This is a genomic window from Kribbella albertanoniae (assembly GCF_004348455.1).
Taxonomy (GTDB): domain Bacteria; phylum Actinomycetota; class Actinomycetes; order Propionibacteriales; family Kribbellaceae; genus Kribbella; species Kribbella albertanoniae.
Genome location: NZ_SMKA01000003.1, coordinates 1 through 115,343, shown reverse-complemented (window position 1 = coordinate 115,343; position 115,343 = coordinate 1). Strand labels below are relative to the sequence as shown.

The 115,343-nt window shown below is 67.7% G+C and carries 104 protein-coding genes and 1 tRNA gene (1 of these 105 running past the window's edge); 42 read left to right on the top strand and 63 right to left on the bottom strand.

All coding sequences use genetic code 11. The features are described from left to right. Positions 1-516, top strand: the 3' portion of a protein-coding gene (locus E1261_RS01965) for a phytanoyl-CoA dioxygenase family protein (protein ID WP_132400787.1). 267 nt of this gene lie to the left of the window's left edge; only the last 516 of its 783 coding nucleotides appear in the window; the start codon falls outside the window, past its left edge; it ends in the stop codon at positions 514-516. Here the strand turns inward: E1261_RS01965 and E1261_RS01960 are convergent. Together E1261_RS01960 and E1261_RS01955 are read right to left on the bottom strand one after the other, a co-directional pair. Continuing rightward, positions 504-1,055, bottom strand: coding sequence for a hypothetical protein (locus E1261_RS01960; protein WP_132400784.1), 552 nt, complete (start codon positions 1,053-1,055; stop codon positions 504-506). The two genes, E1261_RS01965 and E1261_RS01960, sit on opposite strands and share 13 nt — an antisense overlap. A 429-nt stretch (positions 1,056-1,484) precedes the next feature. Further along, entirely contained in the window at positions 1,485-4,277 is a 2,793-nt protein-coding gene (locus tag E1261_RS01955) for a helix-turn-helix transcriptional regulator (RefSeq protein ID WP_132400781.1), read from the bottom strand. Between the two features lie 72 nt (positions 4,278-4,349). On the opposite strand from E1261_RS01955, the gene E1261_RS01950 reads away from it, so the two are divergent. Continuing rightward, entirely contained in the window at positions 4,350-4,892 is a 543-nt protein-coding gene (locus E1261_RS01950) for a dihydrofolate reductase family protein (protein ID WP_132400778.1), read from the top strand. On the opposite strand, the gene E1261_RS01945 is transcribed toward E1261_RS01950, so the two are convergent. The 5 genes from E1261_RS01945 to E1261_RS01930 all read right to left on the bottom strand — a co-directional run bounded on the left by E1261_RS01945 (position 4,889) and on the right by E1261_RS01930 (position 9,395). Beyond that, positions 4,889-5,764 (bottom strand): hypothetical protein, encoded by an 876-nt coding sequence (locus E1261_RS01945; RefSeq protein WP_132400775.1) that lies wholly within the window; start codon positions 5,762-5,764, stop codon positions 4,889-4,891. The two genes, E1261_RS01950 and E1261_RS01945, sit on opposite strands and share 4 nt — an antisense overlap. Before the next feature lie 119 nt (positions 5,765-5,883). Next, positions 5,884-6,027 (bottom strand): hypothetical protein, encoded by a 144-nt coding sequence (locus E1261_RS45045; RefSeq protein ID WP_165952315.1) that lies wholly within the window; start codon positions 6,025-6,027, stop codon positions 5,884-5,886. 86 nt (positions 6,028-6,113) lie between these two features. Continuing rightward, the gene (locus E1261_RS01940; RefSeq protein ID WP_132400772.1) at positions 6,114-7,889 is read right to left on the bottom strand and encodes a 3-hydroxyacyl-CoA dehydrogenase family protein; all 1,776 of its coding nucleotides are present in this window, start codon (positions 7,887-7,889) and stop codon (positions 6,114-6,116) included. 62 nt (positions 7,890-7,951) lie between these two features. After that, entirely contained in the window at positions 7,952-8,413 is a 462-nt protein-coding gene (locus E1261_RS01935) for an NUDIX domain-containing protein (protein ID WP_165952314.1), read from the bottom strand. A gap of 70 nt (positions 8,414-8,483) precedes the next feature. After that, positions 8,484-9,395: a class I SAM-dependent methyltransferase gene (locus E1261_RS01930; protein ID WP_132400766.1), complete on the bottom strand. Its 912-nt coding sequence runs from the start codon at positions 9,393-9,395 to the stop codon at positions 8,484-8,486. A gap of 36 nt (positions 9,396-9,431) precedes the next feature. On the opposite strand from E1261_RS01930, the gene nucS reads away from it, so the two are divergent. From nucS to E1261_RS01895, 7 genes are all read left to right on the top strand, one after another. Next, positions 9,432-10,112: an endonuclease NucS gene (gene nucS, locus E1261_RS01925; protein ID WP_272948541.1), complete on the top strand. Its 681-nt coding sequence runs from the start codon at positions 9,432-9,434 to the stop codon at positions 10,110-10,112. A 13-nt stretch (positions 10,113-10,125) separates the two neighbouring features. Beyond that, on the top strand, positions 10,126-10,317 hold the full coding sequence (locus E1261_RS01920; RefSeq protein ID WP_132400760.1) for a hypothetical protein: 192 nt from the start codon (positions 10,126-10,128) through the stop codon (positions 10,315-10,317). A gap of 77 nt (positions 10,318-10,394) precedes the next feature. After that, positions 10,395-10,676, top strand: a complete 282-nt coding sequence (locus E1261_RS01915) for a hypothetical protein (RefSeq protein ID WP_238175947.1) — start codon at positions 10,395-10,397, stop codon at positions 10,674-10,676. 36 nt (positions 10,677-10,712) lie between these two features. Next, entirely contained in the window at positions 10,713-12,533 is a 1,821-nt protein-coding gene (gene glmS / locus E1261_RS01910) for a glutamine--fructose-6-phosphate transaminase (isomerizing) (protein ID WP_132400757.1), read from the top strand. 68 nt (positions 12,534-12,601) lie between these two features. Beyond that, a complete protein-coding gene (locus tag E1261_RS01905; protein ID WP_132400754.1) occupies positions 12,602-14,482 on the top strand; it encodes a hypothetical protein in 1,881 nt (626 codons plus the stop codon). A gap of 39 nt (positions 14,483-14,521) precedes the next feature. Then, on the top strand, positions 14,522-15,646 hold the full coding sequence (locus E1261_RS01900; protein ID WP_202874246.1) for an L-talarate/galactarate dehydratase: 1,125 nt from the start codon (positions 14,522-14,524) through the stop codon (positions 15,644-15,646). Then, positions 15,643-16,335 carry a FadR/GntR family transcriptional regulator gene (locus E1261_RS01895; protein WP_132400752.1) on the top strand — a complete coding sequence of 231 codons (693 nt, stop codon included), beginning with the start codon at positions 15,643-15,645 and terminating at the stop codon, positions 16,333-16,335. The genes E1261_RS01900 and E1261_RS01895 overlap by 4 nt, the downstream gene beginning before the upstream one ends. On the opposite strand, the gene E1261_RS01890 is transcribed toward E1261_RS01895, so the two are convergent. From E1261_RS01890 to E1261_RS01875, 4 genes are read right to left on the bottom strand one after another with little or no spacing between them, the layout of a single operon-like run. Continuing rightward, a complete protein-coding gene (locus E1261_RS01890; protein WP_132400749.1) occupies positions 16,310-17,560 on the bottom strand; it encodes a glucarate dehydratase family protein in 1,251 nt (416 codons plus the stop codon). The two genes, E1261_RS01895 and E1261_RS01890, sit on opposite strands and share 26 nt — an antisense overlap. Next, positions 17,557-19,068 (bottom strand): tripartite tricarboxylate transporter permease, encoded by a 1,512-nt coding sequence (locus E1261_RS01885; RefSeq protein ID WP_132400746.1) that lies wholly within the window; start codon positions 19,066-19,068, stop codon positions 17,557-17,559. Before E1261_RS01885 ends, E1261_RS01890 begins: the two co-directional genes overlap by 4 nt. Continuing rightward, entirely contained in the window at positions 19,068-19,553 is a 486-nt protein-coding gene (locus E1261_RS01880) for a tripartite tricarboxylate transporter TctB family protein (protein WP_132400743.1), read from the bottom strand. Before E1261_RS01880 ends, E1261_RS01885 begins: the two co-directional genes overlap by 1 nt. Further along, complete coding sequence (locus E1261_RS01875; RefSeq protein WP_132400740.1) at positions 19,550-20,533, bottom strand: tripartite tricarboxylate transporter substrate binding protein; 984 nt, start codon at positions 20,531-20,533, stop codon at positions 19,550-19,552. The genes E1261_RS01880 and E1261_RS01875 overlap by 4 nt, the downstream gene beginning before the upstream one ends. A gap of 102 nt (positions 20,534-20,635) precedes the next feature. Between E1261_RS01875 and E1261_RS01870 the strand changes: the two genes are divergently transcribed. Genes E1261_RS01870 through E1261_RS01860 form a run of 3 tightly spaced genes read left to right on the top strand, consistent with a single transcriptional unit; the run spans position 20,636 to position 23,788 of the window. Further along, a complete protein-coding gene (locus E1261_RS01870) occupies positions 20,636-21,514 on the top strand; it encodes a LysR substrate-binding domain-containing protein (RefSeq protein WP_132400737.1) in 879 nt (292 codons plus the stop codon). Between the two features lie 52 nt (positions 21,515-21,566). Further along, positions 21,567-22,472 (top strand): 5-dehydro-4-deoxyglucarate dehydratase, encoded by a 906-nt coding sequence (gene kdgD / locus E1261_RS01865; RefSeq protein ID WP_238175946.1) that lies wholly within the window; start codon positions 21,567-21,569, stop codon positions 22,470-22,472. Then, positions 22,469-23,788, top strand: a complete 1,320-nt coding sequence (locus tag E1261_RS01860) for an enolase C-terminal domain-like protein (protein WP_238175945.1) — start codon at positions 22,469-22,471, stop codon at positions 23,786-23,788. Before kdgD ends, E1261_RS01860 begins: the two co-directional genes overlap by 4 nt. Before the next feature lie 3 nt (positions 23,789-23,791). On the opposite strand, the gene E1261_RS01855 is transcribed toward E1261_RS01860, so the two are convergent. After that, positions 23,792-25,027 (bottom strand): DegT/DnrJ/EryC1/StrS family aminotransferase, encoded by a 1,236-nt coding sequence (locus E1261_RS01855; protein ID WP_165952313.1) that lies wholly within the window; start codon positions 25,025-25,027, stop codon positions 23,792-23,794. Between the two features lie 185 nt (positions 25,028-25,212). On the opposite strand from E1261_RS01855, the gene E1261_RS01850 reads away from it, so the two are divergent. The 8 genes from E1261_RS01850 to E1261_RS01815 are packed head-to-tail and all read left to right on the top strand — an operon-like array spanning position 25,213 to position 33,310. Further along, positions 25,213-25,932: a hypothetical protein gene (locus E1261_RS01850; protein WP_165952312.1), complete on the top strand. Its 720-nt coding sequence runs from the start codon at positions 25,213-25,215 to the stop codon at positions 25,930-25,932. Then, positions 25,929-27,083 carry a phosphotransferase gene (locus E1261_RS01845; RefSeq protein ID WP_132400728.1) on the top strand — a complete coding sequence of 385 codons (1,155 nt, stop codon included), beginning with the start codon at positions 25,929-25,931 and terminating at the stop codon, positions 27,081-27,083. The genes E1261_RS01850 and E1261_RS01845 overlap by 4 nt, the downstream gene beginning before the upstream one ends. A 22-nt stretch (positions 27,084-27,105) precedes the next feature. Beyond that, complete coding sequence (locus tag E1261_RS01840; RefSeq protein WP_132400725.1) at positions 27,106-27,804, top strand: NTP transferase domain-containing protein; 699 nt, start codon at positions 27,106-27,108, stop codon at positions 27,802-27,804. Continuing rightward, on the top strand, positions 27,801-28,040 hold the full coding sequence (locus E1261_RS01835) for a phosphopantetheine-binding protein (protein WP_132400722.1): 240 nt from the start codon (positions 27,801-27,803) through the stop codon (positions 28,038-28,040). The genes E1261_RS01840 and E1261_RS01835 overlap by 4 nt, the downstream gene beginning before the upstream one ends. Next, entirely contained in the window at positions 28,037-29,497 is a 1,461-nt protein-coding gene (locus E1261_RS01830; protein ID WP_132400719.1) for an AMP-binding protein, read from the top strand. Before E1261_RS01835 ends, E1261_RS01830 begins: the two co-directional genes overlap by 4 nt. Continuing rightward, complete coding sequence (locus E1261_RS01825) at positions 29,494-30,501, top strand: hypothetical protein (RefSeq protein WP_132400716.1); 1,008 nt, start codon at positions 29,494-29,496, stop codon at positions 30,499-30,501. Before E1261_RS01830 ends, E1261_RS01825 begins: the two co-directional genes overlap by 4 nt. A gap of 26 nt (positions 30,502-30,527) precedes the next feature. Continuing rightward, positions 30,528-32,039 carry an AMP-binding protein gene (locus E1261_RS01820; RefSeq protein ID WP_165952311.1) on the top strand — a complete coding sequence of 504 codons (1,512 nt, stop codon included), beginning with the start codon at positions 30,528-30,530 and terminating at the stop codon, positions 32,037-32,039. Beyond that, positions 32,036-33,310, top strand: a complete 1,275-nt coding sequence (locus E1261_RS01815) for an MFS transporter (RefSeq protein ID WP_132400710.1) — start codon at positions 32,036-32,038, stop codon at positions 33,308-33,310. The genes E1261_RS01820 and E1261_RS01815 overlap by 4 nt, the downstream gene beginning before the upstream one ends. On the opposite strand, the gene E1261_RS01810 is transcribed toward E1261_RS01815, so the two are convergent. Genes E1261_RS01810 through E1261_RS01795 form a run of 4 tightly spaced genes read right to left on the bottom strand, consistent with a single transcriptional unit; the run spans position 33,291 to position 36,370 of the window. Next, positions 33,291-34,250 carry a phosphotransferase gene (locus E1261_RS01810; RefSeq protein WP_132400707.1) on the bottom strand — a complete coding sequence of 320 codons (960 nt, stop codon included), beginning with the start codon at positions 34,248-34,250 and terminating at the stop codon, positions 33,291-33,293. The genes E1261_RS01815 and E1261_RS01810 overlap by 20 nt on opposite strands. Then, a complete protein-coding gene (locus E1261_RS01805) occupies positions 34,247-34,942 on the bottom strand; it encodes a StsF protein (protein ID WP_132400704.1) in 696 nt (231 codons plus the stop codon). Before E1261_RS01805 ends, E1261_RS01810 begins: the two co-directional genes overlap by 4 nt. A 2-nt stretch (positions 34,943-34,944) precedes the next feature. Then, entirely contained in the window at positions 34,945-35,505 is a 561-nt protein-coding gene (locus tag E1261_RS01800; RefSeq protein ID WP_132400701.1) for a P-loop nucleotide/nucleoside kinase family protein, read from the bottom strand. Then, a complete protein-coding gene (locus tag E1261_RS01795) occupies positions 35,498-36,370 on the bottom strand; it encodes a class I SAM-dependent methyltransferase (protein WP_165952310.1) in 873 nt (290 codons plus the stop codon). The genes E1261_RS01800 and E1261_RS01795 overlap by 8 nt, the downstream gene beginning before the upstream one ends. An 87-nt stretch (positions 36,371-36,457) precedes the next feature. On the opposite strand from E1261_RS01795, the gene E1261_RS01790 reads away from it, so the two are divergent. The 5 genes from E1261_RS01790 to mmuM all read left to right on the top strand — a co-directional run bounded on the left by E1261_RS01790 (position 36,458) and on the right by mmuM (position 40,507). Then, positions 36,458-36,976 (top strand): GNAT family N-acetyltransferase, encoded by a 519-nt coding sequence (locus E1261_RS01790; protein ID WP_132400695.1) that lies wholly within the window; start codon positions 36,458-36,460, stop codon positions 36,974-36,976. Further along, positions 36,973-38,199, top strand: a complete 1,227-nt coding sequence (locus E1261_RS01785; RefSeq protein ID WP_165952309.1) for a condensation domain-containing protein — start codon at positions 36,973-36,975, stop codon at positions 38,197-38,199. Before E1261_RS01790 ends, E1261_RS01785 begins: the two co-directional genes overlap by 4 nt. 108 nt (positions 38,200-38,307) lie before the next feature. Further along, positions 38,308-38,700, top strand: coding sequence for a hypothetical protein (locus E1261_RS01780; RefSeq protein ID WP_132400689.1), 393 nt, complete (start codon positions 38,308-38,310; stop codon positions 38,698-38,700). A 48-nt stretch (positions 38,701-38,748) separates the two neighbouring features. Next, positions 38,749-39,657, top strand: coding sequence for an FAD-dependent oxidoreductase (locus E1261_RS01775; protein ID WP_132400686.1), 909 nt, complete (start codon positions 38,749-38,751; stop codon positions 39,655-39,657). Next, entirely contained in the window at positions 39,647-40,507 is an 861-nt protein-coding gene (gene mmuM, locus E1261_RS01770) for a homocysteine S-methyltransferase (RefSeq protein ID WP_202874245.1), read from the top strand. Before E1261_RS01775 ends, mmuM begins: the two co-directional genes overlap by 11 nt. Here the strand turns inward: mmuM and pdxR are convergent. Further along, positions 40,496-41,878 carry a MocR-like pyridoxine biosynthesis transcription factor PdxR gene (gene pdxR / locus E1261_RS01765; RefSeq protein WP_132400683.1) on the bottom strand — a complete coding sequence of 461 codons (1,383 nt, stop codon included), beginning with the start codon at positions 41,876-41,878 and terminating at the stop codon, positions 40,496-40,498. The two genes, mmuM and pdxR, sit on opposite strands and share 12 nt — an antisense overlap. 46 nt (positions 41,879-41,924) lie before the next feature. Here pdxR and E1261_RS01760 point away from each other — a divergent pair, with 46 nt between their 5' ends. Together E1261_RS01760 and E1261_RS01755 are read left to right on the top strand one after the other, a co-directional pair. Next, positions 41,925-42,386 (top strand): carboxymuconolactone decarboxylase family protein, encoded by a 462-nt coding sequence (locus tag E1261_RS01760; RefSeq protein ID WP_132400680.1) that lies wholly within the window; start codon positions 41,925-41,927, stop codon positions 42,384-42,386. Beyond that, entirely contained in the window at positions 42,383-43,084 is a 702-nt protein-coding gene (locus tag E1261_RS01755; protein WP_132400678.1) for an isocitrate lyase/PEP mutase family protein, read from the top strand. The genes E1261_RS01760 and E1261_RS01755 overlap by 4 nt, the downstream gene beginning before the upstream one ends. A 10-nt stretch (positions 43,085-43,094) precedes the next feature. Here the strand turns inward: E1261_RS01755 and E1261_RS01750 are convergent, their stop codons facing one another. From E1261_RS01750 to E1261_RS01735, 4 genes are all read right to left on the bottom strand, one after another. After that, positions 43,095-44,801, bottom strand: coding sequence for a DNRLRE domain-containing protein (locus E1261_RS01750; protein WP_165952308.1), 1,707 nt, complete (start codon positions 44,799-44,801; stop codon positions 43,095-43,097). 75 nt (positions 44,802-44,876) lie between these two features. Further along, positions 44,877-50,990, bottom strand: coding sequence for a DNRLRE domain-containing protein (locus E1261_RS01745; protein ID WP_132400673.1), 6,114 nt, complete (start codon positions 50,988-50,990; stop codon positions 44,877-44,879). 98 nt (positions 50,991-51,088) lie between these two features. Further along, entirely contained in the window at positions 51,089-52,072 is a 984-nt protein-coding gene (locus tag E1261_RS01740; protein WP_132400670.1) for a helix-turn-helix transcriptional regulator, read from the bottom strand. Between the two features lie 134 nt (positions 52,073-52,206). Continuing rightward, the gene (locus E1261_RS01735; RefSeq protein ID WP_238175944.1) at positions 52,207-54,063 is read right to left on the bottom strand and encodes a hypothetical protein; all 1,857 of its coding nucleotides are present in this window, start codon (positions 54,061-54,063) and stop codon (positions 52,207-52,209) included. Positions 54,064-54,149: 86 nt separating this feature from the next. Between E1261_RS01735 and E1261_RS01730 the strand changes: the two genes are divergently transcribed. Further along, the gene (locus E1261_RS01730) at positions 54,150-54,650 is read left to right on the top strand and encodes a pyridoxamine 5'-phosphate oxidase family protein (RefSeq protein WP_132400664.1); all 501 of its coding nucleotides are present in this window, start codon (positions 54,150-54,152) and stop codon (positions 54,648-54,650) included. On the opposite strand, the gene E1261_RS01725 is transcribed toward E1261_RS01730, so the two are convergent. The 3 genes from E1261_RS01725 to E1261_RS01715 form a co-directional block, all read right to left on the bottom strand. Beyond that, the gene (locus E1261_RS01725) at positions 54,643-56,700 is read right to left on the bottom strand and encodes a sialate O-acetylesterase (RefSeq protein WP_132400661.1); all 2,058 of its coding nucleotides are present in this window, start codon (positions 56,698-56,700) and stop codon (positions 54,643-54,645) included. The genes E1261_RS01730 and E1261_RS01725 overlap by 8 nt on opposite strands. Before the next feature lie 117 nt (positions 56,701-56,817). Continuing rightward, positions 56,818-58,803, bottom strand: coding sequence for a protein meaA (locus tag E1261_RS01720; RefSeq protein WP_132400658.1), 1,986 nt, complete (start codon positions 58,801-58,803; stop codon positions 56,818-56,820). Between the two features lie 242 nt (positions 58,804-59,045). Then, positions 59,046-59,381 carry an STAS domain-containing protein gene (locus tag E1261_RS01715; RefSeq protein WP_132400655.1) on the bottom strand — a complete coding sequence of 112 codons (336 nt, stop codon included), beginning with the start codon at positions 59,379-59,381 and terminating at the stop codon, positions 59,046-59,048. A gap of 135 nt (positions 59,382-59,516) precedes the next feature. Between E1261_RS01715 and E1261_RS01710 the strand changes: the two genes are divergently transcribed. Both E1261_RS01710 and E1261_RS01705 read left to right on the top strand, forming a co-directional pair. Then, positions 59,517-59,840: a hypothetical protein gene (locus E1261_RS01710; protein WP_420813932.1), complete on the top strand. Its 324-nt coding sequence runs from the start codon at positions 59,517-59,519 to the stop codon at positions 59,838-59,840. 166 nt (positions 59,841-60,006) lie between these two features. After that, positions 60,007-61,020 carry a TRM11 family SAM-dependent methyltransferase gene (locus tag E1261_RS01705; RefSeq protein WP_132400650.1) on the top strand — a complete coding sequence of 338 codons (1,014 nt, stop codon included), beginning with the start codon at positions 60,007-60,009 and terminating at the stop codon, positions 61,018-61,020. On the opposite strand, the gene E1261_RS01700 is transcribed toward E1261_RS01705, so the two are convergent. Continuing rightward, positions 60,962-61,861, bottom strand: coding sequence for a hypothetical protein (locus E1261_RS01700; RefSeq protein WP_132400647.1), 900 nt, complete (start codon positions 61,859-61,861; stop codon positions 60,962-60,964). The genes E1261_RS01705 and E1261_RS01700 overlap by 59 nt on opposite strands. A gap of 76 nt (positions 61,862-61,937) precedes the next feature. Between E1261_RS01700 and E1261_RS01695 the strand changes: the two genes are divergently transcribed. From E1261_RS01695 to E1261_RS01680, 4 genes are read left to right on the top strand one after another with little or no spacing between them, the layout of a single operon-like run. Continuing rightward, positions 61,938-64,445 (top strand): DEAD/DEAH box helicase, encoded by a 2,508-nt coding sequence (locus tag E1261_RS01695; protein ID WP_420813931.1) that lies wholly within the window; start codon positions 61,938-61,940, stop codon positions 64,443-64,445. Positions 64,446-64,481: 36 nt separating this feature from the next. Beyond that, positions 64,482-65,063 carry an O-methyltransferase gene (locus E1261_RS01690; protein ID WP_165952307.1) on the top strand — a complete coding sequence of 194 codons (582 nt, stop codon included), beginning with the start codon at positions 64,482-64,484 and terminating at the stop codon, positions 65,061-65,063. Continuing rightward, positions 65,060-66,355, top strand: a complete 1,296-nt coding sequence (locus E1261_RS01685) for an ATP-grasp domain-containing protein (RefSeq protein WP_238175943.1) — start codon at positions 65,060-65,062, stop codon at positions 66,353-66,355. Before E1261_RS01690 ends, E1261_RS01685 begins: the two co-directional genes overlap by 4 nt. Further along, complete coding sequence (locus tag E1261_RS01680; RefSeq protein WP_132400635.1) at positions 66,355-67,131, top strand: class I SAM-dependent methyltransferase; 777 nt, start codon at positions 66,355-66,357, stop codon at positions 67,129-67,131. The genes E1261_RS01685 and E1261_RS01680 overlap by 1 nt, the downstream gene beginning before the upstream one ends. Here the strand turns inward: E1261_RS01680 and E1261_RS01675 are convergent. Together E1261_RS01675 and E1261_RS01670 are read right to left on the bottom strand one after the other, a co-directional pair. Continuing rightward, positions 67,114-67,905: a hypothetical protein gene (locus E1261_RS01675; protein ID WP_132400632.1), complete on the bottom strand. Its 792-nt coding sequence runs from the start codon at positions 67,903-67,905 to the stop codon at positions 67,114-67,116. The two genes, E1261_RS01680 and E1261_RS01675, sit on opposite strands and share 18 nt — an antisense overlap. Beyond that, complete coding sequence (locus tag E1261_RS01670; RefSeq protein ID WP_272948540.1) at positions 67,902-69,317, bottom strand: FAD/NAD(P)-binding protein; 1,416 nt, start codon at positions 69,315-69,317, stop codon at positions 67,902-67,904. Before E1261_RS01670 ends, E1261_RS01675 begins: the two co-directional genes overlap by 4 nt. Positions 69,318-69,447: 130 nt before the next feature. Between E1261_RS01670 and E1261_RS01665 the strand changes: the two genes are divergently transcribed. Then, positions 69,448-70,050 carry an NADAR family protein gene (locus E1261_RS01665; RefSeq protein ID WP_132400626.1) on the top strand — a complete coding sequence of 201 codons (603 nt, stop codon included), beginning with the start codon at positions 69,448-69,450 and terminating at the stop codon, positions 70,048-70,050. On the opposite strand, the gene fabV is transcribed toward E1261_RS01665, so the two are convergent. Together fabV and murA are read right to left on the bottom strand one after the other, a co-directional pair. After that, the gene (fabV, locus tag E1261_RS01660) at positions 70,005-71,180 is read right to left on the bottom strand and encodes an enoyl-[acyl-carrier-protein] reductase FabV (RefSeq protein WP_132400623.1); all 1,176 of its coding nucleotides are present in this window, start codon (positions 71,178-71,180) and stop codon (positions 70,005-70,007) included. The genes E1261_RS01665 and fabV overlap by 46 nt on opposite strands. Positions 71,181-71,250: 70 nt before the next feature. Further along, positions 71,251-72,537, bottom strand: coding sequence for a UDP-N-acetylglucosamine 1-carboxyvinyltransferase (gene murA, locus E1261_RS01655; RefSeq protein ID WP_132400620.1), 1,287 nt, complete (start codon positions 72,535-72,537; stop codon positions 71,251-71,253). Positions 72,538-72,587: 50 nt separating this feature from the next. Between murA and E1261_RS01650 the strand changes: the two genes are divergently transcribed. Next, a complete protein-coding gene (locus E1261_RS01650) occupies positions 72,588-73,172 on the top strand; it encodes a cob(I)yrinic acid a,c-diamide adenosyltransferase (protein ID WP_132400617.1) in 585 nt (194 codons plus the stop codon). A gap of 9 nt (positions 73,173-73,181) precedes the next feature. Here E1261_RS01650 and sppA read toward each other — a convergent pair whose 3' ends face one another. The 4 genes from sppA to E1261_RS01630 all read right to left on the bottom strand — a co-directional run bounded on the left by sppA (position 73,182) and on the right by E1261_RS01630 (position 80,151). Next, a complete protein-coding gene (gene sppA, locus E1261_RS01645; RefSeq protein WP_132400614.1) occupies positions 73,182-74,834 on the bottom strand; it encodes a signal peptide peptidase SppA in 1,653 nt (550 codons plus the stop codon). An 80-nt stretch (positions 74,835-74,914) separates the two neighbouring features. Beyond that, complete coding sequence (locus E1261_RS01640) at positions 74,915-78,328, bottom strand: S8 family serine peptidase (protein WP_132400611.1); 3,414 nt, start codon at positions 78,326-78,328, stop codon at positions 74,915-74,917. A gap of 78 nt (positions 78,329-78,406) precedes the next feature. Then, complete coding sequence (locus E1261_RS01635) at positions 78,407-79,525, bottom strand: CU044_5270 family protein (RefSeq protein ID WP_132400608.1); 1,119 nt, start codon at positions 79,523-79,525, stop codon at positions 78,407-78,409. Beyond that, a complete protein-coding gene (locus E1261_RS01630) occupies positions 79,525-80,151 on the bottom strand; it encodes an RNA polymerase sigma factor (protein WP_132400605.1) in 627 nt (208 codons plus the stop codon). The genes E1261_RS01635 and E1261_RS01630 overlap by 1 nt, the downstream gene beginning before the upstream one ends. A gap of 336 nt (positions 80,152-80,487) precedes the next feature. On the opposite strand from E1261_RS01630, the gene E1261_RS01625 reads away from it, so the two are divergent. Then, positions 80,488-82,035, top strand: a complete 1,548-nt coding sequence (locus E1261_RS01625; protein ID WP_132400603.1) for an HNH endonuclease signature motif containing protein — start codon at positions 80,488-80,490, stop codon at positions 82,033-82,035. A 114-nt stretch (positions 82,036-82,149) separates the two neighbouring features. On the opposite strand, the gene E1261_RS01620 is transcribed toward E1261_RS01625, so the two are convergent. Then, a complete protein-coding gene (locus E1261_RS01620) occupies positions 82,150-82,965 on the bottom strand; it encodes an ATP-grasp domain-containing protein (RefSeq protein ID WP_132400600.1) in 816 nt (271 codons plus the stop codon). Positions 82,966-83,037: 72 nt separating this feature from the next. On the opposite strand from E1261_RS01620, the gene E1261_RS01615 reads away from it, so the two are divergent. Beyond that, positions 83,038-83,388, top strand: coding sequence for a TraR/DksA family transcriptional regulator (locus tag E1261_RS01615; RefSeq protein ID WP_132400597.1), 351 nt, complete (start codon positions 83,038-83,040; stop codon positions 83,386-83,388). A gap of 14 nt (positions 83,389-83,402) precedes the next feature. Then, entirely contained in the window at positions 83,403-84,665 is a 1,263-nt protein-coding gene (locus E1261_RS01610) for a replication-associated recombination protein A (protein WP_238175942.1), read from the top strand. Here the strand turns inward: E1261_RS01610 and E1261_RS01605 are convergent. The 13 genes from E1261_RS01605 to E1261_RS01545 all read right to left on the bottom strand — a co-directional run bounded on the left by E1261_RS01605 (position 84,656) and on the right by E1261_RS01545 (position 94,259). Continuing rightward, positions 84,656-85,087, bottom strand: a complete 432-nt coding sequence (locus E1261_RS01605; protein WP_132400594.1) for a DUF2550 domain-containing protein — start codon at positions 85,085-85,087, stop codon at positions 84,656-84,658. The genes E1261_RS01610 and E1261_RS01605 overlap by 10 nt on opposite strands. A gap of 138 nt (positions 85,088-85,225) precedes the next feature. Further along, positions 85,226-85,630 (bottom strand): F0F1 ATP synthase subunit epsilon, encoded by a 405-nt coding sequence (locus E1261_RS01600; protein WP_132400591.1) that lies wholly within the window; start codon positions 85,628-85,630, stop codon positions 85,226-85,228. Further along, positions 85,630-87,084, bottom strand: coding sequence for a F0F1 ATP synthase subunit beta (gene atpD / locus E1261_RS01595; protein WP_132400588.1), 1,455 nt, complete (start codon positions 87,082-87,084; stop codon positions 85,630-85,632). The genes E1261_RS01600 and atpD overlap by 1 nt, the downstream gene beginning before the upstream one ends. Positions 87,085-87,089: 5 nt before the next feature. Beyond that, on the bottom strand, positions 87,090-88,001 hold the full coding sequence (locus tag E1261_RS01590) for a F0F1 ATP synthase subunit gamma (protein ID WP_132400585.1): 912 nt from the start codon (positions 87,999-88,001) through the stop codon (positions 87,090-87,092). A 6-nt stretch (positions 88,002-88,007) separates the two neighbouring features. Next, entirely contained in the window at positions 88,008-89,645 is a 1,638-nt protein-coding gene (gene atpA, locus E1261_RS01585) for a F0F1 ATP synthase subunit alpha (protein ID WP_132400582.1), read from the bottom strand. Positions 89,646-89,739: 94 nt separating this feature from the next. Continuing rightward, entirely contained in the window at positions 89,740-90,537 is a 798-nt protein-coding gene (locus E1261_RS01580; RefSeq protein ID WP_132400579.1) for a F0F1 ATP synthase subunit delta, read from the bottom strand. Then, the gene (locus E1261_RS01575; RefSeq protein WP_132400576.1) at positions 90,537-91,109 is read right to left on the bottom strand and encodes a F0F1 ATP synthase subunit B; all 573 of its coding nucleotides are present in this window, start codon (positions 91,107-91,109) and stop codon (positions 90,537-90,539) included. The genes E1261_RS01580 and E1261_RS01575 overlap by 1 nt, the downstream gene beginning before the upstream one ends. Before the next feature lie 30 nt (positions 91,110-91,139). Continuing rightward, complete coding sequence (atpE, locus tag E1261_RS01570) at positions 91,140-91,382, bottom strand: ATP synthase F0 subunit C (RefSeq protein ID WP_132400573.1); 243 nt, start codon at positions 91,380-91,382, stop codon at positions 91,140-91,142. A gap of 77 nt (positions 91,383-91,459) precedes the next feature. Further along, positions 91,460-92,242 (bottom strand): F0F1 ATP synthase subunit A, encoded by a 783-nt coding sequence (gene atpB, locus E1261_RS01565; RefSeq protein WP_132400570.1) that lies wholly within the window; start codon positions 92,240-92,242, stop codon positions 91,460-91,462. Positions 92,243-92,360: 118 nt separating this feature from the next. Then, a complete protein-coding gene (locus E1261_RS01560; RefSeq protein ID WP_132400567.1) occupies positions 92,361-92,576 on the bottom strand; it encodes an AtpZ/AtpI family protein in 216 nt (71 codons plus the stop codon). 90 nt (positions 92,577-92,666) lie between these two features. Further along, positions 92,667-93,131 (bottom strand): Cg1360 family ATP-synthase-associated protein, encoded by a 465-nt coding sequence (locus E1261_RS01555; RefSeq protein ID WP_132400564.1) that lies wholly within the window; start codon positions 93,129-93,131, stop codon positions 92,667-92,669. A 199-nt stretch (positions 93,132-93,330) separates the two neighbouring features. Beyond that, the gene (locus E1261_RS01550) at positions 93,331-93,591 is read right to left on the bottom strand and encodes a hypothetical protein (protein ID WP_132400561.1); all 261 of its coding nucleotides are present in this window, start codon (positions 93,589-93,591) and stop codon (positions 93,331-93,333) included. A 287-nt stretch (positions 93,592-93,878) separates the two neighbouring features. Continuing rightward, on the bottom strand, positions 93,879-94,259 hold the full coding sequence (locus tag E1261_RS01545; protein ID WP_132400558.1) for a hypothetical protein: 381 nt from the start codon (positions 94,257-94,259) through the stop codon (positions 93,879-93,881). Between the two features lie 636 nt (positions 94,260-94,895). On the opposite strand from E1261_RS01545, the gene E1261_RS01540 reads away from it, so the two are divergent. Then, complete coding sequence (locus E1261_RS01540; RefSeq protein WP_132400555.1) at positions 94,896-95,282, top strand: hypothetical protein; 387 nt, start codon at positions 94,896-94,898, stop codon at positions 95,280-95,282. Between the two features lie 328 nt (positions 95,283-95,610). Here E1261_RS01540 and E1261_RS01535 read toward each other — a convergent pair whose 3' ends face one another. The 3 genes from E1261_RS01535 to E1261_RS01525 all read right to left on the bottom strand — a co-directional run bounded on the left by E1261_RS01535 (position 95,611) and on the right by E1261_RS01525 (position 98,856). Then, entirely contained in the window at positions 95,611-96,279 is a 669-nt protein-coding gene (locus E1261_RS01535) for a hypothetical protein (RefSeq protein WP_132400552.1), read from the bottom strand. Between the two features lie 625 nt (positions 96,280-96,904). Continuing rightward, the gene (locus tag E1261_RS01530) at positions 96,905-98,029 is read right to left on the bottom strand and encodes a glycosyltransferase family 4 protein (RefSeq protein WP_132400549.1); all 1,125 of its coding nucleotides are present in this window, start codon (positions 98,027-98,029) and stop codon (positions 96,905-96,907) included. Beyond that, the gene (locus E1261_RS01525; protein ID WP_238175941.1) at positions 98,029-98,856 is read right to left on the bottom strand and encodes an L-threonylcarbamoyladenylate synthase; all 828 of its coding nucleotides are present in this window, start codon (positions 98,854-98,856) and stop codon (positions 98,029-98,031) included. The genes E1261_RS01530 and E1261_RS01525 overlap by 1 nt, the downstream gene beginning before the upstream one ends. A 120-nt stretch (positions 98,857-98,976) precedes the next feature. On the opposite strand from E1261_RS01525, the gene E1261_RS01520 reads away from it, so the two are divergent. Then, positions 98,977-99,996, top strand: coding sequence for an adenosine deaminase (locus E1261_RS01520; protein WP_202874244.1), 1,020 nt, complete (start codon positions 98,977-98,979; stop codon positions 99,994-99,996). 7 nt (positions 99,997-100,003) lie between these two features. Here the strand turns inward: E1261_RS01520 and E1261_RS01515 are convergent, their stop codons facing one another. The 13 genes from E1261_RS01515 to E1261_RS01455 form a co-directional block, all read right to left on the bottom strand. Then, positions 100,004-101,830, bottom strand: a complete 1,827-nt coding sequence (locus E1261_RS01515) for an RICIN domain-containing protein (protein WP_132400543.1) — start codon at positions 101,828-101,830, stop codon at positions 100,004-100,006. A 173-nt stretch (positions 101,831-102,003) separates the two neighbouring features. Next, positions 102,004-102,825 carry a peptide chain release factor N(5)-glutamine methyltransferase gene (gene prmC, locus E1261_RS01510; RefSeq protein ID WP_132400540.1) on the bottom strand — a complete coding sequence of 274 codons (822 nt, stop codon included), beginning with the start codon at positions 102,823-102,825 and terminating at the stop codon, positions 102,004-102,006. Further along, positions 102,822-103,898 carry a peptide chain release factor 1 gene (gene prfA, locus E1261_RS01505; RefSeq protein ID WP_132400537.1) on the bottom strand — a complete coding sequence of 359 codons (1,077 nt, stop codon included), beginning with the start codon at positions 103,896-103,898 and terminating at the stop codon, positions 102,822-102,824. The genes prmC and prfA overlap by 4 nt, the downstream gene beginning before the upstream one ends. A gap of 152 nt (positions 103,899-104,050) precedes the next feature. Next, positions 104,051-104,260: a 50S ribosomal protein L31 gene (rpmE, locus tag E1261_RS01500; RefSeq protein ID WP_132400534.1), complete on the bottom strand. Its 210-nt coding sequence runs from the start codon at positions 104,258-104,260 to the stop codon at positions 104,051-104,053. A gap of 110 nt (positions 104,261-104,370) precedes the next feature. Beyond that, positions 104,371-106,455: a transcription termination factor Rho gene (rho, locus tag E1261_RS01495; protein ID WP_132400531.1), complete on the bottom strand. Its 2,085-nt coding sequence runs from the start codon at positions 106,453-106,455 to the stop codon at positions 104,371-104,373. A gap of 323 nt (positions 106,456-106,778) precedes the next feature. After that, on the bottom strand, positions 106,779-107,681 hold the full coding sequence (thrB, locus tag E1261_RS01490; protein WP_132400804.1) for a homoserine kinase: 903 nt from the start codon (positions 107,679-107,681) through the stop codon (positions 106,779-106,781). 1 nt (position 107,682) lies between these two features. After that, a complete protein-coding gene (gene thrC, locus E1261_RS01485; protein WP_132400528.1) occupies positions 107,683-108,747 on the bottom strand; it encodes a threonine synthase in 1,065 nt (354 codons plus the stop codon). Positions 108,748-108,750: 3 nt separating this feature from the next. Then, positions 108,751-110,043, bottom strand: a complete 1,293-nt coding sequence (locus E1261_RS01480; protein ID WP_132400525.1) for a homoserine dehydrogenase — start codon at positions 110,041-110,043, stop codon at positions 108,751-108,753. Then, positions 110,040-111,446, bottom strand: a complete 1,407-nt coding sequence (lysA, locus tag E1261_RS01475; protein WP_132400522.1) for a diaminopimelate decarboxylase — start codon at positions 111,444-111,446, stop codon at positions 110,040-110,042. Before lysA ends, E1261_RS01480 begins: the two co-directional genes overlap by 4 nt. Then, complete coding sequence (gene argS, locus E1261_RS01470; RefSeq protein ID WP_132400519.1) at positions 111,443-113,101, bottom strand: arginine--tRNA ligase; 1,659 nt, start codon at positions 113,099-113,101, stop codon at positions 111,443-111,445. Before argS ends, lysA begins: the two co-directional genes overlap by 4 nt. Before the next feature lie 62 nt (positions 113,102-113,163). After that, positions 113,164-113,676 (bottom strand): hypothetical protein, encoded by a 513-nt coding sequence (locus E1261_RS01465; protein ID WP_132400516.1) that lies wholly within the window; start codon positions 113,674-113,676, stop codon positions 113,164-113,166. Between the two features lie 26 nt (positions 113,677-113,702). Then, complete coding sequence (locus tag E1261_RS01460) at positions 113,703-113,891, bottom strand: PspC domain-containing protein (protein ID WP_132400513.1); 189 nt, start codon at positions 113,889-113,891, stop codon at positions 113,703-113,705. A gap of 372 nt (positions 113,892-114,263) precedes the next feature. After that, entirely contained in the window at positions 114,264-115,097 is an 834-nt protein-coding gene (locus E1261_RS01455; RefSeq protein WP_132400510.1) for a hypothetical protein, read from the bottom strand. Between the two features lie 78 nt (positions 115,098-115,175). Here E1261_RS01455 and E1261_RS01450 point away from each other — a divergent pair. After that, a tRNA-Arg gene (locus E1261_RS01450) sits at positions 115,176-115,247 on the top strand. Positions 115,248-115,343: the final 96 nt, after the last annotated feature.

Sequence of the window (115,343 nt, the reverse complement as noted above, 5' to 3'; positions counted from 1 at the left end):
CTGATCGGGCCACCGCTGGGGGCGCAGTCGATGTTCTACTTCAAACCGCCCGGCGGCCGCGGGCAGGCCCTGCACCAGGACAACATGTTCCTGCGGGCCGATCCCGAGACCTGCCTGGCAGCCTGGATCGCGATCGACGACGTCGACGCGGAGAACGGCGGGCTGGCCGTGGTTCCCGGTTCGCACAAGACGGAGCTGGTCTGTCCGGAGCCCGCCGACCTGACCGAGTCGTTCACGAACGCCGAGGTGCCGATCCCGGACGGGCTGCACAAGATCCAGACCAGGATGAAGGCCGGTGACGTGCTGTTCTTCCACGGCAGTCTCGTGCACGGCTCCCGGCCCAACAGCAGTGCCGACCGTTTCCGCCGCTCGCTGATCTTCCACTACGTCCCCGAGGCCAGCACCGAGATCGCGTCCTTCTACAACCCACTCCTCCGCCCCGACCACCAGCCGACCACCTTGCCCGAAGCGATCGGTGGTGGACCGTGCGGCAACTACGGCGATCAGGAGCCGTAGATCGACACCGCGGCGAAACAACCGAGCCAGGTCAGGCCGAGCAGGCCGGCGGAGAAGCCGAGCAGCCGAAGCAACATGCCGCCGTACGACCGGTCCTCACGGACGTTGCGAAAGGACAGGCCCGGCCTGGGCTGGTTAACACCCGCGTACTGTCCCCAGTCTGCGGTGACGTGGCGCGGGATCGTGAGCCGGTCCAGGGCTTGCAGGCCGCGGGTCAACGAGTCCGTCAGCGGGCCGTCGTCGTACAGGGCGAGGACGGTGCCGTCGATGGCGAGACCGATCGGCCGGGCATCGAGGAGCGTCTGCATGTTCCGTGGATGCAGGGTCGCGGTCAGGTAGCGCGGGTCCTCGCCGATGACGTCGAAGCTCCGGTTGAACTCACCGCTCTCCAGCGTGATGTCGGAGCGGGTCAGCGAACCGGGCCGGACCTCCAGGGTCGGCAGCCGGACATCGAGGAGCCGGACGAACGCGCTCAACCGGTAGCGGTGCGCCACCAGCCAGTGCCACTTCACCCAGCGCACCTCGAAGGCGCCAGGCAAGCTCTTTGAGCTCCCGCGACGCGGCCTTCGGCCAGGTGTAGACGAGGAACACCGCAACACCGCACAACACCACCAGCATCGGTACCACGGCGAGCGTCGGAATGGCCCCGGAGTCGTACACGACCCAGAGCAGCCGGAGGATTGCCACCAGCACCGCCGCCAGCGCGATCCAGCGACCGACCGGCGCGGCACCGAGGCCGATCAAGACCAGGACCCAGGCCGCGGGCAGGACGAAGATCCCGACCACCACCATCATGTTCCGCCACTCCGGCCAGTCGGCGCCGACGAAGGCGTCCATGCCCATCAGGCCGCCGAACGTGACGATAAGGAGCAGGTGGGAGCCCACACCCGCCCAGTCCGCCGGCTCGAAGATCTTCTTCCACACCTGCCGGAGTCTGCCAGCTCCCCGGTGTCAGGTCCGTGCGCCGACTACGGCGATGCGGAGCTGGGAGAGACCAGGTTGTGTTCGTAGGCGACGGCGGTGGCGGCAGCACGGGAAGTGACGGACAGCTTGATGAAGATGCGCCGGACGTGGGCGCCGACGGTGTTGACCGACAGGTAGAGGTCCGCCGCGATCTGCCGGTTGGAGGCACCCTTGGCGAGACCGCGCAGGACCTCGAGCTCACGCTCGGTCAAGCCGAACGGCGTGCCGGCCCGCACACTCGGGCGACGCAGGCCCGAGCGCGCACGGAGCTCGGCAATCAGCTCCGACAGCGGGGCCGCGCCGAGCTGCTCAGCGAGCTGGTCGGCCTCGTCGAGCCGACGTGCTGCACCTGCCTTGCTACTCGAGGAGAGAGCCGATCTGACCGCCCCCAGGAGACTCCAGGCCTGTTCGTACGGGTTGCCGACAGTTGCCCATCCGGACGCGGCCGCGTCCCAGTCACCAAGCCGGTTGGTCCGCTCTGCCAGCACCGTCAGCCGGGGTCCAGGGTGCAACGAGGTTGGGGCGGGGACCCGGTCGAGCAGTTCGATCAGGGCGTTCCGCCGTACGTCGATCGCCGCCCGGTCGCGCGGTGCGCTCAGTCGTCGTGCCGTTTGCACTCGCAGGGCGGTCACCACGACCCGGTCGAGTGCCTGCGCCCGGCCATGCAGCTCGGCGGAGTGAGCGAGCACCCGATCGACGAGCAGGTCCGCGGCTTCGAGGTCGCCCTCGGCCAGGGCCAGTTCCATCGCCACCCGGTGTACGTCGTACAACCCCTGCTCGGCGTGCGGACTGCGCTGGGCGACATCGGTGATTTCAGCGACCAGCATCCGGGCCAACGGCAGCTCACCACGGGCGACCGCGACCACGGCGCGTTTCAGCGCCAGCGTCGCGTTGTAGAACGACGGCGCCCGGTCGGCGAGCGCATCGTCGAGCACCTCGACGGCCTCGTCCCAGCGGCCGAGCTCGGTCAGAGCCTCGGCCTCGACCGCGCTCATCATCGGCCCTTTGGACCGACGCAAACCATTGAGCTCTGCTGCCGCCGACCCTGCCTTGGCAACCAGCAGCCCCTCTTCCAGCGCGGCCGCGGCAGTCAGCACGGTCGACCAGACCTGATGAGCCGACACCAGTGCCACCGCGTCACCCGCTCGGTCGGCCGCGGCGACGGCACGTTCGCAATGGTCATTCGCCGCCTTGAGATCACCAGCCATCGCCCGCGGCCAGGCCAGCGACAGGTGCGCCCAGGCTGCCGATCCGTGATCGCCGAGCGCATCGGCCAACTGCAACGACTCAGCAGCGAGCGCCTCGATGTCTTCCAGCCGGTGCTCCGGCAATGCGATCACGGCGCCGAAGGCCAGCACCCGGCAGCGGACCGCGTCGTCCACACCCGGCGGCACCAACCTCAACGCCGCCTCGATCGCCTGCCGACCACCCAGGTCGGCGCGATTCTCGAGCCGCGCCAGCAGACCCAGCACGTCCGCGCGCACTACCGGGGACAGGTCGCGATCGTCCAGCAGCGACCTGGCCAGACCGAGACCGGTATCGTCGTCTCCGGCTTGCAGCGCAGCACGCACCGCACGGACAACGATTGCTGTCCGGTCTTCGCCGATCAGCCGGTTCGCTGCCGGCACGGCGTCCCACCACCGGAGCACCGCCTGCAGATGCGCCAGCTCCGCGTCGTACGCCGTCCGGGCCCTCGCCGTCGCCGATGCGCGCCAGGCTGCCGGCAGTGCCTCGTGCGGATCATCTGTTGCCGCCCAGTGCAAGGCGATCTCCAGCGAGCGGTCTCCCGCTGTCCAGCTGGGCATGACTGTCAGCGCCGTCGCGAATCTCCGATGCAGCCGGCGTCGTTCCAGCGGCGGCAGGTCGCTCAGCACAGCCTCCCGGAGCAACTCGTGGCGGACGGCGTACCGCGCGCCCTCGACGGCCAGATGCCCTCGATCGGTGAGGACCCGAAGCGCCACTGCCAGCTCCGGCGCGGACAGCTCGGCGGCCGCCGCGAGGACGTCGTCCTCCATCGGCGCCCCGGCCACGGCCGACACGTCCAGGACGTGTCGCGCTTGCTCAGGCAGCTGAGCTACCCGGTCGAGGAGCAGCGTCCGCAGATCGCCCGCGTCGGGGTCGATGGCTGTCCCGAGCGCGGCCACGAAGAAGGGGTTGCCACCGGCCCGCCGATGAATCTCGGCCGCCCGGGCCGGGTGGATCGGCAACCGCGCGAGCTCCGTCAACTGCTGACCCACCTCCGCCCTGGTCAACGGGCCGAGGCCGAGCGTCGACACGTCGGCCCGGCGCCCGAGCTCGCCGGCCAACTGCCGGACCGGGTGGCCGGCCGCCAGCTCGCCGGTCCGCAGCGTGCCGATCAGGAGCAGGGCAACGCCGCGAAGAGAACGTGCCAGCTGGACGAACAGGTCCCGGGTGGTCTCGTCGGACCAGTGCAGGTCCTCGACCACGACCACCGCGGAGCGCGAGCCGATCGCAGCCCGCAGCTCGTCCAGGAAACGCCGTACGACGGTTGCCCTGCTCTCCCCGTCGGTCACCGGGCGCGGCACGGTCCCCGGCGTGACCGCTCGCAGGTCGAGGAACGGCCGGTACGGCAGGCCGCCGCCGAGTTCAAGGCAGCTACCGATCAGGACCAGCGGATCGCCGGGCAGGTCCGCGACGACCGTCTCGACCAGCGTGGTCTTGCCGATCCCTGCCTCACCGGTGATCAGCACGGTCACCGTGCGCCCGTCCGCCGCGCGGGCATATGCGGCGCGCACAGCGTCCCGCTCGGGCTGGCGGCCGACGAGCAACGGACTCACCACCCTTCCCGGACACCGGATTCACGCATTCGTGGGACGCGGCCGACGCTACCCGCGGGAGAGTCTCAGGGCATGCGAAAAATCATCGAATCAACCTTTGTGACACTGGACGGCGTCGTGTCCACACCGGAGCGCTGGAGTGCCCCGTACTGGGACGACGAGCACAGCGCGTACGCCGCGGCGCTGCTGCGCGACGCCGATGCGCTGCTGCTCGGGCGGGCGACGTACGAGCAGTTCGCCGGCTCCTGGCCCAAGCGCTCCGGCGACTGGTACACCGACACCATGAACGCGTTGCCGAAGCACGTCGCCTCCGGAACGCTGACCGAGACGACCTGGAACGCCGAGGTCCTGCCGGGTGACACGATCACCGCGGTGAAGGCACTGAAGGACCAGGACGGCGGGCACCTGCTCAAGTTCGGCACCGGCTCGTTCTCCCGGAGCCTGCTCGAGAACGGCCTGGTCGACGAGTACCACTTCTGGATCTTCCCGGTCGTCGCCGGCCGGGGAGCCCGGTTACTCGAAGGCCTCGCGCAGACCCAGTTGGTGCTGGTCGAAGCGACCACCTTCAAGTCCGGGATCGTCGTCCACAAGGCCGTCCCGCAACAGCATTCCTAGTCTGCGACGACGGTGAGCAGAGTGTGCATGCCCTGCGCGGCTTGCATCCGGCCGTTGCTCAGGTCAACCATCCAGGTCGTCAGCACGTAGCTGCCCGGCGCGAGATTTGGTGTCAGGACCTGCGCGAGCCCGGCGGACAGCACCGGCGCACCTTGGGGCAGGCCGATGAGGGGCGAGTCCGACGGCCACCCGCCCGCCTCGATCGTCTCGAAGGTGCGCTGTACGTCGGCGCGCGTGGTCCCCGGTTTGACCGGCACGAAGATCGCCTCGGCCAACTGGTTCGTCCGGTTGGTGATCAGGACCGTCTGACCGGACCTGAGGACGGTCGGCCCGGCGTACCGAGGGCCGTCCGCGGTGTCGACCATCGCCAGCGCGGTACAGGCGGTGCGAGGAGCAGTGCCGCTTGGGCGTCCGCGCACAGTCAGCTCGTGGACGTCGATCGGGTTGCTCCGGTCCACGCGCAGATAGTCGACCAGCAAGTACGTTCCGGGGGCGAGTGGCCGCTGGAAGGTCACGGCTCGGCCCGGTGCGGCGACTGCTCCACCGAGTAGCAACGCCGACGCCTCGACCTGCCGGCCGCCCGCTGCTGCCGCCGTACCGTGTTCGGTGAGGGCGGTCCGCAGGCCGGCCAGGAGTTGGTCGAGCGTGTGACCGGGTCTCAGCTGGAACAGGCCGAGCCGGATACCACGGTCGTTGGTTGTGCTGACGCTGACGGTCGTCCAGCCGGGTCTCGTTTCCGTGGGCGCACTGAATCCGTCGGCGGTCCCGACGACGTGCACGCCATCAGTGCTGACCGGCGCAGCAGCGGCCGGCGTCACTCCACCGGCGACGGCCAGCAGTACAGCGACGGCGAGCGGAAGTCTGAGCTTCATGGGCTTCTCCGAAGTGGTGGGGACTGACAACGCCAGGTTGTCGTCCCGACCACCCCGCAGACATCGGGGCCGAACCCTCCCGAACCCCGAGGCCGACCCGCTCCTCGCCCTGACCGGTGTCAGGTCGTAGTGCGCTGCGGGCGGGGGCCGGGGCGTGGTTCGGCAGTCGGCAGGTGCCGGTACGCGCCACCACTGGTCCAGTTCGCGCCGGGTGTGGTGGGCCGGCGGTCGGTGAGCCAGGGTTTGTTCTTCGGTGCCGGCATCGTTGTCCCCCAAGTCGTTCGTCAACTGCTACGACTTGGGGGGTCCGGACCGGCCGATCAGGTTGCCGGCTTATGCGGAATCGCGACTAGGCATAGTCGCGGAAGCCACGGGCGGTCTTGCGACCGAGGTAGCCGGCCGTGACCAGGTGCTCCAGCAGCGGGGCCGGCGCGAAGCCGGGCTCACGGAACTCCAGGTAGAGAGTGCGCTGGATGGCCAGCGAGACGTCTAGGCCGACGACGTCGAGCAGGGCGAACGGTCCCATCGGGAGGCGGCAGCCGAGCTTCATCGCGGCGTCGATCTCGTCGACTCCGGCGTAGTGCGCCTCGAGCATCCGGACCGCGTCGTTCAGGTACGGGAACAGCAGCGCGTTCACGATGAAGCCGGCCCGGTCGCCGCAGCGGACCGGGTGCTTGCCTGCGGCAACGGCCAGGGCGGCGACGGTGTCGGCGACGTCCGGGGCGGTGCTGACCGTGCTGACGACCTCGACCAGCTTCATCACCGGCGCCGGGTTGAAGAAGTGCAGCCCGACCACGGCGGACGGCCGCTTGGTCGCCATCGCCAGGTCGATCACCGGCAGGGACGACGTCGTGGTGGCCAGGATCGCGGACGGCTTGCAGATCTCGTCGAAGGTCTCGAACAGGGCCTGCTTGACGCTCAGTTCCTCGACCACGGCCTCGATCACCAGATCGGCGCTGGCCAGGTCGTCGAGCCGCGCGGTTCCTGTGATCCGGCGCAGGGCGGCGTCCCGCTCCTCGGAGGAGAGCTTGCCGCGCTGGACTCCCTTCTCCAGCGAGCGCTCCAGGCCCGCCCGGACCTTGTCCACCTTCTCGGTACCGCGAGCGACGTACAGGACGTCGTAGCCGGCCTTGGCGCAGACCTCGATGATGCCGACTGCCATGGTGCCGGAGCCGACGACACCGACCTGCTTGATCGGCCGGATCACGGCATCGGCGCCGTTCGGCTTGGGCGTCTGCTCGTCGTCGACGACGACCGGCGAGTCCGGGGCCTCGTACGTGTAGAAGCCGCGGCCGGTCTTGCGGCCGAGCAGGCCGGCGGTGACCATCTGCTTGAGGATCGGGGCCGGTGCGTGCAGCCGGTTGCGGCCCTGCTTGTACATCGTGTCGAGAATCTCGTATGCCGTGTCCAGACCGATCAGGTCGAGCAGCGCCAGCGGACCCATCGGGTAGCCGCAGCCGAGTCGCATCGCGGCGTCGACATCCTCGCGGGTCGCGTACCGCGACTCGACCATCGAGACGGCGTGGTTCAGGTAGCCGAACAGCAGCGCGTTGGCGATGAAGCCGGCCCGGTCGGCCGCGACCACCGGGACCTTGTCGAGGCGGCGGGCCAGCGCCTGCACGTCCTCGACCACGTCCGGTTCGGTGACGACGGTCTTGATGACCTCGACGAACTCCTGGACCGGCGCCGGGTTGAAGAAGTGCATGCCGACCACGCGGCGCGGGCGCTGGGTGGCGACCGAGATCTCGGTGACCGACAACGACGAGGTGTTGGTGGCCAGGATCGCGTCGTCGCGGACGACCTTGTCCAGCGCGGAGAAGATCTCCCGCTTCAGCTCGAGCCGCTCGATGACGGCCTCGATCACCAGGTCGCAGTCCGCGAGCGCCTCCAGCGAGGTGGCGAAGGTAACCCGGTCGAACAGCGCCTGCTGGTCCTCGACGGACAGCTTGCCGCGCTTCACCGCCCGGTCGGTCGAATGCTGGATGTGACCGCGGCCGCGCTCGACCGCCGCGTCGTCACGCTCCACCCCGACCACGGTCAGGCCGTTGCGCGCGAACACCTCCGCGATACCGGCACCCATCGTGCCGAGACCGACCACTCCGACGACCTGCAGTTCCCGAGCCATGCTGGCACTATGCCAGTCCGCGACTGGTCAGCCCATGAGCTGAGTCACCCGCGAGGTCAACCTCACACCTCGTCGAACCCCGGCGGAGCCTGCAGCCACTCCGTCACGAGCGCCTCCGCAGCCGATACAGCAGGATCCGGTACGGCGGCCAGCGCGGCACCGATCGGTTTCGGCTTCAGCTCCCCGTAGCGGTGCGGCGGTAGCCACAGCGCGCGGTAGCTCCCTGCCTCCGAATCCGCCGGACTGTCCATCTCCGGACCGTTCCCTGTGCCGAACTCGCCACCGATCGCCTCGGCAAGGAAGTAGTGCTGGGTGCTGTCCCGAAAGTTCACCACCGCGACCGCCCCATGGATCCGCACATGCAGACCGAGCTCCTCATAAGTCTCCCGCCGAGCTGCCTCGGCCAACGTCTCACCAGGATCCACCTGCCCACCGGGCAGAACGTAGTAGGTCAGACCGTCCCGGATCCGCTCGATCACCGCAATGCCGTCGGCCCCGAAGAGCAGCACCCCAGCACGAATCATGCGCGGATCACCGAGGACGGGATGGCTGCGGTGATCATCGGTGGAGCTGAGAACATCGGGGCGGCGGACGTCATGAGCGAGTTGCCAGGACCTGGAACCAGCCGGCTGCGCGGTCCGGGAGACGGGGTGCATTGTCGCCAGGTGGCTCGCTGCGAATGAACTTGCGGACTGTCCAGCCGGTCTCGGTCAGCAGGTCGCGGAGCGGGTCCTCCTGCCAGAGGACGAAGTGTCGTGGGAGGTCGAGGTACCGGTTCGACCACTCCTCGCCCGAGCCCGCTTTCGTGCTGAACGCGAGAACCGGCGCTGCGTGCACCGCCTTGCGGAGGACGGTGGTCAGCTGGGACCGGTCGAAATGGAGGAACACCGCGTCGGCGAAGACTGCGGCGTACGGGCCGCCGAAGTCGTCGGTGAGAGCGTTCAGAGGGTCGGCGGTGTGGCCGTCGGCTCGCATCATCTGCAGGAACGCGTCGGTCGCGTCGGTCCGGCGGACTGCGAAGCCGCGGCGTTCGAGTTCGTTCGCGTCTCGCCCGGTGCCGCTGCCCAACTCCAGTACGCGGGCGCCGGGCGGGACCGCATCGGCGAGGAGGGTGATGAGGTCGTGGTTGGCTTCGGTCGGGATCGACGCGCGGAACTTCTCCGCGGCCTGCTCGTACGTCGCGAGCGTGCGCTCGTTTTCCGTCGGGACCCGGGTCCAGCCGTCGCCGGTGTGCTCCACGATCGCGGGCAGTTTCAGCCCGAGGTCGAGGCCGAGGACGACCACGGTCTCGCCGCGATGCAGGTCGGCGATCGACTGCAGTTCCGCGTCAGGTCGCCGTACCAGGTCTGGCAGGACGGTGAGCTGGACGCCGAGCTGCTCGGCCAGCCGTGAACCGGCGGCAGCGTCGAACGTCGCCGCATAGACCTGTGCGATCCGCTCACCGACCGCCGCCTCCTGGACGTCGCCAGGCAGCAGCAGGATCCGCGCCGGGCACATCAGGTTCATGCGAACCACCTTTGCATGGACGTCCGACTGCGGTCGATGTGCTGTAGCGTCACGACCGTGCGCTTGGTGATTGCAACGTGTTCCGTGGACTACTCCGGCCGTCTGACCGCTCATCTGCCGATGGCGCCGCGGTTGCTGATGGTGAAGGCGGACGGCTCTGTGCTGATCCACGCCGACGGCGGCTCGTACAAACCGCTCAACTGGATGTCGCCGCCGTGCAAGCTGGTGGTGGACGAGGACGTCTGGAGCGTCACGAACAAGGCCGGTGAGGAGCTGCGGATCACCATCAAGGAGGTCCACAGCGACACGGCGTACGAGCTCGGCACCGATCCCGGTCTGATCAAGGACGGCGTCGAGGCGCATCTGCAGGAGCTGCTGGCCGAGCATGTGCACACGTTCGGCGAGGGATTCACGCTGGTACGGCGGGAGTATCCGACCGCGATCGGGCCGGTCGACCTGTTGTGTCGTGATGCCGACGGGAAGCATGTCGCGGTCGAGATCAAGCGCCGCGGCGAGATCGATGGTGTCGAGCAGCTGACCCGGTACGTCGAATTGCTGAACCGCGACCCGCTCCTGGCCCCCGTGCGCGGTATCTTCGCCGCTCAGCTGATCAAACCGCAGGCCCAGTTCCTCGCCACCGACCGCGGTCTCGAGTGCGTGACGGTCGACTACGACCTGCTCCGCGGCATGGAATCCGACGTACTGCGCCTCTTCTGACCCAGGAGCCCCGATGGTGGAACCGCCCGGCTACGAAGAGCCCCCCGGCATCCTCGAATGGCTGCTGTGGATCGGCTTCTGGGCGCTACCGCTGCTGGTACTGGTAGCCCTCGGGGTGCTGCTGGTCTTCGTCGTGATCCGGTCCCGGCGCCGGCGCCCGCCGTACCAGAACCAGCCTCCGAGTCAGCCGCCGTACCAGTCCTGAGGTTGATTTGTCAGGGATTTTGCCCGATTTCGGGCAGATCCTTTGTGTTGGACCCGGAAAAGCTGCAGAGTTGTCCGGTGATCAGTGAGGCGGCGGCAGCGCCGGTGGACGAGCTGGCCGAGCAGGTCAGCCGGACGACCGGGCTGTCCGCGGACGACGCGCGACGAGTGGTCGCGGATGTGCTGGCGTACTTCACGGAGACCGCCGAGGAGTACGTCCGGCGCCGGCATCGTGAGTTGCAGACCTACGGCGCGCGCAACGACGAGATTTTCGCGCGTGTGGGTTCCGAGCTCCGGCACTGGCCGGTGCGCTCGCCCGAACTGTCCGCGCGTCAGCTCCGACGGATCGTCTACGGCTGACGGCTGCTACCCAAGACCTACGAAAGGCACCAACACATGTGCGGAATCGTCGGGTACGTCGGCACCAAGCCGGCCACGCCCATCCTGGTGGACGGCCTGGCCCGGCTGGAGTACCGCGGGTACGACTCGGCAGGTGTCGCCGTACTCGGCACCAGCGAGCTCAAGGTGCACAAGGACGCCGGACGGGTCCGTGAGCTGGAGGCCTCGCTGCCGAAGCGGTTCGGCGGCAAGCTCGGCATCGGCCACACCCGCTGGGCGACCCACGGCGGCCCGAGCAAGGACAACGCGCACCCGCACGCCAGCGGCAACGAGCGGATCGCGGTCGTCCACAACGGCATCTTCGACAACGCGGGCGCCCTGCGCCGCCAGCTCGAGGAGGCCGGTGTCAAGCTGCGCTCCGAGACCGACACCGAGGTTCTCGCGCACCTGATCGAGCAGTCCGACGGCACCACCCTCGAGGAGAAGGTGATGGCCGCGCTGCGCCGGATCGAGGGCACCTACGGCATCGCCGTGATCGACCTGGACTTCCCGGACCGGATCGTGGTCGCCCGCAACGGCAGCCCGCTGATCCTCGGCATCGGTGACGGCGAGATGCACATCGCCTCCGACGCCGCCGCGCTGATCCGCTACACCCGTCAGGTCGTCTACTTGGACGACGGCGAGATGGCGACCGTCAAGGCCGACGGCTACCGCACCTTCACCCAGGACGCGGCGCCGACCACGAAGACCGCGAAGACGGTCGACTGGGAGGCCGACGAGTACGAGCGCGGTCTGCACGAGCACTTCATGATGAAGGAGATCCACGAGCAGCCGGACGCGGTCGGCCGGGCGCTGCGTGGCCGTCTCGACGAGCGCTTCCACACCGTCCACCTGGGCGGCCTGAACATGGACGCCCGCGAGGCCCGCGAGATTAAGCGGGTCAAGATCCTCGGCTGTGGTTCGGCGTACTACGCCGGTCAGATGGGCGCGCAGTTCATCGAGGAGGTCGCCCGCATCCCCGCCGATGCCGAGCCGGCGTCCGAGTTCCGCTACCGCAACCCGGTGGTCGAGCGCGACACGCTGTACATCGCGGTCAGCCAGTCCGGCGAGACCCTGGACACCCTGGTCGCCGTACAGGAGCTGAAGCGCAAGGGCGGCCGGGTGATCGGCCTGGTGAACGCGGTCGGTTCCAGCATCGCCCGCGCCGTCGACGGCGGTGTCTACCTGCACGCCGGTCCGGAGGTCTCGGTCGCCTCGACCAAGGCGCTGACCAACATGGCTGTCGCGTTCGCGATGCTCGGCATCCACCTCGGCCGGATCCGCGACGTCTCCCCCGCCGACGGCCGCCGGCTGATCGAAGGGCTGAAGAAGCTCCCCGAGCACATCCAGTCGATCGTCGACCAGGAGGAGGAGCTGGCCAAGATCGCCGGCCGGCTCGCCCAGCACGAGAGCCTGTTCTTCGTCGGCCGCACCCGCGGCTACCCGGTCGCCCGCGAGGGCGCGCAGAAGCTCAAGGAGATCTCCTACCGGCACGCCGAGGCGTACCAGACCTCCGAGCTGAAGCACGGCCCGCTCGCGCTGATCTCGCCGGACGTCCCGAGTGTCGCGATCGTCCCGCAGGACGAGCTGCTCGACCGCAACATCGGCGCCCTGCACGAGATCGCCGCCCGCTCGGGCCCCCTGTACGTCGTCACCCACCCGGGCGTCGACGTCCCGGACGGCGTCGCCGCGAAGATCGTGGTCCCGAAGAACGAGCCCGAGCTGGACCCGATCCTGCTCACGATCCCGCTCCAGATCCTCGCGTACTACGCCGCCGTCGCCCTCGGCCACGACGTCGACAAGCCCCGCAACCTGGCCAAGTCCGTCACGGTCGAGTAGTAGTCCCGGACCGCAACCCTGCCCTTCCGGGCAACCAGGGGCAGGGTTGCCACACCTAGCATTGAGCGGTGGGGGCAGAGGGAGCAGTCGGGGAGGCGGCCGAGCGGACGCGGGCATCGGCACCGCGGACGGTCGCCGACGCGTCGACGGCGACCTCCACCGAGTCCAAGGCTCAGGCCCTGCAGGCGAAGGCAGGCAACAGCGCCTTCAACGGGGTCGGGCCCTGGTTGCGTGAGAACGCCAAGCCCGCGCTCGATGCGCTGAACGAGTCGCCACCTGACTTCGAGACCGCGCTGCTCACGCTGAACAGGTTCTCGACCGAGGACATCGTCGCCGTGTTCCGCGGCGCGGGCGGACCGAAACGCGTTGCCCTCGGCAAGTATCTCGAGGCGGGGAACCTACCGGCCGTCGACGTACCGCGGTTCGTGCTCGCCTGGAAGATGGCCACCGGCCCCGGCGCGGCCGCCGCCCGCGGGAACCGCCTGCACGACATGATCCGCGGCGGCCACCTGCAGGACGCCTACGAGCTCCTCAATCCCTTGTCCGCCGCCGATCAGGAGAAGGCGCTGGCGATGCTCGACCCCGCTCACTGGGACGAGCTGGCCAACGGACTCGAGAAGGCGGCGGGTGTCGACGTACCGTGGCTCGCCACCTTGCTGGCCGGTGTTCGGGGCGCGCCGGTCACCTCCACGATGACCGCCCTGGGCTGGCTGAACGGACAGGAGGCTGCGGCCGGCGCTGCGTGGGCGGCCGGGCAGCCCGATGACCGGCTGTCGTTCATGCTCCGGCCGCGGACACTCAAAGCCGCGGGCCAGGTCGGCGCCGAGCGAATCCGCGCGATGCTGATTGCCGGTCAGGTACGGCGAATTGGTGACGAGGTCGACCCGGTCCAAGCCGCGAAGGTGGAGGCCGCCCTGGCCACCCTCCCCGCCGACCAGCGCAACGCGATCCGCACCTACCTCGGCATTCCCGTCCCGACCATCGCCGAAGCCAGCGCGGAGACCTCGACCCGCGCGTTCACGAAGGAGAAGGAGTACAAGGCCCCGTCGGACAACACCGAACAGAGCTGCCAGAACCTGTTCGGTCAGTCGTACGCCGAACTCCTGGCCAGCATGCAGGAGGTGAGCGCCTTCGGCGTCAAAGCGACTGTTCATCCGCAACTGGCGGCTGCCCTGCTGCGCGCCGACGCGATCGCCCGGCAGAAGATCGCCGCGACCGAAGGCCGCCCGGTGGAGGCGTCGGACTGGCGCATCAGCGATATGCAAGGGCTGCAGTTCGGATCGCACGGCTTCCACACGTTCGGCCTCGCCGTGGACCTCAACTACAAGACCATGCCCTACCTGATGAACGAGGGCGCGTACGACACGATCCCCCGAGAGGGGCCGCTGGACGTCAAACTCCGGCGGATCTACCGGCGGATCGCCTGGCTGATGCTCGGCCGGGAGTCGGTGATCCCCGGGGTGATCCCGAAGGGCGGCGGCACCCGGTCGTACCCCGCGCTGGCGGCGGAATCGCAGGCGATGCAGGCCTATTTCGCGCTCCGCGGGAATCCGGCCGGCCTGAAGTCGAAACTCGAGGAACGCGACGAGGCCGCCGTGAAGATCATCTTCGACGGTGCGCCGGCCGGCGACCGCGCCACGGTGCTGCCCGGACTCCTCGACACCGACCACGACCAACTATCGGCGGCCCCCGAGGTCAACCCGGCCCTCCCGGCGACGGCGCGGCCGATGGATTCGCCGTTCGACCCGAAGAAGGGCCACACGGATCCGAGCGGCGGCTTCATGACTATTCGTCAGGAGATCCACGACGCCCTGAAGGAGGCCGACCCGGCGATCCGCTGGGGCGGTACCGACTTCGGCGAGGAGAGCGGCGACCTGATGCACTTCGACCTCGGCAAGGGCATCTCCTACGACAAGAAATCCAAGACTTACTCGCGAAAGAAGAGTTAGCAGTCGTCATACAAGATCAGCACTTGTATGATGACTGCCATGGCCGATCAGATTCGTCATGTCCGGTTGTCGTCGGTGGTGCTGCCGTTGGAGCAGGCGATCAGCGATGCGAAGGTGTTGACCGGGCGGCAGCGGCCGATGACGGAGATCGTGTTGCTGTTCGCGGAGATCAGTACGGCGCAGGAGCAGCACGGGATCGGGTTTTCGTACTCCAAGCGGGCCGGTGGGCCGGCGCAGTACGCGCATGCTCGGGAGATCGCGGGCGACCTGATCGGCGAGGATCCGTCGGACATCGCCAAGGTGTATGACAAGTTGCTCTGGGCGGGTGCGTCGGTCGGGCGGTCCGGTGTTGCGACGCAGGCGATCGCCGCGATCGATATCGCGCTGTGGGATCTGAAGGCCAAGCGAGCCGGATTGCCGCTGGCCAAGCTGCTCGGCGCGCATCGGGACTCGGTCCGGGCGTACAACACGTCCGGCGGATTCCTGCATGCGCCGATCGAGGAGGTGAAGGAGCGCGCCAAGCGGTCGCTGGCGGACGGCATCGGCGGCATCAAGATCAAGGTCGGCCAGCCGGATTCTCGCGCCGACCTCGATCGGGTACAGGCGGTCCGTGAGCACATCGGCGACGCCGTACCGCTGATGGTTGACGCCAACCAGCAGTGGGATCGGCCGACGGCGCTGCGGGTCGGGCGGAGTCTGGAGCAGTTCGATCTGGTCTGGATCGAGGAGCCGCTCGACGCCTACGACGCGGAGGGGCATGCGCAACTGGCAGCCGCGCTCGATACCCCGATCGCGACCGGCGAGATGTTGTCGAGTGTCGGTGAGCACGTGCGGCTGATCGAGGCCCGCGCTGCCGACATCATTCAGCCGGACGCGCCGCGGATCGGTGGCATCACGCCGTTCCTCAAGCTGGCGACGCTGGCGGATCATGCCGGTCTGCAACTCGCACCGCACTTCGCGATGGAGATCCACCTGCATCTCGCGGCCGCGTATCCGCGGGAGCCGTGGGTCGAGCACTTCGAGTGGCTGAATCCCTTGTTCAACGAGCGTTTGGAGACCGTCGACGGCCGGATGCTGGTCCCGGATCGGCCGGGTCTCGGCTTCACCACGAGCGAGCAGTGCGCGGCCTGGACGGTCGACGCGTGTGAGTTCGGCAGCAAATGACCGTACGGCGCAGTCTCGCGTACGACGTCGTCGCGGAACTGAAGCGGCGGATCCTGGCCGGTGAGCTCGCGCCCGGTGCGAAGCTGCCGGCGGAGAACGGTCTGGTCGAGGAGTTCGGGGTCAGCCGGACCGTCATCCGCGAGGCGGTCTCACGGCTCCAAGCGGCCGGTCTGGTGGAGACGTTCCAGGGGCGCGGGTCCTTCGTGCTGGAGGTCCCGGGGCCGGTCGAGCTCAAGGAGGTCCGCACTCATCAGGACGTGCTCGAGCTGATGGACTTCCGCACCGGAGTCGAGAGCGAGGCGGCCGCTCTCGCCGCCGCTCGCCGTACCGAGGTTCAGCTGCTCGGAATTGAGCGGGCGCTGGACGGATTCCGGCGGGTCGGCGACGATCCCGGGCGATCGGTCGAGGCGGACTTCGCATTCCACCTCGCCGTGGCGCTTGCCTCCGGCAACCGTTTCTACGGCGAGGCGATCCGGGAGCTCGGCCCGATGATGATCCTGCTGCCGCGGACCCGGCTCGATCCGGCGTACGAGATGTCCGACCCGGACCACCTCACTCGGGTGATCCACGAGCACGAGAACATCCACACCGCGATCGTGCACGGCGACGCCGACGCGGCCCGCGCCGCGATGCGGGTGCACCTGACCAGCACCCGGCACCGCCTTACCAGCGACTCCCGTTCGGACTGAAGTCCGGCTCGATCGTCCGCCGGTACGCCGTGTCGTCGCGGCGCCGAATCCCGCAAGCCAAGTATTGCTCGTGGAGCCGGCCGAGTGCGTCGGTGTCGAGTTCGATCCCGAGCCCGGGACCGGTCGGCACCCGGACACTTCCGTCCGCGAACTCCAGCACACCGGGCTTGATCAGGTCCTCGGTCTTCCATGGGTAGTGCGTGTCGCACGCGTAGGTGAGGTTGGGCGTCGCGGCCGCCAACTGCGTCATCGCGGCCAGGCTGATCCCGAGGTGCGAGTTGGAGTGCATCGACAACCCCATCCCGAAGGTGTCGCAGATCCCGGCCAGCAGCTGCGAGCGTCGCAGTCCACCCCAGTAGTGATGGTCGGACAGCACGACCTGCACTGCGTCGGCCAGGACCGACGGCTTCAGGTGGGCGAATGCGATCACGCACATGTTGGTCGCCAGCGGGATCTCGGTCTGCGCGGCGACCGCGGCCATGCCCTCGATCCCCGGCGTCGGATCTTCGAGGTACTCGATGACTCCGGTCAACTGTTGAGCAACCTTGATCGAGGTGTCGACTGTCCAGGCGCAGTTCGGATCGATCCGCAGCTTGTGCTCGGGGAAGGCCGCGGCCAATGCATGGACCGCCTCGATCTCTTGATCGGGTGGAAACACTCCACCCTTCAACTTGATCGCTGTGAATCCATAGTGATCAATCATTGACCGGGCTTGATCAACGATTCCAGCTGGATCAAGAGCAGCGCCCCACGAGTCCTCAGCGGCGCCCGGATGTCCAGCCCACTTGTAGAACAGATAGGCGCTGAACGGCACCGCATCCCGCACCGCACCACCGAGCAGGTCCGTAACCGGCCGCCCGAGTTCCTTACCCTGCAGATCCAGCAGGGCAACCTCGAACGGTGACAGTACGACGTCGACCGGGTCCTGCAGATTGAGCATCCCGCCGACCTCGGCACCACGCTCAGCCCTCAGTACGTCGGCCACCCGGCTCCGCAGGCCGTGCAGATCGAACGTGTCCAAACCGGGCAGCGCGGCCGCGACTGCGGTGAGCCGGGCCAGCAGGGTCTCGTCGCAGTACGTCTCGCCGAGTCCGTGGTTGCCGTCATCGGTCCAGACCTGCACGATCGTCCGCAGCGCGAACGGCTGATGGACGCCGGAGACGTTCAGCAGCGGCGGATCCGCGAACGCGACCGGGGTCAGTTCGATCCGGGAAATCCTGCTCACACGAGCTCCTCATCTCTGGACTCCACAGAACGGCGCCGCATCGCCCAGCGGATGGCCGGTAGCGCCAGCACAGCGATCAGTACAACCAGGACTGTGCCCGAGATCGGCCGGGTGAAGAATCCGGCCGGGTTGCCGCCGAAGATCAGCAGCGACTGCCGGACGGCGGTCTCCATCACGCTGCCGAGCACGAACGCCAGCACCAGCGGCCCGGGTTCGAACCCGAACTTCTTCATCAGGTAGCCGAGCACCCCGAAGACGATCACCAGGAAGATGTCGAAGACCTGGTTGTTCACCGTGTAGACACCGAGCAGCGTGATCAGGACGGTGATCGGCGCGAGGATCGCCGGCCGGACCCGGAGGATCTTCACGAACAACCCGACCATCGGGATGCTCATGATCAGCAGCAGGATGTTGCCGATGTACATCGAGTTCACCACGCCCCAGAACAGATCCGGGTGCTCCGATACCAGCTGCGGACCGGGCGGAATGCCCTGGATCAGCAGCGCACCGAACATCAACGCCATCGTCGCGTTGGCCGGGATGCCCAGCGTCAGCAGCGGGATGAACGATGAGGTGGCGGCCGCGTTGTTCGCCGTCTCCGGCGCCGCGACACCTTCGATCGCGCCCTTCCCGAAGCGCTCCGGGTGCTTGGCCCGGCGCTTCTCGACCGCATACGCGACCAGCGAGGACAGCGTCGCGCCACCGCCCGGCAGCACGCCGAGAACGAACCCGATCACCGACCCGCGACCGATCGCACCGGACGACTGGCGAAGGTCGGCGCGGGACGGCCAGACATTGGTGATCTTGGCGGGCGCCGGCACCGTGCGGTGCCGTTCCTCCAGGTTGTGCAGGATCTCGCCGAGCCCGAACAGACCCATCGCGATCGGGACGAAATCGATGCCGTCGGCAAGGTTCAGTGTGTCGAAGGTGAATCGGCTAGCACCGGTGAAGGTGTCCCGCCCGACCGTTGCCAGCAGCAACCCAAGCCCCGCGGCGATGACCGACTTCGTCCGACCGCCGTTGCCCACCGTCGCCACCAGCAGCACGCCGAACAGCGACAACGCGGCGTACTCGGGCGGGCCGAAGTCGAGCGCAACCTCGGCCACCACAGGAGCCAGCAGGGTAAGCCCGATGATCGAGACCGTGCCGCCGATGAACGAGCCGATCGCCGCGACCCCGAGCGCCGTACCGGCTTTCCCTTGTTTGGCCAGTGCGTAGCCGTCGAACACGGTGACCACGGACGACGCCTCGCCCGGGAGCCGGAGCAGGACCGAGGTGATCGTGCCGCCGTACTGGGCGCCGTAGAAGATGCCGGCCAGCATGATGATCGCCGAGACCGGTTCGACGCCGTACGTGACCGGCAGCAGGATCGCGATCGTTGCCGCCGGCCCCAGTCCGGGCAGGACGCCGATCAGCATCCCGATCACGACGCCGATCAGGCAGTACAACAAATTGGTGGGCTGGAGGACGACGCCGAAGCCGTCGATCACCGGATTGAGGAAGTCCATCAGATCAACCGCGGCAACGGGATCTCGAGGACCACCACGAACAACACGTAGAACGCGGCCACCGTGCCGATGCTGACGGCCGTCGACGACACCCAGGACTCCTTGCCCAGGAAGCGCATCCAGACGAACACCAGCAACAGCGACGGAATCTCGAACCCGATCAGCGGCAGCAGCGCAGCGAACACCACGAGACTCAGTACGGCGATCGCCGTCTGCACGCTCGCTCTGGTGAACCCCTCGGTGTCGGTCCCGTGCCGCCCGGTCAGCGCCAGCACCACCGCGAGCACGGTGATCACGACGCTGACCGTGAACGGCCACAGCCCAGGACCGGGCGCGGTCAGCCGGCCGAGACCGAGCGCGAGCGAGCCGACCAGCCCGAACACCCCGATCGCGCCCGCGACGCCAGCTGCACTGAGCTGGGCCAGCGGCCGCTCGGTCAGGGGCTCCTCGGTCAGGGGCTCCTCGGTCAGGGGCCGCTCGGTCACTTCTTACCCAGCGAGATCTGATACTGATCGAGCTGCGCCTTGTACTTGGTGGCGTACTCGTCGAGGATCTTGCGGACCTCGTCCGGCGAGCCCTCGATCGGGGTCAGGCAGTGGTCGTCGTTGAACTTCTTGTACGCCTCGGTCGCGAAGGTCTTCTTGGCCGCATCCAGCAGCTTGGCCTTGACCGGCTCCGGCGTCCCCTTCGGCGCGGTCAGGAACCGGTACTGCGACACGACCACGTCGTACCCCTGTTCCTTCGCCGTCGGGACCTCGGGCAGGAACTTGATCCGCTCGGCCGAGAACACCGCGAGCGGCACGACCTTCTTCGCCTTGATCTGCGCGATGCTGTCGCCGACCTGGATGGTGGCGACATCGACCTGGCTGCCGAGCAATGCGGTCAACGCAGGGGCACCACCATCGAACGGTACGTCGGTCGCCGGGATCGCGGCCTGCTTGAAGGCGAGCGCGGAGGCGAGCTGCGCGCCGGTCCCGACCCCGGTGGTGCCGTACTTGATGTTCTTACCGGACTTCTTCAGGTCGGCGATCGACTTCACCGCCGACGCGGCCGGGGCGAGCAGGACATAGTCGTCCTGGGAGATGCCGCCGATCAGGTCGAAGTCGTCGAGTTTCACAGCCTCGTTCGCGGAGACCGCCAGCGGGGTGATCGTGAACAGCGACGCGTTCTGGACCGCGATCTTGTAGCCGTCGGGTTTGGCCGACTGCAGTTCCTTCGCGTTCAGGGCACCATTCGCACCGGGCTTGTTCACCACCGGCACCGAGACACCCAGCTCCTTGCCGACGCCCTCAGCGATCGCGCGGGTGATCAGGTCGGTGCTACCACCAGGCGATGCACCGACGCTCATCTGGATGTTGCCGGTCGGGAACTCGCCGTCGCCGCCGGTGGCTGTGGTCTTCACTCCGCCGCAGCCGGTCAGCAGCGCGACAGCCGCCGTGACGGATACGACCTGGATGAGCCTCATCGGAGTACCTCCTCTGGTCCGGCCCCGTTTGCGTGAGCGTAGGGAGAGCCATCGATGCCTGTCCAAGGTTGTTTATGCATCGAGTGATACCTTTCGGGAATCATGTTCTCGCTGGACCAGCTGACCGCTTTCGTGGCGGTCGCCGAGGAACTGCACTTCGGCCGGGCGGCCGAGCGGCTCAACATGACCCAGCCGCCGCTCAGCCGGCAGGTGCAGAAGCTGGAGCGCGCGGTCGGGGTCCAACTGTTCGAGCGGGACAACCGCCGCGTCGTACTGACTGAGGCCGGGCAGGCGTTCCTGGGCGAGGCCCGGCGGCTGCTGGCGCTGGTCGAAACTGCAGGTGATCTCGCCCGCCGCGTCGATCAGGGCGCGGCCGGGACACTGCGGCTCGGCTTCACCGCGGTGTCGGCGATCCGGACGCTCGGGCCGTTCCTGCGCCGAGTGTCGGACGAACTGCCTGAGGTGGACGTGATCCTGCATGAGCGAGTCACGTCGGCCCAGATCGACGGCCTGCTGCACGGCGAACTCGACCTCGCGCTGGCACGACCGCCGTACGACCCGCACCTCCTCGACTCCCAGGTGGTGGCTCGGGAGCCGCTCTGCGCGGCGCTGCCGGCCGACCACCCGCTGACTGCGCTCGACCGGCCACTCACGGCTGCCGACTTCGCTGCGGAAGAGGTGATCAGCTATGACCCCGTCCGCGCGGCCTACTTCCACGAGCTCACCATTCGGTTCCTGGCCGGGTCCCAGCACCGCATCACCCAGCGCGTGCAGCAGGTGCTCACCGTCGTACTGCTGGTGGCGGCCGGCCGCGGGGTCGCGCTCGTCCCCGAGTCGGCGCGCGATCTCGGCGTACCGGGGGTCACTTTCCGGGAGATCGCGCTGGCCGGCGAGCCGGTCGAACTGCACGCGATCTGGCACCGCGACTCGGCCAATCCGGTCCTGCGGCGGGTTCGAGCGATGCTCTCAGAGCATCAATAGATCCACAAACAGTCTTGGACAGGTATCCATCGACGTTCCTAGGCTGACCGGCGTGACCCCCACCGAACTCGCTGCCCAGCTGAAAACCGGCCTGCTCTCGTTCCCTGTCACGCATTTCCGCGCCGACCTGAGCTTCGACGAGCCGGCCTATCGCGAACACCTGTCCTGGCTGAGCCAGTACGACGTCGCCGGGCTGTTCGCGGCGGGTGGTACCGGGGAAGGATTCTCGCTGACGCCGGAGGAGATCGACACCGTCGTTCGGGCCGCGGTCTCCGAGGTCGCCGGGCGGGTGCCGGTGATCGCCCCGGCCACCGGCGGAACCGCGACCGCGATCGCCCAGGCCCAGGCCGCCGAGGCTGCGGGCGCCGACGGATTGTTGCTGCTGCCTCCCTATCTGACTGAGGCCGGTCAGCGCGGGCTCGTCGAGCACGTCTCGGCCGTCTGCCGCAGCACGAACCTCGGCGTCACCGTCTACAGTCGCGCGAACGCGATCCTTAACGATGTCTCGGTCGCGGAGCTTGCCGACCGCAACGACAATCTGGTCTGCCTGAAGGACGGCGTCGGCAACATCGAGATGATGACGCGGACCTACGCGCGCGTCGGCGACCGGCTCACCTACATCGGCGGGCTGCCGACGGCGGAGACGTTCGCGCTGCCGCTGCTGCAGTTGGGGGTCAGCACGTACTCGTCGGCGATCTTCAACTTCGTGCCCGAGTTCGCGCTCGGCTTCTACGCCGATGTGCTCGCGCAGGATCGGGACGAGGTCTACCGCAAGCTCAACGACTTCGTCATCCCGTACCTCGACATCCGCGACCGCACCAAGGGGTACGCCGTTTCGATCGTCAAGGCCGGCGTGAAAGCCATCGGCCGTCCGGCCGGGCCGGTGCGGCCGCCGCTGCAGGACCTGAGCGAGGACGAACTGACCCAACTCACGGCGTTGATCGAGGGTTTGAAGTGACTCCGCGGGTGGTGTCGGTCGAGGTCGTGCCGGTGGCTGGGTACGACAGCATGCTGCTCAACTTGAGTGGTGCGCACGGGCCGTTCTTCACTCGCAACGTGGTGATCGTGACGGACAGCTCGGGGAACACCGGGCTGGGTGAGGTTCCCGGTGGCGCCAAGATCGCGGGCACGATCACTGAGGCTGCGGAGCTTTTGGTCGGTCAGGAGATTGCGCGCTATCGCCAACTGCTGCGGACGGTTGCCACGTCGTTCGCGGATCGGGATGCGGGTGGTCGTGGGCTGCAGACCTTTGACCTCCGTACGACGGTGCACGCGGTGACCGGGCTTGAGTCGGCTCTGCTCGACCTGTTCGGCCAGCATCTCGGCGTACCGGTGGCTGAGCTTCTGGGCGACGGCCAGCAGCGGGCCGCCGTACCGGTGCTCGGTTATCTCTTCTATGTCGGCGATCCGGGGCAGACTGACTTGCCTTATGTGACGGATGACGGCACCGATCGGTGGTCGCAGTTGCGGCGGCAGGCTGCGCTGACGCCGGAGGCCGTGGTTGCGCTGGCCGAAGCGGCGCAGGAGCGGTACGGGTTCGCCGACTTCAAGCTGAAGGGTGGGGTGTTCGAGGGCGCGGCAGAGATCGCTGCCGTCCGGGCGCTGTCCGAGCGGTTCCCGCAGGCGCGGATCACGGTCGATCCGAATGGCGCCTGGCCGGTCCGTGAAGCCATTGCCTTGTGCAACGGATTGGACGACGTGCTGGCGTACGTCGAGGATCCATGTGGCGCCGAGGCCGGGTTCTCCGGCCGCGAGACGATGGCCGAATTCCGTCGCACGACGGGATTGCGGACAGCTACGAACATGATCGCGACCGACTGGCGTGAGCTGGCGCAGGCGGTGCGGATGGACGCCGTGGATATCCCGCTGGCCGATCCGCACTTCTGGACGATGGCCGGGTCGGTGCGGGTTGCCCAGCTCTGCAACGACTTCGGGCTCACCTGGGGTTCGCACTCGAACAACCACTTCGACATCTCGTTGGCCATGTTCACCCACGTCGGAGCGGCGGCTCCGGGTGACATCACGGCCCTCGACACGCACTGGATCTGGCAGGACGGACAGGCACTCACGAAGGACCCGCTTCAGATCGTCGACGGGGAAGTCGCCGTACCGAATGGGCCTGGTCTGGGGGTCTCGCTGGATCGGGAAGCGCTGGCGGCAGCGCATGAGTTGTACCTCGAGCATGGACTCGGTGCACGCGACGATGCGGTCGCCATGCAGTATGTGATCAAGGACTGGGCGTTCGATCCGAAGCGGCCCTGTCTGGTGCGCTGATGTTCATTCTGCGGTGACCTCCTCCAGCACGGAGCGCACCGCAGTCACGACCTCGTCGATCTCATCCTTCCGAAGACCATTGATCATCGGCAGGGAGATGATTCGTTCCTGCAGCCGATCACACTGCGGCAGAGCCGCGGCCCGGAAGCGAGCCTCATGGGCCGGTTGCCGGTGAATGGCTACCGGGTAGTGGATGTCCCATCCGATGCCCAGCTCCGACAGCCGCCGGCAGAACCGAGCACGCTGCGGGACATCGAGCACATACACGTAGTAACTGTGCTCGGTGGGGTCACGGACCGCCGGATTTCCGGTCACACCGTATTCCGCGAAGGCGTCGTTGTAGCGCGCGGCGATCATGCGCCGTTCGTCGAGGAGTCCCGGCAGCAGCGCCAACCGCGAGGTCAGGTAGGCGGCTTCCATCGGATGGATGCGGAAGTTCAGCCCCAGGTGCCGATGGCTGCCGCCGTCACGGCCGTGGTTGTTCCACTGCCGCAAGATCCCGGCGAGGCGCTCGTCGTCGGTGACCACCGCACCTCCCTCCCCCAGGCCGGCCAGCGGTTTCGTCGGGCCGAAGCTGAACACCGCGCTGTCGCCGACACGACCGACGCGACGTGCACCGTGCGCGTGGCATGCCTCTTCGATCAGCGCGATGCCGCGTTCACGGGTGACCGATCGCAAGAGCTCGAGGCCGGCCGCCCGCCCGAAGGGATGGAGTGGTACGACGGCCTTCGTCGACGGCGTCAGCATCCGGATGGCCGCGCCCTGGTCGATGGCCTGGGTCACCGGGTCCACGTCGACGAGCCGGACCCGCGCGCCGAGCATGATCGCCGCCTCGGCGGTGGCGACGAAGGTGTTCGGCACGGTCAGGATCTCATCGCCGGCACCGATCCCGTGTGCGAGGTAAGCGAGCAGCAATGCGGACGACCCGCTCGAGGTCGCGACGGCATACCGCACGCCGCAATACTCGGCGAACTTACTCTCAAATTCCTCGATCAGCTGATTCGGCCGGGCGAAATCACACGAATCAATCGCACGGTCCAGCGCGGCCCGCGATTCCTGCTGACCGATGTTGTGCAAACGACGCAAATCTCTGAATGGCACGCGAACACCGGCACCCGGAACTCCCGACGACTCCTGCATGGCGATGACACCTTCGATGGTCAGCGCGCGTCTGCGCTCGAATGAACTGCACCAGTGTCGCACCTCCAGTCCACCATCCGGCCGCCGGCGGAGTTGCATCTTGTTGCAACTCCGAACCGGGGAACATCGCTTGACATACATCCAGGTGGAATATAGATTCCGCTGGGATAAATCCCGCCCCGGGTTGCCCAAGGTACGAATGAATGGCGACGAGACAGCCGCATCGGTGACATTTCCGCCAATTCGGCCGGGCGGTTCACCATTCCCTCGACGATTGGATTGCTGTGACCGTAGCTCGCTCGGTTCTGCTGTCCGAACTCCTGTCCAGAGCCGCCGGCCGCACCGTCCATCTGGTCGATCGAGAGCGGCTGGCCGCCGAATGCCGCAGGTCCGACCAACCGCTGTACACGGCCTATCGCGACGTGCATCGTCGCCAGGTGACGAACGTCGCGAACCCGCCGACGACCTGGCGTGGTGACCGGGTGCACTACGCAGGTGGACTGCTCCCGACCGGCGAGCCCGTCCGCTCCGTCGGTCACTGGAATCCGCCGGGACAGATCGAGGTCTTCCAGGTCCTGGCCGGCCGGGTCGTGATCCTGGTGGCCAGGCCGGATGAGCCGGACCATCTGTCGATCGCCGAGTACCGGGAAGGCGAGATGTGTGTGGTGCCGCTGAATGCCTTTCATCTGACGTACTCGCCGTGGCAGGACAGTGTCGTCTACAACATCTACAGCAGCGGCGGCGGCTGGCCGCCGCCTGACCACACCCGCAAGTACGACGGCGAGGCCGCACCGCCGCACACACTGATATTCACTGCCGGGCAGGCCCGCGCCGAGCAGGCGACCGTCACCCCGGAACCGGCCCAGGTGGACCGGGTCCCGCTGACCGCCGACGGCCTCGACCTGCCGGCACGGTTGCCGTCGTTGCTCGTGGACGCGTCCGACGAGCAGCTGCGAGAGCTGGCCGCCACATTCAACACGGCGCCGGCTGTGGACAGGGCGTGACTGGCAGCGCTTCGAGTCTGCTGGAGCGTGCCGCCACCCACTGCTCGATCTCGGTGGACAGCCTGCTGGACGGCGGCGGATCCGGGGCCGTGACAGCCAGGGGACTGGACCGGGACGGCCGGCCTGTGGTGCTGAAGTGCCTGGCGACCAGCGACGGCGTCGTCGACGGTCATGACATGGCAAGCTTCCGCAGAAAACAAGCCCAGGTGTCGATGCTCGAATCCGTCGCTCCGGCTGTTGCTCGCCGCTATCCGGCACTTCGGCAGGCAGCGCACGACGAGCGGTGGTCTGCCTATGTGTTCGACTACATCGACGCGCGCCCCTTGGTACTCCTGTCGCAGAGTCACGGTGCGGGACGGGCGCAGAGTCTGCTGACCGGCATCTGGTCCGGTCTGCTGGCGGAGGGCTACCAGTACGGAATTCGTGCGGCGGCGGCGGATCACTGGGACTCCATCTATCTGGCCAGGATCAGGCGACGCCGTTGGTTACTCGCCCGGCATCTACCGGCGGAGATCCTGACCGGTGAACGGATCGAGATCAATGGGCTGTCCGTGCCGGGCCTCGATCTGCTGACAGCCAACGCACGGGCCGCATCACCGTTGTTCGACGGCGCGCAACTCGCCGTGCCGGTGCACGGCGACCTCAATCTGCGGAATCTGCTCCTCCCCGATGCGAGCACCCCGGACGACTTCACGCTGATCGATCCACGAGGGGTGACGCAGCCGTGGGACCCGGTGTACGACGTGGCGAAGATGCTGTTCAGCCTCAGCCTGTTCGAAGCCACGATGAGCACCGGCTTTGCCGTGACGCATGACACCGGCGGGTTCCAGGTCGGTCTGAGGCAACCGAATCCCTACCAGCACTGGCAGAACTTGTTCGTCGCCGGATTGCCCCAGCTGCGGACGCTCGCCGGCGAAGCCGGGTTCCGCGCCGACCGCTGGACGGCCATGGTGGCTTTCGCCCATGCGTCACATGTCATCGCGGAGGCGGCCTGCCGACTCTCCGACCGCGCCGCTGCGCCGGCAGTGCGTCGCAATCGCTGTCTCGGGCTGCTGCTGTACGGCATGATGCTGCTCGACGATCTGCTGGTCCGGGTCGCCCACGGGGCTCTTGCCGAGCCCGGACACCTCGAACTGCTCGCCAGGACATAGCCAAGAGGAAGGACCCGACTTCGTGGTGCACCTGATTATTCCCTGTGCCGGACGGGCGAGCCGGATGGGTGAGCTGGCCCGGGAAGTCCCGAAGACACTCCTGCAGGTCGCCGGCCGGCCGATTCTCGCGCGTCTCGTCGAGGATGTGATCGCGACGGGGGTCGGTGTCCGGGTGCTGACCCGGCCCGACGACGTCCAGATCAGAGCCTGGGCCCAGCGGCACGGCAGCAAGGTCCAGACTCAGCAGGTGCCGTCCGCGCCTTACGGCACGTTGATCCTGCGCGCCGCCGGACCCGACCAGGAGGTCGCCGCGGTCGACGGTGATCTCGCAATGCCCCCGGGCGGGCTGACGAACTTCCTGGACTTCGCATCCCGCGAGGTTCCCGCGGTGGACCTGGTCATCGGCGTCACCCAGATCCCCTGGGACCTCGGGCCGACCACGATCTGGTGGGATCCTCATTCGTCCGATCGGCCGATCGGACGCGGGCTGCCGTCGCCGGCTGCCCGGCTGGCCGGCCTGTACTGGCTGCGGCCCGCAGCCTTGACGAGACTGCGGGCGTACGTCGACGCCGGGCACACCAGCTACTCGGCGTTCCTGACGACTTTCTCGCGGAGCGAGACCGCCGCCTTCGAACTGGGCTACGCCTACAACATCAACACACCCGACGACCTCGCGGCCGCGAACGCGCACGCCGCACAGCACGAAGAGGTGAAGAGATGACCACCGATCAGCTGACCCAGAAGATCGCCGCGATCTGGTGCGACCTGCTGAAGGTCGAGTCGGTCGGTCCGGCGTCCGACTTCTTCGTCGAGGGCGGTGATTCGATGGACGCGATCCTGATGCTGCAGACCGTCAACGACGAACTGGAGGTCGAACTGACGGTCGAGGACCTCTTCCGCAACCCGGATCTGGCGGCCGTCGTCGCGGCCGTCGAGACGCAGAAGCGGCGCGCGTGACGCTGCTGGATCGGTTGCGTCTGCGGTGTCAGGACCATCTGACCGCAGCGGCCTTTGCCGGCCCGCAGCGAGAGTTCACCTTCGGCGACCTGCTCGAGGCGGCCACCCGGGCCGGCGATCGGCTGAACGAACTCATTCTCCGGCCAGGGCCGATCGCAGCGGTCGTCAGCGAGCCGGCCGCGCGGGTGCCGGCCGTCCTCGCGGTCGCCGCAGCCGGACGGCCGCTCGTCGCACTGGACCCCGAGTGGCCCGCGGGACGGCGCGACGAGGTTGTGACCCTGCTCGGATGTGCCGCTGTCATCGCGGACCGATCGGATGCCGACTACAGCCGGTCGATCACCCTGCTCGACAGCAGGTTCCTGGTCGACTCCTGCCCGAGGCCGGCGGTGCCGCCGGTCCCGGATCTGCAGTACGTCATCTTCACCTCGGGCAGCACCGGCCGGCCCAAGGGCGTCGCTGTCAGCCAACCGGCTCTCGAGGCGCACATAGATGCGGTGGTGGACTGGCTGGAGATCCAGGCGGGCGACCGGGTTCTGCAGTTCGCACGGCTGGCCTTCGACACCTCGCAGGAGGAGATCTGGCCGACGTTGTTCGCCGGCGCGACGGTGGTCGCGGCCGACAGTGCGACCCCTACTTTCGCCCAGCTGCACCGACGTCTTCGCTCGACCGGTACGACGGTTCTGCAACTGCCGACGGCGTACTGGCGACAGTGGGCCCGGTACCTGGACGGTCGCGAACTCGACCTCGAGACACTGCGGATGGTGGTCATCGGCGGCGAGGCGGCCTACGAGTCCGATGCTTTCGCCTGGCGATCGGGCGCGCTGTCGACGGTTCGGCTGGTGAACTCGTACGGACCGACCGAAGCCGGCATCACCGCGTCGGCCTATGAGGTCCCGTCGTACGTCGCGAACACTCAGCAGGCCCTGCCCATCGGGCAGGCGTTGCGAGGGCGGCTGTTCAGCCTCGAGTCCACGACCGAGGGTGACCAGGAGCTACTGATCGCGGGCCCGACGCTCGCTGCCGGGTATCTCACCGAGAACGGCCTGGTCCAGGACGGGTTCGTCGACCGGGACGACGGGCGCTGGTACCGGACCGGAGATCTTGTCCGCTGGATCGACGGCTCGCTCGCCTTTGCCGGCCGCAGGGACCGGCAGGTGAAGATCCTCGGCCGACGGGTCGAGCTGGAGTCGATCGAGGCCGCACTGCTCACAGCAGGAGCCACTGACGCGCGCGTCGAAGCAGCGACCGACCACCGCGGCCGGACCCGGCTGTGCGCGCTCGTCGTCACCGACGCCGGCGTCGAGGAGTTGCGCGACCGCCTGTCCTCTTTGTTGCCTCAGGCATTGATTCCCGCACGGATCGACCCGGTCGACAGGTTGCCGAGGAACGCAGCCGGAAAGGTCGACCTGCCGGCCGTGCGGGGACTGCTACCGCCCGACACCGTTCGACGGCCATGAGCTCCGTCGAAATGTCTCCGCCACCGCTGCTCCGGACTGTGACGGAGTACGGAACCGACTACGACCTCCGGCGCTGGTCGGACGAGCTGCGGACCGATCCGCGGTGGGACTCCCGCTACGTGGTTGCGTGGGAGAAAGGCAAGGCCGTCGGCTGCCTGCCGATCTGGCGTAGCGCGCTGCCCGCACCGCCCAGCACCTTCCTGATCCAGCAGCTGGCGACGATGGGGCTTTCGGCAGATCAGCCGTATCTGCATCTCGGCGGCCACAGCAGGCTGATCGGCGGAGCAACGGTCGTTGCCCGCGCAGACCGATGGGCGACCGAGGAGTGTCTTGGCAAGCTGATCAGTGCCGCCTGCTCGGTCGCGACAGACCTGCGGATTCGGCCGGTCGCCCAGTACGTCCCACACGCTCAGTTGCCGGCCTTCCTGGCGAACTGGCCGACGAGGCCCCAGGTGACGGCGGCCGATGTCTTCTCCCGCCTCGATCTGCGGTGGAGCCCGGTCGGCGAGCCGCAGCATCGATTGAAGCGTGTCCGGCAGCAGTGGAAGCGCGACACCCGCGATCTTCGTGAGCTGCATGCGCTCGGCCTTCGGTCCCGATGGACGGCTGTCAGCCGTGAGCTCATCGCCGAAGCGGGACCACTCGTCGCAGCCGTTGCCGAACGCAACGGACGAACCATCGACCACCGCCTCGCCGGTTACGAGATCACCAAGTGGTGGCGGTTCGAGCCGGCCTCCGCCACCGCACTCAGCATCCGGGACGGGGCGGGCCGACTGCTCGGAGTCACGTTCGCGCGCCGGCACGAATCGGCGCTGGAGCTGTACGAAGTGGGGATGGCCGACACCTTTGCGGACCGGCGCTCGCTCTACGCATCGCTGGGTTTCACCGAGCCGATGCGGTTCTGCCTGGACGCCGGCCTGACTGTCCTCGAACTGGGCGTCGGGCATCCCGTGCCCAAACAGATCCGGGGTGCACAACAAGAACCTTTATGGCACCTTTCCTGATGGCCTACGATCGGAAGCACGCAGAGATGACGGACCATGACAGCAGCTCGGCCGAACTCCGCGGCCGTATCCGCGCGGCATTCGGGCGGCACGCGACAGCTCCGGCGATCAACGACGGCGCCGACAGCTGGACGTACTCCGAGGTGCGAGCGGTGGTCTCGGAATACACCGATCTGCTCCGCGAGAGCCGTGGCCCGATCGGGCTCGTGAGTCATCGTGATCCGCTCACCTCGATGCTGTATCTCGCGGCCGTTCTGGAGGGCCGGACGGTGGTTCCGATCAGCCCCACGTGGTCGGCCACCCAGACATCGGCCGCCCTACACCAGGTCGGCGTCACAGAGGTTCTCCGGGTGCGGACCAACGGGTTCGCGGGCCGGCTCGACGGCTGGAGCGCCGAAACCGTGAAAGGCGTGGACCGATACCGGGCCAGCAGGCCAACGGTCTCCCCGGAGCCGTGGATCTATGTGCTGCACACCTCGGGATCGACCGGAGTGCCGAAGTCCGTTCCCGTGTCGGCAGGACACCTGATGTCGTTCCTGGACTATCAGCTCCCGCGCACGGATCTCGGACCCGGCAGTCGGCTGTCCAGTACCTTCGACCTGGCTTTCGACCTGGCCGTGTTCGACCTTTTCGGCGCCGTTCTGACGGGGGCGACGCTGCACCTGCCCAGGGGCGCGGAGCACGTCACCAGCGCCGAGTACGTTCGCCGGCGCGGGCTGACGCACTGGTTCTCGGTCCCGTCGGTCATCAGCTCGGCGGCCCGGCTCAAACAGCTGACGCCTGGTGCGATGCCCACCCTCCGGGTGAGCCAGTTCTGTGGTGAGCCACTCACCTGGAAGCAGGCAGCAGAATGGAAACTCGCAGCACCCGGATCGATCGTCGAGAACCTGTACGGCCCGACCGAACTCGCTCTCGCCTGTGCGTCCTACCGCCTGCCACGCGACTCCGCCGAATGGCCACAGACCAGCAATGCAACCGTCCCCATCGGGAAGATCTTCCCGCACTTGGAGAGCCGGATCGGTTCCGCGCGTCATGCCGGTGAACTGCTCGTCCGTGGGCCTCAACGATTCGACGGCTATCTGCGCAGTGCCGACAATGCGACCGCATTCGAGGGTGCCGCCGATGCAGACTTGGCCCGGCCGCTGCCTGCCGACGACTGGTACCGCACGGGTGACGTGGTGAGCCCGGAAGACGGCGAGCTGGTGTTTCGCGGGAGAGTCGACCGGCAGGTCAAGGTCAACGGCGCTCGGGTAGAGCTCGGTGAGGTGGAGTTCGCGTTCCTGCGGTTGCCCGGTGTGCGTCATGCATCGGCCTTCGTCGAGACAACGCCCCTCCGGACCTCGCTGGCCGTCGTGGTGTCCGGAGACGCCGAGGACCACGAGCAGACCGAACGAGCCGCCGCCGACGCCCTCCCGAGCTACGCACGTCCCCGCCGCGTCGAGTGGATCGAGGACATGCCGCTGAACGGCAACGGCAAGGTTGATCATCGGGCGGTGGCTCAGCTGCAGGCGCGCGCTCCGGAAGCGGGACCGGAATGACGGAGCCGAATCCGTCGCAGCCAAGTCAGCGCGAACGGCTCCGGGAGTTCGTCCGGAAGAGCCGGGCCGTGCAGATCATCATCGCCGGCTACTTGGTGTCGAGCGTCGGCTTCGGCTTGTACATGTCCGGCAGTGCACTCTATTTCGTGCAGTCGGTGGGCCTCAGCGCGCGTCAGGTCGGTATCGGCCTGGCGGTGGCCGGTGGCGCGGGAATCCTGCTGGCGGTTCCGATCGGGCAGCTCAGTGATCGGTTCGGAGCGCGGAACATCACCTTGTGGCTGACCGGCGCCCAGGTCGCGCTCCTGATCGGGGCAACCCAGGTACGGGCGTTCGGTGGCTTCCTGATCGTCATCGTGCTGCTGGGAATCGCGGAGAGTGGCGCGAATGTGAGCCGGGGCGCCCTGGTGGCGTCGGTCGTCGACCGGGGCGACCGGGTCCGGCTGAACGCGATCACCCGCAGTCTGTTCAACATCGGTTTCATGACGGGCGTGGCGCTCGCGGGGATCGCCATCGGCGTCGGGACCCGGAGTGCGTACCTCTGGGTCATCGTCGGCAATGCCCTGACCACCACCTTCGGCCTGGTGTTGTACCTGTTCTTTCCGAAGGGGACGGTGCGGCCTCGCCGGCGTCGTCGGTGGGGTCTCCCCCAGGGCCTGCGCGACCTGCCGTTCCTCGCCGTCGCCCAGGTCAGCAAGCTGACCTCGATCAGCGACAGTCTGATCACGGTAGGGATCCCGCTGTGGATCGTGGCGCACACCCAGGCACCGCCTGCGTTGGCAGCCTGGCTCATCATCATCAACACCGCCATCGTCGCTGTGCTGCAGACGACAGCGGCCCGTCCGTCGGAGACCCTGCGTGGAGCCTCCCGGTCGCTCGTCGCGTCGTTTGCCCTGCTGGTGGTCGCGTGCATTGTGCTCAGCACGACCTCTGCTCTCGGACCGGTCTGGGTGATCGCCGGACTCGTGGTCGTGTTCCTGCTTCTGACCGGCGGCGAGATGCTGGGCAGCGCTGCCTCCTGGGCTATGCGCTACGAGCTTGCACCTGCCGACGCACAGGGAGAGTACGGCGGGGTGTCAGCGCTCGGGGCCATCGTGCCGACCGCTCTTGGACCGCTGCTGGTCACTCAGCTCCCGGATCGCGCCGGCGGCCCTGGGTGGCTCGTGCTCGCGGCGGTCTTCGTCGTCGGCCTCGTTCTCGCGGTTCCAGTTGTTCGATGGGCAGAAAAGAGCAGGCCCTGGCTGCAGCCGCCCACTACCGGGTCAGGCGGCTGAGCTCGTCGATCGCCTGGGTCAGAAGGTGGGTGACGCGGCCGGAACGGGCCTCGCGGTCGATCGGTGCCGAGGTCAACTGAACGCTCACGCTACCGAGGATCCGGATGACGATGCCCAGTTGCAGGCGAAGTCGCCAGCCCGGATCACCGTCCGTCCACGATGGTGGGCACAAGGCAACGATCTCGTCCGGCGTCAGCGTCGCCCGGTTGTGCGGGCCGCTGACAGCGATCCCGTCACGCACGCCGAGGGCGGGTTCGATCCGGCAATGGAACGTGATCAGCGTGGCCAGATCGAGGATCGGATCCCACCACGGCAGATCGTCCGCCCACGGGGTCGCACCGCGGAGGTCGATGAAACGCAGCTCGCTCCCCGGAGCAGCCAGCATGACGTTGTTCAGCCCGAAGTCGCCGTGCGCCGCCAGGCCCAGCGGTCTGGTCACAGCGGCATCGAGCAACTGATCGAAGTAGCCGGACGCGAGCCACCCGGAGATGGTGCTGAACGGCGGCTCGGCCACCGATGCCCCGGTCGCCTTCAGCCGATCGAAACGACTGACCAACTGGCTGCGCCAGAAGGCCCGGGCAGCGTCCACACCAGCCGGCATGGAGTGCAGAGCGGAGATCGTGAAGACCGCATCGACGGCCTGACCGACCAGCCGGACAAAGGCTGCCCGGTCCCCAGCCCCCTGCGCGTCCAAGGATCCGTGGGAGTAGTACGGCAGCACCAGGAGATCGTCCTCCAGCCGCAGCACGGGGGGATAGAACGGCGCCGCCGACGGGATCTCACCAAGCCGCTGCAGCTGTCGCGCGTATCCGGCCAGGTCGGCAGCCGCGGCCGGGGTCTGGGCTCGCTTGAGGATGACTGCGCTGCCATTGCTGTCGTGGGCAAGGTGCACGGTGGATCCGGCCATCGTCGGTATCAGCCGGTCGACGGTGTAGGTCACGCCAGCACCTGCCCGCTGTAGTTGCGCTGGAGATCGCGGGGTACGCCGGTCGTTCGCAGCGAAAGCACCAGACGCAGTGGCGCGACGTCCGGCCGGGACGGCAGCAGCGGTGGGACTTCGTGCCACATCCGCGGTCCCAGCAGCCGCACCGTGCCGTCGCGATCGAGTTGCGGTTCGAGATATCCGTCCTGGAGCACCCGCATGCAGCTGACCGCGTCGTAAACGACCGGAATCTGCAGGTTGACCCGGTGACCGTCGTACTTGTCGCCGTGCGGGCCGATGTAGTCACCTTCGCGATAGACGAGCAGGAAGGCACGGTCGTAGGTCAGGTCGTAACCAGTGATCGCACCGATCCACTGCAGCGACTCGGCGGCGAAGTCAGCGGCCCAGCGATCGAGTCCGTGCGCCGTGAAGCACTCCGCAACGACGTCGCCGCCCGGAATGCCGGGCGTGGTGTCGAGCCGGGCGAACCGGTGCCCGACACCGAGGACACCCTCGCCGGCGACGTGTGGCTGACGCCGTTCCTGGGCCAGGTGTCCGACCTCGTCGTAGATGGCACGGAGCGTGGGCCGCAGTGCGCCGACGTCCACCACGTCGTCCAGGGTCACCAGACCATAGGCAGCGTAGTTGGCCTCGGCCTGCTGCAGACGCGATGGTTCGGGAACGGTGATGTGCGGGCTGCTGAGTGGCATTGCTACCTCCGATTTCCGAGGAACGCCAAAGCGTCCGCGACGCACTCGTCCAACGGCCGGGTCGTGTCGAGCTGCAGGAAGTGGTCCGGCCGCTTCATGTTCGCGATCCAGTACTCGAACAGCTCCACACCGCTGAGCTCACGATCGGCAGCGAGATCCACCGGCGGCGCGTCTACTGACCGGCGTTGGCTGCGCAACGCGGGCCGGGACCGCAGTCGCTGGTCGAGCAGTCCGATGTCCTCGGTGACGCACTCGATGTAGCGATACGCCACGCCGTGCTTGGCCGCGAGTTGCTGACCGGCTGTCAGCAACTCGTCGTAGAAGCACGGGCTGTCGATGATCACACCGAGCCCCTGCGCCAGCACATCATCGGCGATCGCCTTCAGTACGCCGTAGCTTGCGACGCTGGCGATGTCGAAGGCGCCGCTGCTTTCGAGGAGCGCGGTCTTCACGATGTCGTGGTCGATCGCGACCAGGCGACGGTGGCGGACCAGCTCGCGCGCGATGGTCGTCTTGCCGGCTCCCGGCGCCCCGGACATCTGCACGACAACAGCGTCACTCATATGGCTCCCATCTGATCAGCACAGCACTGTGGAACATGTATGGCGAATAACCCAGCGGCCGGACTTCGGTCAACCGGAGCCGGCCGGTGGCCTCCAGTTCGCAGAGCGTGGCGTACAGATCGCGCTGGTAGTCGTGCGAGCGGACATGCCAGACACTCGGCCATCGTTCCCAGGCCCGGCGGCCGGGGAGCCGGTCCGGACACGGCTCGATATGCAGCACCTGGCGGGGCCGGGCCCTGGCGATCTGGTCGAGCGCCACGTCCAGCTGGCGTGGCAACTGCTCGAGAACATAGTTCGTGAGGACAGTCCGCCCAGCAAGCTCCGCGCCGATCGGCGCCAGGTCCATCAGGTCGCCCTCGAGCCCCCGGACGGTGCGGCCGAAATACGCGAACTGGTCGTGCAACGCCCGGACAGCGGAGGGACTGATGTCGACCCCCGCCAGATCGGAGTAGCCGTGGGCGGCCAGCGCCACCAGGTTCTTGCCGATCCCACACCCCAGTTCCAGCACGGGTTCGTCCGGCCGGACGAACGCGCCAACGATCTCTGCGAGCTTGGCGGCCCGCCAGCCGAAGAAGTCCGGTGCGGGAATGCTGTACGCCCGGAAGTCGAGCAGAGCCCGCAGCCGGGCGCTGCCGTACGACGAGAGCCGGGCCGCATCGGCAAGGCTTTCCGCAGCCTGCCACCGTGCGTCCTGATGCTGGCCGGACCAGCGGGCCTCGTATTCCCGCGCTGACTCGACCGTCGTACGAGCCCGTCCACGCCGCCGCTGGTAGGCGCCGAGCTCACGTTCTGCCTGCCGGGCGACCGCGGCAAGGCGCCCGGATACTCCGATCGGCCGCGCGGACGCGGGGATTGCCACACTCATCCGGCTCCTCATCGGCACTTCACACAACTTGCCCCAGCCCTATAATCCGATGCGACGGTACCTCACAACGAGCAACTCCGGGGCTGAATGATTCGCACAGATTCCCTGCTCCTGCGTCGATTCACGCCCGCCGATGTCGATGCCCTGACCGTCCTGTACGCCGATCCCCGCTTCAACTGGTTCCCGTATCGCCGGGCGCGCAGCTCTGCCGAGGCTGCGAACTTCGTGACGAGTGTCATCGAGCACTGGCGTCTCCACGGGATCGGCCGGTGGGCTGTGTGCCGGCGCGACGACGGAGCTCTCCTCGGCCATTGCGGCGTCACGACGCTGACCTGGCCGGTCCGCCCCAACGCCTGGGACCTGGGCTTCCGGCTGGACGCCTCGGCGCGTGGGCGCGGCTATGGTTTCGAGGCGGCTGCGGCCGTGATCGACGACGCATTCGCCCGGACGGACGCCGACTCGGTGGTCGCCACCGCGGAGGTGGCCCACAGGGCATGCCGGAGTCTGCTGAAGAAGCTGGGACTGGTCGAGGAGGCGGTGCTTCGCCATCCGCGATTCGCCACGGCACACGTCGTGGCATCACTGTCCAGAATCGACGCCGGATGACGTCCGACTGCCGCGTCGCCGGTTCCTACCCGCTCACCTTCCAGCAGTACGCCCGTCTCGAACGGGCGCGTCAGGCAGCCGCGCACGGCGCGACAGCCCGGACCAACCTGATGGAATCGGCCTGCGACGTTACCGGTCCGCTGTCTCTGGAGTCCGTCCGATCGGCAGCCCTCGCGGTCGCTCGCCGGCACCCGGCGCTCCGCCTGAGCTTCGAAGACTCCGTCCAGGTCGTCGCACCGTGTTCTGCCGCAGAGGTACCCGTTGCGGATGGCACGGTGGCGCTGTCGCCGGTCGAGGATGCGCGGCTGGCCTTGGTCATCAGCTCGGACGGGGCCGACAGACACCGATTGACCGCACAGCTGGATCATCTCGCCTTCGACGGAACGTCGATCGAGATCTTCTGGCGCGATTTCTGGGCGTTCTACGCTTCGCCACCGGTATCGCAACAGTGCGCCTGCAACCCGACGTTCCTGGCCTTCGCCGACGCAGCCGCGGCCCGTTCCGCCCAGCCGGCTCCGGGCCTGGACGCCGCGGTCGCCGAGCTCCGGGCCGCGGACAGCCCACTCGGGTTCGCGCGGTTCCCGGTCCGGCTTCCGCTGAGCGAGGTCGGTTCCCGATCGGCCGCGGCTCAGGTGGTCGATCTCGGCAACACCTGGTGGGCGTCCTACACGGCAGCTGCGCGCGCCAACGGCTGTACGCCGTTCGTCGCGGCGGCCGAAGCCGTTCTCAGCGCCATCGGAGATCTGGCGCCCGGCTCCCGTCCGATGATGTACACCTACCTCCAGAATCGGCGCACGCCCGCCGAACAAGAGGCTATCGGCTGGTTCGCGGCGACAGTGCTCCTGATGGCGCCGGAGGTCATCGATCTGCGCTCGGTGCGAGCGATGGTCGGTGCGGCCCTCAGCCACGGCGACGTGGCCACGGAGCTGCTGCATCGCCGGTGCGGAGGCGGTCGGCGGCCGGCGTCGCTTCCCTCCGTGTCCCTGGCGCTGTCACAGGCACCCGGTTCGGGGACACCGCTCCGCGTCGGCGAGCTGGAGATACGCCGCATCGCTGCCGAGAGTGTAGGCAGCTGGCTCCCCCGCGGTCGGTTGGCTGTCGACGTTGCGGCCACCGGTCAGCTGACGATCGCCTACGAGGTCGAGCGGTACGACCCCGCGATCATTCGTACGTTCGCCGACCGGATCGCGGACGGCCTGCTCTTCGCCGTGGACCGCTGTTAGCCGTCCACGGCAGCGACTTCTGCAGGTTGGTGCAATTTTCTTGCCGCTGGGCGATCGATCGGACACGATCCGAGAAGCACCTTCCGCCGACGCTTGGAGAGACGCCAGATGAAGCGTATCGCCCACCTCGCCGCAGGAATCGCCGTCGTACTGTGCGCAGCCACCGGCACGAACGCATCGGCCACCACCGGAGGCACCTTCGAGACCGAGTGGCCGACTCGCTCGCAGTGCGAGGGAACCTGGTCGTACGACGGGACCACGGTAACTGTCGAGGGCACGACGACGGATCCGAACAACGACACCGAGCCCGCTGTCTGCGTCTTCTTCATGACGTACGAGGCGCCGAACACCAACGAGCTCTATCGCGCCACGGTCGGGCATTTCGGGCCGTACGCCTTCCTCAAGGCGAAGAACCCGAAGAAGCTCACCGTTCAGGCCTGCTTCACAGAGCACACCCAGATGGACGAGTGCGGATCATTCGTGACGGTTTGGGAGCGCTAGACGGTTAGCACCTCGCACAGCGCCTCTGCAGTGGGGGACACTGGGGGTATGCGGGTGATCGTGGTGGGTGCTGGGGTGATCGGGCTGACGTGTGCTGTTCGGTTGGCGGAGAGCGGGTACGAGGTGGCGGTGCTGGCTCGTGACTTGCCGCTGGAGACGACGTCTTCGGTGGCAGGGGCGATCTGGGGGCCGTATCTGGCCGAGCCTGCTGATCGGGTGGCCAAGTGGGCCAAGGCGTCGTACGACGAGTTCACCAAGCTGGCCGAGCGTGAACCTTCGGTGCAGTTGCGGCATGGGCGTGAGTTGCTGGTGGAGCGGACGCCCGACCCGGTGTGGGCCGACGTGCTGCCGGATCTGACGCGGGTGGCGTCGCCGCCGACCGGGTTTGCGGACGGGTGGGCGTTCACGGCGCCGGTGGTCGAGATGCCGCAGTACTTGCCGTCGTTGGTGAAACGGCTCGAGAACGCGGGTGGCACACTGACTCGCGCAGCCTTGTCGGGGCTGCCCAGTTCGGCGGATCTCGTGGTCAACTGCACTGGGCTCGGCGCGAGGTTGACGGCGGGCGATCCGACCGTGACGCCGGTGCGGGGACAGGTGCTGAGCGTTGCGCAGTGCGGACTGTCCGAGTGGCTGATCGCCGACCGCGCCGACGCGACCACCTTTGTGATCCCGCGCTCGAACGATGTGATCGTCGGCGGCACCAGCGAGCCGGGCGACTGGAATCTGGCCGCCGACCCATCAGTCAGTACGGCGATTCTGGAGCGCGCCGCAGTGCTGGTCCCACAGTTGCGCAAGGCAACGGTCCTCCGGGCGCGGGTCGGTCTGCGCCCGCACCGGCCTTCGGTTCGCTGCGAGCTGGTGGACAAGGTCATCCACTGCTATGGCCATGGCGGTTCCGGCGTCACCCTGTCCTGGGGCTGCGCCGACGAGGTCTTGGCGTTGACCAATGAGCTCTAAAACGATCGTCCTCGACGGCGGCCTGTCGAACGCGCTCGAGGACCGCGGTCACGACCTGTCCGACGCGTTGTGGTCGGCTCGGCTGCTGAAGGACGCCCCGGCCGAGATCGCCGCCGTCCACCGCGCGTATTTCGAGGCCGGCGCAATGGTCGCAACGACCGCCAGCTACCAGGCGAGCGTCGCCGGCTTCGCACAGGCCGGCGTACCGATCGCCGAGGCCGAACAACTGATCACGTCCAGTGTGCGCATCGCCCGCGAGGTCCGCGACGAGTTCGGCGGCGGCCGGCTGGTCGCTGCATCGGTCGGTCCGTACGGCGCGTTCCTTGCCGACGGCTCCGAGTACCGCGGCCGGTACGGCGTCACTGCTTCGGCCCTGCGTGATTTCCACGGACCGCGACTGGAGTTGCTGATCGGCGCCGGCCCTGACCTGCTCGCGGTCGAGACGATCCCCGATATCGACGAGGCCGAGGTGCTGGTGCAACTGCTGCAGGAGCTCGACTTCCCGGCCTGGCTCTCCTACAGCGCTGCCGACGGCCAGACCCGGGCCGGCCAGCTGCTGGCCGACGCGTTCGCGCTCGCCGCCATCGACCAGGTGGTTGCCGTTGGCATCAACTGTTGTGCACCGGAAGAGGTCGCCCCAGCCATCGCGCTCGCGACCAAACCGACTGTCGTCTACCCGAACAGCGGAGAGACGTGGGACGCCGGCACCCGCAGCTGGACCGGCTCGTCGGAGACTCTCGCCGACCTCGCCCCGGCTTGGGCCGCTGCCGGAGCCACCTACATCGGTGGCTGCTGCCGCGTCGGCCCGGCCGGTGTCCGCGCCTTGGCTGACGCGATCTCAGACGCCTAGGACCTGACACAACAGATCGAGCGCGCCCGGATAGGCGTGGTCGGGTGGAGTGCCGTAGCCAACGATGACGGCTTGCCGGGTCGCCGGGGTCGGGGCGAAGTGGTAGGTGCTCATGCTGGCGAGCCCGAGCCCCTGGCGGGCCGCGCGCTCCACCATGTCCTCGGCATCACCCGGTACGTCGAGCAGGACGTGCATGCCGGCTGCGATTCCGGCGACCTTGACGTTCGGGGCGCGTTCCGCGAGCAGCTCGACCAGACGGTCGCGGCGACGCCGGTAGTGCAGGCGCGACCGCCGTACATGCCGGTCGTAGTGGCCGGAGGCAATGAACTCGGCGAGCACCAACTGCTCGAGCGTTGCGGTCTGATAGTCGGCAACACGCTTGACGGCGATCACCGGCTCGAGAAGGTGCTGCGGGAGGACCATCCAGGCGAGCCGGACGCCCGGGGCGAGGCTCTTGCTGGCGGTGCCCGTGTAGACGACGCGCTCCGGGTCCAGCGCCTGCAGGGCTCCCACGGCCTGCCGGTCGTAGCGGAACTCACCGTCGTAGTCGTCCTCGATCAGCACCGCTCCGGACTTCGCCGCCCACTCGACAGCCGCCGTACGGCGTTCTGGCGACAGCGGCACGCCGGTCGGCATCTGGTGCGCGGGGGTCAGCAGCACGGCTTGGCCGGTCAGCTGGGACACGTCGGCGCCGTACTCGTCGAGTGCGATCGGGACTGGCCGCAAGCCACGCGCCCGGATGACGTCGCGATGCAGGCTGTAACCGAACTCCTCGGTGGCGACCGTCGTACCGCCGAGGTTGCGGACTGCTTCACAGAGCAGGCTGAGGGCCTGGACGTAGCCGGAGCAGATCAGGATGCGTTCCGGATCGGCCCGTACGCCGCGGGCCCGAGCGAGGTAGTCGGCCAGCGTACGGCGAAGCTCGATCCGGCCGCGGGGATCGCCCAGGCCGAACGCCTCGTTCGGCGCGGCCGACCAGGCCTTGCGGGCCGCGGCGAGCCACTCACCGCGCGGGAACGTCGAGACGTCGGGTGAGCCCGGGGTGAGGTCGTAGCGGAAGGTCCGAACCGGCGGCAAGGTCGCGACCTGGGTCGGGGCGACATTGGCACGGCTGGCGACGACCGTGCCGGAGCCCTGTCTGGCCGTCAGCCAGCCTTCGGCGACGAGCTGGCCGTAGGCGTCGGCGACCGTGTTCCGGGCGATGCCGAGGTCCTTGGCGAGCGAGCGCGAGGAGGGCAGGCGGGTCCCGGCCGGGAGGCGGCCAGTCCGGATGGAGGTGTGCAGGGCCTGCACCAGGTCGTTGCGGCCCCGGGATGCGGCCAGGTCGAGATGCAGGTCGGCGCCCGCGGAATTGGCCCCTGGATCTCCCATGGAAGTGGACCATACACCTGGGCCGATCCAGGCCTAGGTTGGAGCCATGAGCACATCGACAACCCGACGCGTGAAGCTGGCCAACCTGGCCCCGGAGTTCTACCAGGCTCTGAACGCGCTGGACGCGACCGCCGGCGCCGGCCTCGACGCGAACTTCGCCCACCTGATCCGGACGCACGCCTCCCAGATCAACGGCTGCGCGTACTGCGCCGACATGCACAGCCTCGACTACCTGCACGGCGAAGGTCCCCAGCAGAAGCTGAACCTGCTGCCGGTCTGGCGCGAGTCCCGCAACCTGTTCACCGAGCAGGAGCAGGCCGCCCTCGAGCTGACCGAGGCGATCACGCTGGTCAGCGACGGCCACGTGCCGGACTCGGTCTACAACCTGGCCGCTGAGCACTTCGACGAGAAGGAACTGGCTCAGTTGATCGCCTTGATCATCATGATCAACGCGTGGAACCGGGTCGGGATCACCGGCAAGATGGCCCCCGGCCACTACAAGCCATGAGCGCCGAGGCATTCCGGGCCCGCCACCACTCCGGCCCGCCGCTGATCCTGCCGAACGCCTGGGACCCGGTCAGTGCGCGGATCATCGCGGCTGGTGGTGCACCGGCGATCGCCACCAGCAGTGGCGCGATGGCACGTGTCCTCGGGTACGACGACGGTCAGCTGACGCCGGCCGCCGAAATGCTGTCGGCGGTGGCGCGCGTCGTACAGGCGGTTGAGGTACCGGTCACTGCGGATATGGAAGCTGGCTACGGGCTGCCTGCCAAGGAGTTCGCGGAGCGGCTGCTGGAGACCGGTGCGGTCGGCTGCAACCTCGAGGACTCGCTGGCCGACGAACTGGTGGATCCGCTGCAGTTCGCTGACTATCTGGCCGAGGTACGGGCGACTGCCGGGGCCGACCTGGTCATCAACGCCCGAGTGGACACGTTCCTGACGCAGGGCACGCCGGCCGATGCAGTAGCGCGTGGCCGGATTTACCGGCGGGCCGGTGCGGACTGCATCTACCCGATCTTCGCGCCACTCGACGTACTGCCTGAGCTGGTCAGTGAGATCGGCGGTCCAATCAATGCGCACGCCAAGCCAGGTGGACCGACACCTGCCGAGCTGATCGCGGCCGGTGCACACCGGATCTCCTACGGCACCAGCGTGCACAAGCATCTGATGGACTCGCTGCAAAAGCTCCTTCCGAGCCTGCAGTGAAACAGCAGGGCTACATGGTGATCACGGTGAACTCGCACCAGTTCGACCACTCGCCAGGCGTCGCGCCGTCGGTGCCTCGGACTCGCCAGGCGTAGCTGCTGCCTTCGGTGAAGGCCTCGTCGGCGATGGTGGTGCCCAGCCAGGATCCGGAGGCGCCGGGGCCTTCGGTCGTGGTGGTGCTGACGGTGCTGCCGACCACCTTCCACTCGAAGGTGCCGTACACCTGGGCTCCCAGGGTGTCGGTGATCTGCGCCCGCAACTGGGGAGTCAGGCTGGACATGTACGGCCGGTCCGCGCCGGTGGCGCAGGTGGTGTCAGGTGCGGTCGCCACGGCGTCCACCGCGGTCTTGGTCTGATAGGTGACCGTGACCGACGGCGGGTTGGCCACGGCCTCGCGGGACGCGAACCGTTTCCAGCCGAGGTTGTTGGTCTCGCTCGCCGCACTGATCCCGATGTTGGTACTGGTCAGCTTGTTCGCCGCCGTGTACTGGAACGCCGCGGTCACCGGGATCGTCACCCAGTCGTCACTGCAGGCGCTTCCCCATCCCCTGGTCTGGGTCGAGGTTCCAACCTGCTCGTACTGCGCCGGCCGGTTCGTCCAGCGAGCCGTGTTCGACACGGCGGCCACCCGGTAGGCCACCCACCCGGTGGCTGTGCAGGAGTACGAGTGATGCCCCCACAGGCTCAGCGTGGCGGCCTGGATCTGCTTGTCCCACAGCCATTCCTGGTTGTCGAACCGCAGATACGACTTGGCCTTGTTGGCTCCGCTGTCGTTCGTGCCGATCTTCAGCTCGGTCGCGGCGGACTGGTCGGTGCTGTAGCTGGACTGGACGAAAGCGTCGAAGTTCGCGCCCGAACTCTGCGACGGATCGATGGTGACCGGGTAGACGGTCTTCGGATCGGCCAGGAACGACGCGTCGGGCGTGAGCAGCAGCGCGCCCTTGGCGAGACCGAGTCCCACCGGCGCCCGCCTGAGGTGTTCACCGGACGCCTGATCGACGGTCGAATCCCACATCATCGGAGCCGGTACGTCGTGGCTCTCGGTGCCCGCCGAGACCTTCAGACCGCCCTTGCCGTCGAGCTTTGTGGTCAGACCGTCTGTCCTCCAAGGCATCCTGATCTGCTTCAGCTGTACTGCGGCCTGCCGGTTCTTCACCAGCAGATGCTGCTGGTAGCCGGTCCTGGTCGCCTCGACAACCAGGTCGACACCGGGCTTCACCTCGCGGTAGGTGGCTTTGGTTCCGTCGATCTCCGGAGCCGGCAGCGGACCGGACCATCCAAGGGTGGAACGCTTGCCAGGCTTGCCGAGGGCGACCAGGTCGTGATCCCCCTGGCCTGCGGGCCCGGACAGCCTCAGTGCGTAGGGATGGGCCTTCGCAGCGACCGAGCCGTCGGCCTGCCGGGCCAACGACACGTCCACGGCGATCCAAGCGCCGTTCGCAGCGCGCATCCGGACCGGACCACCGGCGATGGTCGCCTCGATCTTTCCCGAGGGCAACGCGCGGTACTCCGTGGTGTCGGTGGTCATGCCCGTGATCAGCACCGGCTTGCCAGTCGTTCTGGCAGTGACGAGAGCAGCGGCTTCGCCGGGCTGTTCCAGCGACCTGACAGCGCGTTGCTCGGCCGGTACGGCGGTCGCCGGTTCATGGAGCAGGCCGGCCACCAGCGCCAGGCCGACGGCCGCGCCGATCCAGCGCGCTCTGGGATCAGGAGACATGCGCATGACCTTTCTGGGCGGAACCCCGGGCGGCCCAGCAGCGGGCCGCCCGGGGCGGATCAGTGGATCAACGGATCACCATGTGCGCGGGAAGGGGTACTTGGGCCGCCACTGCCGCACCCGCTTCCAGACGTAGGTCTTGACGACGCCGAACGCACAGCCCTGCGCGCCCCAGCGGCCGATCTTGTACGGGAGTTTCTTGTACTTGGCCCAGAAGGACTTCCGCAGCATCGACCCTCCGGCGCCCTTGATACAGGCCTGCACGTACTTGTTCTTGACGACCTTGCGCCAGACCCACCGCACGTACTTGTTCCGCTTGATCTTCTTCTTGAGTTCCTTCAACTTCTTCGCGAGTGCCTTGGCCACACACTTCTTGGACCAGCACATCCACTTGCCGTCCAGGTCGGTCTTGTCCACCGGGTCGGCGCAGGTGTACTCGTACGCGTTGCAGCCGGCGCCCCAGATCGGGTCGATCTGCAGGAAGCGCCCGGTGGCCGGGTTGTAGAGCCGGACACCCATCAAGACGATCCCGGACGGCGCGTCCGCGGCTCGCTGGTGCGCGCCGAGCCAGCCGTAGCGCTGCTTGCCGACGGCTTCGGAGTCGCCGAGCTGGCCGTACTCGTCGGCCTCGCTGGTGCTGGACAACCCCTCGTCACCACTGTGGATGGTGGCCACGATGTCGCCGGACAGGTCGGAGATCTGCCAGTCCGCTACGGCGGAGTCGCTGTCGAGGATCGCGGTCAGGCCGGACAGGCCCGGGATGACCCGAGTGAATCGTGTTGTCCCTTCCTGGGTCCACACCGGTGAATCCTCGTCACCGTCGTAGTGGTTGACGTATCCCACCACCTCGCCGGTCGAGTTGTCGGTCCAGGATCGGATCCGCTCACCGGTGACATCGAGGGTGTAGTCCGTCGTGCGACCGGCCTGGGTGACCGTGTCGACCAGGTCGTCCGCGTGGTAAGTGGCCGTCACGTTCCCGGCCGCGCGTGCTCCCGTGTCGATCGCCGGCACGGTCGTGGTCCGGCCGAGAGCGTCGTACGCGTAGCCGGCAGTGGTGACCCGGTTCGCCGTGTCGTAGGTCCAGGTACGCGAGGCCGCCGGGGTCGTCGTCTGGCAACTGCCGTCAGCGGCCGGCCCGTACTCGGAGCTACTCGTCCGGTCCGTGGCAGTGCTGAACCCGTAGGTCCGGGTCACACACTTCTCACCGACGGTCTCCTCGACCGAGGTGACCCGGCCTGCCGCGTCCTGGCGGTAGAGCTGACTGGACAGAGTGGACACCCGCCGGGCTGTCTGGCCGGTACCGGAACCGGTCAGCGACTCACTGAACAACGTGCAGTCGCCGGAGGCACACCCTGGCTTGCTGTAGGTGATACCGGCCGCTTCGCCGGACTCGTCGTACCGGGTGTCGACCTTGACCCCGTTGGGCCAGGTCTCACTGACGAGCAGTCCGTCAGCGTTGTAACTCCCGGTGTAGGTGCCGGTGTGGCTGTCGTTCACCGAAGTGAGCAGACCTCGATAGTCATACCCGTGGGTCCGGGTGGCTTTGCCGTCCGAGGTGGTCGCCGCCCGGCCGAGCAGGTCGTAGGAAGTGGTGGACAAGTTGCCGTCGGCATCTTTGTAGGAGGTGACCCGGCCGAGGGTGTCGTAGCTGCGGACGATCTCGGCGGTGACCGCGCCGGCGGAGACCGACTGGGTCCTGAGGACGTTGCCGGTCAGCGGGTCGTAGACGTTGCGCTGGATCGGAACCGCCGTACCGAGGCCTGCTGCCGCGACGACCTCGACCTCCAGGACGCGGCCGGCCGCGTCGAACCTGGTGGTGCTGGTTCGCAGTGTCCCGGCACTGGTCTTCTCGACCAGTACTCGCTGCTGGTTGAACATGTCGTACGTCTGGACCTTGACCGGCAGCTCAGGCCCGGTGGCCGCCTGGCCACCTGGCTGGATCCTGCAGACCAGGTTCGCCCACTCGGGCCGGAGATCGCACTCGCTGTACCCCGATCCGGAGGTGGCCCGGTAGTAGATCAACTTCTGCGTGGCCGGGGTGTTGGTGGTCGTACCGCCCGCGACCTGGGTCGTCGAGGTGTCGAGACCGGTGACCGCGTCCACGGTGTTCCGGACGGTCCGGTTCAGCCCTCCTGGGTCGGTGGTCGTCACCGTGGGCGTGCGCAGAGACCAGTTGTACCCAGTGGTCGTGACCCGGCGGTCTGCCTCGACCGCGGTACCGCCCGCGCCCCAGAGCCGAACCGCCGACTCGGCGGTAGTGATCAGATTGAACGGACCGCCAGTGGTAGGCGCGCCTTGGTCGTAGGTGTTGCGAATCAGGTGCTTACCCCTGACCGTGGCGCCGGTGCTGAGGCGGACCTCTACCTCCGGCCCCAGCGTGGTCTCGAGCCGTTCTCCGTCCAGCGAGTAGTTGTTCACCATCGAGTAGGCCTGCGCCAGGGTCTGCTCCGCGGCGTCGTTGTCCGACTGCGACTGGTTCAGAGCCCGATTGCGGTTCTCCGCGGTCAGTGCGCGAACGGTGTTGCCGAAACCGTCGAACCAACTGGTGGTGATGTTGCCACCGGGTGACGCGGTGTTGATCTCCCGACCGCTGGCATCCAGATAGCTGACCGTTGCCCGCTCCCAACTCGACGGCAGCGCACCGGTTGCCGGGTTGCCACTGGGCACCTGGTCGGCCGGGAAGACAGCCGCGGCGTCAGTGGGAGCTTCTGACTGCCCCCATCGCTTGGTCTGCCCGGGAGACATGTCATACGGTGCGCCTGCTCCAGACAGAGGCACCTTGTAGACAACAGTTTCGACAGCAGTGCCTGCGGTCAGGGCAGAGCGAGACACCTTGGAGATCCGGCCGATGGCGGGGTCGTTCGGCAGCGTCGTGTAGCTCAGCTGCCAAGGCTCCTGCCCGGCCGTTCTGACAGTCGAGAGAACACCGTCGGCCTGGTAGCTGTAGGTGTCGCCGACGTGGGTGCTGCCGGAGTCCAGCCGCGGGTCCCAGGCCGAACGCAGCCGGCCCGCGTTGTCGTAGCTGTACCGCGCGACCACCACTGTCCGCAGTGCCGGCGTGGCCAGGTCCGGATCCCAAGCGGTGAAGGAGATCTCCTTGACCCGCCCGAGGTAGTCACCCCAGGTCGCCTCGGTAGTGCCGGTGGCTGTGGTCGCGGTGGCGTAGGTGAAGTTCAGTGCCCGGCAGCCGCGTGCCATCGTCGCGCAACTGACGCCGTCCGGTACCGGGGCCAGCATGCGGGTCGGCCGCACCACCTCGGCACCGCCGATCGTCACCTTCTCCCAGTTGTAGGTGGTGATCTGGTTGCTGCCCGGCAGCGTGGTCGCCGTCGGGTAGTACTGGCCCGCCGCCGTCCCGGTGACCCGGCCGAACGTCACGATCGCGCCCTGCTCGTCCGTGAGCTTGTACGAGTCGGTCGCACTCGCATAGGTCAGCTTCAGACTCGCCTGCCCCACCTCGGGGTCGAAGTTGACACCGTCGCGAGCCGTGAAGCCGACTGTGTCGCCCTCGGGTGTTCCGACCTGGATCAGGGTGCCGAACACATCGAGAGACGTGTACGGCGTCTGGGCCTCGTCCACGACGGCCCCGGAGATCCAGCCCGGGCCGAACATGCCCGAATCGTCGGTCTTGGCCGACTGACGGCTGTTGTAGGTCCGGCTGACCGTCAGGTCGCTGCCGTAGGAGTCGACCGACACGTCGGTCTCGGACATCGAGAGGTTGCCCGTCAGCAGGTTGACCTCACCGGGGCCGATCTCTTCAGTGGCTGCCGTCGCGAGGTTGCGGTCGAAGGTGAGCTTCACCGCGCCCGACGACGCAGCGGTGCCACCGGTGAAGTTGCCCCGGATCTGGACCGGTCCGTCCCGCGGGATCGACTGGGTGTCGACCGCGGCCAGAGTGGCCTCCAGGTTCCAGTTCAGCTTCGGGAACTGTCCGCCGCCACTGGTCGCCAGCGGCCAGGTCACGGCACCGCCACCGGCTGCGACCTGCACGTGAGCGGCCGGGATCGTCACCCAGGCGTCGGTATCGCCGCGACGCCACTGGTAGGTGACACCGGTGGCCGTCGTACGGCCCGCGCCGACAATCGCTGTCTTGGCCGCGCTGACGTCACCGTTCTTCGGTGAGATCACTGCTCCACCACCGACAGCGAACTCGTACGCCGTCAGCGGCGACCGGTTGCCGGCCTTGTCCCTGGTCCGGACCCACAACGTGTGCGGTCCGTCCGCGGTCGGGGTGATGCTGATGCTGGTGGTCGCTCCCGGGGTGGCCGCGTTGACCACCTCGTCCGGCGGGTTGGTGTCGACGCCGTACTCGTACGCCACGACGTCACCGACACCCGAGGAGCCGAAGGTGAAGGTCCCCGCCGTACCGGCTGCACCTGACCACTGGCCGACCGGGTACGTCGTGGACGAGACAGTCGGTGCACTTGCGGGTGCGATGGTGTCGACGGTGAACTCGCACCAGGCCGACCACGCGCCAGGCGTCGTACCGTCGGTGCCCTGCACTCGCCAGGCGTAACTGCCGCCCTCGACGAAGGCACCGCTGGGGATGGTGGTGCCCAGCCAGGCGCCGGATGCGCCGGGGCCTTCGGTGGCCGTGGTGGTGGCTCCGCCGATCGGCTGCCATTCGAAGTTGCCGTACACCTTGGCGCCGAGACCATCGCTGATCTGTGCCCGCAACTGCGGCGTACGGGTGGAGATGTACGGCCTTCCGGCACCCGTGCCGCAAACCGTCGCAGGCGCGGTCGCCTGGGCGTTCACCGCGGTCTTGGTCTGGTAGGTGACCGTCACCGACGGCGGGTTGGCCGCGGCCTCACGGGAGGCGAACCGCTTCCAGCCGAAGTTGTCGGTCTCGCTCGCCGCCTTGATCCCGATATTCGTCTTGGTCGCGTGGTTGGTCGCCGTGTGCTGGAACGCCGCAGTGACCGGGATCGTCACCCAGCCGGCCCCGCAGGACGACGAGAAACCCTTCGTCTGGGTCGATGTACCGACCCTCTCCAGTACGGCCGGCTGCGCGGTCCAACGCGCCGCACTGGTGACGTCCTCGGTGCGCCATGCCTCCCAACCCGCCGCAGCGCAGGAGTACGAATGGGTCTCCCACAGGCTCAGCGTGGCGGCCTGGATCTGCTTGTCCCACAGCCATTCCTGGTTGTCGAACCGCAGGAACGACCTGGCCTTGGTGCTACCGCCGTCGTAGCTGCCGAGCTTCAGTTCGGTCGCCGCGGACTGGTCGCTGGTGTAGGTGTTCTGCACGAACGCGTCGAAGCTCGCACCCGAACTCTGCGCCGGGTCGATCGTCACCGGATAGACCGTCTTCGGGTCGGTCAGGAAGCCGGCGTCCGGTGTCAGGACCAGCGCGTTCTTGGCCAGGCCGAGCCCGACCTTGGCCGTGCGGGTGTGCTCACCGGAGGCCTGGTCGACGGTCGAGTCCCACATCAGTGGCGCCGGTACGTCGCGGCTCACGGTGCCGGACGTGACCTTCAGACCGCCCTTGCCGTCCAGCTTGGTGGTCAGGCCGTCCGTCTTCCACGGCATCCGGAGTTGCTTGACCTGGGCGACAGCGGCCTTGCTCTTCACCAGCAGGTGCTGCTGGTAGCCCGTCCGGGTCGCCTCGACGACGAGGTCCACGCCGGGCTTCACGTCGCGGTACGTGGCGATGTTGCCGGCTAGTTCGGGGGCCGGCAACGGTCCGGCCCAGCCGAGGCTGGAACTCCTGCCGGTCGTCCCGAGCGTCACCAGTTCGTGGTCTCCCTTGCCGGTGGTGGCACCGGCAAGCTTCAGCCCGTACGGGTGAGCTTCGGGAGCGACCGAACCGTCGGCCTGGCGGACCAGCGTCACGTCGACGTCGATCCACTCCCCTTCCTCGTCCCGCATCCGGACCGGACCGGCGGCGACGGTCGCCTCGATCTTGCCCGAGGGCAGCGCGCGGTACTCGGTGGTCTCGGTGGTCTTGCCGGTGATCAGCACCGGCTTGCCAGTTGTCCTGGCAGTGACGACGGCCGCTGCCTCGTCATCACGTTCGAGCGGAAGTTCGGCGGCCGTGTCGGTCAGTTCAGCCGGGACGGCCGCGGAATCGGTGGCAGGTTGCAGCACGGCGGCTACGAGCGCCAGACCGACGGTGACGCCGATCCAGCGCCTGGACTGCGCGCGTGGATTAGGACGGAGGAATCGGGACTTCGGATATCGGAACATGGGCGGTGACCTCCTGGGGCGGGGTACTCCGCTCCAGCGTGGGGCCCCGCCCCCGACCCGGACAGGTCAGTAGTGGACACCTTCCGCTATTGGCCAGTTCAGCCCAGCAGACCTAGTCGTTGTGCGGCCGCGCCCGCCGCGAAGCGGGTGGGGGCGTCGACGAACTCCATGATGGCGGCGATGTGACGGCGTACTGTGCGGACGCTGAGCTGCAGGTGGCGGGCAATCGCGTCGTCCTTGAGTCCGTGGACCAGTAGGCGGAGCACTTCGCGCTCTGTCCCGCCGAGGCCTGTTGTCTGCGTCTGCACGACTGGTGTGGCGGACTCCCACAGTTGGTCGTAGTACTGCGTCAGTGCGGCCACCAGTGGTGCTGAGCGGACCAGTAGCGCGCCAGTGCTACCACCCGCGGCCAGACCGACCAGTGCGAAGTGGTCGTCGACTATGGCCATCCGGGTCGGCAGGTTGCGGACCGTGCGTACTTCCACGCCGGCACTGATCGCAAGGTGCGCACCGTGCTCAGCGAGATACTCCGGTGTGCACAGCTCGCGGAACGTCATGCTGTTGCACTGCCCGTTGATCAGCGACGGCAATGCGGCCGCGGGGCCCTCGTCGGTGAGGATGGATCGGTACGTGCACTGGACTGTGTGGATCGACGTCGTCCAGCGGGCAGTCAGCTCGTCCGGATCGGTCAGCACCTGCGCCAGCACCGACGGCACCTGCTCGGACCGGCGGTCATGTAACTGGAGCTGATGCATCTCGGCAGCAGCGACATAGCCCTGCAAGAGCCGGTCGTGCTGTTTGGTGAGCTCGTGGTGGACCTGGGTCAGCAGGCCGGTCACGGCGATCAACGGATCAACGGCTCGGAGCAGGACGAACTCCGGTCCGTGCTGCAGGTAGGCCAGGTGGCGGCTGAGCAGCTCCTGGTCGACTGGGTCCTCCGGATAGGCCACGCGGGCACCGGCGTGCGTCAGCTCGAGATACGCATCGGCGACATCATCGGGGAGCAGCTCGCGAACGAGCTTCTCGTGTTCGGACAACTCCTGCGGTTGCCGGCTGAAGCCGGCGGTGACTCCTGCAACCACGGCGATATCCCCCACCACGATCGGCCACCAGGGCGGATGGCCTTCTGTGTCGTGAAGTTACCATCCGCCACCCCTGCGAAGGTAGGTATCTTTCGTAAACTGCCGGTGGCCTCTCTCACTCGGCTGTGGTGCTTTTAACACCTTCTATCGTTAGAACGTAGGGCGTAGACGAGAGCCCAGTCCTGATCATTTGCGAGCGGGTCCGCGACGTGCGCCGGCTGGCCGTTCACACAACTCGGGTAGACGAACGCACAGGTCGCCGTACCGTCCGGGGCGAAGTTGACCAGGTTCGCGCGCAGAATCGCAGCCGCTGCGGCATCCAGCCAGGCCGCCTGCTGCTCGGTGACCAGTTCGCGCGGCCAGGCGTCGTACACGGCCGCACTGAGCACAGACCAGTAGTGCGGGAAGACGTCACCCCACAGTCGCAGTCGTCCGAACCAGTAGCCGTCCCAGTGCCGGATCGGCACGTGCCGCAGCCGTACGTCGGGCTGGTCGGCCGCGAACGCAGTCAGCCAGGGCAGTCTGCGGCTCAGCTCGGCACCGTCGATCTCCTCCGGTGCAATCCGGTACGCCGCGACCAGGAGCTCCAGGAGTGGTGCCACCATCGACTGCTCGTAGTTGACCTCATGCGGCGGCAGCTCATCGCCGTACTGGAGGAACGTGCGCGCATGCCGGACGAGATGCTCATGCAGTCCCAGCTCGGTCAGGAGCGGCCCGAGATCGAAGGCGAGGAAGTGATCGCCGCCCAGCTCGTAGTACCGGTTGAGGACGCGTGCTGCACCCTCCCGGTCACCCTGGCCCAGCAGGAACCGTGCGAACCACGGGAAGTTGTAGAGCCTGATGTGGTCCCGATTCTCGCTGTCCTCGTGGACTGTGCCGTCGTCGTCGACCAGATAGTCGTGAACGAAGCGCTCATACCCAGCCAGTGCTTCATCGAGCTCCCGCCGGTCACCCCAGCCCTGGTCACGGACCTCCTGCAGCAGGAGCGCCATACCGATCCGCTCACGCCCGTCGGACCAGTCCCGCCAGCCGTCGGCCAGCACGGTCAGCCCGCTGTCGACGTCGTACGGCACGAAGGCGTACTGGCGGCTGTCCGGTAGCTCGGGACGACGCTGGTGGTCGAGAACGAACCGCACGCGGCGCTCTGCGATCACCCGCAGCGGCTCGTGGAACAGCAGCGCCACTCGCGCACCGTCGGCATCGACATACTTCAGACCAGGCTCTTGAGCAGTGACTGGGCCATGGCCACGCACCTCGATCGTCCCCCCCACCTCGGCCGCCAGCCGGTCAGCAACGAGCCGTGGCCCGCGATCCGCGTGGAAGGCGGACAGGTCGTCGTACCAGCCGAGCTGCCACGTCCAGCGGTACGACGCTCCTGGGGCGAGCGTGATCTGCGGCTGACCGCCCATGGCGTGCGGTGCGCGTGCGTGGTCGGTGATGTGCAGGTAGAGATGGCCGCGGGTGTTGCTGCTGCTGTCTGGTTCGCGGGACTCGACGGAGTACGCCCAGAGCTCGCCTTCCTTGAGCTGTAGCCCCAGACCGGGACCACTGCCGTCCATCGGGACTGCCCAGGCCCATGCGTCCGCACCGCCGGTCCAGATGTGCGCGTGGACTGCACCGGTGAGGCTCTCGCGACTAGAGCGATACACATCGCGGTACGGCGTACTGATCGCGAGTGAGCCGACCTCGACCGGCGCTCCGGTCGGATTGCGGAGTTCGTACGTCTCCGTCCAGTGCTCACCGAAGCGGCGGCCGACCCGGAGCTCCAGACCGCCCAGCTGGTAGAGGAGGTCGAGTCCAGTGCTCCGCCAGCGCACGAGTGCCGGGTGGTCGAAGCGGTGGCTGCCGCGGTCCGTGATCAGGAAGCCCTTGCCCCAGGCGCGCGGCGCGGCGTACTGGAGCACGTCGCGGCCGTCGGGGTGCAGCACCTGGGCGACCGCGCCGTCGTCGGCGATCTGAACGGTTCCGGGACCGAATCCGAAAGATTCCACAATTCCCCAACCTACTGATGTCGAGGATCGCCCGGCAGCTCCGTCCCATCAACGAAAGCACCCACCGCACCGATTGGATTCGAACCATGAACGCCGAACAGATCGCCGAGATCCTCGCCAAGCCGTACTCCCAGCAACTGCTGAACGGCCCCGAGCCGGCCCGCTTCGCCTACGACGGCCTGGACGGCGACCCGCGGGTGATCCCGATCGGCTTCTGGATGGAGGGCGACAAGCTGCTGATCGCCACCGTGCCGAAGTCGGCCAAGGTCGCCGCGCTGAAGAAGAACCCGAAGGTCGCCCTCACCATCGACAAGGGCGCCTTCCCGCCCAAGGTGCTGCTGCTCCGCGGCACCGCCGAGGTCGAGCTGGTCCAGGGCATCCCGGAGGGCTACCTGGTGGCCGGCCGCAAGGTGATGACCGAGGAGCAGTACGTCGGCTGGGTGGCCGGCGTGAAGGGTCTCTACACCGAGATGACGCTGATCACCGTCACCCTGACCTGGGCAAAGCTGCTCGACTTCGAGACCACTCTGCCCAAGGCCGTTGAGGAGTTGCTGAGTGAGCGGGCCGGCGCCGTACCGGCTAGCTGATAGCGAGGCTGAAGGCCAGCAGGCCGGTCCCGGTGGCATTGGTGATCGCCGGCCCCGACTTCAGGTGCCCCTGGTAGACGAGTGCGGTCGCACCGGTCGGCGTACCGGACAAGGTGAGCTTGAGTGAGCCACCGGCTTCGTAGGCCACCGAACTGACAGTGACGGTGGAGCCGACCAGCCGGAAGTCCGCGCGCACTCCGGCTTCCACTGTGAGCGGATCGGTCGACCGGAGCTTCACAGTGAGGGTGTTGCCGCTCTGGGTGACACTTGCCGGGTTCGGCGGAGCCACGCCGGCCGACGGGCCGTCGTACAGCTCCCTGGCCACTACTGCGAACGTTTGGTCGCCCATCTCGCGGTAGCCATCGGCGTAGGCGTAGTGGCAGCCGTCGTGACCGGACAGGCTGGTTGTCGACAGCAGGGTGACGCCGTGGCTGGGGCCGAGTTTGCGCTGCGCCTCACGGAGGTTGATGGTCGTGGTGTTCTGACAGGGGGACGTGCGGACCTGGTAGACGAAGTACTTCGCAGTTGTCATCTCCGTGCGCCAGTCCGCCAGCAGTGAAGTGGTGCCGGAGATGTGGACTGCTGCGTTGTCGCTCTCGGACTCACCCTGGTACCAGAACACGCCCTTGACCTTGCTGAGCACTCCGGAGGCCTGCAAGCGACTGCGTAGGCGTCCGTAGTTGGTCGTCAGGTCGTTCGGGGTGGTGTCGTTGCGCTGGAAGAAGCTGGCCGGCTTCCCGCCGTGCGCGCCGTTGAACAGGGCGACCGGAACTCCATAGGTGTCGACGATTCGGCGGCCCATCCGGATCGCCCACTGACCGGCCGAACCGGGCTGCTTGGTGATGTCGCCGGTCGCGTAGTGCCAGACCCGGTCAGGGCCAGAGAGGGAAGACTCGACGGTCGCGCTGCCGAAGCTCCTGAGATAGCGCGACTCTTCGACGTTCGCGGCGCCGGCGTATTTGGCTGCCTGGGCATTCGACTGCCCCTGCACCACATACACGTCACCGGAGACGATGCCGGTGCGCCTGGCCACGACGCGGTCGATGCCAGGCCCAGTGGCTCTTAGTTCGAAGGTGTAGTCCCACAGACCCGCCTCGATGCGCGGCGTGAACCGGAACGGCGCGGACGCCGGAGCGGTGAAGGTCTGCGTCTCGCCGTGGCCAGTGACGCGCAGTTCGACCTGATCCACCCCGGCGGCGGTGACTTCACCGGCCACTGCGGGGTTGGCTCCGTTCTGGCTGTCCCGCGGGATCAGCTTCAGGTCCTGCGGCATGTCAGTCAGCTTCACCAGCGACGGGCGGGCGTAGACGGTCAGCTTGCGCTGCGTGTACGTCGCCGCGTTGTCGGTCAGCGTCCAGTCGGGCGCCCCACTGGTGTTGGCGCCGATGCCGAGCGCGAGGACGTTGCTGGTCGACTCGCTGAACCTGTTGATCGAGAGCACCGGCTTGGCCGGCACGCTCGACGGCTTGGTGGCACCGATCTGGTGGATCTGGAACGAGCCGTGGCCGAGAACCGTGGTCGGGCTGTCGTCGGCGTCGTACGTGCTCTCCGAGGCATTCGGCACCTGGCCGCTGGCGACTTTGTCGTACCGGTTCGGCCACATCTCGACGTACCCGGTCTGACCTGTGCCGGTCGTCACGCCGGCCACGTTGGAGGCGACCTCGAGGTCGCCGACCTGCTGCCGGAAGATCTGTCCGGTGGATGTCTGCAGGCCCAGTCGCCTGGCGTCGCTGGTGAACGGCGCCATCGCCGTCCACACCCACTGAACGCCCTGCGGGCCGTTCAGCTCGAGGCAGTAGCCGACGCGATCGAAATTGGAGCCGATGGCGGCGGTGTTGTTCACCGTGTACGGCGGGGTCGTGTTGAGCCAGCTCGCAGACGTGGGCAGGTTGATCTGCAGTGCCGTGGTGTAGCCGGCCGCCGCGGCGTCACAACCGGCTGCGGCTGGGGCGGTGGTCGCGGCGGTAGATGAGGACGGGGCAGCTCCGAGAACTGCGGCCGTGGTGAGGATCGTTGTCAGAAAGGCGCGGAATCGCGCGGACCGAGGCATGGGCGGGACCTCCGGATGATGTTTTCGCACGGAAGAGGCTTCCGAAGGCAGGAAACTACCATTGGACAACGATTTCCGTGAGAATCCTTCACCACATCCTTCAGCACTGCCCGATGGTCAGTCGAGTTTGTTGGCCGCCCTGATCACGTCGACCATGTCGGACATCATGCCGGTCAGGTCGTAGTCCTTCGGGGTGTAAACGGCCGCCACACCGGACGCCAGCAGTGCCCTCGCGTCGGCATCCGGCACGATTCCGCCGACAACCACGGGCACGTCCTCAAGGCCCGCCTCGCGCAGACCGGCCACGACGGCCGGGACCAGCTCCATGTGCGAGCCGGACAGAATCGACAGCCCGACACAGTGCACGTCCTCGGCCACCGCTGCCGCCACGATCTGCTCGGGTGTCAGCCGGATGCCTTGGTAGATCACCTCGAAGCCGACATCACGAGCCCGGACGGCGACCTGCTCAGCGCCGTTCGAGTGACCGTCCAGTCCTGGCTTGCCAACCAGGAACCGCAGTCTGCCGCCCAGCTCGGTCGACGTCTCGGACACCTTCACCCGGACCGCAGCGATCGCCTCACCGCCGGCCGACACACCCACCGATCCGGACACACCGGTCGGCGCACGGTACTCACCGAACATCTCCCGCAGTACGCCGGACCACTCACCCGTGGTCACGCCGGCCCGGACGCACTCGAGCGTTGCCGGCATCAGGTTGTCGGTGCCCTTCGCAGTGTCGCGCAGCTTCGCCAGGGCCGTGTCGACCGCCTTCTGATCCCGCTGCGACCGCCACTCGCGCAGAGAGGTCAGAGCGGCCTGTTCGGCGGCCGGGTCGACGGTCTGGATCGCAGTGTCCAGGTCAGCGGTCAGCGGCGACGGCTCGGTGTTCTCGAACTTGTTGACGCCGACCACAACCTGCTCACCGGACTCGATCCGCTGCCAGCGCTCGGCGTGTGAACCGACCAGAGCCGACTTCAGATAGCCGCTCTCCACAGCCACGACCGCACCGCCCATGGCCTGCACGCGGTCGATCTCGTCACGCGCTCCCGCGACCAGCTCATCCACCTTGGCTGCGATGACATGCGAGCCGTCGAAGATGTCGTCGTACTCGAGCAGGTCGGACTCGTACGCAAGCACCTGCTGCATCCGGAGCGACCACTGCTGGTCCCACGGCCGCGGGAGGCCGAGCGCCTCGTTCCACGCCGGCAACTGCACCGCACGCGCCCGGGCGTTCTTGGAGAGCGTCACGCCGAGCATCTCGAGCACGATCCGCTGCACGTTGTTCTCGGGCTGCGCCTCGGTCAAACCGAGCGAGTTCACCTGAACGCCGTACCGGAGCCGTCGCGCCTTGGGGTCCGTGATGCCGTACCGCTCCAGCGTCAGCTCGTCCCACAGCCGGACGAACGCGCGCATCTTGCACATCTCCTCGATGAACCGCACACCGGAGTTCACGAAGAAGGAGATCCGCTGTACGACGTCACCGAACCGCTCCGGATCCACCTGACCACCGTCCCGCACTCGATCCAGTACGGCGATCGCCGTGGAGAGTGCGAAGGCAAGCTCCTGCACCGGGGTCGCCCCGGCCTCCTGCAGGTGGTAGCTGCAGATGTTGATCGGGTTCCACTTCGGGACGTTCGCGACCGTGTAGGCGATCAGGTCGGTCGTCAGCCGCAGCGACGCGTCCGGCGGGAACGCATACGTCCCGCGGGACAGGTACTCCTTGACGATGTCGTTCTGCGTCGTACCGGTCAGCTCGGACGGCAACGCACCCTGCTCCTGCGCCGCGACCTGGTAGAGCGCCAGCATCCACATGGCCGGCGCGTTGATCGTCATCGAGGTGTTCATCTGCGCCAGCGGGATCTGGTCGAACAGCGCCCGCACATCGCCCAGATGCGCCACCGGTACGCCGACCTTGCCGACCTCGCCCTTCGCCAGCGGATGATCAGCGTCGTACCCGGTCTGTGTCGGCAGGTCGAACGCCACCGACAACCCCGTCTGTCCCTTGGCCAGGTTCCGCCGGAACAGCGTGTTCGACTCCGCCGCGGACGAATGCCCCGCGTAGGTCCGCATCACCCACGGCCGGTCCCGCTCACCAGTCGTCATGTACCCGAGAGTAGGACTGTGTGAGCTTGTGAGTCGCCCCCTCGTGACTCGTGTCATAAGGGGGCTGCGTCACATTCGGGGGAGGTCTGGCGGCCCCGCGCCGTAGCGAGCATGTGCTCGGTGCGGTAGCTCGGCGTGCTGGAGCGGAGGCCTCGATGTTTTTCCATCGTGGCCTTTGCTCCAGTGCGTCGAGGTGCCGTGCCGAGTGCAGCGCAGTAGGCGTGGGGGCGCCAGACCTCCCCTCAGGCCGTCATCGGCAGCGGTGTGCGTTCCACGTGCAGGATGCGGTGCAGGCGGGTGACCGCCAGGATCCGCACGACGGACGGGAGTGGATGCCACAGGACGAGCTGACGGCCCAGGAGCTGGGTCCGGCGATGGGTCGCCACCAAGAGACCCAGGCCGGTCGCGTCGACGGCGTCCACGGCTTCGAGGTCGACGATCACGTCGCCCTGCGAGGTGTCGATCAGCTGGTTGAGAGTCTGCCGGACGTCGCCTACCGAGCGCACGTCCAGGATGCCGGTCAGGTGTATGACGTTCCCGGTTGAATGGCTGACGTTGTCATGGGTCGGTGCGTTCATGTCCGTGCCCTCCGCTCGTCCGGCGGCCCCCGAGTGATCGGCCGCTGAGTGCGCGTTGTGTTCGTAAAGACTCCCTGGACACCCGGAAGGTTGCCAAGACCCCACGAGATTTTCTTCTGGGCCACAATGGGGTATGTGTTCGCCGAGCAGTACTTCCTGTTCCCCGTCATCGCCCTGGCCTTCGCCGGGGTGATGGTGCTGCTCTGCCGCTGGGCCTTCTCCAAGTCCAGACGCGGCTCCCTGGTCCGCCGCGTCGACTCCCGCCCGGCCGAGCGGGACGCCTTCGGCCTGCTGATCGACGTACGGACCGAACACAGTCACAACGAGGCCCGGATCACCGTCTCGAAACTCAAGGACTTCGGCATCAAGGCCACCACCGCCCGCACCAAGGACGGCTGGACCGTCTACGTCTGGCCCAAGGACGAAGCCGCCGCCCGCGGCCTACTCGACACCCGCTGAAAACCGCTCGAACTCAGCAGGCGCCGCCTGCCATCATGCAGGGCATGTACGCGTTCTTCTTCCCGGCCGGCTGACCTCCCGCCGGCGCAGTTCGAGGCCCTGCCCGCCGTCGGCGATGCGGGGGCGACCATGAGGTTGCTCCCGATTGCTCACCGGGAGAAGACGCATGCCCTTGGTGCTTGTGCGCACTGTGACGGGTTTGGAAGGTTTGGCGGCCGAGGAGGTCGCCGCGGCGGGACACCGGGTCGTCGGGGTGTCCAAACGGCAGTTGGTCGTCGATGCGACCGCGGAGCTCATCGATACTCCCCCACGGCTGGCTGACGACCTGTTCGTCGTACGGGCGGCGGTCAGCGATCCGGGGCATCTGAAGTCCGGACTGGTGTCGGCGGGTGACGCGCTACGACGGGTGCTGTCAGTGGCGCGGCAGGACTCGTATGCGGTGACAGCGTCCTTCGACGGGTCGCGGAACTTCAATCGGTACGACGTGGAGGACCTGATCGGTACCGTGCTCGGCGGGCCGTACCACTCCCGTCGGGACGGAAGCACGCCGCCGGCGGACCGGTCGGAATGGCGAGTCGTACTGGACGGGAAGACCATGTGGGTCGCGGTGCGGCCGTACGACGTACCGCTGCATCGGCGGGCGTGGCGGCAACGGACTGTGGTCGGGAGCCTGCATCCGCCGGTGGCTGCGGCAATGGCTCGCCTGGCTGGGCTGGCTGCCGGACAGCGCGTGCTCGACCCGTTCTGCGGAGCGGGGACGGTGTTACTGGAGGCGCGTGCTGTTCAGCCCGGTGCGACGTACCTGGGAAGCGATCTGTCGTCCGCCGCGATCGCTGCGGCTCGGGCGAACTCGGCTGCGGTGCGGTGGCAGGTCGGGGATGCTGCGCGACTCACCGGCTCGGTGGACCGGATCCTCACCAATCCGCCGTGGGGAGTGCGAATCGGGATCGACGACCTCACGCCGTACCAGCGTCAGTGGCGGCGGGTGCTGCAGCCGGACGGCCTGGTGGTAGCGATCCTCAACCACGAGCAGGCGGCCCAACTGGCCGCGGATCCGGGGTGGCGAGTGCGGGGCGTGTACGACGTCGCTGTCGCCGGTCGGCACCCGCGGATCGTGGTGGCTACTCGACACCCGCTGAGCGTGGGACCGGGCGGAAGGCCGCGTCCTGGTGCCGGGTGAGTTCGTTCAGGGTCCGGAAGATCTGGCCCTGCGGCGACTGCCCGGGATCCAGTACGTCGAACGACAGGATCTGCCGGCCCTCGTCGTACGAGATCAGCAGGGTGCGGTCGTACAGCGCGAAGTCGCGCGGGATGATGAGTGCGGGGTAGTTCCGCCGGTAGTCCGAGACGGTGATCCAGTAGCTGGCGACGTCCCCGGTGTGCTCCCAGTAGAACCGCAGCAGGTCCTGGTCGGCGAGGTCGCGTTCCATCTGCTCGGCCTCGTCGTCGTCGATGACGAACAGGCGGGTCTTGAACTTCATCCGCTTGCTCTTCAGCTCCTGCAGGTACGCCGTCGCGGCGCCCTCCTGGTACCACCGCAGGGTGTTGCGCTGGACACCTTCGTACCCGTCCGCGTGCTCGACGGCGCTCCGCAGATAACCGAGGTAGGCGGCCGGGCCGACGTACGGGATGTTCCGGAAGTTGTCACTCATCGAGGACCTGATGAGCTTCGAGAGTGCGTCGTTGTGCCGCGGGCAGCTGGTCAGCATGCCGAGCGCGGTCTCCTGGTAGTCGATGCGCTCGGTCAGCGCGCCCAGGCTCGCGTTGAGCCGACCGAGCTCTGTCAGCGAGTTGGACGTCGCCGACAGCAGTTGCCGGAACAGCTCGAAGATCCAGCCGCCCAGCGTGCCCACGATCACCGCCAGCACGTGGCTGGGTAGCTGCCGGGCGGTGAAAGCGTTGTCACCTGCCGAGAACAGCAGAATCGCTTCCAGGGTCAGCGTGCCGACGAGCGCGGAGCCGGCCAGACGCTTCGGGTCGACGGACTGGATCACTGTCTTCGCATCGACGGTCGCTGCCATGGAACCCCCATCCCCTGCGTCACATGGTGAGGCCGGGCCGCAGCTGTGTGCAACACGATTCGGCGCGTGAGGGACAATGGCCCCGATGACGCTGACCGAGATGTTGCCGGGGACGACCGAGCCTGACCAGCTGTACGACGCGTTCGCGCGCTGGGTGGCGGAGCAGGGGATCTCGTTGTACCCGGCGCAGGAAGAGGCGTTGATCGAGGTGATGACCGGGTCGAACGTGATCCTGTCCACGCCGACCGGGTCCGGGAAGAGCCTGGTGGCGACCGGCTCGCACTTCGCCGCGCTGGCGCACGGGAAGCGGACGTTCTACACCGCGCCGATCAAGGCGCTGGTGTCGGAGAAGTTCTTCGCGCTCTGCGACGTGTTCGGCGCGGACAAGGTCGGGATGCTGACCGGCGACGCCTCGGTGAACGCGGGCGCGCCGATCATCTGCTGTACGGCGGAGGTCCTGGCGAACGTCGCGTTGCGTGAGGGCGCGGCGGCCGATGTCGGTCAGGTGGTGATGGACGAGTTCCACTTCTACTCCGAGCCGGATCGCGGCTGGGCGTGGCAGGTGCCGTTGCTCGAGCTGCCTCGCGCGCAGTTCATTCTGATGTCCGCGACCCTCGGCGATGTCGAGCGGTTCAAGATCGATCTGTCCCGGCGGACCGGCCAGCCGACCGCGATCGTCTCGTCGGGCGAGCGCCCGGTTCCGCTGATCTACAAGTACGTCACCTCGCCGCTGCACGAGACGCTCGCCGAGTTGCTGGTCACCCATCAGGCCCCGGTCTATGTCGTCCACTTCACCCAGGCGTCGGCCCTGGAACGCGCTCAGGCGCTGACCAGCATCAACGTCTGCACGAAGGAGGAGAAGGACAAGATCAAGGAGCTGATCGGGCATTTCCGGTTCGGCTCCGGCTTCGGCAAGACACTGCAACGCCTGATCATGCACGGGATCGGCGTCCACCACGCCGGCATGCTTCCGAAGTACCGGCGGCTGGTCGAGCAGCTCGCGCAGGCGGGGCTGCTGAAGGTCATCTGCGGTACCGACACCCTCGGCGTCGGCATCAACGTGCCGATCCGGACGGTGCTGCTGACCGCGCTCAGCAAGTACGACGGGCGCCGGCAGCGGATCCTCAAGGCGCGCGAGTTCCACCAGATCGCTGGCCGGGCGGGGCGGGCCGGGTACGACACTTCCGGCACAGTCGTCGTACAGGCTCCGGATCACGTCGTGGAGAACGTGCGGCTGCTTGCGAAGGCCGGTGACGATCCGAAGAAGCAGCGCCGGGTCCAGCGCAAGAAGCCGCCGGAGGGTTTCGTCACCTGGGGTGAGGACACCTTCGACCGGCTCGTCGCCGCCGAACCCGAACCGCTGCAGTCGCGGATGCGGGTCAACCACGCCATGCTGCTGAACGTGATCGCCCGCGACGGCGACGCGTTCGCGAGCATGCGACATCTACTGCAGGACAACCACGAGGACGCCAAGCAGCAGCGGCATCTGATCCGCCGTGCGATCCAGATCTACCGCACGCTGGTGACCGCGGGCGTGGTCGAGCGGCTGCCGGAGCCGGACGAGTTCGGCCGGTCGCTGCGGCTGACCGTTGATCTGCAGAAGGACTTCTCGCTCAACCAGCCGCTGTCGACCTTCGCACTGGCCGCGCTCGACCTGCTCGACCCCGAGGACCCGCTGTACGCGTTGGACGTGGTGTCGGTGGTCGAAGCGACGCTCGAGGACCCACGCGCGATCCTGATGGCGCAGTTGCACCACGCCAAGGGCGAGGCCGTCCAAGGGATGAAGGCCGACGGCATCGAGTACGACGAGCGGATGGAACTGCTCGAGGAGATCAGCTGGCCGAAGCCGCTCGAAGAGTTGCTCGAGGCAACGTTGGAGATCTACCGGCAGACCCACCCGTGGATCGCCGAGGCCGGCCTGTCCCCGAAGTCTGTGGTCCGGGACATGTTCGAGCGGGCGATGACGTTCGGCGAGTACATCCAGTACTACGGTCTCGCGCGCTCCGAAGGCATCGTGCTGCGCTACCTGAGCGACGCCTACAAGGCACTGCGGCAGACCGTCCCGCCGGACAAGGCGAACGAGGACCTCACCGACCTGATCGAGTGGCTCGGCGAGGTCGTCCGCCAGACCGACTCCAGCCTCCTCGACGAGTGGGAAGAGCTGACCAACCCGGTCACCGAAGAGGTCGAGGTCACCCCGGTCGGCCCGCGCCGCATCACCCTCAACACCCGGGCCTTCCGCGTCCTCGTCCGCAACGCCGTCTTCCGCCGCGTCGAGTTGGTCGCCCGCCACCGCTGGGCCGAGCTGGGCCAACTCGACACCGACTCCGGCTGGGACGCCGGCCGCTGGGCCGAAGCCGGCACCACCTACTACGCCGAACACGACACCCTCAACACCGGCCCCGCCGCCCGCGGCCCTGCCCTCTTCCTGGTCGAAGAACACCCCGGCTACTGGGAAGTCCAGCAAATCATCGACGACCCCGAAGGCAACCACGACTGGCGCATCACCGCCACCGTAGACCTGGCCGCCTCCGACGACACCGGCGAACTAGTCCTCGAAATGGTCTCCTTCAAACCCCTGTAAGCGGCGGCTGCCCCTCCGATCGACCATCATGAGGGAGTGTCGGACGAACCAACGCAGATCCCTGCCCGGGCACGAGCCGCGCGAGGGTTTTCGCAGCACCTGGGTTTCGGCGAGGACTCCGATGAGCGCACCGGCGCCCTGCTCCGCTCACTGGCCGCCACGAAACCGGACGGTCACCTGCTTGAGCTGGGCACCGGCGCCGGTGTCGGCACCGCCTGGCTCCTGGACGGGATGAGCGCCGGCAGCCGGCTCGTCAGTCTCGACCGCAATCCGGAGACCACCGAGCTCGCGCGGAAGGCGGTCGGCGACGACTCCCGGGTCGAGCTGGTCGTGACCGACATCGGCGAGTGGCTCGACCGGTACGACGGGCCGCCGTTCGACCTGGTGTTCGTCGACACCTACCGCGGCAAGTTCATCGCGCGGGCGCAATTGCTGGAGTGGCTGGCGCCCGGCGGAATCTACGTCGCCGACCATCTGCTGCCGCATCCGGACTGGGCACCCGATCAGCAGGCGCTGGTCGAGACCTTCCGCCGCGAGATCGTCGAGGACCGGTCGCTGGCCGTCACCGTACTGAACTGGTCGTCCGGGCTGGTCCTGGCCACCAAACGCAGCCTGTGATCGCACCCGAGCCGACGCGGGCGTATCTGAGAGACCCATCGCTGCAGAACAGCATGCGGACCGTCGAGCAGACCGAACCGTTCGTGAGTTGGCCGCTGCAAGCCCTGCAACGCCCGCTCTTCGCCGACGCGCGAGCGATGGCTGAGCTCTGCACCGACCTCAGCCGGCTGCACTGGTTGCTCGACGATATCGCCGAGCGTTGCTTCGGCGGCAGCCGCGGCTATCTGGAGGCGCAGGGCGTCGCCGACGACCTCATCGACGTCATCCTCGCCGGAGCTGTCGGAGCGTCCCGCACCCATCTACGAGCCGACGTCTTCAGCGCTGGTGGCCAGGCCAAGGTCATCGAGCTCAACCGCGGCAACGGCCTCGGCAGCATCGATTCCTCGCTGCTGCACGAAGCCCTCCTCGGGCAACCGGGATTCGAGGCCTTCGCTCACGACCATGAGCTCTCCTACGCCGACACCCTGCAACTGGTGGCCGACCAACTCATCGCCGCGGGCACCGCGCCGGACGGAGGACCGCCCAGCGTCGCATTGATCGAGGAGTCCGGCGCACGGGACAAGCCAGGCGGAGCCACCGAGCGGATGTGCCGCAACCTGCGCAGCCGCGGTCTCACGATCGCCTTGGGCGAACTCCGGGATCTCTCCGAGCGCAACGGCCGCATCTACCTCGACGGCGACACCCGGGTCGACGTCATCTTCCGGTACTTCGATGCCACGAACGTGGTGCCCGGCGACACCACGATGGCGGCTCTGACCAGAGCGCAGTACAGCGGTGCCTTGGTTCTCTTCCCGCCGCTCGACACCGATGTCTCGGCCCGCAAGGCAACTCTCGGTCTGCTGCGAGAGCCGCACGTGTGGTCGGCGTTGACGCCCGACGAGCGGGCATTGATCGAACGGCGGGTTCCCTGGACGCGGATGATCGGTCGGGACCGCCGCTTGCTGATCGACGAATGCCGTAGTCGCCGGCAGGAACTGATCCTGAAGCCCGCCGACGGTTTCCAAGGTGCCGGCGTGGTCATCGGGACGAACGTCAGCGACCAGGAATGGCAAGCCCACTTGGAGTCCCCCGCCCTGCAGACCTACCTGGTGCAGCAGCGGGTCGTCCCGGACGAAGAGCTGTTCACGGAGTCCGGCCGGCTCGTTGACTGGCATGTCGTCTGGGGCGTCTTCGTCCTGGACGACCAGTACGGCGGCGCCACGCTCCGCGGCCGCCCCGCGATCGAGAACGGCGTGATCGGCATCCCCGGCGCCTACAGCAGAGGATGCGCGTTTCTTTCTGGAGGTAGCTGATGACCGGCGACAACAACCCGCAGGAGTTCTACGACGGCTTCGCCGAGGACTATCACCTCATCTACCCGGACTGGCAGTCCTCCGCCCGCCGGCAGGGCGGTGAGGTGCGTGACCTGATCACCGCGTTCAAAGGATCGGGCGCGTTCTCCGTCCTGGACTGCTCCTGCGGGATCGGCACGCAGGCGATCGGGCTCGCCCTCGAGGGCTACCGCGTCCACGCGACCGACCTCAGCTCCCGCGCCGTGGCCCGCGCCGCCGACTCGGCCGCGGCGATGGGCGCCGAGCTGACCTTCGGTACGGCGGACTTCCGGCACCTCGACGAACAGGTCGACGGGACGTTCGACGTGGTGCTCTCGTTCGACAACTCGCTGGCGCATCTGCAGACCGACGATGACCTCGCGCAGGCCTTCGCCGCGATGAAGGCGAAGCTCGAGCCGGACGGGTTGCTGCTGATCAGCCTGCGTGACTACGGGCCTCTTCTGAAGGAGAAGCCCGAGGGTTCCGTGCCGCGCGTGATGGAGCTGGGTGGCCAGAAGCGGATCTACTTCCAGACCTGGCAATGGCATGACGACGCTCCGGCGTACACGACCGACTTCTTCGTGCTCAAGGAATCGAGCACCGGCTGGGAGGTGTCGACCGGCCGGACCACGCTGCGCGCCTTGGAGAAGGAGACTGTACTGGGGCTGCTCAAGGGCGCCGGCTTCAAGGATGTCGCCTGGTTGCTACCGCACGAGTCGGGCTATCACCAGCCGGTCGTCTCAGCCCGGAGCCTGTAGCCGCCACAACGCGGGCGGCTCCCCGATGCCACCGAAAGCCTTCGCATACGCCTCGGTGCTCAGGATGTGCTCCTGCGCGACGGGCTGCTGACGGTCGAGGAAGTGATGCAGCTCGGCCCGGTCGTCCGACCAGCGGAAGCCGTTGAAGAACTGCATGCCCGGCACCCGCGTCTTGTAGAGCGCCTCCTCGGAGTAGCAGGTCCCCACGTAGCCATGGGTACAGCCGAGCTCTTGGAGCTTCTGCAGGACCCCGGCCAGCATGTGGTTGCCGATGTTCACCGCGGTGTACTCCGGTGCATAGATCGAGATGCCGTACTCCCCCACCTGCTCCTCGAGGTAGAGCGGTGCAAGTCCGACCGGTGCTCCGGTGGTGTCGTCGGTCCACAGCAACACGTGCGTCGTGAAGGGTGAGTCCAGCATCTCGAGGAACCGCCGCTGCCGATACTCGACCGCCTCGGCCCGGGTCGCGAAGTACGCGGTCGCCAGATCACGCCAAGCCGCGGTGAACTCGAAGTCCGCGCGCTCGAGGAACTGGCTGCTGATGTGGGCGCACTGGCGCCTGGCATAGCGGATCCGCTTGTTCGGGCCGAAATCGCTCAGCTCGACGCGGATGCTCCGGGACAGGTAGAAGCGCGACAGGTCGAAGGTCAGCGGCAGGAAGCCGAGTGCCAGTGCCGTACCCGGCGTCTCGCCCTCCTCGAGAAAGCCCCAGACGTGATAGGGGAAGGTGTAGCTGACATAGTCGGGCAGACATTCGGACAGCACGACTCTCATGAACCCACCTCGTTGTCATGGCGAACAAGCTCCGCCGCCACCACGTTCGCTCCGCGGACGACGGCCGGCAGACTGCTGGCGTAGTACAGCTCGCCTGCGGTGATCTCGCCGTACGCGAAGAGCCGGTACGGCGCCGCCGCGACCACCCGGCCCGTGCGCGGGTCGACGATCAGTCCGTCGAACGAGTTCCAGCTCGCGAGCCGCTCGGCGGACAGTGAGTCCAGCAGGCCGCGCGCCCGGCCCTTCGTCCGCCGTGGGCTCAGCCTGGTTGCGTCGATGACGACCTCCGCAGCGGGCACGGATTCGCGCGCGACCGCCTCGAACCGGCCGTTGCGGTGCCTCAGCGCGGTGATTCCCGGTGCCACGACGAGCTGTCCGCTGTCCATTACCGCCAGCAACTTCCTGGCGCTCACCGGCGGCATCGGGCACTGGATGCTCTTCAGGTAGGGCTTGTAGTCGAAGGCAACCTTCAGCATCTCGTCCGCGCTGAGCGCGGCCCGGATCATCGGCGGCACCGGTGTCTCGAGGTTCTCGAAGATCGACTGGATCGGCGCCGCGTCCAGCCGATCGAGCTGGTAGCGCAGTCGTTCCGTGGCCGACGCACTCGACAGCAGCCATGAGATTTCCGTGTCCGCATCGAAGCCGGCCGACGCCAGCTCGAGCTTCAGCAGCTCCCAGACGTCCCCCAGGCCGAGCGATTCGAAGCGGCGGACAGCGTCGATCGTCAGATGCTTCGGGTCCAGCGGCATGATCTGCGGCCGGGGACCTGGGAGGATCCCGGTCCGCGACGCAAGGGTGATCCGTCCGTCGTGACCGAGATGCAGCAGCCCCAGCACGACATCGATCGCCGTCAGCCCGGTCCCGATCACCAGCACGTGCGACCGTGGCGCGATACCCGGCAGCGTCGCGGCCAACGGGTACGGGTCGACGACATAACCCGACGCCCCGCTCAGCCGGTACGGATCCGCCGTCGTACCGGACCCGACCCCGAGCACCACCTGCCCGAACGACCGCACACCGGCCGGGGTCCGCACCAGCAGTTCGTTCGCACTGCCCTTCCCCAGCGCGGCGACCGTCTCCGGCACCACGTCCACAGTCCAGCCCAACGCGCGCGCCTGCCCCACCGCGCGCCAGAACTCGTCCACCAGGTACTCGCCGAACACCTGCCGCGGCACATACGCATCCCCCGCCGCGTCCAGCCACCGCGCGAACTGATCCGGATCACCGGGGTCCATCGACATCCGCCCAGCCGGCAGATTGATCAACGCCGACTCGAGATCCGCCCCGAACGCGACCCCGTGCCCAAGATTGTCCGGCTCATAGACGACAACCCGCGGCGCACGCCGAAACTCGTCGGCCCGCGCCAGCATCCTCCCCAGAAGCCCCACCGCCGCCGGCCCGCCACCAATCACGGCAACCCCAGTCAGTGGCTTCCTCCTCAGCTCCCCAGCAACCGATCCACCCCAACCTCATCACCCACCGGGGTCAGCGCCGCCGCAAAATGGGTTCCCTCCGGCTCCTCGGAACCTCGATACTGCCGACATGAAGCCGGCCGGTTCGATTGATGCTCCGCGGTCTGTCGCTGACCTGCTCGACGGGATCGCACGCGGCCGCCGGTATCGCTACGTGAGCTTCTGGGGTCATCGCCCGCGCCGGCCCGGGGTTGTCGACGCGAGCTGTTTCAGTCAGTGGTTTCCTGCGCCGTTCGTCGTCGACGGCGTTCGCTACCCGACAGCCGAGCACTGGATGATGGCTGGAAAGGCCCGGCTGTTCGGCGACGACGTTGCTCTGGAGGCAGTGCGAGCCGCCCGCAATGCCGGCGCTGCGAAGGCTGCCGGTCGCGCCGTACGCAACTTCGACGAGGCGACCTGGCGGGAGCACCGGATGGGGCTGGTCGTGGATGGTTCGATCCACAAGTTCAACGCCCATCCGGAGCTGCGCGACTACCTGGTCGGCACCGGATCACGGGTCCTGGTCGAGGCCAGCCCGGTCGATCGTGTCTGGGGCATCGGCCTGGCGGCAAAAGACGAGGCAGCCTCGACCCCGGCCCGATGGCGGGGGACCAATCTGCTCGGGTTTGCCTTGATGGCGGCTCGTGACTACCTGGTGGGCCAGGGGACGTCTACCTCTACTTCGGCTTCGTAGTTCACGCCTGGTACGTCGAAGCCGTAGAGGCGGCGGATTTCGGCGTAGAACCACTCGTGGTCGGCGAGGTCGGCGATGGTGTTCTGGGTGACGGATTGCCAGGCGGCGTGGACTTCGGTCTGGACCTCCGAGGTGAGCTCCCAGCGGTCGAGGCGGATGCGGTTGTCCTCGTCGAGGTCCTTGGGGGTGGCGCCGGTGATCTGGTTCCAGAGGCTGACGGACTGCTGGATGGGGGTCTGCATGGTGTTGCCGAGGGTTTTGTGCAGGAGGCTGGTGTAGAGGCCGATGCCGGGGATGGCGGAGGAGGCCTGGGTGACGGCGGCGCCGTTGACCGAGGTGTAGGCGTGGATGCCTTCCTTGGTGAGGGTGAGGGCGGTCTGTTCGAGGTCGGCCTTGGCGGCGCCGATCGAGCCCTGGCGGTAGATGGGGCCGGTGATGTCGGAGCCGATGTAGGTGAGCGCGACGGTGTTGAAGTCCTCGCTCAGCAGGTCGCGCTCCTGGAGGGCGGCCACCCAGCGGGCCCAGTCCTCGCCGCCCATCACCTTCACGGTCTGGGCGAGGTCGTCGTCCGTGGCCGGGTCGACCGTGACCTCGGTCAGCTGCGGCTCGGTGCCGTCGTACGCGAGGGACTTGGTCGTGTACGGCGCTCCGATCGTCTTCAGCGCGGATTGGTACGTCTCGCCGGTGCGCGGGTCGGTCCGGCGCGGTGCGGCGACGCTGTAGATCAGGTGGTCGATCTTGCCGAACCGCTCGGCGATCAGGTCGAGCACTTCGTCCTTGGTCGTGTCCGCGAAAGCATCGGCGTTCACGAAGGTGAAGTCCCGGCCGAGCTCCTCGGCGAGCTTCGCGGTCTCGGCCGTGCGGTACCACCCGGCGGTCGCCGTCCGGCGGGCCGTCGCGTCCTTCTCGAAGGCGATCCCGATCCCGTCGATCCCGAACTGCGCCAGCCCGGCAATCGTGGTCGCCAGCCCATACCCCGAGCTGGACCCGATCACCAACGCGACCCTGCGCTCCGCCGTACGAGGCTCGACGGCAGCTGCCAGATCTCGCACCACCTGGACACACCCCGCCGGATGCGAGTCCAGGAACAGGAAACCTCGGCCTACTGGCTTGACCACGCGCTCACTCATGCCAGGACCCTAACCCGCCGAACGACGCTACCGGCCAGGAGTTCCGGAAGAGTGCCGGAAGAACGCGTGCTCAGTTCCAGTACAGTTCCGCGTCGTCGGGCTCGACGGTGACGTCGGCGCCGAGGCGGCGGAGGTTGCCGGCGAAGTCGGTGTAGCCGCGGTGCACGTGGTGCGCGGCGGAGACCAGGGTCTCCCCCTCGGCGGCGAGGCCGGCCAGGACGAGGGCGGCACCGGCGCGGATGTCGGAGGCGACGACCGGGGCTCCGGAGAGCCGCGGGACGCCGCGAACGACCGCGTGGTGACCGTCGGTCTGGATCTGGGCGCCGAGCCGGGTGAGCTCCTGGGCGAACGTGAAGCGGCCCTCGAACAGGTTCTCGGTGACCATCGCGGCGCCGTCACTCAGCGCGTTCAGCGCGATCACGAAGGCCTGCAGATCGGTCGCGAATCCGGGGTACGGGAGCGTGACCACGTCGACCGGCTTCGGCCGGTCGTTCATCCGGACCCGGAAGCCCGGATTCAGGACCTCGATCTCGGCGCCGGCCTTGTGCAGCTTGTCCAGCGGCAACTCGAGATGCTCGGCGTGACCGTTCGCGATCGTGATGTCACCGCGCGTGATCGCAGCGGCGAAGGCCCAGCTGCCGCTGACGATCCGGTCCGGTACGACGACGTGCTCGACCGGCTTGAGTAGTCCGCTGACACCGGTGACCTCGATCCGCGGTGACCCGGCACCGTCGATCTGGGCACCCATGGCGACCAGCAGCGCCGCGATGTCCTGGATCTCCGGCTCGCGGGCCGCGTTCTCGATCACCGTCGTGCCACGGGCCAGTACGGCGGCCATCATGATCGTCTCGGTCGCCCCGACACTCGGGAAGTCCAGCCAGACCTCAGCACCGTGCAGGCCCTGCGGGGCCTCGGCGATCACGAAACCGTGCTCGATGTGCACCTTCGCGCCCATCGCCTCCAGCCCGGCGACGTGCATGTTCAGCCCACGGGAGCCGATGTTGTCCCCACCGGGCAAAGCGACCTCGGCCCGGCCGCAGCGGCCCAGCAGCGGCCCCAGGACGGAGATGGAGGCCCGGAGCTTGCGCACCAGGTCGTAGTCGCACTGGTAGCCGATCTCCCCCGGTACGGCGATCGTCGCCAGCCCGGCCTCCGCATCCACGGTGACCGAGCAGCCCAGGGTGTCCAGCAGCTGCGCCATGAAGGTGACGTCCAGGATGCCGGGCACCTGCCGCAGCGTCGTCGTCCCCTCCGCCAGCAGTGCCGCCGCCATCAGCTTGAGCACGCTGTTCTTCGCCCCAGCCACCTCCACAGCTCCTTCGAGCCGTGCCTCACCCGCGATCCGAAACCGTTCCACTGGTCGACTGTAGCGTTTAGACGTACCGACCTTTGCGTAGAGTCCCTGCCATGGCTGTGAACTTGACGCGGATCTACACCCGCACCGGTGACGCTGGCGAGACCCGCCTGGGCGACAACTCGACCACCTCGAAGACGGATCCGCGGCTGGCGGCGTACGGCGACGTGGACGAAGCGAACTCGGCGATCGGGGTCGCGATCGCGGCCGGACACCTGAACAGCACCCTGGTGTTGCTGTTGACGAGGATCCAGAACGACCTGTTCGACGTCGGCGCGGACCTGTGCAACCCGATCACGCCGAACCCGGCGTACGAACCACTGCGGATCACCCAGGAGTACATCGACCGCCTCGAGGGCTGGTGCGACGAGTACAACGGCCGCCTCACCAAGCTGCGCTCGTTCATCCTGCCCGGCGGCGCTGTCGGCGCCGCCTACCTGAACGTCGCCCGCACGGTGGTCCGCCGGTCCGAGCGCACCGCCTGGGCAGCGGTCGAGGAGCACGGCCCGACCGTGAACCTGCTCGCCATCACCTACCTGAACCGGCTGTCCGACCTGCTCTTCATCCTCGGCCGCGTCGCCAACCTGTCCTCCGGCGGCGACGTCCTCTGGGTGCCAGGCGGCGAACGACAGAGCTGACGGTTTGGCCTAGCTCAGCTGCCAGTTCAGCGGCATCCGGAGCAGTCCGGCCGGTGGGAGACCCAGCGCGGTGTAGAGCCCACTGGCCAGGCCGTCCAGCGTCAGCGGTTGCGCTGTGACGGCCAGGTCGTCCGTAGTGGTCGGTGCCCTGAGCTGGTCGAGCAGATTGCGGTGCGGGACGGTTGTGAGCTGGATGTTGTCGCGGTCGAGCCCAGCGCGGTCGCAGGCCAGCGTCAGCGCGTGCTGGAAGCCACCGAGCTCGTCGACCAGCTTGCGGTCGAACGCGTCCGCTCCGGTCCACACCCGGCCGCGTGCCAGCGCCTCCAGCTCCTCCTCCGGCAGCCCGCGGTCCAACGCGGCCTTGGCGACGAAGTCCAGGTAGATCCGGTCGAGCGTCTCCTCCAACCGCTCCCACTGGTCGTCGCTGAACTCCTCCTGCGCGGAGAACATCCGCGCGTTCTCCCCCTCGGACACAGCCTGCTGCGAGATGCCGATCCGCGCGAGTGCATCCCGTACGACGCCCTTGCCGGTCAGCACGCCGATCGAACCGGTGATGGTGCCGGGCTGCGCGACGATCACATCGGCCGGCATCGCGACGAAGTACCCGCCTGATGCGGCCACACTGCCCATCGACGCGATCACCGGCTTCCCCGTCGACCGCAGGCGCAGCACCTCGTTCCGGATCGCGTCAGAAGCGACGTACGAGCCGCCTAGGCTGTCTACTCGCAGTACGACGGCTTTGACCTTGTCGTCGTCCGCAACCGCGCGCAGAGCCGCACCGACGGTGTCCGAGCCGGATCCGGGCCCGCCGAGCGGACTGTTCGCGTTCCGGCCGACCGTGATGCCGCCGGAGACCCGCACAACCGCAACCACCGGCTTCGGCGGCCACGGGAGCCGTCGCTGGAACTCATCCAGGTTCCGCGGCCCACGCCGTACATAGCGCTCTGCCAGCAGCCTGGGGGTCTCACCGAGCGTCTTCTCGAGCTCGTCGTACACATCCGACCGGTAGCCGAGCCGATCGACCAGTCCGGCGTCCAGAGCGGCCTGTGCAGGCAGGGGCGCACTATCGACCAGCTCACGAACCCGCTCCGCCGACAGCCGGCGCCGTACGGCGATTCCGTCGACGATCTGCTCGTACGCCGACTCTGCCAGCCGCGACGCCATCTCCCGGGCCGGACCGGTCATCTCCTTCTCGGTGAACGTGTCTGCGGCGGTCTTGTACTCACGCCGCTTCCCGAACTGCGGAATCACTCCGGCCTTGTCCAGCGCCCCACGAATGAAGACCGCCTGCATGGTGACACCGGTGATGCCGAGCTCACCCGACGGCTGCACCCAGATCTCGTCGAACGCGGTAGCGAGGTAGTAGGGCACCGTCCCGCCGCCGGCCTCACCGAACGACTCGGTCCACGCGACCGCAGGCTTCCCCGACGTCCGGTAGTCCGCCAGTGCGTCCCGCAGGTCCTGCACCTGGGACAGCGACAGGCGCGCACCACCCAGATGCGCGACCAGACCGGCCACGGAGTCGTCCCGTGCCGCCTTGCGCAGCGCTGCGACCAGCTCACGCAGTGTCGGCAGATGCCGCGCACGGAACGCGGCCACCGGTGAGGCGGGCGGCGTCTCGAGCACGCCCCGAGTCAGATCCAGCTCCAGCAAAAGGCCCATACCTCGACCCTAGACTGCACTGACAAGCCCAGCCCTGGTGGCTCACGGCCCCTCAACCGTGAGCCACCAGGAGTTCTGCGCTACTTGACCTCGTACGCCCGCGTGATCGTCTGGTCGACGCGGTTGCCGCCTGCGTCCAGCGCCTGAGCCCGGAGCGTGACGAAGCCGGACGTCTGGTCGAGCGACGCCTTCCAAACCGCCGCACCGGTACGTTGTACCGGCACCGCCTGCCAGGTCTTGCCGTCATCGAAGGACGCCGACAACTGCAGGCTGACAATCGGCCGGACTGGTGCTAGGAACGCCGTCTGCACAGTCACCGGGAACTCGAACCGCCCTTGTGGCGCACGGTTCCGTTCGTCGAGCTGTGGCGAGTAGCGGACGTTCAGCAACGGCAGCGCGGTCTCCACGCCGTCCGGAGTGCGCTTGGACCGAAAGGTCCACCGTGACGAGATCTCCGGGGACAGCTTGGTCCAGTTGTCCGCCCGCTTGGTCACCTTGGTCAGCTGGTACGTCGCCTCGTCCGGCGGAACCGCGAACGTCTGGATCCCGAGTGAATCGGACGCACCGATCTCCCGGCCGTTGCGGATCAGCGTGGTGCGTTCGGACTGGAGTGTGGCGTCGCCCAACCGATCGGGCGCACCATCCGCGAACGACGGCACGTAGATGCCCAGACTGTCGCCGTCCCGGGCGGACCAGGGCAGTGCGTCGCGACCCGGGTTGCCGATCCGGGGGTCGGGCAGGCTGGGTCCGAAGACACCACGCTGCCAGTCGACCCGGGTCGTACGGCCTGCCGGGTAGGCCTTCGGCTCCGAATCGACCAGGGTCAGGTACTCGTAGCCGCCCTCCGGCGTGTACTTGTAGACCTCGTTGCTGAAGGACCACAGCACGTTCTTGGTCGAGTAGTACTCGTCGCGGCGGAACGGCAGGTTCATTCCGGCTGTCGGCGTGAACACGAACGCCGGCACCCAGTGACCACTCGCGTCCCGCTGCGGCAGTGCCGGGAAGGTGTAGTTGTTGGCGCGGTAGCCGGGCTCTCCGGCGTACGACGCGTCCACGTGCGCGTAGTCCCGCGGGTCAGTGATGACCGAGGGATTGGCGGGGATCCGGCCCGGCCAGACCGCGGAGTCGTGGTAGAAGTACGGACTGTCGAGGTACTGGTCGCCGCCAGGGTCCTGTCCGTCCGCCATGCCGACCCAGGCGACATGGGCGTACGCCGTGTACTTGTCCGGCGCCACAGTCCGGTTCGGCACGACGTACATGGTGGGTACGAAGTTCGCCGTACCGGCGTTGTCGACGCCGACGCCGCCGATGTAGGTACCGTCGCCGATGGTCCGGGCAACGCCGATGCCAGTGGCCGCAGCGGTCGCATCGGTGACCGGCTGCCGGACTGCGAGCTTGCGGGCCTGCCGACCGTCCAGCGTGATCGGACCGGCGCCGCCGATGACCAGGTTGGGCTCGGTGAAGTAGGTGACCTCACTGAATCCGACGCCGTCGTCGTTCAGCGTCGCGGTGTAGCCGTCGACGATGTAGTGACCCGGCGGGAGCTTCACCGACTCACCGGCCGAGACGGAGTACATCGCCAGCCGGTCCACATCGACCAGATAGGTACCGGAGACATGCTTGTCGTCGTTGACCGCCGGTGCGCCGCTCCGGTCGAGCATCTGCACCTTGTGCTCGTAGCTGGTGATCTCCTTGCCCACACCGACCGTACTGCGGACCGTCGTACCGTTGCCGCTGGCAATCAGCCAGGCGCCGTACGCACCTTCTGCCTCTGGCCCGGACGTGTCCGCAGTGACGTCGACTGTCGCGCTGCCGTGTGCCGGCACTACCAGCGAGGCGGTGCTCAGTTTGAACAGCTTGGGGCCGTTCAGCTTCAGTGCGAGCCGCACCGGCCGCGCACTGTTGTTGAAGTAGGTCACCGGCTTCGTGACCGGCTTATCGTCGCTGTGCGGCGAAGTCTGCAGTCCCAGGTTCAGACTGCTCGGCATGGCCAGCACCGGCTGCTTGAGCGCCGCTGCGACGTCCACGCGCCCTGCGCCCTGGGTGTAGATGCTCTGGTCGCGGAGACCGAGTGACGAGCCCATCAGGGCCGACTTCAGCTGGGGCGCCTTCCAGTCCGGGTGCGCCTGCGCCAGCAGAGCAGCAGCGCCAGCCACGTGCGGTGCGGCCATCGAGGTACCCGAGAGTTCGGCGTACGACGCATTGATCGCGAACGGATCGAGTGGCGTGTTCGCGGCCCGCGCGGCAACGATGCGGCTGCCCGGCGCCGAGATGTCGGGCTTGACGGCCAGGTCGCCGATTCGCGGTCCCTGGCTGGAGAATTCGCTGTGCCCGTCGGACTTGGTCACCGATGCGACCGCCAGTGCAGCATCTGCGGCGGCTGGTTCAGACACCGTCGACGCAGCGCCGAAGTTGCCTGCGGAGACGACGAACAGGGCGCCGGTGCTGGCAGTCAGCTGGTTCAGCGTCTCGGAAAGGATGTCTGTGCCGTCGGACGGACCGCCGCCGAGGCTCATGTTGACGACCCGCGCGCCGGAGTTCGCGGCCCACTCCATGCCGGCGATGATGGCGGACGTCTCGCAGTTACGACCGCCGCAGACCTTGCCGATCAGCAGATCTGCGTCCGGTGCGACCCCGCGGTACTTGCCAGCCGATGCGGCACCTGTACCCGCCACAGTCGAAGCAGTGTGCGTGCCGTGCCCGATGACATCCAGCACGTCTTTGTCGTCGTCGCTGGTGAAGCCCTTGGTGGCGACGACACGGTCCTTGAGGTCCGCGTGGGTGGCGTCGTACCCGCTATCGAGTACGGCGACCTTGACGCCCTTGCCGGTGAGTCCGGCCTCCCACGCGGCCGGTGCGCCGATCTGCGGGACACTGCGGTCCAGGTTCGGTGTCACACCGCCGTCCAGCATGACCTTCTTCACGGTGCCGGCCAGTCCGGTACGGCGCTTAGACCGGGGGCTGTTCAGCCAACTCCACCACAGCTCTCCGGCCTGAGCGCGTTCCTGACCGATCGCTACGGCGTCGATGATCGGCAGCTCCCGCTTGACCTCGGTACCCTCCGGCAGTGCGCTCCGGACAGCGCGAGCTGCACCACTGGCGTCGTACTGGACCAGGAGGGGAAGCTTGGGCGCGGACTTGTCGTCCAGCCCGAGTTCACCGAGCAGGGCAACGTCGAACAGCCGCGAGTCGACCACACCGGAGTTCACGAGTGGCATGGCATCCAGCGGTACCACCAGCTGCTGCTTGCCAAAGGCAAGCTTGTGGAACGCCATCCGATCCCGACCGGGACCAGGGCGGACGTCGATGGGGACGACACCACTACTGGTCCGCCGGGCGAACACCTGGTCGCCGGTCACCAGGGTGAAGGTCAGCGAGCCACTGGTAGCGGCAGGCTGCTCGGCGCCGATGGCAGGTGGGACAGTGGCGGCCAGTACGACGAGTGATACGGCTATTGCGGTTGCTACAACTTTTCGGAGACGGAATCTGGGCAAGAGTCACCTCATGTGTTCAGGGCAGGGTGAAGCGCGGTGACGGCTCGGGGAGAGCCGGCACCGGGTCTTAGGGATGGGTCAGCGAATGGCCATCGAGGGCGGGGTCGGGCGGTCGTCGGTCCAGCCGGACTCGAGGACGATGTCCGCGCCGGTCTTGAACCCACCGGTCTCGGAGGCGAGCAGCCGGCCGTGGATCGGGTCGATGATGTAGTCCAGGCGGCCGCCGCTGAATAGCGTCGTCGGCTCGCCGCCTGGCTTGATCCGGCTGAAGTCGGTCTTCAGCGAGATCTTGGTCCCGACACGGCCCAGCGGGTCTTTGACGTTCTGCTCGATCGTGACGCCCGGAATCGTCGACAGCACCCGCAGTACGGCGCCGCGCAGCTTCGGCGGTGAAGGCGCCTCGAACAGCAGTCGCCCGGCCGCGGCGTACGCGGCGTAGTCGACGGCTGCGGGGTCCCGGACTTCGACGTTCCGTGCGAGGATCGCGCGCAGCTTCACCGGATCCGTAGGCAGGGCAGCGATCTGCTGTGCGGTGAGGGGCTTGTCGCCGGACAGGTAGTAGCCCGGGGGCACGTCCTGGAAGGACATCTTGTTGACCACCGGTTTGGTGGGGTCCATGGTGATCGGGTTCACCAGCTCGCTCTGCACCCAGGACTTCGGTGCGCCCTGAGCACGCCACTTGGCCTCGTCCCCGGCGGTGGCCGGCTTGTAGCCCAGCTCCACCCAGCCGAACCAGGACTCGGCACCGGGCTTCGTCGGCATCCACCGCTCGGTGATGCTCTGTCGCTTCAGCGTGTACTTCGGACTGCCGACCCGCGTGCCCGTGTCGACGTGCAAGGTGCGGACCCGGAAGTACTTGCCGGACACCTTCTCATCGGCCTCCTGCTGGACGGCTGCGGCGATCAGCACCTCGCTTGCACTGGCCAGCCGCGGCGGCGTCAGAGTCGCGGGTGCCACACCGACGTCTCCGGAGTCGGCACCCTGCAGCAGCGGTACGCCGAGGGCCACCACCGTCACGACCGCAGTGGTCGCTGTGACGGCACCGCCGATCCAGCCGACCCGTGCCAGCGTGGATCGGCTGCGGTGCTTCTCCTCGTGGATCAGGGACTGCAACTGCCGGCGTGCGGCGGCCGACACCTCCGGGCTGGGCCCGTCGTCCTCGGGGAAGGCCTTGCGGATCGACTCGAGCTCATTCATCAGGAGTCAGCTCCTGTCGGATCGGTGTGGCCGAGAGATTCGCGGATGATGCGCCGGGCGCGGGACAACCGCGAGCAGACCGTGCCGTACGCAATTCCGAGCGCGGTGGCGACCTCGTCGTACGTGAGCTCGCCGAGAGCGACCAACAACAGCACCTCGCGGTCCTTGGCGGAGACCTTGGCCAGTGCGGCCGCCAGCTCACGGCTGACGCCCTGCGCGGTCACCTGGGCCGTCACACGCTCCTCGTGGCCGCTGGTCGGTTCTGGCAGCGGCAGCTTGCTGGTCGCTCTCCACGCACGGACCTCGTTCCGGCGGTGCCGCCGGATCAGATTGGTCGCGATGCCGTACAGCCAGGCGCGGACCACTCCGTTGCGGCTGTTGAACCGCTCCCGCTGCCGGAACGCGATCAGAAACGTCTCCGAGGCCAGATCGTCGGCCAGATCGCTGCCGAGCCGTCTGGCGACGTACGAATGCACCTGCCCGAAATACTGGTCGAAGATGTGCGTGAACCGGTCAGGCTCCCGCACTGACGCCTCCAGCACCCGGCTGTCCTCGTCCGCCGAACTGGGAGCAGCATGCACCCGGCCCGGGAACGCGATGGCCGCCAAGGCCACGTCGGGCGTCATCGGACTCCTCACGTCTGCTGGGTCGCCGCCGATCGGCTCGCCCTGTTCTTGCCCGATGCCCCCAGACCCCTTCTCGTGACCCCCGTCACACCCGCATCAGCACAACCAGTGCCTGCGGGTAGACGCGCGAGCAAGGCGACCGGTGGACACCGGTACGGCAAAAGTCGGGACAGCAACCTGATGCGCCAGCTTGCCTTCCACCGCAGCTCCCCTCAGCCGGGCTCTGGTGTGGACAAGTTGAGTGGGCAACCAGCCCACAAACAGCCCACACATTCCCTTGTAAATAAGGGCTTTTGAGCTCGAAAAGTGTCGGTGGGGGTGTCTAAGCTTTGGGGTATGGAGATCTTGGCGATGCCCCCGGTGTACACCCAGAGTGTCAGCGAACTGCTGACGCGGATGGACACCATTCAGGCTGCCAAGGCACTGCTCAGGGCCGACGAGCTGCAGACCATGGGCCGGATGGAAGAAATGGGCGCCGCGCAGGAGCTGGGTGCCCGGGACATGGTCGAGCTGGTCTCGGAACGCTACCGTCTCGATCGCGCCGAGGTCCGCAAAGATCTCGCCTTCACGACCGCCCTACGCAAGTACCCGGTGGTCGCGGCCGCGATGCCTGATCCTGCCGATCCGTCTCGTCCGGAGGTCGTGTCACCCGACCTGGCCAAGATCATCGTCAACACCCTCGAGAAAGCACCGTCGAGTACGCCGGTCGAGACCCTGACCGTCGCCGAAGAACAAATGGTCAACATGGCGCGCATATCCAACCCCCGCGAACTCGCCAAGTTCGGCCAGACAGTCCTCACCAGACTCGACACCGACGGCCCCGAACCAGCCGAAGACGAAGCCGTCAGCAAGGAGTTCCTGCGGCTGCGGCAGACCGACGGCGGAGTCAAGTTCACCGGGTTCGTGGCCGGCGCCAGCGGCGAGCAACTGATGACCCAGATCCACCAAGGAGCCAAGCCCCACAAGACCATCGACGGCGAACGCGACCCCCGGACCCTCGACCAGCGCCAAGCCGACGCGTTCAAAGCGACCATGGACGCCGCCGCCGGAAATCGCGACTACCCCGGCGTCCCGCACCTGACCGTCACCATCGACTTCAACGACCTCAAAGCCGCCCTCGCCGCCGCCCCCGCCGCGTTCGGCGGCAGCACGGCCAGCGGACCTGGCGCGGTAGGCGAACTGGTCTTCGGTGACAACCTGTCCGCCGGCGCAGTCCGCCTCCTTGCCTGTGACGCGGCGGTGTTACCGATCGTCCTGGGCGGCGATTCGCAGCCGTTGGATGTCGGCACCGAGCAGCGCTTCGTGAACCGCTACATTCGCCGGGCGTTGAACAAGCGGGACAAGGGCTGCGTGGTGTGTCAAGCCCCGCCGTGGATGTGCCACGCCCACCACATCATCGAGTGGGCCAACGGCGGCCCGACCAGCCTCCAAAACCTCGCCCTGTTATGCGCTCGCCATCACCGCGCGGTGCACAACGGTCAATGGGCGATCTCGATCACCGCAGCCGGCGTCCAGGTCACCCGCCCATCCTGGGCCGACCCGCCACCTGTGCCTGACCGTGCCGCACTCGCCGCCCTGATCGACTGGGTCACCCCTGCCCCCAACCCCGGTCCTAGCGACAGCAGCACCGGCACCGCCACCGCCACCGTCGACTACTGGGGCGAGAGCACGGCCGGCGTCAGCAACAGCGCCGGTTCAAAGACCCCCAGTGCCAGCAGCAACCCAGCCCACGAACACCCTGGCCGACTCCCGACCGCCAGCACCCTTCTCGACCCGGCACGGGCCGCAGACCGCGAAGCCTTCCGGACCCAGCTGCTCGCCCACGCACCCAGCAACTTCGACCCCTGGGGCACCAACACCACCCCAACAACCGAACCACCGTAAACCCCACCGGTTCACCGACACGACCAACTGCGCAGCCGGCCCCAACGGGCCGGCCCGTAGGCATGCCCACCGAGGGCTCAGCACCGCAGTCGACGAGCCTTGGGCGGGCTGGGCTTACCGGGCGAACAGGGCGCTGATTAGTTCCTGTGGATCACGTGAGGCGGGCCAGTCGCTGACCTGGCCGTCGCCCAGCTCCACAACGCGCCATGCGCCGTCGGTGCGCCTCGTGAGGTCGACTGTCACGAACGGCAGCGCCAGGTCTGCCACCAGCGGCTCGACCTCGATCAGGTCGACACCATCCGGTACGTCGTCTGGGGTGTCCGGGTGCGGAGTCACCAGGACGCATCGCCCGCCAACCCACCAGCTGCGCGCCTCCACGCCGACGAACTGCTCGAAGCGCCGTACGACGAACCCTCCGGCGAACGAGTCCTCCCGCAGCTCCAGAAACCGCCGCGCCACCCGCTCGACCGCAATCACGTCCGCAACGTCCGGGATGTAGGCCGCCTCGTCCCAGTAGTGCTTCATCGACTTCACGTAGTCCCGCAGCACCGCAGGGCCCTCCCCCAGCGCACCCACTGCAGTCACCAACGCGGCAACGTCGTCCCCCACCGTCCACACCGACTCCGGCGTCACCTCGCGCAGCGCGTCGTACCAGCCGGGCAACTCGTGCGCCGCCCGATAGCTGTCCGCACCGGTCCGCAGCGACACCCCACGCTCCCCCAGCGCGCCCGCAAACCCGTCGTACTGCGAGGTCGTCATCATCCACCCGCGGTACACCACGTCCTCCCCCGCCGGCACCCCGTCGACAGTGAGCGCATCATGATCGACCCGCGCCACCGCCACCCCCAGCGCCCGCGCAGCCGCCGCCTGCCCCGCAAAGTGCGGATCCACCCGCCGCGGATTCAAAGGATCACCAGGCACCAGCAGCATGCCCCCATCCTCCCGGAAACCCGCACGCCATACCCGACAGAGGGTGTCGTGATTGGGTGAGAGTGTGGTGCCGTGGCGCGCGCAGACCTAGCTGAGCTCCGCGGTCTGCTGGAAGCGGACCGCGAGCGCACTCGCGACCTGATCTCCGCGCTGACGGGGAACTTCAGTTCGATCGTCGAGGCGGCCCGGCTCACGGCCACAGATGACGAGCACGACCCTGAGGGTGCGACGATCGCTTTCGAACGCTCACAGACCAGCGCCCTGCTCCTTGCGGCCACCACGCACCTGGCCGACGTGGACCTGGCGCTGGAGCGGATCACCAACGGCACGCACGGCCAGTGCGAGCGTTGTGCCCAGAGCATCTCCCCCGAGCGACTGCTGGCTCGGCCGGCTGCACGCACTTGCATCACCTGCGCGTCCTAGGAGGGCCTGCACACGTGTCCAGCACAGATGGACTGTTCGAACTACCCCAGCCCACAGAGCATGCACTGGGTACGGCGCCACTCGCGGTGCGGATGCGGCCACGCACACTGCATGAGGTGGTTGGCCAGGCGCACCTGCTGCGGCCCGGCGCACCGCTACGACGACTGCTGCAGGGCGGCACAGCGGCTTCGGTGTTGCTGTACGGACCGCCCGGCACCGGCAAGACCACCATTGCGCGACTGCTGGCCGCTCAAGACACCCGGTACTTCGTAGCGCTCTCCGCACTGTCGAGCGGCGTCAAGGAGCTGCGCGACGTCATCAACGACGCTCGGCGTCGCCGCGACCGCCAGACGGTGCTGTTCATCGACGAGGTGCACCGCTTCTCCAAGACGCAGCAGGACGCTCTGCTCGGAGCCGTCGAAGACCGGCTCATCCTACTTGTCGCCGCCACCACGGAGAACCCGTCCTTCTCCGTGGTCACGCCGCTGCTCTCACGTCTGCTGGTTCTCCAGCTCCAGTCGCTCACCGCCGACGACGTCCGCGAGCTACTCCGTCGTGCGGTGACCGAGGAGCGCGGACTGAACGGCGCAGTGACGCTCTCGACCGAGGCCGAGGACGCACTGGTGCGGCTGTCCGGCGGCGACGCTCGCACTGCGCTGACCGCGCTGGACGCCAGTGCCGACGGGCTGAGCGACACCGGCAGCACGCTGATCGACGTACTGGCTGTTGAGCGTGCTGTGGCTGAGGCGAGCGTCCGCTATGACCGGCAAGGAGATCAGCACTACGACGTCATCAGCGCCTTCATCAAGTCGATCCGCGGCTCCGACCCGGACGCCGCGCTGCACTACCTCGCACGGATGCTGGTCGCCGGTGAGGACCCGCGTTTCATCGCGCGCCGCCTGCTGGTTCATGCCAGTGAGGACATCGGCCTGGCCGATCCGACCGCCCTTCAGGCCGCCGTAGCCGCAGCGCAGACCGTCCAGCTCGTCGGTATGCCGGAAGCCCGCTTGGCGCTGGCCCAGGCGACCGTGCACCTAGCGGTGGCACCCAAGTCGAACACCATCGTCAAAGCCATCGACGCGGCCATGTCCGACGTACGGGCTGGGCTGATCGGCGACGTACCGCCGCACCTGCGGCAGGGGCGCTACCAGGGCGCACAGGACCTGGGGAACGCCGTCGGCTACCGCTCACCGCACAACAACCCTGCGGGGCTTCAGCAGCAGTACCTGCCCGACCCGCTGGTGGGGAAGAGCTACTACCGCCCGGCTCAGAGGTAGGTCTGGGTGCTCGGGGGTGCGGATTCCATCCAGGCGAGGACGCCGGTGAGGGCTTCTTCGGTCATGGCGAAGTGGACGGTGCGGTCGCGGAGCTCGGCGTCGACTATGACGTGGCCGGCGTAGGTGACCAGGGGCTCGTTGCCCATCGGGCGGCGGGTCTTGATGGCTTCGAGCTGGCGGCGGTTGACGGTCAGCTTGGGCCACCAGGCGAGGCTGAAGACGCGGAACCATTGCAGGTCGTCACCGACGTAGCGGGCCAGGCCGAGGGCCCAGCCGCGGCCGTGGTCCTTCTCGGCGAGCTGGAGGCTGCAATCGAACGTGCCGCCGTCCCTGGTCAACCAGCGACGACGGCACGCGAAAGCGATGATCAGCAGTACGGCGGCAGCCAGACAGACCCCGACGACATCGAGGACTGTTCTCATACCCTGCCGACCCCATTTCCGGTGCCCCGAAGGTGGTACTGCTCCGGGCACCGCCGGAGAAACCGTACTGTCAGTGACGTTGTTCGATTATGGCAGGTGGGGTGAAGCCGTGATCGGCCCCACCCCACCTACGGTCGTTCAGGATGCTGTTTCGGCGGCCCTGACCCGGGCCTCGGCGGCGCGGACCTCGTCCGCGTCGGCCTCACCGGCGGTCCCGGTCGCGAGCGCCTGCTCGAGCTCGCGACGGGCCTCCTCCAGGTCGATGTCGTGCCCCATCTCGGCGTTCTCGGCCAGGATCGAGACCCGGTCGTTCGCCACCGAGATGAAGCCGTCCGGGGCGGCCGCGACGAGGAAGTCCCCGTCGACGGTCCGCACCTGGACGGTGCCACCCTGCAGCAGACCCAGCAGCGGGGCATGGCCGGGGAGGATACCGACGTCACCGTCGGTGGTGCGGGCGATCACGATCGTCGCCTGCCCCTCCCAGACCACCCGCTCGGCCGCGACCAGCGCGACCTCGAGGTGCTTGCTGCTTTCCTCAGCCATTACAGCTCCTTCTGGAGCTCAGCCCAACGCCGCTCGACGTCGTCGAGCGAACCGACGTTGAAGAAGGCCTGCTCGGCGATGTGGTCGCACTCGCCGTCCGCGATCTTCTTGAACGACTCGATGGTTTCCTTCAGCGGCACCGTCGAACCCGGCGTGTTGGTGAACTTCTCCGCCATGTAGGTGTTCTGCGAGAGGAACTGCTCGATCCGGCGCGCGCGGGCGACGGTGATCTTGTCCTCTTCGGTGAGCTCGTCGACACCGAGGATGGCGATGATGTCCTGCAGTTCCTTGTTCTTCTGCAGGATCTGCTTCACCCGGACGGCCACGTCGTAGTGCTCCTGGCCGATGTACTGCGGGTCGAGGATCCGCGACGTGGAGGTCAGCGGGTCGACGGCCGGGTACAGACCACGCGACGCGATCACTCGCGACAGCTCGGTGGTCGCGTCCAGGTGCGCGAACGTGGTGGCCGGCGCCGGGTCGGTGTAGTCGTCGGCGGGCACGTAGATCGCCTGCATCGAGGTGATCGAGTGACCGCGCGTCGAGGTGATCCGCTCCTGCAGAACGCCCATCTCGTCGGCCAGGTTCGGCTGGTACCCCACGGCGCTGGGCATCCGGCCGAGCAGCGTGGAGACCTCGGAACCGGCCTGCGTGAACCGGAAGATGTTGTCGATGAAGAGCAGTACGTCCTGCTCCTTCACGTCGCGGAAGTACTCCGCCATCGTGAGTGCCGACAGCGCGACGCGAAGACGCGTGCCCGGCGGCTCGTCCATCTGACCGAAGACCAGCGCGGTGTCCTTGAAGACGCCGGCGTCCTCCATCTCGTGGATCAGGTCGTTGCCCTCACGGGTGCGCTCACCGACACCGGCGAACACCGAGGTGCCACCGAAGTTGTGGGCGATCCGGTAGATCATCTCCTGGATCATGACGGTCTTGCCGACACCCGCACCGCCGAACAGGCCGATCTTGCCGCCCTGGACGTACGGCGTGAGCAGGTCGAGGACCTTGATCCCGGTCTCGAGCATCTCGGTCTTGGACTCGAGCTGGTCGAAGGCCGGCGCCTTGCGGTGGATCGGCCAGCGCTCGGTGATCTCGAACTCGGACTCGTCCTGGTTCAGGCACTTGCCGGTCACGGACCAGACCCGGCCCTTGGTGACGTCGCCGACCGGGACGGAGATCGCGGCACCGGTGTCGCGCACCTCGGTGCCCCGGACCAGACCGTCGGTGGGCTTCATCGAGATCGCCCGGACGATGTTGTCGCCGACGTGCAGCGCAACCTCGAGGGTGATCGTCGCGGTGACATCGGCCAGCGTGATGTCCACCTCGAGGGCGTTGTACATCTCCGGCATCGCGTCCGCGGGGAACTCGATGTCGACGACCGGGCCGATGACCCGGGCAACCCGGCCCACGGCACCGGCCGTGCCGTTGTTGTCTTTCTCGGTAACCGTCGCTGTCATCTCTCTCACTCGCTCCCGGCGTTGGCGTCAGCCAGCGCGTTGGCGCCACCGACGATCTCGCTGATTTCCTGGGTAATGGCCGACTGCCGCACCTGGTTGTACTCGCGGGTCAGTCGTTCGATCAGATCCTGCGCGTTGTCGGTGGCCGACTTCATCGCGCGCTGCCGGCTGGCCAGCTCGGAGGCCGCCGCCTGCAGCATGCAGTAGTGGATCCGGCTGGCGACGTACTTGGGCAGCAACCCGTCCAGCACGTCCTCGGCGGACGGCTCGAACTCGTACAGCGGCAGCACGTCCTCGTCGGCCGGAGCCTCTTCGCCCTCGACGACCTCCAGCGGCAGCAACCGGATCACGTCCGGCTTCTGCGTCAGCATCGACACGAACCGGGTGAAGACGATGTGGATCTCGTCCACGCCGCCTTCCTCGGTCGGGGTCAGGAAGGCCTCGATCAGCTTGTCCGCGACCTCGCGGGCCCAGGCGAACGAGGGCGCGTCGGACTCGCCGCTCCACGACTGCGCGATCTCGCGCTGCCGGAAGGTGTAGTACGCGATGCCCTTACGGCCGGTGACGTACGAAACGATCTCTTTCTCGTCCTCGCGGAGCAGCTGGTTCAGCCGCTCCCCCTCGCGGATGACCGAGGACGAGTAGGCGCCGGCCTGGCCGCGGTCCGAGGTGAGCAACAGCACCGCGGCACGCTTCGGGTTCGGCTTCTCCGTGGTCAGCGGGTGGTCGACGTTCGAGAACGTCGCCACCGCCGACACGGCACGGGTGAGCTCACGCGCGTACGGACCGGCCGCCTGGGCGCGTTGCTGCGCCTTGACGATCCGGGACGCCGCGATGAGCTCCATCGCACGGGTGAGCTTCTTGATCGTCGTGACCGAGTCACGACGATCCTTCAGCTCGCGTTGGGTTGCCGGCATGGACGATCAGCCCCGCTTCTGCCGGACGATCTGCTCCTGCTCGACATCCTCTTCGGCCAGGGCCACGCTGTCCTCGCGACCGACGAGCAGCTGCCCGTCGGAGGTCTGGAAGGTCGGCTTGAACGAGTCCAGCGCGGCCACCACGGCCTGCTGGGCGTCGTCCTCGAAGAGGTTCGACTCACGGATGCCGTCGAGCACCTTGCCGTCGCGGCGCAGGAACTCGAGGAACTCGCGCTCGAAACGCAGTACGTCGGCGACCGGTACGTCGTCGAACTTGCCGGTGGTGCCGGCCCAGATCGAGACGACCTGGTCCTCGACCGCGTACGGCGAGTACTGCGGCTGGCGGAGCAGCTCGACCAAGCGCTGACCACGGTCCAGCTGACGGCGCGAGGTGGCGTCGAGGTCGGACGCGAACATCGCGAACGCCTCCATCGCGCGGAACTGCGCGAGGTCCAGCTTCAGCGTTCCGGAGACCTTCTTCATCGCCTTGACCTGCGCGGCGCCACCAACACGGGACACCGAGATACCGACGTCGATGGCCGGGCGGATGTTGGCGTTGAACAGGTCCGACTGCAGGAAGATCTGGCCGTCGGTGATCGAGATGACGTTGGTCGGGATGAACGCCGAGACGTCGTTCGCCTTGGTCTCGATGATCGGCAGACCCGTCATCGAACCGGCGCCGAGCTCGTCGCTCAGCTTCGCGCAGCGCTCGAGGAGACGGCTGTGCAGGTAGAAGACGTCACCCGGGTAGGCCTCACGGCCCGGCGGGCGGCGCAGCAGCAGCGACATCGAGCGGTAGGCCTCGGCCTGCTTGCTCAGGTCGTCGAACACGATCAGGACGTGCTTGCCCTGGTACATCCAGTGCTGGCCGATGGCCGAGCCGGTGTAGGGAGCGACGTACTTGTAGCCGGCCGGGTCGGACGCCGGGGAGGCGACGATGGTGGTGTACTCCATCGCGCCGGCCTCTTCGAGCGCGCCGCGCACGGAGGCGATCGTCGAGCCCTTCTGGCCGATGGCGACGTAGATGCAGCGAACCTGCTTCTTCGGGTCGCCGGACTCCCAGTTGGCCTTCTGGTTGATGATCGTGTCGACCGCGATCGCCGTCTTACCGGTCTTGCGGTCGCCGATGATCAGCTGGCGCTGGCCGCGGCCGACGGGGATCATGCCGTCGATCGCCTTGATGCCGGTCTGCAGCGGCTCGCGGACCTCCTGGCGGTCCATCACGCCGGCCGCCTGCAGCTCCAGGGCGCGGGTGCCGTCGATGCCGTTGATCTCGCCCAGGCCGTCGATCGGGGTGCCCAGCGGGTCCACGACGCGACCGAGGTAACCGTCACCGACCGGGACGGACAGGACCTGGCCGGTACGACGTACCTGCTGGCCCTCCTCGATGCCGCCGAACTCACCGAGCACGGCCACACCGATGTCACGGACATCGAGGTTCAGGGCGATGCCCTTGGTGCCGTCCTCGAACTCGAGCAGCTCGTTGGTCATCGCCGAGGGCAGGCCCTCGACGTGCGCGATGCCGTCACCGGCGTCGATAACAGTGCCGACCTCTTCGCGGGCCGCCTCGGCCGGCTGGTAGTCGGTGACGAACCGATCCAGGGCGTCCCGGATCTCCTCCGGCCTGATCGTGAGCTCAGCCATTTCGTGTTTCCTGCTTCCTTGACCCTTGCTGGCCTGTTGTGGCTCTAAAGGTTTGCCGCCCTTAGCGCCGCTGTTCTGTCGTTAAGGGGGGCGATCAGCCCGCGATGCGCCGTTGCGCCTCGTCGAGCCTGGCCGCGATGGTTGCGTCGATCACTTCGTCACCGATGTCCACCCGGACGCCGCCGATCACGTTCGGGTCGACGATCACGTTCAGCTGGATGTCCCGGCCGTACTGGCGTCCGAGGGCCGTGGCGAGCCGCGTCCGCTCCGCCTCGGACAGGGCCGTGGCGACCCGGACCGTGGCGATGCTCGCGTTCCGCCGGGCCGCGGCAGCGACCTGGTAGGACCGCAGCGAACCGGCGAAGCTCCGTCCGCGACCGTCGACAGCCCGCTCGGCCAGCCGCACCGTCACCGGGTCGGCCTTGCCGCGCAGCAGTCCGGCCAGCAGCTCCTGACGAGCCGCGACCGGGATGTTGCGGTCGCTGAGCTTGTCGCTCAGTCCCCGCTCGGCCGCGACGATCCGGTCCAGCCGGAACAGCTCGTCCTCGACGTCGTCCAGCTTGCGCCCGCTGTCGGCGAAGGCCACCTCGGCCTCGACGCTCAGCTGGTCCAGCGCGTTCCCGAGGTCACGGCCGCTGACCCAGCGACCGGCCACGGCGATGGTCAGGATCTCCTGTGCCTGGGCGGAGATCTTGCCACCGAACAACTGCTGGACGAGCGCGGTGCGCTGGTCCCGCGAACGGGCCGGGTCGGTCAGCGCGCGGCGCAACGCACCGGTGCTGTCCAGGAGCCGGGCCACCGAGAACAACTCGGCCCCCAGCCCCTCGGTGACGGCGGCACTCGCCAGGGCCTCCTGGGCCTTGGCGAGCGACTCGTTCGATGCGCCGCGCATCAGCCGTCCGTTCCGACGGCCGCGCGCGCCGACTCCGATGCCTCGAGCTCGGACAGGAAGCGCTCGACGGTCCGGCGCTGCCGGGCCTCGTCCTCCAGCGACTCCCCGACGATCCGACCGGCCAGCGTGGTCGCCATCGTCCCGACCTCACCGCGCAACGAGGCAACCGCCTGCGTCCGCTCGGCGTCGATCTGGGTGCGAGCGTGCGAGACGATCCGCTCGGCCTCGACACCGGCCTGCTCACGCATCTCCGCGATGATCTGCGCACCCTGCTCACGCGCGTCCTCACGGATCTTCGCAGCCTCCGAGCGGGCCTCGGCCAGCTGCGCGTTGTACTTCTCCAAAGCCGCCTTCGCCTCGGCCTGGGCCTGCTTGGCCTCGTTCATCCCGCCTTCGATCGCCGCGGTCCGATCGGCGTACGCCTTCTCGAACTTCGGTACGACGACCTTGGCGAAGGCGATGGCCAGCAGGATCAGGAAGACGAAGCCGAAGATGATCTCTGCGGTGTGCGGCAGCAGCGGGGACGGTTCCTCGCCTGCTGCTTCTGCCAGCGGTAGCACCAACGTCAACATGTCTGGATCCTGTCAGTCAGAGGAGGTAGATCAGGCGCCGCTGTTACGGAACACGAAGGCCAGGGCGATACCGATGATCGCCAGAACCTCGGTGACACCGAAGCCGATCCACGCGATCGACTGGAGCTTGTTCTGAGCCTCCGGCTGGCGAGCGGTGCCGTTGATGACGGCAGCGAAGATCAGACCAACGCCGACGCCCGGGCCGATCGCCGCAAGGCCATAACCGAGGACCGCGATGTTTCCGCCCAACTCGAGGGCCAGCTGAGAAACCATGGTTCCGGTGTTTCCTTTCAGTACGGATAGGGACTATCCGGGTTTCCGTTACTACGGGTCAGTGGGGGTACTGCTGATCAGTGCTCGTCAGCAATTGCGCTGCCGATGTACTGCGCGGTGAGGACCACGAAAATGTAGGCCTGGATGCACTGGACGAACAGCTCCAGTGCGGCGATCGCGAGGCCCATCAGGAAGGTGATGATGCCGACGCCGCCGAGCGCGATGCTCCCGGACTCGAACACCATGTACTCGCCGCCGAGAACGAACACCAGCAGCAGGATGTGACCGGCGAACATGTTGGCGAACAGCCGCAGGCTCAGCGAAACCGGGCGGACCAGGATGTTCGAGATGAACTCGATCGGGATCATCAGCGGCATCAGCCAGCCAGGGACACCCGCAGGCATCGTCTGGTGCTTGAAGTAGCCCCAGAGGCCCTTCTTCTTGATGCCGACCGCGTTGTAGATGACCCAGCTCATGATCGCGGCCACATACGCCCAGCCGATGTGGCTGAAGGTCGGGAACTGGATCAACGGGATGCTAGCGGCAACGTTGTTCAGCAGGATGAAGAAGAACAGGCCGGTCAGGTACGGCACGAACCTCATGTAGTCCTGGCTGCCGATCGCGTCCCGCGCGATCGAGTTGCGGACGAAGTTGTAGCCCAGCTCGCCCGCGAACTGCAGCTTGCTCGGGACCACGGCCGCCTTGCGGGACGCACCCCAGAAGAACCAGACGATGACGACGACGGACAAAGCGGCCACCAGCACAGGCTTGGTGAACCAATCAACGCCGTCGATGATCGGCGTGGTGTTGAAGCTCTCTGGACCGGGCGGGGTGAACTCGGTCGGAACGCCGGCAATCACCGGGTCTCCTCTCGCGTCGTGCTCAAGTCGGACGCCTTGTGGCTAAGGGCAGGGCGGCTCAGGGCATGGCGGTCAACAACGTCAGACCCGGTGCGGATCGGACCGTTCCCCGAAGGGATCAGGACCGCGACCCGTACCGGTAGTTCAACAGCAGGATGGTGAGCCCGGCACCGAGCACGATGCCCACCAGTACTAGAAACTGGGTGCCGAACAAGCGATCCAGCCCGAACCCGATGCCCCCGTACAGCAGGACACCGCCGATCAAGTAGGACAGGACCCGCCAGCCGTCGCCCGAATTCGGGGGTGATGGCTTCGGATCCTTGTGCTCGCTCATTGGCACCCGAAAGGTACCAGCCCGCGACACGCCGGGTCACATCGGTACCCGCGACGTCAATCACAGCACCAAAACCATTACTGGGCGTGGTCACGGGTTCACCTCGTTGTCGAGGTCGTAGATCGGCACCCGCAGCCGCGACCAGGCCCACATCTCGCCGGCCATCCAGCCCAGCACGACCACCATCGCGACAATGCCGAGCACGGTCAGATTCACGTGTCTGGCAAGGCCGTCCGAGCTGATCGCAAGAGCCAGCAGGACACCGAAGATCGCGATCCGCCCCGTGTACGACGCCATCGCCATCGCGAGCTGCATCGTCGGCGAGGTATGCCGCGAAAGGTGCAGTGCAAACAGCCCCAGGCCGGAGAAGACGATCACCATCAGCAATCCGAGGAGCGCGCCCCACAAGCCTTTGAGTCCAGCGGCAACAGCCGATACCGCGGCGGCATTGAGGCCGACCACGAGCGCCGCGGCCAACGCGCCGCGCAGCATCGCCAACGCCGGGTGCCGAGTGACTTGGCCGGCGACTCTTGGGCTGTGAGCTGAGGAAGCCATCTGGTGGTTCCGTCCTGCGGGCGACCAGGTCTCGCGGCCAGGTCGTCGGGTGGGCGGGGTCAGGGGTGTCAAAGTTCTTTGCTGGTGCTTGTGAAAACTAGCACAAAGTCTGCACCGTCAGCAAAACGAGTCCCCTGCCGCTGTACAACCACACCTTATCGGTAGCCCACACACCCCAGTGGTCTGGTCCCCGTCCGGGTCAGTCCGCAGCCGGAAGCCGGTCCATCGTCAGTGCACAACTGTCCAGCCGACTGGTCAGCGCGCGCAGCGCGGCCGTGGTCTCGGCCGGGCGCTTCCGCCAGTGGCCGAGCCGGTCCCTGAGCGCCGGATCCACAGCGAAATCTGCCGCCGGCACTCCCGACTGCTCCACGAACCAGAACGCCACCACCCGGTACGCCGGATCGGCCGGACCGTCCTCGGGTGGCGCACACCGATCAATCCGGGCGATCGACGCCGCCAACTGGGCTGCGACATAGGCTGCGGCGGACCGCCATCACCGTCATACTCCCTGCGGCCCGTCCGATTCACGCTCAGCGCACCCCACCCGGACCGCTCAGAAACGGCGTGAACGGTGGTGCAGGTCCGCGACACTCCCACACCCGACGGCCGGAGTCGTGGTACGCCACTCATCACCGAAGACAGAGCAGCCCTACAACCGCGGTTGTAGGGCTGCTCCGCCGCCGTGCTGGAGCCGATCCTCAGGCAACGACTTGGTCGTGGCCTAGAGCAATCTCTCGGGCGGGAAGCTCAGGCAAAGAATCCGGAGTTCCAGGTGATGTTTCCAGGGCCGTTCCACTCAATTTCCAGCATGTAGGCATCGTTGTTGACCAACGACACCGACCGGGTGTTACAGCCGGCGTCGCTACCGTCGGAAACCTCGACGTACACGGTGCTACCCTGGCGGATTCTTGCGGTCACCGAGTGCCCGTCTCGCTGCGTGTCGCAGATCTTGATCTGGTCAGTCGCATCCGTGAACTTGGTATACCCGAGCTGACGTCCGTCGATGTCGCTCAGGAAGACTGTTTCGTCGTCGGCGTGGGCCGTCGCCGGCACACCGACGACGATCGCGATTGCGGCAGCGCACATGATCGTCGCGCGCTTGGTGGATCGTGAGAACTTCGTGAACATTGCGGTTTCCTCCGATGGCTGAGCTCAACGAGAAACGCTATGGGTCCTCGCTGACGCAGCGCTGCCCGTACCTCACCCGTACTCCACCTCCGGTGACCGCAGTCGTGAGTCTGGGACCGTCGACACGCCAGCAGGACAAGCGATTGCGGGAGCTGTCGAACCCTTCGTAGGGCTCGCCCGGCGCCCGGGGGCGGGACAGGGGGCCGCCACCGGACGCCGTACAGGAGAGCGAGAGCAAGGCCACCTCTCACCTCTCCCGTTGGAGGGGAACGGCAAGACCATGTCAAACATGCGTGGACGCAGACAGGTACAAACCCGTACAACCGACCCATTTGCCACAACGTGCAATCCTGCGTCGGATTAGACCTTGCTGAGTGGCTTTGCGGCTCGGGTGCGGGGAAGGCCGGTGGTGAGGACTACTGCTATGACGGCGATGGTGAGGACTATCAGGGCGGTCCACGTAGCCCACACACTCCAGTGGCCTGGTCCCCGCCCGACCCTTTCTGCTGTCCACTGCACCACTGCACACAGGTTTGCATGCCAGTGGTTCGAGTGAAGTCTGTCCGGTAGGGATGTGCGACCGCGAGCGCGTTTACCCTGGCACGGTCGGGTCGGACTTCTATCGGGAGGACAGCGTTGGCCCGGAGTCAAGAGAAGCTACGGCGCGATATCGCCGCCGCCGGCAATGCCGCAATCGCCAAGAACGGCTACGCCACCGTGATCGATGTGCTGCTGGGCACCGGATGGGTTCGGCCTGAGAAGGTTGAGGAGTGGCGGCGCGGGCGCGTGCCATATCTGGAACAGGTGACAGTCGCCAGCCTGCCCAAGATCAGTACGGCGCTGCGGGACTTTCGGACCTGGGCCGAGAGCGCAGGACTACGACCGAGCGAAACTGTCTACGTCAGCTGGACCAGGGACCGCCGGCGACTGCGGTTCTCCAAGTCGGGAGACCCCAACATCGAGCGGGCGTACCGCACCCATTGGCTACCGCCGAAGCCTGACGCGAACAGCGGCGGCGACTGAGCCGACGGCAACCTGCTTCAGCGTCGGGAACGATGGGATCGAGGTGCGAGACGGCAGACAGCCGCTGGTTGGCGTCATCGGGAGCGAAGCGAGTGGGGTCGAACTGACTGCGGTCGTCCGGGCCAAGCCAGTCGCACATGTCCTGGTGTTCCTCCTCATGACCGGGATCGGTGAGGATCTGTACCAGCCGCGCATAGCCTGGCATGTCAGTCGAACAGGCTGCCCTGGGTGGCGATCTCAGTGCTGAGATTTCGGCTCCACGCCCGGATGGCGGCGTCGGCATCGTCGGCGGCCAGGGCGTGTGCGCGATCATGCTCACCCCATCTGATCAGTTGTTCCAGCGCTCCTTGCGCGGCGTCTTGTGAGCGCACCGCAGGGCGGCGTTCACCACCGTGCGTGCTTGTGCCGGATCCAATTCGTCCGCGGCATGTACAGCACCCGTTGCCGCAGCCGCGCCATCTCGGGCCGGCAACCCACGGGCACGAGCCATTACGTCGTTGGGGGTTGCCAGGTGCCGAGCGAGAACCCGCTCCGCGGCCCACGAGCGCAACGGTGGCCGAATGTCGCGTTCGGCGGTCATCGGAGTCTTCGGGTCAGAATGGACGGTGCGCTGCCGCGCCATACCCGGCACCGGGGAGAGATCGATCTCGACGAAGGCGCTGCCAAGCCAGCCGAGCGGGTACACGTACTGCGCCTTGTCGGGCCACAGCAAATCTTCGGCAAGCTGATCCTGCTGTTTGTCGTCGAGGATCCCTGAGGCCAGGATGCCGACCAGCACGCGGCCGCTGGTGCGCCGCCACCGCCAGTCCGTGCACAGCAACAACGCCGAGTCGACCGGTTCCGGCTGACCCGCGGCGTGCAGGCGCTGGAAGGTATCGATGGCCACTGACGGCGCCTGCTCACGCCCAAACGGTGCGGTCACCAGCAGCCGCCGCAGTTGTTGCGCATCGGGCGCCTCGGCGACATCCGCCGGTGACTCTTCATCGCGTGTCGCCACGTGTCCTCGCTCGTGCTCGCCATGGTCAGGTGCGGCGGCCGGTACAGTACCGCAGCCTCGCCTCGACTGTGCGGAGTATGTCGCCGCGTTGCACAACAGCACAGAGGCCACACTCGACGGCACACGCCCTGCACTCACCCGGACGCCGGCCGAGGCGTCACTCGACAGGCCGGTTGAGGGCAGCCCGTCATCAAGGGCGGACCGCCAGCCCATCACAACTGGATCCTTCGGCGCGGTTCTCCACGTGGGACCGCCGATACCACTCACTTGTGATGGCCTGGGCGTCCGGCAGCACCCGGGCGTACCGACGCGCGGGTAGTGGTTCGTCCGGCGGCAGGCCACGCCGCCTACCGAGGCGGTCGCTGACGCATTGCTGGGGACCACTACCCGTCGGTCGGTACGACGGACCTGCGCCACTGACCAACGCGGCTCCGGCGACTCGGCTCACGCTCGATTCAGCGTGCCGGACCTTCCGAAGACCGGCCTGGTCAGTGCCGGCGGTCCGCGATCGGGCCGGAAACCAGGGCCCGGCGCGCTGTCCGGCCATCTTCGCCAAGGTGTGTGGGTCCTGCTCAGCCCAGCACCATCGACCGGTGGACCGGACTGAGAAGTATCGGCCGACGGGTCAGACTTTGCTGAGGGGTTTTGCGGTGGCGCGGCGGCGAGGTAGGCCGGTGGTGAGGACTACGGCTATGACGGCGATGGTGAGGACTATCAGGGCGGTCCACCAGGTGAGGACGAGGCCTAGGACTACTACGCCGAAGGCGATCAGGATGGTCCAGAGGTACATCAGGAGGACTGCTCGGCGGTGGGAGTGGCCGCGTTGCATGAGGCGGTGGTGGAGGTGGAGTTTGTCGGCGGCGAAGGGTGAGCGGCCGGCTTTGGTACGGCGGATGTAGGCCATCGTCAGGTCGAGGGCAGGGATCGCGAGGACGGCGATCGGGAGGACGAGTGGCAGGAGTGCGGGCAGGAGGCTGGAACCGCCTACCTCGTAGGGGACGGCGTACGGGTCCATCTGGCCGGTGAGGCTGATGGTGGACGCGGCCAGCATCAGGCCGATCAGGAGGGCGCCGGAGTCGCCCATGAAGACCCTTGCGGGGAAGAAGTTGTGGGGCAGGAAGCCGAGGCAGGCGCCGGCCAGGGCGACCGTGATGAGGGTCGAGGTGGTGGCGCGGTCGAGGTCCTGCTCGACGTTCAGCAGGTAGGAGTAGGTGAAGAAGGCGAGGGCGCCGATCGCCGTCACACCGGCGGCCAGGCCGTCGAGGCCGTCGACGAAGTTCACGGCGTTGCAGGAGACCAGGAGGATGCCTGCGGTCAGTACGGCGAGCAGCGCGGCCGAGGGTGAGATCACGCCACCGGGTAGCGGCAGCCAGTACAGCTGGATGCCTTGGACAACCATCACGCCGACGGCGAGGACCTCACCGGCGAGCTTGGTGATCGCGTCGAGTTCGTAGAGGTCGTCGATCACGCCGACCGCGCAGATCACCGCGCCGCCGATCAGGATCGCGCGGCCGTCGTGGGCGACCTGCAGGCTGTCGCCGAGGAACGGCAGGCTGGAGGCGACCGCGAAGGCGGCGATCAGGCCGCCGAGGATGGAGACGCCGCCGAAGTACGGGATCGGGACCTTGTGCACGTCACGGGCGCGGACCTTGGCCACGGCGCCGTACCGGAGAGCGATCTGCCGGGCCACACCGGTCAGCAGGAAGGTCGTGGCCATCGCCACGAACAGGACCAGCAGGTACTCGCGCACTAGTCCGCAGGCCTCACATCAGGATTGACAGGCTTCTCGTCCTGCTTGGACGCATCCTTAGACACTTCAGTTGGCTCGGCCGGCTTCTCGTCCGCAACAACCTCGGCCGGCTTGTCCTCGGACGGCTTATCGTCCGCGACTGCCTCAGCGGGCTGATCTTCGGCGGGTGTCTCGACTGAGGGCTCGTCGTCCGCGGTTACCTCGGGGACCACTTCGCGGAGCTGGGCCAGGGTGAGGGCGCCGAGGCGGATCACGCGCGGGGTTTCGGTGGTGATGTCGATGATGGTGGAGGGCTCTCCGCCGGTCACCTCGCCACCGTCCAGGTAGACCGCGACCGCGTCACCCAGCTGCTCTTCGGCGTCGTACACGTCGAGAGCCGCGGCCTGGCCGCTCTTGTTGGCGGAGCTGACCGCCAGCGGGCCGGTGCGGGACAGGAGCTCGCGGGTGTTCTCGTGGTCCGGCACGCGGAGCGCGACGGTGCCCTGGGTCTCCCCCAGGTCCCACATCAGCGAACCCTGGGCGTGACAGATCACGGTCAGCGGCCCGGGCCAGAACTTCTCGCACAGTTTGCGGCCGGCCTCGGGGACGTCGGTGGCGAGCGCGTCCAGCGACTCGACCACCGAGATCAGCACCGGCGGCGGCATGTCGCGGCCGCGGCCCTTCGCGTCCAGCAGCCGCTGGACGGCGTCGGACTTGAAGGCGTCCGCGGCCAGTCCGTAGACGGTGTCGGTCGGCAGGACCACCAGGTCGCCGGCCTCGATCGCGTCCACGGCCGCACGGTACGCCGGGGCCAGTTCGTCACCCGTGAAATCGAAGCGCTCACTCACGCACCGAATCGTGCCACTCACGCGGTCCCGCGCCTAAACCGGCCCGACTTCCGGGCAAACTTGACCGTCAATTGTTAATTTTCCGGCGAACCGCGCCCGAATCTCCCTAGGATCCCGGACATGACTGTGACGCGTGAGTTCATCGAAGGGCTGCCGAAGGCCGAGCTGCATGTCCACCACGTCGGCTCCGCCTCGCCGCGGATCGTCGCCGAGCTGTCCGCCCGGCACCCCGGTTCGCCGGTGCCGGCCGACGCGGCGGCCCTGGCCGAGTACTTCCAGTTCACCGACTTCGCGAAGTTCGTCGAGATCTACCTGAGCGTCGTCGACCTGATCAAGACACCGGACGACGTCCGGCTGCTGACCTACGAGATCGCCCGCGAGATGGCCGGGCAGAACCTGCGGTACGCCGAGCTGACCGTGACGCCGTACACGTCGCAGCTGCGCGGGATCGCGCCGGAGGCGTTCTGCGAGGCGATCGAGGACGCCCGGACGGCGGCCGAGAAGGAGCTCGGGATCACCCTGCGGTGGATCTTCGACATCCCCGGTGAGACCGGCCTCGCCGGCGCCGAGGAGACGCTCCGGGTGGCGACCAAGATCCGTCCGGACGGGCTGATCGGCTTCGGGCTCGGCGGCCCGGAGATCGGCGTACCGCGGCCGCAGTTCAAGCCGTTCTTCGACGAGGCCATCGCAGCCGGTCTGCACAGCCTGCCGCACGCCGGCGAGACGACCGGCCCGGAGACGATCTGGGACGCCCTGCGGGTACTGCGTGCCGAGCGGATCGGCCACGGTACGTCGGCCATGCAGGACCCGGCCCTGGTCGACTATCTGGGTGAGCACCGGATCCCGCTCGAGGTCAGCCCGACGTCCAACCTCGCCACCCGGGTGGTCGCCTCGTACGACGTGCACCCGCTGAAGGCGATGGTCGAGGCCGGACTGGTCGTCACGATCAACTCCGACGACCCGCCGATGTTCGGCACCACTCTGACCAACGAGTACGCCGTCGCCGCGGACCTGCTCGGTCTGGACAACGCAGGTGTCGGCGAGCTCGCCAAGACCGCCGTACGGGTGTCCTTCGCCGAGGACTCGGTGAAGGACACCCTGACGGCCGAGATCGACGCGTACGTCGCAGCGAACAGCTAGCGAGCGTCTAGACCGCGTCGAAGTACCAGCGCTGGCAGGCGCCGCCGTGGAACGGCCAGATGATCACGTCGGCTCCTGCTGCCGCGCTACAGCCCGCAACATCGAGTGACTTGCCACTACCGACGCCGAGGATCTGATAGGCGCCGTTCGAGAGCGCAGTGATCTGCCACTGCTGACAGGTGTTGGTGGAGCTGGGCGCAAGCTGCACAGGCTTGGCGTCCGTGGTCACACAGCCGCTGACCTCGACCGCGTTGCCGGTGTTGCTGTCGACGATCTTGTAGATGTTGCCGCTCACTGCCGTGACCTGCCAGCGCTGGCAGGGGCTGCCCACCACGCGGTCCCACATCCGGATGTCGGTGCCCTGGCAGTCCACGACGTCCAGGTCCTTGCCCAGCTCGGAGCGGATCCGGTACGTGCCGTTGGGCACGCTGACCGGCCGGAGCCTGAACTGCTGCGTGGCAGCGCCAGTGAACGGCTGCTGCTCAAGCGCCGCCGGGTGCGGCCCCGCATCCGTCATGGCCAGCCCGGACAGTGTGTTGATGATGCCGTAGACGTCACCACCGAGTGGATGCAGTGTCCAGCGCATGCCGTCCTGGCCGTTGCAGGAGTACTGCAGCACCCTTGTGCCCGGCGCCGTGCCGCTGAAGGCGCTGTCTGCGCACTTGCCGCTGTTGACGTTCTGCAGCTGCCAGCCTGTCTCGTACTGGAACCGCCACTGCTGGCTGGTCGCGCCGCTGCGCGGACGGTGGCTCAGGTTCGCCAGGTTGGCCGTCGAACCGTCGACAACGTCGATTGCCTCGCCACTGGACGGACTGACGAACTCGTAGATCTGTCCGTGCCGTGGCCCGGGCCGCGCGTCCGGAGTGGCGCTCTTGATCAGCCAGTCGCTGTTGGCGAGGTTCCAGTGCGTGGCGAGGTAGCTGCCGGCCGGTGGGTTGGTGTTGAAGTAGTCGTCCTTGTTGCAGTCCAGCAACCGGTCGTTGTCCTTGTCGGCACACACCACGCGGGTGTCGGAGCCGTAACACATCAGGTCGTACTCGTCGTTGCAGTGCCCGTTGTAGTGCGGGGCAGACGACTGTACGGCGCCGAAGTTGTGGCCGAGCTCGTGTGCAGCAGCGTTGAAGCCCCAGCAGTTCGCGGACGCGTCCACGCGGGCGTACCCGGTGTTGTTGTTGTTCGCGTTGTCCAGGCCCGGCCGGTCGTCGCCGTACAGCGTGCCGACGCCACAGACCTTCTGAGCGTCCGCGTACACCAGGTACTTGCGGGTGCTGTCCTTGTAGCCGAGGTTCTGCAGCGCAGTGACCATGGAGTCCCAGGTCTCCAGCCCACCGGTCGGCAGAACGGCCTCTTTCACATTCACCTGGCAGCCACCGGACACCGCGTCCGTGACGTACCGGATGTGCCGGCTGGCACCGGTCTGGAACGCACTGTCGTTGTAGGCCGCGTCGATCTCATGCGCCCACGCTCTGAACGACGGCAGGAACAGCTGCAACCTGCTGGCCTGCTGCGACTCCCGCGCGTACAGAACCTGCACCCGCTTACCCGCAACGCCATTGCCGTCACAGACGATCGCATTGGCAGCCATAGTCGCGTCGGCGACAGCCTTCGGCAGCGGCTTCGCCTTCTCACTCAGATCAGCGTTCGGCAGCACCTCGGGCCCCCGAGTGCACTGATCGGTCCCAGGCAGCACGAGCCGGTGCATGCCGGCGCACAGCTCAGCCTCGGTCTTCGGCGTAGGACCGGGTGGCGCCGCTTGCGCCGGAGTCAGGATCGGCGCACTGATCGCCAGCGCAACCGTCGCGGCCAGAACCCCCAGTTTAGGCAGGACGGACATGGGTCGTTCACTCCTCACCCGTGGCCGGTCCGACTGTCAGCGGGCTGTTGACAGTGGGCGACGAACCAACCACGATCCCGCGCCATCCTGCGCGATCAACGGTTCACAAGCGAGACTTTCGACCGTGATGACAACGTTTAACCACAGCCGAGGCGGGCGGCGGCGTTCGGGCGCTAGATTCTGCGGCCGGTCGCGAACCTTTGGCGGCCGGCCAGGTCCTTCTGGTCGCGGACCTCGGTGAAGTGGCCGGTGGCGGCGAAGACGGCGGGGGCGGACTCGCCTTGCACGTCCGCGTGCTCGCAGGCGAACCAGCCGCCGGGCTTGAGCAGGCGGGCTGCGGTCACCGCGACGACCTTGACCTCGTCGAGGCCGTCGTCGCCGGACCAGAGCGCCAACGCCGGGTCGTGGTCACGTACCTCGGCGGTCACCGACTCCCAGGCCGTCAGCGGGATGTACGGCGGGTTGCTGATGACGGCGTCGACCGTGCCGTCGAGCTCGGGCAGGCAGCCGTCGATGTCGCCCTCGTGCAGGGTGGCGCCGGTGCCGGCCAGGTTGCGGCGGGCCCAGACGCACGCCTCGGGTGACAGCTCAACCGCATGTACGACGGCGTCCGGTCGCTCGGTTGCGACCGCGCCGGCGATCGCGCCGGAACCCGAGCACAGGTCGACCACGAGCGGGGACTGCACGGAGGCGATCCGGTCCAGGATCCAGCCGACCATCACCTCGGTCTCCGGACGCGGCACGAAGACCCCCGGTCCGACGGCCAGCTCGCGGTACCGGAAGGCCGCCGTACCGGTCAAGTGTTGCAGTGGCTCACGGGCAGCGCGCCGCGCGATCAACTCGTCATAGGTACGGCGCTCCGCGTCGGAAGGCGCCCGCAGATTCAACCGGCTCGAACCGGTGACGAATGCGAGCAGCTCGGCCGCATCGAACTCCGGCGACGCAACCCCAGCCGCCCGAAGTTGGTCCGCGGCCGCGGCGATCAGAGCCTTCACTTGGAGTCGACGGCCTCGAGCCGTGCGGTCAGATCGGCTTCGGTGAGTGCCTGGATGACCGGGGCGAGGTCGCCGCCGAGCACCTGGTCCAGGTTGTGCGCCTTGTAGCCGACCCGGTGGTCGGAGAACCGGTTCTCCGGGAAGTTGTAGGTGCGGACGCGCTCGGAGCGGTCGACGGTCCGGATCTGCGACCGGCGGGCGTCGGACGCCTCCTGGTCGGCCGCTTCCTGCGCAGCCGCCAGCAGCCGGGACCGCAGCACGCGCATCGCCTGCTCGCGGTTCTGCAGCTGGGACTTCTCGTTCTGCATCGAGACCACGATGCCGGTCGGTAGGTGGGTGATCCGGACGGCGGAGTCGGTCGTGTTCACGCTCTGCCCACCGGGACCGGACGAGCGGAACACATCGATCCGCAGGTCGTTCAGGTCGATCTCGACGTCGACGTCCTCGGCCTCCGGCAGCACCAGGACACCGGCCGCCGACGTGTGGATCCGGCCCTGCGACTCGGTCACCGGCACCCGCTGGACCCGGTGCACGCCGCCTTCGAACTTCAGCTTCGCGTACGGCGCCTCGCCCGGCTCCGGCGTGCCTTTCGCCTTGACCGCGACCGTGATCGACTTGTACCCGCCCAGATCGGAGTCGGCGGCGTCGATGATCTCGGTCTTCCAGTTCTGCGACTCGGCGTACTTCAGGTACATCTTCAGCAGGTCCCCGGCGAACAGCGCGGACTCGTCGCCACCCTCACCGGCCTTGATCTCGAGGATCGCATCCTTGTCGTCACTCGGGTCGCGCGGCACCAGCAGCATCTGCAGCTTCTCGGCCAACTCGTCGCGCCGATGGGCCAGCTTCACGGCCTCCTCGGCGAACGCCGGGTCCTCAGCCGCCAGCTCCTTCGCGGCCTCGATGTCATCCGCCGTCTGCAGCCACTCGTCATACGTCCGTACGACGGGCGCGAGCCCGGCATACCGCTTGCCGACGCGCCGCGCATTCGCCTGGTCGGAGTGCAGCTCCGGGTCGGACATCTGCCGTTCCAGCTCGGCGTACTCCGCCTTGAGCGTCTGAACCGCCTCGAACATGCCGCACTCCTCCTCTCGGATACGAACAAGCATTCACCCCGCGCAAAGGGGGTGCGGGTGGCGAAGCCCCCGCTCGCGGCGAAGCCGCACAACACGCGAAAGCGAGGTGGCCTGCGCTATCGGCAGGCACACCTCGCCCAGAGGTTTCGTATCTACTTCTTTGCTGCGTAGCGCTTCTCGAAGCGCGCGACCCGGCCGCCGGTGTCGAGGATCTTCTGCTTGCCCGTGTAGAACGGGTGGCACTGCGAGCACACGTCGGAGTGGATGGAGCCGCTCTCCGCAGTGGAGCGCGTCTCGAACTGCGCGCCGCAGGAACAGGTCACCTTCGTGTCCACGTAGGTCGGGTGGATGTCGCTCTTCAAGACAATCTCCTAGGAATCAGGTGCTCCGGGTCGTCCACGGCGTGAACGTGAACCGGAACCGACGTACCAGTTTGCCACTTTGCGGTGGCAAACCGGTAATCAGGGGTGGTTCAGTCGCCGTTCGTGGTGCTGTGGGTGCTGCCGGCCGACGGGGTGGTCTTGTTGACCTGGAGCAGGAACTCGATATTCGACTTGCTCTCCTTGAGCTTGCCGATCAGCAGCTCCAGGGCGGCCTGGCCGTCGAGGGCGGACAGCACCCGGCGCAGCTTCCAGACGACCTGGGTCTCGTCCTTGCTCATCAGCAGCTCCTCGCGGCGGGTGCCGGAGGCGACGACGTCGATGGCCGGGAAGATCCGCCGGTCGGCGAACTCGCGGCGCAGCCGGAGCTCCATGTTGCCGGTGCCCTTGAACTCCTCGAAGATCACCTCGTCCATCTTCGAGCCGGTCTCGATCAGCGCGGTGGCGAGGATGGTCAGCGAGCCGCCGTCCTCGATGTTGCGGGCCGCACCGAAGAACCGCTTCGGCGGGTAGAGCGCCGAGGAGTCGACACCACCGGACAGGATCCGGCCGCTGGCCGGGGCCGCGATGTTGTACGCGCGGCCGAGCCGGGTGATCGAGTCGAGCAGTACGACGACGTCGTGGCCGAGCTCGACCAGCCGCTTGGCGCGCTCGATGGCCAGCTCGGCGACCGTGGTGTGGTCGTCGGCCGGACGGTCGAAGGTGGAGGCGATGACCTCACCCTTGACCGTGCGCTGCATGTCGGTGACCTCTTCGGGCCGCTCGTCCACCAGCACCACCATCAGGTGCACTTCGGGGTTGTTCGTGGTGATCGCGTTCGCCAGCGCCTGCAGCACCATCGTCTTACCGGCCTTCGGCGGTGAGACGATCAGGCCGCGCTGGCCCTTGCCGATCGGGCTGACGATGTCGACGATCCGGGTGGTCAGGATGCCCGGCTCGGTCTCGAGGCGGAGCCGCTCGGTCGCGTACAGCGGGGTCAGCTTGTTGAAGTCCTGCCGCTGCTTGGCGATCTCCGGGTCCGACCCGTTCACGGTGTCGATCCGGACCAGCGGGTTGAACTTCTCCTTGCGCTCACCCTCCTGCGGCTGCTTCACCGCACCGGTGATCGCGTCACCCTTGCGGAGGCCGTAGCGCTTGACCATGGAGAGGGCGACGTACACGTCGTTCGGGCCGGGCAGGTAGCCGCTGGTCCGGACGAACGCGTAGTTGTCCAGTACGTCGAGGATGCCGGCGGCCGGGACGAGCACGTCGTCCTCGCTGATCGTCGGCTCCGGGTCGAACCGCTCGCCGCGGCCACGGTTGCGGCCGGAATCACGACCCGACTCGCGGCCGGCGTCGCGGCCCGACTCACGCCCGGACGTGACCGGCTGGCCGTCGCGGTTGCGGTCCCGGTCGCGGCCCCGGCGACGGCGGCGACGGCTGTCGCCCTCCTCGCCACCCTGCTCCTGCTGCCGGTCCTGCTGCCGGTCCTGCTGCCGGTTGTCGCGACCCTGGTCGCGGTTCTGGTCCCGGCTCTGCTCGCGGTTGCCGTCCCGGCTGCCGTCGCGACCCTGGTTCCGGTCACGGTCGCGGCCCTGGCTCTCGCGGTTGCCGTCGCGGTTCTGGGTGTCCCGCTGAGTGTCGCGGTTGCGGTCCCGGTCGCGGCCCTGGCTCTCGCGGTTGCGGTCCCGGCTCTGCTCACGGTCGGCCGTCTGCTCGGTCCGGGCCTCGACGGCCGTACCGTTCTGCGCCGCGGGCGCCTCGACGGCCGGAGCGCTCTCGCTGGTCGGAGCGCTCTGGACGACCGGAGCGCGCTCGACGACCGGAGCCGGCTGCTGCCGCTCGGCCACCTTCGGGGCCTCGGCAGCGGGAGCCTCGGTGGCCGCTGCGGCGGCGCGGGTCCGGCGGCTGCCGCCCTCACGCTTGGCCGGAGCCTGCTTCTTGGCGGGCGCGTCAGCGCCTTCGTCCAGGGTGGGCTGGGTCGCCTTCGCCCTGGAAGAGCCGCCCGTCTGGGCGGCCTTGATCGCCTCGATCAGCTGGCCCTTGCGCAGTGCGCCGGTGCCCTTGATGCCGAGCGTCCCGGCGAGCTGCTTGAGCTCGGGGAGCAGCATGCCCTCGAGGCCGCCACCAGCCTTGCGGCGACGCGTCGCGGCACCAGCCGCGGCGTCGGAGCTGGAGGCTTCAACAGTTTCTGTCACGTGAGGTCCTTCCCACACGGATCGTCGAGGTGCGACAGCACCATCGACCGTTTCAGCGCCCACGGCCGAACGAAGTGGCACGTGGGGTTCAAGAGACTCTCGCTCGATCTGAGTCCCCCCGGACATCCCCGGCGCAGGCGGCGCAAGATCACGTTCACAGGGGGGTCGCCACACAACACAGGGTGCCGGGAGCACAGCCCGGATCGTGACGAGAGTTCACCGATCACCTGGAGGGGATCGGGTGAGTCGAGACTAGCACCCCGAGGGGTCGTACGCCTGGCTCAGGGGGTTCAACGCGTGTCAGTTCCCCGCTATTCCCCGGCTCACCCGGCCTCCATCGACCAGACCTGTACGCCGACTGGATCGACGCGCAGGTCGTGCCGCTCCCAGCCGTCCGGCGGGGCCGGACAGGTCCGCTCACGGCCGCCCACCACCAGAACCGTCGGCCCGGCCCCGCTGATGATCGCGGCCAGCCCACTCCCCCGCAGCTTGTGCACGAGCGCCAGGCTCTCCGGCATCGCCGGCTCCCGGAACTCCTGGTGCAGCCGGTCCTCGGTCGCCGTCAGCAGCAGATCCGGCCGCTGCGTCAGCGCCACGACGAGCAGGGCTGCTTTACCGGCATTCGCTGCTGCATCACCATGCGGTACGGCGCTCGGCAGCAATCCGCGGGCTTCTTTCGTCAGCACGCGGTTCGCCGGCACGTACGCGACCGCGCCAAGGCCGTCCGAAGGGTCCAGCCGGACTGCCTTTCCATCGTCCCCATCGAGCCAGGCAACGGTGAATCCGCCATACACGGCAGCCGCCACGTTGTCCGGATGACCCTCGAGTTCGTTCGCCATCCGGAGCAATCGCTCCCGATCCACCGGCTCACCGGCCAACCCGTACGCCGCGGCCAGGCCACCGACGATCGCGGCCGACGACGATCCGAGCCCACGCCCGTGCGGGATCCGGTTCTCACATCGCAGCGTGAAACCAGGGACCTGCACTCCGAGCGCCTCGAGACCGGCCCGGATCGACCGGACCACGAGGTGCGACTCGTCCAGCGGTACGTCGTCCGCCCCGCACCCCGACACGTGGACGGTCACCCCGGAACCACCCGGGGTGACGACCAATTCGTCGTACAGGGTGAGCGCGAGCCCGAAGGCGTCGAACCCGGGGCCGAGGTTCGCGCTCGTCGCGGGGACGCGCACCCGCACCTGGTCGCAGGGGCGGCCACCCTCGCCCATGTCAGACGAGACCGGCAACGCGAGCGACCGCGTCGGTGTCCGCAGGCGTGACCGGAGTCTCATCCGCCTTGGCGTGGTCGAGGGCGGTGTCGATGTCCTTCAGGCCGTGGCCGGTGACCGTGATCACCACGGTCGAGCCGCCGGGCAGCCAGCCCTGCGCCTTCGCGTGCAGCAGACCGGCGACCCCGGCCGCCGACGCGGGCTCGACGAAGACGCCCTCTTTGGCCGCGAGCTCACCCTGGGCGCTGAGGATCTGCTGGTCGGTGAGCATCTCGATCCGGCCGCCGGACTCGTCCCGGGCGGCCTCGGCCAGTGTCCAGGACGCCGGGTTACCGACCCGGATCGCGGTCGCCACGGTGTCCGGCTTCTCGACGATCGCGCCGCGCACGATCGGCGCCGCGCCCTCGGCCTGGAAACCCCACATCTGCGGCTTCTTCGTGGCCAACTTGTCCTTCGCGTACTCCTGATAGCCCTTCCAGTAGGCCGCGATGTTGCCCGCGTTGCCCACCGGCAGCAGGTGCAGATCCGGGGCGTCACCGAGCGCGTCGCAGACCTCGAAGGCCGCGGTCTTCTGACCTTCCAGACGGACCGGGTTCACCGAGTTCACCAGGGCGACCGGGTAGTGCTTGCCCAGCTCACGAACGATCCGCAGGCAGTCGTCGAAGCTGCCGTCGATCGACACCAGCCTGGCGCCGTGCACAACGGCCTGCGCCAGCTTGCCCTTGGCGATCCGACCGGCCGGGATCAGCACGAGTGGCAGCATCCCGGCACGGACCGCGTACGCTGCGGCCGACGCCGACGTGTTCCCGGTGGAGGCGCAGACGACTGCCTTGTCACCGGCCTGCGCGGCCAGCGAGATCGCCACCGTCATCCCGCGGTCCTTGAAGGAGCCGGTCGGGTTGTTCCCCTCGACCTTCAGCCAGACCTCACACGCGGTCTGCTCGCTCAGCCACTGCGCGGCCACCAGCGGCGTACCGCCCTCGCCGAGCGTGACCACCGGAGTGTCCGTCGAGACCGGAAGCCGGTCGCGGTATTCCTCGATCACGCCTCGCCACTGGTGGGCCATGTCCTACTCGCCTTCTACCCGCATCACACTGCTGACTTCACGAACGATGTCCATGTCGCGCAAGGCCTCCACGGTCGCGGACAACGCGGCGTCGGTCGCGCGGTGCGTGACGACCACCAGCTCGGCGTCACTGCCCCGGCCCTCCTGGCGCACGGTCTGGATCGACACGTCGTGCTCCGCGAAGGCCTGGGCCACTGCCGCGAGGACACCGGCCTTGTCGGCCACGTCCAGGGACACGTGGTAGCGGGTCACCGCGTCGCCCACCGGGCGGACGGCCCGTTGGGTGTACGACGACTCGCCGACCCCCGGCACACCCTTGAGCCGGTTGCGCGCGGCGGACACGAGATCCCCGAGGACAGCACTGGCCGTCGGGGCGCCGCCGGCACCACGACCATAGAACATCAGCTCGCCGGCCGCTTTGGATTCCACGAAAACGGCGTTGTACGCATCGCGAACACTGGCCAACGGGTGGGTGAGCGGAATCATCGCCGGATAGACCCGGGCGCTGACCGAATCGGTCAGCTCGTCCAGCTCGCAGATCGCCAGCGACTTCACCACACAGCCCATCTCACGGGCCGAGGCGATATCGGTCGCGGTCACCTCGGTGATGCCCTCGCGGTGCACGTCGGCGATCGAGACCCTGGTGTGGAAGGCCAGGCTGGCCAGCAGGGCCGCCTTGGCGGCCGCGTCGAAGCCCTCGATGTCCGCGGTCGGGTCGGCCTCGGCGTACCCGAGGGCCTGCGCCTCTTCGAGCGCCTCGTCGAAGCCGGCACCGGTCGACTCCATCTTGTCCAGGATGAAGTTCGTTGTCCCGTTGACGATGCCCATCACCCGGGTCACGTCGTCACCGGCCAGCGACTCGCGCAGCGGCCGCAGGATCGGGATCGCACCGGCCACGGCGGCCTCGAAGTACAGGTCACGCTGGTACTTCTCGGCGGCCGCGAAGAGCGTCGGGCCGTCCTCGGCCAGGAGCGCCTTGTTCGCCGTGACGACCGAAGCTCCGTGCTCCAGCGCGGTCAGGATGAGGGTGCGGGCGGGTTCGAGGCCGCCGATCACCTCGATCACCAGATCCAGCTCGCCGCTCGAGACCAGCGCCTGGGCGTCGGTCGTGATCAACGCCGGGTCGACCGGGAGATTGCGGTCGCGGCCGGCCCGCCGTACGGCGATCCCGGCGATCTCCAGCCGCGCGCCGACCCGGGCCTCCAGATGATCCGCCCGCTCGGTCAGGATCCGCACCACCTCAGTGCCGACCACACCACAACCGAGCAGGCCCACCTTCAGTGGTTTCTGGCTCATCCTTCGACTCCCATGTCCAGCAGCAACAGGTCGTCCTCGGTCTCCCGGCGTACGACGACTCTCGTCTGACCGTCCTTGACCGCGATCACCGGCGGCCGCGGTACGTGGTTGTAGTTGCTCGCCATCGACCGGCAGTACGCGCCCGTCCCCGGTACGGCGACGAGGTCGCCCGGGGCGACGTCACCCGGCAGGAACTCGTCCTTCACGACGATGTCCCCGGACTCGCAGTGCTTGCCGACGACGCGGGCCAGGGTCGGCGTGGCATCGGAGTACCGATTCGCCAACGTGCAGGAGTAGTCGGCGTCGTACAAGGCGGCACGGATGTTGTCGCTCATGCCGCCGTCGACCGACACGTAGGTGCGGGCCGCGTTGTTGTCGAGCTCGACCTCTTTGACCGTGCCGACCGAGTAGACCGTGCACATCGCCGGGCCGACGATCGCGCGGCCGGGCTCGATCGAGACCTTGGGTACGGCGACCTCGAAGGCACGGCATTCGTGCTCGACGATCTTGCCCATCTCGGTGGCCAGCTGCGCGGGGTCCGACGGGTCGTCCTGGGTGGTGTACGCGATCCCGAAACCACCACCGAGGTCGAGGTCCGGCATGTCCACGCCGAGCTCCTCGGAAACCCTTGCGTGCAAGGCGATCACGCGCTTCGCAGCCACCTCGAACCCGGACGAGTCGAAGATCTGCGAACCGATGTGCGAGTGCAGGCCGAGCAGCTCCAGCTCGGGTGCTTCGTTGACCCGGGCAACGGCTTCGAAGGCCGCGCCGGACGTGATCGAGAAGCCGAACTTCTGGTCCTCGTGGGCGGTCGCGATGTACTCGTGGGTGTGTGCCTCGACGCCCGCGGTGACCCGGACCATCACCGGCGCGGTGATGCCACGCTCGCGGCTCAGCTCGATCAGCCGGTCGATCTCGTAGAGCGAGTCGGCGATGATCCGGCCGACCCCGGCGTCCAGCGCGCGGGCCAGCTCGGACTCGGACTTGTTGTTGCCGTGGAACCCCAGCCGCTGCGGGTCCGCACCGGCTTTGAGCGCAACGGCCAGCTCTCCCCCGCTGCAGATGTCGAGGTTGAGCCCCTCCTCCATCACCCAGCGGACGATCGTCGTACTGAGGAAGGCCTTGCCTGCGTAGTAGACGTCGAAGTCCTTGAACGCGTTCTTGAACGCGCGGGCGCGAGTCCGGAAGTCGTCCTCGTCCAGCACGTACGCCGGGCTGCCGTGCTCGGCGACCAGATCGCGGACGTCGACACCGCCGATGACCAGCGAGCCCTCGCCGGACTTCTTCGCCGTGGACGACCACAGCTGCGGGACCAGGTCGTTGACATCACGCGGAGCGCTCAGCCAGGGCGGCGCGCGGTGGCCGGCCTGGGAGTGCAGCGCACCCGCCTCGTGGGACCTCACATCCGCTCCGGGGCGGAGACACCGAGCAGGTCGAGCCCGTTGGCCAGGACGGTCCGCGTCGCGGACACCAGGGTCAGGCGAGCCTTGTGCACCGGCTCCACCTCCTCGTCGCCGCGGGGCAGCACCCGGCAGCTGTCGTAGAACTTGTGGAACGCCGAGGCGGTGTCCTCGAGGTAGCGCGCGACCCGGTGCGGCTCGCGCAGCTCGGCCGACGTCGCGACGATCCGCGGGAACTCGGCCAGCGCGCGGAGCAGGTCACCCTCGCGCTCATGGCTGAGCAGACCGGGCTCGAACTCGTCCAGCTTGATGCCGAGCTCGTCGGCGTTGCGCAGGATCGAGGCCAGCCGGGCGTGCGCGTACTGCACGTAGTAGACCGGGTTCTCGCTGACCTGCTTGGTCATCTCCTCGATGTCCAGCGTCAGCGGCGAGTCGACCGGGTAGCGGCAGAGCGTGTAGCGGAGCGGGTCGACGCCGCCCTCCTCGACCAGCTCGGCCAGCGTGACGATGGTGCCGGCCCGCTTGGACAGCCGCATCTCCTCGCCGCCCTTGAGGATCTTCACGAGCTGGCCGATCAGGATCTCGATGTTGCGCTCGGGGTCGTCGCCGGCGCAGGCCGCGATCGCCTTCAGCCGGTTCACGTAGCCGTGGTGGTCCGCACCGAGCAGGTACATGCAGACCTCGAAACCGCGCTCCCGCTTGTTCACGTAGTACGCCGCGTCGGAGGCGAAGTACGTCGGCTCTCCGTTGGTCCGGATCAGCACCCGGTCCTTGTCGTCGGTGAAGTCCGTCGTCCGCATCCACAGTGCGTCGTCCGCGTCGTACAGGTGGCCCTGCTCGCGGAGCTTCTCGATCGCGTGGCCGACACCGTCCTGCTCGTGCAGGCTGCGCTCCGACATCCATACGTCGAACTTGGTCCGGAAGTGCTCCAGCTGGTCCTGCTGCTCCTTGAGCTGCCGCTCGTACCCCGCCTCGCGGAACGCGACCGACTGCTCGGCGACCGGCAGCTCCAGGATCGCGGGCACCTCGGAGACGATCCGCTGGGCCAGCTCACCGATATACTCACCGTGGTAGCCGTCCTCGGGGATCGGCTCGCCGTGCGCCGCCGCCTTCAGGCTCTCGCCGAACTTGTCCATCTGGTTGCCGCGGTCGTTGATGTAGAACTCGCGCGTCACCTTCGCCCCGGCCGCGGTCAGCACCCGCGCCAGCGCATCCCCGACCGCCGCCCACCGGGTGTGCCCCAGATGCAGCGGGCCGGTCGGGTTCGCCGAGATGAACTCCAGGTTCACCGCGAGCCCGTGCAGCGTGTCGGTCGACCCGTACGCCGGGCCCGCATCCACGATCGACTGCGCGATCTTGCCCTGGGCATCGGCCGCCACCCGCACGTTCAGGAAGCCCGGCCCCGCGATCGACACCTCGGTGATCGCCTCGTCGTCCTGCAGCTTCGCCGCCAGCAGCTCCGCGAACGCGCGCGGATTCATCCCCGCCCGCTTACCGAGCTGCATCGCCACGTTCGTCGCATAGTCCCCGTGCTCGGGGTTCTTGGGTCGCTCGACCTTCAGCTCGCCAGGCAGCCCACCCTCGACGGCAAGGGTGCCGTCGGCAGCGAGCGCGGCCAGGGCCTGCAGGATCTTCTCAGCGAGCTGTTCCGGAGTCACCGCCCCAGCCTAATGGCGAACCGTCCGTTGTCTGGAACCACCATCCACAGCCCGGTACGGCGTTAGCGGTCGACACTCACCGTGATCTTGGCCCCACCGGTGAACGGGACGTCCCACGGCGCTGGTTGCCCGTCGACGGTGATCTTCAGGTTGCGGCAGGCGTCTGCGAGGCATTTTTCGTCGTACTTGATGCCCCAGAGGGTGAAGAACTGGGCCAGGGTGGGGCGCTCGGCGGCGGTTTTGGCCTCGACGAAGATCAGGCCGCCGGTCAGGTGCGTGTGTACGGCGGCCTGTTCGGCGCGGACGCGGTCGACGCCGATACCGGCGGGGATCTGGACGGGGTTGCCGTCCAGGGTGACTTTCAGGCGCAGGTTGTACGGCGCCGGGCCGGAGAAGTCGAGGGGAAGTCGCTCGAAACCGGCCTTGTCGATGTAGGAGACCGCGTCCCGCGGGGCGTCCCAGGGCGGGGCCGTGGTGCGGAGATCGGCCGCGGCCGGCTTGGCGGGGCTCACCCCGCAGCCGGCCGCAGCAATGCTCACCAGGAGCAGAGCGGCTGTCCTCACACCTGCTCTCATGGAGAGTCAGATTAGTACTTCCCAGCTCAGTACTTCTCAGCCGGCATCATGATCCAGAGTGCGATGTAGATCAGGAACTGCGGCCCGGGAATCAGGCAGCTGATCACGAAGATCAGCCGCATCGTGTTCGGGGTGGTGCCGAACCTACGGGCCAGTCCGGCGCAGACACCGCCGATCCAGCGACCGTGCGACGGGCGAACCAGAGAGCTAGCCATCAGAACCGACGTCCTTTCGTGGTTGGACTTACAACCACTATGACGCCAGTCCGCCCCGGTCCGATCCCGCCGCACCGCTCTTCCAGGGTCCCTTCAGGGACAGCCCCTACGCCCTTCGGCTATCTATCGCTGGACGCGGCAGCACCACGCCGCGACCTTGTGCACCCACCAACCACATCACGACCGCGGAACCGGTTGAACGGTGCCCAACGTCGCCAACCAAGACCACCTTGAGCACCCACCAACCACATTCCCGGGTGGGAAATGGTTGACCCGTGCCCAAGGTCGCCTCGACGGCCGGCGGGACGTCGAAGTCCGGGCGGACTGCTCCGGGCCGGCCGGGCGTGCTGCGGTGAGCTCGTGGGTGTGGTGTCAGCGCTGGAAGCGGTAGGTCTTGCTGTCGGTGGTGATGCAGACGCTGGGCGAGAGGACGATGACGCGGAGCGTTCCGTCCGGCTCGAAGTAGTCGATGCCCTCGACCTCGAAGGTTCCGGTGCAGCCGCTCTTGAGCGGGAGTTGGCCGAGTGACGTGACCTGCCCGGTCACATCGGCCGCACCGACCGGTCCGGACAGATCGACCTGCAGCAACGGCTTCGTCGTACCGAACAAAGTCCCGGCCGGATCGTCGGACGCACACAGCAGCCGAGTCGCCGTCACGAAATCACAGCCCTGTACGTCGCGCACGTGGCGATCGAGGTTGACCTTCGAGGCGAGTGGCAGGTTCTGCGCGGGGTTCGTCGCACCGACACCCGGCATCGGGAAGGCCAGCAGGCGATCCATCGTGCCCCACTCGCCGTTCACCATCCACCGCGTGTCCGGCGACACCGCCGACCAACTGTTGTTCGTCGCCTCCCACGACTCCAGTGCGTGCTTGTAGTTCGACCATGCACCCGTCGGCGACTGCACCCGGAACAGCTTCCCGCCCCGGTCGTCACGCTGGTACGGCTCGACGTACCAGCCCTGTGCCGCACCCGGATCGCCGACGTGGTTCCAGCCGCCGATCAGAAGGTCGAGCGGGATGGTCGCACTCCCCGTGTACCGGTACTGCGTTGTGCTGCCACGAGTCACCGTGGCAAGCCCCTGCCCCTCGTCGAGCGGCCGGGCGTTGTCCGACCCCACCAACCGCCATCCGTCGACAGCATGAGCCTGTGCCGGCCACATCACGGCAACAAGCATGACCACCAGAGCGATCCCCAGTTTGCGCATGGCCGAGTTCTACCCCACACCGTGCGCCCCAATTCGGAGATGGCAGGAACATGCTGCTAATGTTCACCTCGTTCCTGAGCCCCCGTAGCTCAGGGGATAGAGCACCGCCCTCCGGAGGCGGGTGCGCAGGTTCGAATCCTGCCGGGGGCGCGCGATTCTTGGCGATTCCTGTCCGCAAACTGCGCGGACTTGGAATCGCTTTTGTGTTTTCTGGGGGCGGAGCCCCCAGGCCCCGCCCCGGGAGGG

Bases quoted from the DNA above. Each gene is read 5' to 3' on its own strand.
- E1261_RS01950 (WP_132400778.1), top strand. From the start codon at position 4,350: ATGCGAAAAATCATCGAATCAACCTTTGTGACACTGGACGGCGTCGTG.
- E1261_RS01945 (WP_132400775.1), bottom strand. From the start codon at position 5,764: ATGAAGCTCAGACTTCCGCTCGCCGTCGCTGTACTGCTGGCCGTCGCC.
- E1261_RS45045 (WP_165952315.1), bottom strand. From the start codon at position 6,027: ATGCCGGCACCGAAGAACAAACCCTGGCTCACCGACCGCCGGCCCACC.
- E1261_RS01940 (WP_132400772.1), bottom strand. From the start codon at position 7,889: ATGGCTCGGGAACTGCAGGTCGTCGGAGTGGTCGGTCTCGGCACGATG.
- E1261_RS01935 (WP_165952314.1), bottom strand. From the start codon at position 8,413: ATGATTCGTGCTGGGGTGCTGCTCTTCGGGGCCGACGGCATTGCGGTG.
- E1261_RS01930 (WP_132400766.1), bottom strand. From the start codon at position 9,395: ATGAACCTGATGTGCCCGGCGCGGATCCTGCTGCTGCCTGGCGACGTC.
- nucS (WP_272948541.1), top strand. From the start codon at position 9,432: ATGTGCTGTAGCGTCACGACCGTGCGCTTGGTGATTGCAACGTGTTCC.
- E1261_RS01920 (WP_132400760.1), top strand. From the start codon at position 10,126: ATGGTGGAACCGCCCGGCTACGAAGAGCCCCCCGGCATCCTCGAATGG.
- glmS (WP_132400757.1), top strand. From the start codon at position 10,713: ATGTGCGGAATCGTCGGGTACGTCGGCACCAAGCCGGCCACGCCCATC.
- E1261_RS01900 (WP_202874246.1), top strand. From the start codon at position 14,522: ATGGCCGATCAGATTCGTCATGTCCGGTTGTCGTCGGTGGTGCTGCCG.
- E1261_RS01895 (WP_132400752.1), top strand. From the start codon at position 15,643: ATGACCGTACGGCGCAGTCTCGCGTACGACGTCGTCGCGGAACTGAAG.
- E1261_RS01885 (WP_132400746.1), bottom strand. From the start codon at position 19,068: ATGGACTTCCTCAATCCGGTGATCGACGGCTTCGGCGTCGTCCTCCAG.
- E1261_RS01875 (WP_132400740.1), bottom strand. From the start codon at position 20,533: ATGAGGCTCATCCAGGTCGTATCCGTCACGGCGGCTGTCGCGCTGCTG.
- E1261_RS01870 (WP_132400737.1), top strand. From the start codon at position 20,636: ATGTTCTCGCTGGACCAGCTGACCGCTTTCGTGGCGGTCGCCGAGGAA.
- E1261_RS01855 (WP_165952313.1), bottom strand. From the start codon at position 25,027: ATGCAACTCCGCCGGCGGCCGGATGGTGGACTGGAGGTGCGACACTGG.
- E1261_RS01835 (WP_132400722.1), top strand. From the start codon at position 27,801: ATGACCACCGATCAGCTGACCCAGAAGATCGCCGCGATCTGGTGCGAC.
- E1261_RS01825 (WP_132400716.1), top strand. From the start codon at position 29,494: ATGAGCTCCGTCGAAATGTCTCCGCCACCGCTGCTCCGGACTGTGACG.
- E1261_RS01820 (WP_165952311.1), top strand. From the start codon at position 30,528: ATGACGGACCATGACAGCAGCTCGGCCGAACTCCGCGGCCGTATCCGC.
- E1261_RS01815 (WP_132400710.1), top strand. From the start codon at position 32,036: ATGACGGAGCCGAATCCGTCGCAGCCAAGTCAGCGCGAACGGCTCCGG.
- E1261_RS01805 (WP_132400704.1), bottom strand. From the start codon at position 34,942: ATGCCACTCAGCAGCCCGCACATCACCGTTCCCGAACCATCGCGTCTG.
- E1261_RS01800 (WP_132400701.1), bottom strand. From the start codon at position 35,505: ATGAGTGACGCTGTTGTCGTGCAGATGTCCGGGGCGCCGGGAGCCGGC.
- E1261_RS01795 (WP_165952310.1), bottom strand. From the start codon at position 36,370: ATGAGTGTGGCAATCCCCGCGTCCGCGCGGCCGATCGGAGTATCCGGG.
- E1261_RS01790 (WP_132400695.1), top strand. From the start codon at position 36,458: ATGATTCGCACAGATTCCCTGCTCCTGCGTCGATTCACGCCCGCCGAT.
- E1261_RS01785 (WP_165952309.1), top strand. From the start codon at position 36,973: ATGACGTCCGACTGCCGCGTCGCCGGTTCCTACCCGCTCACCTTCCAG.
- E1261_RS01780 (WP_132400689.1), top strand. From the start codon at position 38,308: ATGAAGCGTATCGCCCACCTCGCCGCAGGAATCGCCGTCGTACTGTGC.
- E1261_RS01775 (WP_132400686.1), top strand. From the start codon at position 38,749: ATGCGGGTGATCGTGGTGGGTGCTGGGGTGATCGGGCTGACGTGTGCT.
- mmuM (WP_202874245.1), top strand. From the start codon at position 39,647: ATGAGCTCTAAAACGATCGTCCTCGACGGCGGCCTGTCGAACGCGCTC.
- pdxR (WP_132400683.1), bottom strand. From the start codon at position 41,878: ATGGGAGATCCAGGGGCCAATTCCGCGGGCGCCGACCTGCATCTCGAC.
- E1261_RS01760 (WP_132400680.1), top strand. From the start codon at position 41,925: ATGAGCACATCGACAACCCGACGCGTGAAGCTGGCCAACCTGGCCCCG.
- E1261_RS01755 (WP_132400678.1), top strand. From the start codon at position 42,383: ATGAGCGCCGAGGCATTCCGGGCCCGCCACCACTCCGGCCCGCCGCTG.
- E1261_RS01750 (WP_165952308.1), bottom strand. From the start codon at position 44,801: ATGTCTCCTGATCCCAGAGCGCGCTGGATCGGCGCGGCCGTCGGCCTG.
- E1261_RS01745 (WP_132400673.1), bottom strand. From the start codon at position 50,990: ATGTTCCGATATCCGAAGTCCCGATTCCTCCGTCCTAATCCACGCGCG.
- E1261_RS01730 (WP_132400664.1), top strand. From the start codon at position 54,150: ATGAACGCCGAACAGATCGCCGAGATCCTCGCCAAGCCGTACTCCCAG.
- E1261_RS01725 (WP_132400661.1), bottom strand. From the start codon at position 56,700: ATGCCTCGGTCCGCGCGATTCCGCGCCTTTCTGACAACGATCCTCACC.
- E1261_RS01720 (WP_132400658.1), bottom strand. From the start codon at position 58,803: ATGACGACTGGTGAGCGGGACCGGCCGTGGGTGATGCGGACCTACGCG.
- E1261_RS01715 (WP_132400655.1), bottom strand. From the start codon at position 59,381: ATGAACGCACCGACCCATGACAACGTCAGCCATTCAACCGGGAACGTC.
- E1261_RS01705 (WP_132400650.1), top strand. From the start codon at position 60,007: ATGCCCTTGGTGCTTGTGCGCACTGTGACGGGTTTGGAAGGTTTGGCG.
- E1261_RS01700 (WP_132400647.1), bottom strand. From the start codon at position 61,861: ATGGCAGCGACCGTCGATGCGAAGACAGTGATCCAGTCCGTCGACCCG.
- E1261_RS01695 (WP_420813931.1), top strand. From the start codon at position 61,938: ATGGCCCCGATGACGCTGACCGAGATGTTGCCGGGGACGACCGAGCCT.
- E1261_RS01680 (WP_132400635.1), top strand. From the start codon at position 66,355: ATGACCGGCGACAACAACCCGCAGGAGTTCTACGACGGCTTCGCCGAG.
- E1261_RS01675 (WP_132400632.1), bottom strand. From the start codon at position 67,905: ATGAGAGTCGTGCTGTCCGAATGTCTGCCCGACTATGTCAGCTACACC.
- E1261_RS01665 (WP_132400626.1), top strand. From the start codon at position 69,448: ATGAAGCCGGCCGGTTCGATTGATGCTCCGCGGTCTGTCGCTGACCTG.
- fabV (WP_132400623.1), bottom strand. From the start codon at position 71,180: ATGAGTGAGCGCGTGGTCAAGCCAGTAGGCCGAGGTTTCCTGTTCCTG.
- E1261_RS01650 (WP_132400617.1), top strand. From the start codon at position 72,588: ATGGCTGTGAACTTGACGCGGATCTACACCCGCACCGGTGACGCTGGC.
- sppA (WP_132400614.1), bottom strand. From the start codon at position 74,834: ATGGGCCTTTTGCTGGAGCTGGATCTGACTCGGGGCGTGCTCGAGACG.
- E1261_RS01635 (WP_132400608.1), bottom strand. From the start codon at position 79,525: ATGAATGAGCTCGAGTCGATCCGCAAGGCCTTCCCCGAGGACGACGGG.
- E1261_RS01630 (WP_132400605.1), bottom strand. From the start codon at position 80,151: ATGACGCCCGACGTGGCCTTGGCGGCCATCGCGTTCCCGGGCCGGGTG.
- E1261_RS01625 (WP_132400603.1), top strand. From the start codon at position 80,488: ATGGAGATCTTGGCGATGCCCCCGGTGTACACCCAGAGTGTCAGCGAA.
- E1261_RS01620 (WP_132400600.1), bottom strand. From the start codon at position 82,965: ATGCTGCTGGTGCCTGGTGATCCTTTGAATCCGCGGCGGGTGGATCCG.
- E1261_RS01605 (WP_132400594.1), bottom strand. From the start codon at position 85,087: ATGAGAACAGTCCTCGATGTCGTCGGGGTCTGTCTGGCTGCCGCCGTA.
- E1261_RS01600 (WP_132400591.1), bottom strand. From the start codon at position 85,630: ATGGCTGAGGAAAGCAGCAAGCACCTCGAGGTCGCGCTGGTCGCGGCC.
- atpD (WP_132400588.1), bottom strand. From the start codon at position 87,084: ATGACAGCGACGGTTACCGAGAAAGACAACAACGGCACGGCCGGTGCC.
- E1261_RS01590 (WP_132400585.1), bottom strand. From the start codon at position 88,001: ATGCCGGCAACCCAACGCGAGCTGAAGGATCGTCGTGACTCGGTCACG.
- atpA (WP_132400582.1), bottom strand. From the start codon at position 89,645: ATGGCTGAGCTCACGATCAGGCCGGAGGAGATCCGGGACGCCCTGGAT.
- E1261_RS01580 (WP_132400579.1), bottom strand. From the start codon at position 90,537: ATGCGCGGCGCATCGAACGAGTCGCTCGCCAAGGCCCAGGAGGCCCTG.
- E1261_RS01575 (WP_132400576.1), bottom strand. From the start codon at position 91,109: ATGTTGACGTTGGTGCTACCGCTGGCAGAAGCAGCAGGCGAGGAACCG.
- atpE (WP_132400573.1), bottom strand. From the start codon at position 91,382: ATGGTTTCTCAGCTGGCCCTCGAGTTGGGCGGAAACATCGCGGTCCTC.
- E1261_RS01560 (WP_132400567.1), bottom strand. From the start codon at position 92,576: ATGAGCGAGCACAAGGATCCGAAGCCATCACCCCCGAATTCGGGCGAC.
- E1261_RS01555 (WP_132400564.1), bottom strand. From the start codon at position 93,131: ATGGCTTCCTCAGCTCACAGCCCAAGAGTCGCCGGCCAAGTCACTCGG.
- E1261_RS01545 (WP_132400558.1), bottom strand. From the start codon at position 94,259: ATGTTCACGAAGTTCTCACGATCCACCAAGCGCGCGACGATCATGTGC.
- E1261_RS01520 (WP_202874244.1), top strand. From the start codon at position 98,977: ATGACTGTGACGCGTGAGTTCATCGAAGGGCTGCCGAAGGCCGAGCTG.
- E1261_RS01515 (WP_132400543.1), bottom strand. From the start codon at position 101,830: ATGTCCGTCCTGCCTAAACTGGGGGTTCTGGCCGCGACGGTTGCGCTG.
- prfA (WP_132400537.1), bottom strand. From the start codon at position 103,898: ATGTTCGAGGCGGTTCAGACGCTCAAGGCGGAGTACGCCGAGCTGGAA.
- thrB (WP_132400804.1), bottom strand. From the start codon at position 107,681: ATGGGCGAGGGTGGCCGCCCCTGCGACCAGGTGCGGGTGCGCGTCCCC.
- thrC (WP_132400528.1), bottom strand. From the start codon at position 108,747: ATGGCCCACCAGTGGCGAGGCGTGATCGAGGAATACCGCGACCGGCTT.
- E1261_RS01480 (WP_132400525.1), bottom strand. From the start codon at position 110,043: ATGAGCCAGAAACCACTGAAGGTGGGCCTGCTCGGTTGTGGTGTGGTC.
- E1261_RS01465 (WP_132400516.1), bottom strand. From the start codon at position 113,676: ATGAGAGCAGGTGTGAGGACAGCCGCTCTGCTCCTGGTGAGCATTGCT.
- E1261_RS01460 (WP_132400513.1), bottom strand. From the start codon at position 113,891: ATGGCTAGCTCTCTGGTTCGCCCGTCGCACGGTCGCTGGATCGGCGGT.
- E1261_RS01455 (WP_132400510.1), bottom strand. From the start codon at position 115,097: ATGCGCAAACTGGGGATCGCTCTGGTGGTCATGCTTGTTGCCGTGATG.